Source organism: Nocardiopsis mangrovi (assembly GCF_042653925.1).
Taxonomy (GTDB): Bacteria; Actinomycetota; Actinomycetes; order Streptosporangiales; family Streptosporangiaceae; genus Nocardiopsis_B; species Nocardiopsis_B mangrovi.
Genome location: NZ_JBHSFQ010000002.1, coordinates 1 through 115,343, shown reverse-complemented (window position 1 = coordinate 115,343; position 115,343 = coordinate 1). Strand labels below are relative to the sequence as shown.

The 115,343-nt window shown below is 72.3% G+C and carries 93 protein-coding genes and 1 tRNA gene (1 of these 94 running past the window's edge); 51 read left to right on the top strand and 43 right to left on the bottom strand.

Annotation, left to right across the window (positions count from 1 at the left end; all coding sequences use genetic code 11):
• Positions 1-315: the start of a fumarylacetoacetase gene (fahA, locus tag ACFO4E_RS02500; RefSeq protein ID WP_378571121.1), read on the bottom strand. It extends 879 nt beyond the left edge of the window; only the first 315 of its 1,194 coding nucleotides appear in the window; the start codon lies at positions 313-315; the stop codon falls past the left edge of the window.
• A gap of 96 nt (positions 316-411) precedes the next feature.
• Positions 412-1,305 (bottom strand): hypothetical protein, encoded by an 894-nt coding sequence (locus ACFO4E_RS02495; protein WP_378571119.1) that lies wholly within the window; start codon positions 1,303-1,305, stop codon positions 412-414.
• A 296-nt stretch (positions 1,306-1,601) separates the two neighbouring features.
• Here ACFO4E_RS02495 and ACFO4E_RS02490 point away from each other — a divergent pair, with 296 nt between their 5' ends.
• A complete protein-coding gene (locus tag ACFO4E_RS02490; RefSeq protein WP_378571117.1) occupies positions 1,602-3,395 on the top strand; it encodes a gamma-glutamyltransferase family protein in 1,794 nt (597 codons plus the stop codon).
• 424 nt (positions 3,396-3,819) lie between these two features.
• Here ACFO4E_RS02490 and ACFO4E_RS02485 read toward each other — a convergent pair whose 3' ends face one another.
• The 5 genes from ACFO4E_RS02485 to ACFO4E_RS02465 form a co-directional block, all read right to left on the bottom strand.
• Positions 3,820-4,983 (bottom strand): C40 family peptidase, encoded by a 1,164-nt coding sequence (locus ACFO4E_RS02485; RefSeq protein WP_378571115.1) that lies wholly within the window; start codon positions 4,981-4,983, stop codon positions 3,820-3,822.
• A 138-nt stretch (positions 4,984-5,121) separates the two neighbouring features.
• Positions 5,122-6,804: a bifunctional 3'-5' exonuclease/DNA polymerase gene (locus tag ACFO4E_RS02480; protein ID WP_378571113.1), complete on the bottom strand. Its 1,683-nt coding sequence runs from the start codon at positions 6,802-6,804 to the stop codon at positions 5,122-5,124.
• Between the two features lie 113 nt (positions 6,805-6,917).
• A complete protein-coding gene (locus ACFO4E_RS02475; protein WP_378571112.1) occupies positions 6,918-7,823 on the bottom strand; it encodes a 2-hydroxyacid dehydrogenase in 906 nt (301 codons plus the stop codon).
• 67 nt (positions 7,824-7,890) lie between these two features.
• Positions 7,891-8,712: a TrmH family RNA methyltransferase gene (locus ACFO4E_RS02470; RefSeq protein ID WP_378571110.1), complete on the bottom strand. Its 822-nt coding sequence runs from the start codon at positions 8,710-8,712 to the stop codon at positions 7,891-7,893.
• Between the two features lie 59 nt (positions 8,713-8,771).
• Positions 8,772-9,293, bottom strand: coding sequence for a hypothetical protein (locus ACFO4E_RS02465; RefSeq protein WP_378571108.1), 522 nt, complete (start codon positions 9,291-9,293; stop codon positions 8,772-8,774).
• A 332-nt stretch (positions 9,294-9,625) separates the two neighbouring features.
• Here ACFO4E_RS02465 and ACFO4E_RS02460 point away from each other — a divergent pair, with 332 nt between their 5' ends.
• The 24 genes from ACFO4E_RS02460 (at position 9,626) to ACFO4E_RS02345 (ending at position 34,172) form a co-directional block, all read left to right on the top strand.
• Positions 9,626-11,401 carry a substrate-binding domain-containing protein gene (locus ACFO4E_RS02460; protein ID WP_378571107.1) on the top strand — a complete coding sequence of 592 codons (1,776 nt, stop codon included), beginning with the start codon at positions 9,626-9,628 and terminating at the stop codon, positions 11,399-11,401.
• A 244-nt stretch (positions 11,402-11,645) separates the two neighbouring features.
• Entirely contained in the window at positions 11,646-13,409 is a 1,764-nt protein-coding gene (locus ACFO4E_RS02455) for a substrate-binding domain-containing protein (RefSeq protein ID WP_378571105.1), read from the top strand.
• Between the two features lie 198 nt (positions 13,410-13,607).
• Positions 13,608-14,267, top strand: a complete 660-nt coding sequence (locus ACFO4E_RS02450) for a hypothetical protein (RefSeq protein WP_378571103.1) — start codon at positions 13,608-13,610, stop codon at positions 14,265-14,267.
• 87 nt (positions 14,268-14,354) lie between these two features.
• Positions 14,355-16,067, top strand: a complete 1,713-nt coding sequence (locus tag ACFO4E_RS02445; protein WP_378571102.1) for a DUF2510 domain-containing protein — start codon at positions 14,355-14,357, stop codon at positions 16,065-16,067.
• A gap of 117 nt (positions 16,068-16,184) precedes the next feature.
• Positions 16,185-16,823, top strand: a complete 639-nt coding sequence (gene orn, locus ACFO4E_RS02440; RefSeq protein ID WP_378571100.1) for an oligoribonuclease — start codon at positions 16,185-16,187, stop codon at positions 16,821-16,823.
• A gap of 79 nt (positions 16,824-16,902) precedes the next feature.
• Positions 16,903-16,978 (top strand) — tRNA-His (locus ACFO4E_RS02435).
• Positions 16,979-17,570: 592 nt separating this feature from the next.
• A complete protein-coding gene (locus ACFO4E_RS02430) occupies positions 17,571-18,692 on the top strand; it encodes a hypothetical protein (RefSeq protein ID WP_378571098.1) in 1,122 nt (373 codons plus the stop codon).
• 112 nt (positions 18,693-18,804) lie between these two features.
• Positions 18,805-19,578, top strand: a complete 774-nt coding sequence (cpaB, locus tag ACFO4E_RS02425) for a Flp pilus assembly protein CpaB (protein ID WP_378571096.1) — start codon at positions 18,805-18,807, stop codon at positions 19,576-19,578.
• Positions 19,578-21,206, top strand: coding sequence for an AAA family ATPase (locus ACFO4E_RS02420; RefSeq protein WP_378571094.1), 1,629 nt, complete (start codon positions 19,578-19,580; stop codon positions 21,204-21,206). The genes cpaB and ACFO4E_RS02420 overlap by 1 nt, the downstream gene beginning before the upstream one ends.
• 10 nt (positions 21,207-21,216) lie before the next feature.
• Positions 21,217-21,636, top strand: coding sequence for a TadE/TadG family type IV pilus assembly protein (locus ACFO4E_RS02415; protein WP_378571092.1), 420 nt, complete (start codon positions 21,217-21,219; stop codon positions 21,634-21,636).
• A gap of 33 nt (positions 21,637-21,669) precedes the next feature.
• Positions 21,670-23,013: a CpaF family protein gene (locus tag ACFO4E_RS02410; protein WP_378571090.1), complete on the top strand. Its 1,344-nt coding sequence runs from the start codon at positions 21,670-21,672 to the stop codon at positions 23,011-23,013.
• 20 nt (positions 23,014-23,033) lie between these two features.
• On the top strand, positions 23,034-23,936 hold the full coding sequence (locus ACFO4E_RS02405; protein ID WP_378571606.1) for a type II secretion system F family protein: 903 nt from the start codon (positions 23,034-23,036) through the stop codon (positions 23,934-23,936).
• A gap of 17 nt (positions 23,937-23,953) precedes the next feature.
• A complete protein-coding gene (locus ACFO4E_RS02400; RefSeq protein WP_378571088.1) occupies positions 23,954-24,865 on the top strand; it encodes a type II secretion system F family protein in 912 nt (303 codons plus the stop codon).
• A complete protein-coding gene (locus ACFO4E_RS02395; RefSeq protein WP_378571086.1) occupies positions 24,858-26,099 on the top strand; it encodes a sensor histidine kinase in 1,242 nt (413 codons plus the stop codon). The genes ACFO4E_RS02400 and ACFO4E_RS02395 overlap by 8 nt, the downstream gene beginning before the upstream one ends.
• Before the next feature lie 107 nt (positions 26,100-26,206).
• Positions 26,207-26,902, top strand: a complete 696-nt coding sequence (locus ACFO4E_RS02390) for a response regulator (RefSeq protein WP_378571084.1) — start codon at positions 26,207-26,209, stop codon at positions 26,900-26,902.
• 149 nt (positions 26,903-27,051) lie between these two features.
• Positions 27,052-27,309 carry a hypothetical protein gene (locus ACFO4E_RS02385; RefSeq protein ID WP_378571082.1) on the top strand — a complete coding sequence of 86 codons (258 nt, stop codon included), beginning with the start codon at positions 27,052-27,054 and terminating at the stop codon, positions 27,307-27,309.
• Between the two features lie 110 nt (positions 27,310-27,419).
• On the top strand, positions 27,420-28,568 hold the full coding sequence (locus tag ACFO4E_RS02380; protein ID WP_378571080.1) for a VldE C-terminal domain-containing protein: 1,149 nt from the start codon (positions 27,420-27,422) through the stop codon (positions 28,566-28,568).
• Positions 28,569-28,668: 100 nt separating this feature from the next.
• Entirely contained in the window at positions 28,669-29,718 is a 1,050-nt protein-coding gene (locus ACFO4E_RS02375; RefSeq protein WP_378571078.1) for an OmpA family protein, read from the top strand.
• 10 nt (positions 29,719-29,728) lie between these two features.
• Positions 29,729-30,247 carry a hypothetical protein gene (locus ACFO4E_RS02370; protein WP_378571076.1) on the top strand — a complete coding sequence of 173 codons (519 nt, stop codon included), beginning with the start codon at positions 29,729-29,731 and terminating at the stop codon, positions 30,245-30,247.
• 43 nt (positions 30,248-30,290) lie between these two features.
• The gene (locus ACFO4E_RS02365) at positions 30,291-30,890 is read left to right on the top strand and encodes an aggregation-promoting factor C-terminal-like domain-containing protein (RefSeq protein ID WP_378571074.1); all 600 of its coding nucleotides are present in this window, start codon (positions 30,291-30,293) and stop codon (positions 30,888-30,890) included.
• A 179-nt stretch (positions 30,891-31,069) separates the two neighbouring features.
• Complete coding sequence (locus tag ACFO4E_RS02360; protein ID WP_378571072.1) at positions 31,070-31,276, top strand: hypothetical protein; 207 nt, start codon at positions 31,070-31,072, stop codon at positions 31,274-31,276.
• Between the two features lie 185 nt (positions 31,277-31,461).
• Complete coding sequence (locus ACFO4E_RS02355) at positions 31,462-32,253, top strand: HTTM domain-containing protein (protein ID WP_378571070.1); 792 nt, start codon at positions 31,462-31,464, stop codon at positions 32,251-32,253.
• Between the two features lie 100 nt (positions 32,254-32,353).
• The gene (locus tag ACFO4E_RS02350) at positions 32,354-33,700 is read left to right on the top strand and encodes a C2 family cysteine protease (protein ID WP_378571068.1); all 1,347 of its coding nucleotides are present in this window, start codon (positions 32,354-32,356) and stop codon (positions 33,698-33,700) included.
• A 16-nt stretch (positions 33,701-33,716) separates the two neighbouring features.
• Positions 33,717-34,172, top strand: coding sequence for a hypothetical protein (locus tag ACFO4E_RS02345; protein WP_378571066.1), 456 nt, complete (start codon positions 33,717-33,719; stop codon positions 34,170-34,172).
• A gap of 269 nt (positions 34,173-34,441) precedes the next feature.
• Here ACFO4E_RS02345 and ACFO4E_RS02340 read toward each other — a convergent pair whose 3' ends face one another.
• Positions 34,442-35,335 carry a hypothetical protein gene (locus tag ACFO4E_RS02340; RefSeq protein WP_378571063.1) on the bottom strand — a complete coding sequence of 298 codons (894 nt, stop codon included), beginning with the start codon at positions 35,333-35,335 and terminating at the stop codon, positions 34,442-34,444.
• 178 nt (positions 35,336-35,513) lie between these two features.
• Here ACFO4E_RS02340 and ACFO4E_RS02335 point away from each other — a divergent pair, with 178 nt between their 5' ends.
• The 3 genes from ACFO4E_RS02335 (at position 35,514) to ACFO4E_RS02325 (ending at position 38,743) form a co-directional block, all read left to right on the top strand.
• Positions 35,514-36,302, top strand: a complete 789-nt coding sequence (locus ACFO4E_RS02335) for a hypothetical protein (RefSeq protein ID WP_378571061.1) — start codon at positions 35,514-35,516, stop codon at positions 36,300-36,302.
• 494 nt (positions 36,303-36,796) lie between these two features.
• Positions 36,797-38,233 carry a hypothetical protein gene (locus ACFO4E_RS02330; protein WP_378571060.1) on the top strand — a complete coding sequence of 479 codons (1,437 nt, stop codon included), beginning with the start codon at positions 36,797-36,799 and terminating at the stop codon, positions 38,231-38,233.
• Positions 38,234-38,335: 102 nt separating this feature from the next.
• Entirely contained in the window at positions 38,336-38,743 is a 408-nt protein-coding gene (locus ACFO4E_RS02325; RefSeq protein WP_378571058.1) for a hypothetical protein, read from the top strand.
• Between the two features lie 106 nt (positions 38,744-38,849).
• On the opposite strand, the gene ACFO4E_RS02320 is transcribed toward ACFO4E_RS02325, so the two are convergent.
• The 7 genes from ACFO4E_RS02320 to ACFO4E_RS02290 all read right to left on the bottom strand — a co-directional run bounded on the left by ACFO4E_RS02320 (position 38,850) and on the right by ACFO4E_RS02290 (position 49,886).
• A complete protein-coding gene (locus ACFO4E_RS02320) occupies positions 38,850-40,574 on the bottom strand; it encodes an ABC transporter family substrate-binding protein (RefSeq protein ID WP_378571056.1) in 1,725 nt (574 codons plus the stop codon).
• Positions 40,575-40,633: 59 nt separating this feature from the next.
• On the bottom strand, positions 40,634-42,766 hold the full coding sequence (locus tag ACFO4E_RS02315; RefSeq protein WP_378571054.1) for a dipeptide ABC transporter ATP-binding protein: 2,133 nt from the start codon (positions 42,764-42,766) through the stop codon (positions 40,634-40,636).
• Positions 42,767-42,785: 19 nt separating this feature from the next.
• Entirely contained in the window at positions 42,786-43,703 is a 918-nt protein-coding gene (locus tag ACFO4E_RS02310) for an ABC transporter permease (RefSeq protein WP_378571052.1), read from the bottom strand.
• A gap of 113 nt (positions 43,704-43,816) precedes the next feature.
• Positions 43,817-44,800, bottom strand: coding sequence for an ABC transporter permease (locus ACFO4E_RS02305; protein WP_378571050.1), 984 nt, complete (start codon positions 44,798-44,800; stop codon positions 43,817-43,819).
• Between the two features lie 411 nt (positions 44,801-45,211).
• The gene (locus tag ACFO4E_RS02300) at positions 45,212-46,327 is read right to left on the bottom strand and encodes an NDMA-dependent alcohol dehydrogenase (RefSeq protein ID WP_378571048.1); all 1,116 of its coding nucleotides are present in this window, start codon (positions 46,325-46,327) and stop codon (positions 45,212-45,214) included.
• A 220-nt stretch (positions 46,328-46,547) separates the two neighbouring features.
• Positions 46,548-47,627 (bottom strand): L-glyceraldehyde 3-phosphate reductase, encoded by a 1,080-nt coding sequence (gene mgrA / locus ACFO4E_RS02295; RefSeq protein WP_378571046.1) that lies wholly within the window; start codon positions 47,625-47,627, stop codon positions 46,548-46,550.
• Positions 47,628-47,843: 216 nt separating this feature from the next.
• Positions 47,844-49,886, bottom strand: a complete 2,043-nt coding sequence (locus ACFO4E_RS02290; RefSeq protein ID WP_378571044.1) for a PhoX family protein — start codon at positions 49,884-49,886, stop codon at positions 47,844-47,846.
• A 635-nt stretch (positions 49,887-50,521) separates the two neighbouring features.
• Here ACFO4E_RS02290 and ACFO4E_RS02285 point away from each other — a divergent pair.
• Positions 50,522-51,085, top strand: coding sequence for an ATP-binding protein (locus ACFO4E_RS02285; protein ID WP_378571043.1), 564 nt, complete (start codon positions 50,522-50,524; stop codon positions 51,083-51,085).
• Positions 51,086-51,254: 169 nt separating this feature from the next.
• On the opposite strand, the gene ACFO4E_RS02280 is transcribed toward ACFO4E_RS02285, so the two are convergent.
• The 3 genes from ACFO4E_RS02280 to cmtR all read right to left on the bottom strand — a co-directional run bounded on the left by ACFO4E_RS02280 (position 51,255) and on the right by cmtR (position 55,706).
• Complete coding sequence (locus ACFO4E_RS02280; RefSeq protein ID WP_378571042.1) at positions 51,255-51,407, bottom strand: hypothetical protein; 153 nt, start codon at positions 51,405-51,407, stop codon at positions 51,255-51,257.
• A gap of 273 nt (positions 51,408-51,680) precedes the next feature.
• On the bottom strand, positions 51,681-54,902 hold the full coding sequence (locus ACFO4E_RS02275; protein WP_378571040.1) for an efflux RND transporter permease subunit: 3,222 nt from the start codon (positions 54,900-54,902) through the stop codon (positions 51,681-51,683).
• 465 nt (positions 54,903-55,367) lie between these two features.
• Entirely contained in the window at positions 55,368-55,706 is a 339-nt protein-coding gene (gene cmtR, locus ACFO4E_RS02270) for a Cd(II)/Pb(II)-sensing metalloregulatory transcriptional regulator CmtR (RefSeq protein WP_378571038.1), read from the bottom strand.
• Between the two features lie 110 nt (positions 55,707-55,816).
• Here cmtR and ACFO4E_RS02265 point away from each other — a divergent pair, with 110 nt between their 5' ends.
• From ACFO4E_RS02265 to ACFO4E_RS02240, 6 genes are all read left to right on the top strand, one after another.
• Positions 55,817-56,734 (top strand): cation diffusion facilitator family transporter, encoded by a 918-nt coding sequence (locus ACFO4E_RS02265; protein WP_378571036.1) that lies wholly within the window; start codon positions 55,817-55,819, stop codon positions 56,732-56,734.
• A gap of 218 nt (positions 56,735-56,952) precedes the next feature.
• Complete coding sequence (gene nhaA, locus ACFO4E_RS02260; protein ID WP_378571034.1) at positions 56,953-58,206, top strand: Na+/H+ antiporter NhaA; 1,254 nt, start codon at positions 56,953-56,955, stop codon at positions 58,204-58,206.
• Between the two features lie 176 nt (positions 58,207-58,382).
• Positions 58,383-59,798 carry a TrkH family potassium uptake protein gene (locus tag ACFO4E_RS02255; RefSeq protein WP_378571032.1) on the top strand — a complete coding sequence of 472 codons (1,416 nt, stop codon included), beginning with the start codon at positions 58,383-58,385 and terminating at the stop codon, positions 59,796-59,798.
• A 20-nt stretch (positions 59,799-59,818) separates the two neighbouring features.
• Positions 59,819-60,487 (top strand): potassium channel family protein, encoded by a 669-nt coding sequence (locus ACFO4E_RS02250; protein ID WP_378571030.1) that lies wholly within the window; start codon positions 59,819-59,821, stop codon positions 60,485-60,487.
• A gap of 95 nt (positions 60,488-60,582) precedes the next feature.
• Positions 60,583-61,569, top strand: coding sequence for a metal ABC transporter solute-binding protein, Zn/Mn family (locus ACFO4E_RS02245; RefSeq protein WP_378571028.1), 987 nt, complete (start codon positions 60,583-60,585; stop codon positions 61,567-61,569).
• 236 nt (positions 61,570-61,805) lie between these two features.
• Positions 61,806-62,039, top strand: a complete 234-nt coding sequence (locus ACFO4E_RS02240) for a DUF397 domain-containing protein (protein WP_378571026.1) — start codon at positions 61,806-61,808, stop codon at positions 62,037-62,039.
• Positions 62,040-62,135: 96 nt separating this feature from the next.
• Here the strand turns inward: ACFO4E_RS02240 and ACFO4E_RS02235 are convergent, their stop codons facing one another.
• From ACFO4E_RS02235 to ACFO4E_RS02220, 4 genes are all read right to left on the bottom strand, one after another.
• On the bottom strand, positions 62,136-62,957 hold the full coding sequence (locus ACFO4E_RS02235) for a helix-turn-helix domain-containing protein (protein ID WP_378571024.1): 822 nt from the start codon (positions 62,955-62,957) through the stop codon (positions 62,136-62,138).
• Positions 62,958-63,215: 258 nt separating this feature from the next.
• Positions 63,216-63,761, bottom strand: coding sequence for an ATP-binding protein (locus tag ACFO4E_RS02230; protein WP_378571022.1), 546 nt, complete (start codon positions 63,759-63,761; stop codon positions 63,216-63,218).
• A 286-nt stretch (positions 63,762-64,047) separates the two neighbouring features.
• Positions 64,048-64,794: a glycerophosphodiester phosphodiesterase gene (locus tag ACFO4E_RS02225; RefSeq protein WP_378571020.1), complete on the bottom strand. Its 747-nt coding sequence runs from the start codon at positions 64,792-64,794 to the stop codon at positions 64,048-64,050.
• A gap of 526 nt (positions 64,795-65,320) precedes the next feature.
• On the bottom strand, positions 65,321-66,214 hold the full coding sequence (locus tag ACFO4E_RS02220) for an amidohydrolase family protein (protein ID WP_378571018.1): 894 nt from the start codon (positions 66,212-66,214) through the stop codon (positions 65,321-65,323).
• Between the two features lie 183 nt (positions 66,215-66,397).
• Between ACFO4E_RS02220 and fabG the strand changes: the two genes are divergently transcribed.
• From fabG to ACFO4E_RS02205, 3 genes are all read left to right on the top strand, one after another.
• Positions 66,398-67,156, top strand: a complete 759-nt coding sequence (fabG, locus tag ACFO4E_RS02215; RefSeq protein WP_378571017.1) for a 3-oxoacyl-ACP reductase FabG — start codon at positions 66,398-66,400, stop codon at positions 67,154-67,156.
• Positions 67,157-67,287: 131 nt separating this feature from the next.
• Positions 67,288-68,493, top strand: a complete 1,206-nt coding sequence (locus ACFO4E_RS02210; RefSeq protein ID WP_378571015.1) for an acyl-CoA dehydrogenase family protein — start codon at positions 67,288-67,290, stop codon at positions 68,491-68,493.
• Entirely contained in the window at positions 68,490-69,608 is a 1,119-nt protein-coding gene (locus ACFO4E_RS02205; RefSeq protein WP_378571013.1) for an acyl-CoA dehydrogenase family protein, read from the top strand. The genes ACFO4E_RS02210 and ACFO4E_RS02205 overlap by 4 nt, the downstream gene beginning before the upstream one ends.
• A gap of 58 nt (positions 69,609-69,666) precedes the next feature.
• Here ACFO4E_RS02205 and ACFO4E_RS02200 read toward each other — a convergent pair whose 3' ends face one another.
• From ACFO4E_RS02200 to ACFO4E_RS02170, 7 genes are all read right to left on the bottom strand, one after another.
• Complete coding sequence (locus tag ACFO4E_RS02200; protein WP_378571011.1) at positions 69,667-70,680, bottom strand: threonine aldolase family protein; 1,014 nt, start codon at positions 70,678-70,680, stop codon at positions 69,667-69,669.
• Positions 70,681-70,725: 45 nt separating this feature from the next.
• Complete coding sequence (locus ACFO4E_RS02195) at positions 70,726-71,628, bottom strand: serine hydrolase (protein ID WP_378571009.1); 903 nt, start codon at positions 71,626-71,628, stop codon at positions 70,726-70,728.
• 293 nt (positions 71,629-71,921) lie between these two features.
• The gene (locus ACFO4E_RS02190) at positions 71,922-72,521 is read right to left on the bottom strand and encodes an energy-coupling factor transporter transmembrane component T family protein (RefSeq protein ID WP_378571007.1); all 600 of its coding nucleotides are present in this window, start codon (positions 72,519-72,521) and stop codon (positions 71,922-71,924) included.
• A complete protein-coding gene (locus ACFO4E_RS02185; RefSeq protein WP_378571005.1) occupies positions 72,518-73,255 on the bottom strand; it encodes an energy-coupling factor ABC transporter ATP-binding protein in 738 nt (245 codons plus the stop codon). Before ACFO4E_RS02185 ends, ACFO4E_RS02190 begins: the two co-directional genes overlap by 4 nt.
• A gap of 59 nt (positions 73,256-73,314) precedes the next feature.
• On the bottom strand, positions 73,315-73,926 hold the full coding sequence (locus ACFO4E_RS02180; RefSeq protein WP_378571003.1) for a biotin transporter BioY: 612 nt from the start codon (positions 73,924-73,926) through the stop codon (positions 73,315-73,317).
• Between the two features lie 211 nt (positions 73,927-74,137).
• Complete coding sequence (locus ACFO4E_RS02175; RefSeq protein ID WP_378571001.1) at positions 74,138-75,187, bottom strand: lactonase family protein; 1,050 nt, start codon at positions 75,185-75,187, stop codon at positions 74,138-74,140.
• 88 nt (positions 75,188-75,275) lie between these two features.
• The gene (locus ACFO4E_RS02170; RefSeq protein ID WP_378570999.1) at positions 75,276-76,325 is read right to left on the bottom strand and encodes an Lrp/AsnC family transcriptional regulator; all 1,050 of its coding nucleotides are present in this window, start codon (positions 76,323-76,325) and stop codon (positions 75,276-75,278) included.
• 163 nt (positions 76,326-76,488) lie between these two features.
• On the opposite strand from ACFO4E_RS02170, the gene ACFO4E_RS02165 reads away from it, so the two are divergent.
• Positions 76,489-78,033 carry an AbgT family transporter gene (locus tag ACFO4E_RS02165; protein WP_378570997.1) on the top strand — a complete coding sequence of 515 codons (1,545 nt, stop codon included), beginning with the start codon at positions 76,489-76,491 and terminating at the stop codon, positions 78,031-78,033.
• A gap of 36 nt (positions 78,034-78,069) precedes the next feature.
• Entirely contained in the window at positions 78,070-79,221 is a 1,152-nt protein-coding gene (locus ACFO4E_RS02160) for a M20 family metallopeptidase (RefSeq protein WP_378570995.1), read from the top strand.
• Between the two features lie 99 nt (positions 79,222-79,320).
• Here the strand turns inward: ACFO4E_RS02160 and ACFO4E_RS02155 are convergent, their stop codons facing one another.
• The 6 genes from ACFO4E_RS02155 to ACFO4E_RS02130 form a co-directional block, all read right to left on the bottom strand.
• Positions 79,321-79,881 carry a GTP-binding protein gene (locus ACFO4E_RS02155; RefSeq protein ID WP_378571605.1) on the bottom strand — a complete coding sequence of 187 codons (561 nt, stop codon included), beginning with the start codon at positions 79,879-79,881 and terminating at the stop codon, positions 79,321-79,323.
• A gap of 13 nt (positions 79,882-79,894) precedes the next feature.
• Positions 79,895-80,254, bottom strand: coding sequence for a DUF742 domain-containing protein (locus tag ACFO4E_RS02150; RefSeq protein WP_378570993.1), 360 nt, complete (start codon positions 80,252-80,254; stop codon positions 79,895-79,897).
• Positions 80,255-80,315: 61 nt separating this feature from the next.
• Positions 80,316-80,741 (bottom strand): roadblock/LC7 domain-containing protein, encoded by a 426-nt coding sequence (locus ACFO4E_RS02145; RefSeq protein ID WP_465263119.1) that lies wholly within the window; start codon positions 80,739-80,741, stop codon positions 80,316-80,318.
• A 56-nt stretch (positions 80,742-80,797) separates the two neighbouring features.
• Positions 80,798-82,351 (bottom strand): sensor histidine kinase, encoded by a 1,554-nt coding sequence (locus ACFO4E_RS02140; protein ID WP_378570989.1) that lies wholly within the window; start codon positions 82,349-82,351, stop codon positions 80,798-80,800.
• Positions 82,352-82,892: 541 nt separating this feature from the next.
• A complete protein-coding gene (gene hrpA, locus ACFO4E_RS02135) occupies positions 82,893-86,816 on the bottom strand; it encodes an ATP-dependent RNA helicase HrpA (protein ID WP_378570987.1) in 3,924 nt (1,307 codons plus the stop codon).
• Positions 86,817-87,179: 363 nt separating this feature from the next.
• Complete coding sequence (locus tag ACFO4E_RS02130) at positions 87,180-87,824, bottom strand: TetR/AcrR family transcriptional regulator (protein WP_378570985.1); 645 nt, start codon at positions 87,822-87,824, stop codon at positions 87,180-87,182.
• An 85-nt stretch (positions 87,825-87,909) separates the two neighbouring features.
• Here ACFO4E_RS02130 and ACFO4E_RS02125 point away from each other — a divergent pair, with 85 nt between their 5' ends.
• A complete protein-coding gene (locus ACFO4E_RS02125; protein ID WP_378570983.1) occupies positions 87,910-89,130 on the top strand; it encodes a DUF418 domain-containing protein in 1,221 nt (406 codons plus the stop codon).
• 79 nt (positions 89,131-89,209) lie between these two features.
• Here ACFO4E_RS02125 and dhaL read toward each other — a convergent pair whose 3' ends face one another.
• Both dhaL and dhaK read right to left on the bottom strand, forming a co-directional pair.
• Positions 89,210-89,830 (bottom strand): dihydroxyacetone kinase subunit DhaL, encoded by a 621-nt coding sequence (gene dhaL, locus ACFO4E_RS02120; RefSeq protein ID WP_378570981.1) that lies wholly within the window; start codon positions 89,828-89,830, stop codon positions 89,210-89,212.
• A gap of 110 nt (positions 89,831-89,940) precedes the next feature.
• Positions 89,941-90,939 (bottom strand): dihydroxyacetone kinase subunit DhaK, encoded by a 999-nt coding sequence (gene dhaK, locus ACFO4E_RS02115; RefSeq protein WP_378570979.1) that lies wholly within the window; start codon positions 90,937-90,939, stop codon positions 89,941-89,943.
• Positions 90,940-91,017: 78 nt separating this feature from the next.
• Here dhaK and dhaM point away from each other — a divergent pair, with 78 nt between their 5' ends.
• The 3 genes from dhaM to ACFO4E_RS02100 all read left to right on the top strand — a co-directional run bounded on the left by dhaM (position 91,018) and on the right by ACFO4E_RS02100 (position 93,919).
• Positions 91,018-91,416: a dihydroxyacetone kinase phosphoryl donor subunit DhaM gene (dhaM, locus tag ACFO4E_RS02110; protein WP_378570977.1), complete on the top strand. Its 399-nt coding sequence runs from the start codon at positions 91,018-91,020 to the stop codon at positions 91,414-91,416.
• A gap of 519 nt (positions 91,417-91,935) precedes the next feature.
• The gene (locus tag ACFO4E_RS02105) at positions 91,936-93,021 is read left to right on the top strand and encodes a phenylacetate--CoA ligase family protein (RefSeq protein WP_378570975.1); all 1,086 of its coding nucleotides are present in this window, start codon (positions 91,936-91,938) and stop codon (positions 93,019-93,021) included.
• 433 nt (positions 93,022-93,454) lie between these two features.
• Positions 93,455-93,919, top strand: a complete 465-nt coding sequence (locus ACFO4E_RS02100) for a MarR family winged helix-turn-helix transcriptional regulator (RefSeq protein ID WP_378570974.1) — start codon at positions 93,455-93,457, stop codon at positions 93,917-93,919.
• Positions 93,920-94,508: 589 nt separating this feature from the next.
• On the opposite strand, the gene ACFO4E_RS02095 is transcribed toward ACFO4E_RS02100, so the two are convergent.
• Both ACFO4E_RS02095 and ACFO4E_RS02090 read right to left on the bottom strand, forming a co-directional pair.
• The gene (locus ACFO4E_RS02095) at positions 94,509-96,134 is read right to left on the bottom strand and encodes an amidohydrolase (protein WP_378570972.1); all 1,626 of its coding nucleotides are present in this window, start codon (positions 96,132-96,134) and stop codon (positions 94,509-94,511) included.
• 153 nt (positions 96,135-96,287) lie between these two features.
• Entirely contained in the window at positions 96,288-97,616 is a 1,329-nt protein-coding gene (locus ACFO4E_RS02090; RefSeq protein WP_378570970.1) for an MFS transporter, read from the bottom strand.
• A 275-nt stretch (positions 97,617-97,891) separates the two neighbouring features.
• On the opposite strand from ACFO4E_RS02090, the gene ACFO4E_RS02085 reads away from it, so the two are divergent.
• Positions 97,892-99,511: a PucR family transcriptional regulator gene (locus ACFO4E_RS02085; RefSeq protein ID WP_378570968.1), complete on the top strand. Its 1,620-nt coding sequence runs from the start codon at positions 97,892-97,894 to the stop codon at positions 99,509-99,511.
• A gap of 561 nt (positions 99,512-100,072) precedes the next feature.
• Here ACFO4E_RS02085 and ACFO4E_RS02080 read toward each other — a convergent pair.
• The 3 genes from ACFO4E_RS02080 to ACFO4E_RS02070 all read right to left on the bottom strand — a co-directional run bounded on the left by ACFO4E_RS02080 (position 100,073) and on the right by ACFO4E_RS02070 (position 102,491).
• Positions 100,073-100,780 (bottom strand): zf-HC2 domain-containing protein, encoded by a 708-nt coding sequence (locus ACFO4E_RS02080; RefSeq protein ID WP_378570967.1) that lies wholly within the window; start codon positions 100,778-100,780, stop codon positions 100,073-100,075.
• Positions 100,777-101,328, bottom strand: a complete 552-nt coding sequence (locus ACFO4E_RS02075) for a sigma-70 family RNA polymerase sigma factor (RefSeq protein ID WP_378570965.1) — start codon at positions 101,326-101,328, stop codon at positions 100,777-100,779. The genes ACFO4E_RS02080 and ACFO4E_RS02075 overlap by 4 nt, the downstream gene beginning before the upstream one ends.
• Positions 101,329-101,483: 155 nt before the next feature.
• Entirely contained in the window at positions 101,484-102,491 is a 1,008-nt protein-coding gene (locus ACFO4E_RS02070; protein WP_378570963.1) for a DUF1996 domain-containing protein, read from the bottom strand.
• A gap of 443 nt (positions 102,492-102,934) precedes the next feature.
• On the opposite strand from ACFO4E_RS02070, the gene ACFO4E_RS02065 reads away from it, so the two are divergent.
• The 3 genes from ACFO4E_RS02065 to ACFO4E_RS02055 all read left to right on the top strand — a co-directional run bounded on the left by ACFO4E_RS02065 (position 102,935) and on the right by ACFO4E_RS02055 (position 107,899).
• A complete protein-coding gene (locus ACFO4E_RS02065) occupies positions 102,935-103,420 on the top strand; it encodes an ATP-binding protein (RefSeq protein WP_378570961.1) in 486 nt (161 codons plus the stop codon).
• 358 nt (positions 103,421-103,778) lie between these two features.
• Entirely contained in the window at positions 103,779-104,801 is a 1,023-nt protein-coding gene (locus ACFO4E_RS02060; protein ID WP_378570959.1) for a sodium:calcium antiporter, read from the top strand.
• Between the two features lie 200 nt (positions 104,802-105,001).
• Positions 105,002-107,899: an ATP-binding protein gene (locus tag ACFO4E_RS02055; RefSeq protein ID WP_378570957.1), complete on the top strand. Its 2,898-nt coding sequence runs from the start codon at positions 105,002-105,004 to the stop codon at positions 107,897-107,899.
• An 824-nt stretch (positions 107,900-108,723) separates the two neighbouring features.
• Here ACFO4E_RS02055 and ACFO4E_RS02050 read toward each other — a convergent pair.
• Positions 108,724-108,951, bottom strand: coding sequence for a hypothetical protein (locus ACFO4E_RS02050; protein WP_378570955.1), 228 nt, complete (start codon positions 108,949-108,951; stop codon positions 108,724-108,726).
• 1,054 nt (positions 108,952-110,005) lie between these two features.
• On the opposite strand from ACFO4E_RS02050, the gene ACFO4E_RS02045 reads away from it, so the two are divergent.
• From ACFO4E_RS02045 to ACFO4E_RS02035, 3 genes are all read left to right on the top strand, one after another.
• Positions 110,006-111,259: a styrene monooxygenase/indole monooxygenase family protein gene (locus ACFO4E_RS02045; RefSeq protein WP_378570954.1), complete on the top strand. Its 1,254-nt coding sequence runs from the start codon at positions 110,006-110,008 to the stop codon at positions 111,257-111,259.
• Positions 111,260-111,386: 127 nt separating this feature from the next.
• The gene (locus tag ACFO4E_RS02040) at positions 111,387-112,034 is read left to right on the top strand and encodes a hypothetical protein (protein ID WP_378570952.1); all 648 of its coding nucleotides are present in this window, start codon (positions 111,387-111,389) and stop codon (positions 112,032-112,034) included.
• A gap of 141 nt (positions 112,035-112,175) precedes the next feature.
• The gene (locus ACFO4E_RS02035) at positions 112,176-115,145 is read left to right on the top strand and encodes a beta-ketoacyl synthase N-terminal-like domain-containing protein (protein WP_378570950.1); all 2,970 of its coding nucleotides are present in this window, start codon (positions 112,176-112,178) and stop codon (positions 115,143-115,145) included.
• Positions 115,146-115,343: the final 198 nt, after the last annotated feature.

Sequence of the window (115,343 nt, the reverse complement as noted above, 5' to 3'; positions counted from 1 at the left end):
GAAGGGCGCCTTCAGCTCGACCTCGGCCAGCGGGACGAGATGGGGCTCGGCGCCGGCGCGTCCCCCCGGCGCCGTCAGCATCCCGCTGACCTTGGCGCGGGTGGCGCGCCAGGCCGTGGAGCCGCGTGCCATGAAGGGGTTGAGGGAGGGCGCGGAGAACTCCGGGTCGCCGAGGGCCCCGGCGAGGTCGAGGACGCGGTCGCCCACCCGCACCCCGACCCGGGGCGGCGACCCCGCCCGGGAGAACACCCCGTAGGGCAGGTTGTCGGCACCGTATCCGGCCGCGTCGGCACCGGGTACCCAGGTTGTGGACACGTCTCTCCTCGCGTGGTCGCTTTCCGCGGCCGGACCGGGCCTCCGGCGGTCGGACCCGGCGCGGGGCCGCGGCGGCCGGGTGCCCGGCCCCCGGGGTCAAATCTCCCACGATCCCAGGAGCCCCAACCCTTCTGCGTCGCGCACGGGATCGCCGGTGCTGCGTGCCCCGAACCGGGTGAACAGGTCGCGGGCGCGGCGTGCGTCCCCGGAGGAGACGGCCGCGGCGCCGGCCGCCAACCGGGCGCCGTCGGTGCAGGCCAGCGCCGCTGCGACGGCGCCGCGGTCGGCCGAGAGCGCGGCCGCGGTGGCGAGCAGTACGTTGAGGTAGCCGTGATGGGTGAAACCGGTGCGCGGGTCGGTGTGGCGGACGGCGTGCTGGAGCCCGGCGGCGGTGAACGGGACGTCGTGCTCGGCGCAGGCCAGGAGCGCGTCGGCGAGGTCGGAGACGCCGGGGAACATGGAGGCGCGGGGGCCTCCGCAGCGGATCTTCACGCCCAGTGGGCGGGCGCCGCCCAGCATCGCCACCGCGGCCGGCCACCCGGACGTCCGCCCGAACGCGGGCGCGCCGGCGAGGTCGGAGGGCTCGGGGAGGGCGTCGAATTCGAAGAACACCGTCCGGCCGCCGACGTCCAGGTCCCCGCTGCGGAACAGGTCGGCGGCCATGCGCAGGTCCTCCGGCAGGGCGCGGGCCTCGTAGTGGGTGATCCGGATGCCGGGACCGGACTCCGGCGGGTCGGCGGCGAAGCCGCGTTCGGCGTCGAGGACGACGGCGGCGTCGATGGGCCCTCCGCCGTTCACCCGGGCCAGCAGCTCCGGCCAGCGCCGTTCCGGGCACAGGAGCCGGTGGGTGAGCATCGGGTGCGCGACGATCCGGTCCGACCGGTGGCGCTCCACCGCCTGGAGGATGCTCAGCGAGGCCGGGGGGAACAGGCCCGCGTCGTCGACCAGCCCGCGCAACAGGATCTGCGTCGCCGTCTCCTCCGATGCCACCGGCGGATCCCACCCCTCGGTCGGGTGCGCCGGCCGCCGCTCGGGTCGCGCGGTGGCGTCGGCGCGTCTTGATCACGGTGTACCCCGCCGGAGCCGTGCCGCGCACGGCGGTGTGGACGACTTCGCACTTAATTCAGGCGATTTGCCGTATATGCGACCATTCATACTTACCGCCAGCGGGATTTCGCCCCGACTCGCCCCATTCATGGGTGAATGGGCCTACGATCCAACGGCCGGATCCCGGTCCGCACGCGCCCCGGCCGCCGTCCCGCAACGACGACGAGAAAGGTCTCTGCATGCCCGACCCCACCACCCGCCCGGAACTGCGCGGGCACTTCGGCATGGTCTCCTCCACCCACTGGCTGGCCAGCGCCGCGGGAATGTCGATCCTGGAGCGGGGCGGGAACGCCTTCGACGCCGCGGTCGCCGCCGGGTTCACGCTCCAGGTCGTGGAGCCCCACCTGAACGGGCCGGCCGGCGAGGTGCCCATCATCCTGCACCCGGTCGGCGGGGTCCCCACCGTGCTGTGCGGTCAGGGGCCCGCCCCCGCCGCCGCCACCCCCGAGGCGTTCGCCGGTCTCGACCGCATCCCCGGCAGCGGGGTGCTCCCGGCGTGCGTGCCCGGCGCGTTCGACGCCTGGATGCTGCTGCTGCGCGACCACGGCACGATCTCGTTGCGCGACGCGCTCGACCACGCCATCGGCTATGCCGAGCGCGGCTACCCCGTCCTGCCGCAGATCGCCGACAAGGTCGCCGACATGCACGGGGTCTTCACCCGGTGGTGGCCGGGGTCGGCCGCGCTCTACCTGCGCGGCGGCCGGGCGCCGCAGGCGGGTGCCTTCCACTCCAATCCGGCGCTCGCCGCCACCTACCGGCGCGTGATCGAGGAGGCCGAGGCATCGGCGACGGGCCGCGACGCGCGGATCGACGCCGCCCGCCGGATCTGGCGCGAGGGGTTCGTGGCCGAGGAGATCCTGGCGTCCCTGGCCGACCCCGTCCCCGACGGCGCCGGCGGCCACCACCGCGCGCTGCTCGACGGCGACGACCTGGCCGGCTGGTCGGCCTCGTACGAGGACACCGTCAGCATCGAGTACGCGGGGTACACCGTGCACAAGACGGGGCCGTGGGGGCAGGGGCCGGTGTTCCTGCAGCAGCTGCGCCTCGCCGAGGCGCTGGACACCGCCGGCCTGGACGTCCTCTCCGCCGACTTCGTGCACACGGTCACCGAGGCCGCCAAGCTCGCCTTCGCCGACCGCGAGGCGTGGTACGCCGACCCCGCGTACGCCGACGTCCCGCTCGCCGAGCTGCTCGGCGCCGAGTACGCCGCGCAGCGGGCCGGACTCGTCGGCGCGGACGCGTCGCTGGAACTGCGCCCCGGCTCCCCCGGCGGGCGCACCCCCTACATCCCCGATCCCCGGCCGACGGGCACGACCGGCGACCCCGGGCTGGGCGGGGAACCCACCGTCAACCGCACCGGGGAGCGCACCGGGCCGGCCGAGCAGCGCGGCGACACCTGCCACCTCGACGTGGTGGACCGGCACGGCAACATGGTCTCGGCGACGCCGAGCGGCGGCTGGCTGGCCAGCTCGCCCGTCATCGCCGGCCTCGGCTTCCCGCTGGGCACCCGGGGCCAGATGTTCTGGCTGGACCCGCGATCGCCCTCCGTCGTCGGCCCGCGCAGGCGCCCGCGCACGACGCTCACCCCGACGCTGGTCACCCGGGACGGCGCCGCGGTGCTGGCGCTCGGCACCCCCGGCGGCGACCAGCAGGACCAGTGGTCCCTGACCTACTTCCTGCGCCTGGTGCACGGCGGGCTCGACCTCCAGCAGGCGATCGACGCCCCGATGTTCCACGGCAATTCCTTCCCCAGCTCCTTCCACCCGCGGGAAATGGCCCCGGGTGAACTGGTGGTGGAATCCCGGTTCGGCGACGACGTCCTCGCCGACCTGCGCCGCCGCGGCCACCGGGTGATCGTCTCCGACGCGTGGTCGCTGGGCCGGCTGTCGGCGGTCGCCCGCGATCCCGCAACGGGGGTGCTGCGCGCAGGCGCCAACCCGCGCGGTGCGCAGGGGTACGCCGCGGGGCGCTGAGGCGGCCGGAGCGGGCGGCAGGCCGTCCGGGAGCCCCGCACCGGGTGTGCGCTGCGCCGGAGGGGGACCGGGCCGAGCCGCCCGCGACCGTGCACGCTTTCCGCTATTTCAGGAGCGATCACGACAAAGCCGGTTGCTCTTGCCAAATTGGCCGGGCGCTGCTTTCCTTGATCCCGAAGTCGGTGCCGCTCCTATTCCATGGGGCGCATCCGATAATCGAATAGCCACACGCAGGGCTGGTTTCGCTGGCTCCCCCTCCCTCAGTGACAACGCCCTGCGCCCCCTCCTGCCGAGCCAGCCTTCCCCTCCCGGCTGGTCTCAATGACAGGAGAGAAGGGGCGGTGCCGGCGCGGCACCGCCCCTTCGCCCGTTCGTCGGCCGGGGCGCCACGGCTCCGGGGCCGCCCCCCGGGCCGTGGTGCCGGTCAGGCCCGGACCCGCACCACCCCGGCCATGTCGGCCATGCGCACATCGGTCTCGCGCACGCTCAGACCGGTGCGCGGCGACTCCAGCATGCGGCCGTCGCCCAGGTAGATCGCCACGTGCGAGATGTAGTCGGGGGCGGTGGGGTCGCTGCGCCAGAAGATGAGGTCGCCGGGCCGGGCATCGGCGTAGTCGACCCGCTCGCCCGCGTACCACTGGTCGTGGGTGACCCGCGGGATGGCCACGCCGACCTCGGCGAACGCCCACTGGATCAGCCCGGAGCAGTCGTAGCCGCCCTCGGCCAGGGACTCGCCGCCCCACACATAGGGGACGCCGATCTGGGACCGGGCGGCGTCGATCATGCCCTCGATGGCATCGTCGCCGACCGGGTCGCCCGCCGCATCGGCGGGGCGGTCGCCGGGGTCCTCGGCGAGCAGCTGGAGAGAGGCGTCCTCGCCGAGGGCCTCCTCCAGCTCCTCCCTCAGCTCCCACAGATCGGCGTCGGGGGCCGAGACGATCAGGCCGTTGCCCTCGGGAAAGCCCAGCTCGGCGGCGAGTTCCCGGGACACCAGGGCGTCGATGCCGGCCACGCCGGAGGTGGCGTGGGTCCACACTTCGCGCGTGACCTCGCCGTTGGCCCCGGCGAGGGTGATCTCGCTGCCCACGTCGAGGTCGCGCTGCTTGCCCGCGCCGTCGGAGAGCGCGACGCGGCCTTCGGCGATCCCCTGCCAGATGTCGTCGGACCCGGCCGAGGGCTCCGGCGCGTAGTTGCGGAACCCGGAGGGGTCGATGCCCAGGACCGACGTGCTCTCGCCGTCGAGGTCGACGCGCGCGGCGTCGACCACCTCGGCGGATTCGACGCCGTCGAGCTCGCGGACGCGGTCGAGCGCGGCGCGGGAGATCGATTCGGGCAGCACGGCGAAGTACTCGCGCGAGATCGCGGTGTCGAACGGGGCGACCCGGACGTCGCGGTCGAGCGCGGCGGGGTCGGCCACCGGCGGGGAGGACGCGGGGCGGCCGGCCGGGCCGGGGGCGCTCTGCGCGCCGATCGGCGGACGCGCCTCGACGCTGGGTTCCGGGGCCGCCCAGGCGGGGGCGCCGAACGCGGTGAAGGCCACGGCGAAGGCCGCCGTCGTCCCTGCGCACGATCTCAGCCGATGCCGCACCCTGAAACCCCGCTCTCCGCCGATCACGATATCGGTACAAGCATGGGCGCAACGCCGCCCGCTTTCAAGCTCCCGGCCCATGAACGGCGCGTGGCCCGCCGCCGGCCCGCGCCGCCCGCGGCGCCGCCGGAGCCGGCCTCACGCGTCGCCATAGCACTCCACAACGGCGATATCGAGCGGGAACCTGACGGGCGTGCTCCCGAACATCAGGGCGCGGGTCTCCTCGGCCGCGGCGCGCAGCATCTCCACCGCGCTGTCGGCGATCTGCCGGGGGACGTGCAGGACGAGCTCGTCGTGCTGGAAGAACACCAGGCGCGGCACGCCGCGGCCGGTGTCCAGGCCGGCGAGGCCGCGGCGCACGGCGGCCATGAACACCAGGGCCCATTCGGCCGCGGTGGCCTGGATGACGAAGTTGCGGGTGAAGCGGCCGCGCTCGCGGGCCCGGCGCGCCGCGGCGTCGTCCTCCGCGCCGTCGCCGCCCGCCGTGACGCGCCGCCACATGCCCGACGGCGGCGGGCACGTGCGGCCCAGCCAGGACCGCACCAGCCGGCCCTCTTCGCCTTCGCGGGCGGCGGCGTCGACGTGGTGGAGGGCCCTGGGGTAGAGGCGGCGCAGCGTGTGCAGGAGCGGTGCGGCATCGCCGCCGGTCTGGCCGTACATGGCCGCGAGGAGACCGATCTTGGCGCGCTGCCGGTCGCCGCCGAAGGAGCCCGCCAGGCGGGCGTAGAGGTCGTCGCTGCCCGCGGCGGCGGCCAAGGCGTCGTCGCCGGAGACGGCCGCGAGGATGCGCGGCTCCACCTGTCCGGCGTCGGCCGCGATCAGGGTCCAGTCTGGGTCGGCCACCACCGCGCGCCGGATGGCCTTGGGGATCTGGAGGGCGCCGCCGCCGCGGGTGGCCCAGCGCCCCGAGACCACGCCGCCGACGACGTAGTCGGGGCGGAACCGGCCCCCGCGCACCCAGCTCTCCAGCCAGCCCCAGCCGTGCGCGGAGTGCAGCCGGGACAGCTCCTTGTACCGCAGGAGCAGGGGGACGACGGGGTGGTCGACCTCCTTGAGGACCCAGGACCGGGTGGAGGTCAGCCGGTGGCCGAGCGCGGCGAACGCCTTGAGCAGCTGTGCCGGGGAGTCGGGGTTGACGGGCCGGCCGAAGGCGTCGGAGATGCGCTCGGCGAGGCCGGCGAGGACCGGGGGGCGCATCCCGTGGGAGGGGCGCGGCCCGAGGTGCTCGGCGAGGACGGCGTCGTGCACGTCGGCCCGCCAGGGCACGCCGTCGTGGCTCATCTCCACCGCGGCGAGCGCGCCCGCGGACTCCACCGCGGCGAGCAGCGCGAAGCGGCCGGGGTCGGGCAGGCGGGCGATGCGGCGCTGCTGGTCGGCGTGGACCTCCAGGAGCGCGGTGAGGCGGTCGACCCCGGCGGGGAGGGTGGAGCGGTCGGGTTCGAACAGCGCGGGGTGCGGGTCGGCGCCGTCCGCGGCGCGGGTGACCGGGTCGGGCGGGACGTCGCGCCCGTGCAGGCGCGCCCACGCGGCTCCGAGGGAGCGGGCCTCGCCGAATCGGCCGTCGTAGCCCAGCAGCAGGGACTCCACCAGGGCGATGTCGTGGCAGCGGGACACCCGGGGCGAGCGCTCGACCAGCCGCGGGTAGACCTCGTCGGTGGCCGCCCAGACCCAGCGGGGGGCGGTACCGCCGTGGTTCTCGTAGTCGGCGACCGCTCCGGCGAGGTCGCCGACCCGCCACAGTCCGCCGTCGGAGGAGCGGTCGGGGCCGATCTCGCGCAGCCGACCGCCGCCCTCCTTGTCCGCGACCACCCCAATGCGCATGATCCGATTGTGCTCCGGCCCGGGGACGGTTTCCCACCCCGCCCCGGTCAGGACCGCGCCAAGGCCCACCCGGTGCGCGCCGGCCGGGGGCGCGGCGGGAGCCCGGGCGGCGCTCAGTGTCCCGGGCGGACCTCGTTGGCCAGCGGCTCCCCGGCGGCCCAGCGGCGGAGCTGGCCGTCGACGAAGCGGCGTGCGCGGGGGTAGAAGGTGGCCGATCCCCCGGCGACGTGCGGGGTGAAGTAGACGCCCGGGGCCGCCCACAGGGGGTGGTCGGCGGGCAGCGGCTCGGGGTCGGTGACGTCCAGCGCCGCGCGCACCCGGCCCTTCTCCGCCAGCAGCGCACCGGTGTCGAGCACGGGCCCGCGGCCGACGTTGACCACCAGGGCGTCGTCGGGCAGCAGCGCCAGCTCGGCCCGGCCGATCAGCCCCTCGGTCTCGGGGGTGTGCGGCGCGACGAGCACGACGACGTCGGCGCCGGGCAGCAGCCCGTGCAGGTCGGCGATGCCGTGGACGTCCTCGGCCGGCCGCGGGCGGCGGGCCACCCGCACCACCTCGGTCTCGAACGGCAGCAGCCGCTCCTCGATGGCCGCGCCGATACTGCCGTAGCCGACGATCAGCACCCGTGTGTCGGCCAGCGAGCGCGTGTAGAACGGGCGCCACACCTGGGCGGACTGGTCGCGCGCCCACGTTGGCAGGTCGCGCTGGGCGGCCAGGATGAGCGCGACCGCGTGCTCGGCGGTGCTCGCGTCGTGCAGCCCGCGGCCGTTGTACAGCGCGACCCCGTCGGGCAGCACGCCGAGCACGTGCTCGTAGCCGGCGGTCAGCACCTGGACCGCGCGCAGCCGCGGCATGCCGGCGATCACGTCGAGCCGCTGGCCGGGGCCGTAGGGGACCACGTAGAGGGCGGTGTCGGACCAGCCGGCGGGCGGATCGCCCTCGCCGTTGTAGACGACCGCCCGTACCCCGTCGGGCGCGTTGTCGGCATTGTCCTGCCAGGGCACCAGGACCGGATCCGCCATGTGTTCCCGACCTCCGTGATCGTCGCGACGCTTGAGGGGTACCGTACCGGGCGCGCCGCGGGCGGGATCAGGCGGGCGCGGCCCGCACCAGCTCATAGCAGGCGATCGCGGCCGCCGCCGTGACGTTGAAGGAGTCCACGTCGCGCCCTGCCATGGGGATGCGCACGGCGGCGTCGGCCTGGTCCAGCCACCGCGAGGACAGTCCGTCGCCCTCGGTGCCGAGCAGCAGCGCGACCCGGTCGGCGGGCCCCGACGCCGCAAGGGCGTCGGCCAGCGGCAGCGAGCCGGGCCCCGGGGTCAGGGCGAGCAGCCGGAAGCCGCGCCCGCGCAGGTCGTCCAGGCCGCCGTACCAGTCGTCGAGGCGGGCGTAGGGCTGGGTGAACACCGCGCCCATGGACACCTTGACGGAGCGGCGGTAGAGGGGGTCGGCGCAGCGGGGCGCGAGCAGGAGGGCGTCGATGCCCAGCCCGGCGGCGCTGCGGAAGATCGCGCCGACATTGGTGTGGTCGACGATGTCCTCCAGCACCACGACTCGGCGGGCGCCCGACAGGACCTCGGCGGGCGGGGGAAGGGGGCGGCGCCGGACGGAGGCGAGCGCACCGCGGTGCAGGTCGAAGCCGACGACCGCCTCGGCGACGTCGTCGGCGACGACGTAGACGGGTGCGGCCACTGATTCGGCGACGTCGGCGAGCGCGGCCAGCCGGCGCCGGGTCAGCAGCAGGGACCGCGGTTCGAACCCGGCCCGCAGCGCCCGCCGGATGACCTTCTCCCCCTCGGCCATGAACAGGCCGTGCTCGGCTTCGAGGCTCCGGCGCAGGTTGACGTCGCGGAGCCGGACGTAGTCGGCCAGTCTCCCGTCGCCGGGATCGGTGACCTCGATGACGTTCATGAACGTCGATTATGGATCCGCGGGTGCGGGTCCCCGGCCACCCTCCCGGATGACGCGGATCACGCCAGCGGGTCGGTGACCGGGAGCAGGCGCTGCCAGCGGGCCTCTTCGCAGGAGCCGATCCGGGTGATCTCGGTGTCGATCTCCTCGCCCATCCAGTCGCCGGTGACCACGGCCTCCTGGGGGCCGTACTCCTCGTCGGTGCACACCGCGCCCTCGGGGACCTCGGCGAAGGGGGCGTCGGCGTCGCCGCCGTCCTCGGCGAGTTCGAGCTGGACCTGGGCCATCTGCGCGCACGCGGCGGGGTCGGATTCGGGGACGCCGGTGCATGTGAGGTTCTGCACATAGGCGCGGCCGCGGTCGACGACGCTGATCTGGAGCTGCCCGACGGGGGCGTCGGGAATGGCGTTGAGCTCGCTGACGCTGCCGACCGAGGTCTCGGCGGGCGGCTCGTTCTGCTGCGCCATGAGGGCACCGCCCACGGCGAAGGCGTAGGCCAGGGCCCCGCCCAGGCACAGGGAGCCCAGCACCGCGGTACCGATCGCGCCGGGAAGTCCCCGGCGTGGGTTCAGCTTGAACATGGCCGCCACTCTACGAAGTCGGATGATGACGCATGGGTGCGACGCGACCCTACCCGGTCGTGCCACGGAATTCCCGCGATCCCCCCGCACGCCCGGTCGAGCACACGGGACCTGCTGGGGGATCCCCGCTGCTCCGGACAGGGGAGAACCGGGGCAGGGGCGTGCACAACGCCGGATATCGGCATGGGCCGGACTCGCATATTAGCCATGCACGGTAAGAGTGGCCATCCCGCTGTGCGGTTCGGTCACGTGTTGTGTCGGGCTCTTCTCACGAGCGTTACCTAAGCGTAAGGTCGCGCCAAACACGCGCCCCCACCGGAGAACCGGAGACGATGCGCTCACTGGTCACGCTCGCCTTCTCGCTCTGCTCCAGCGGCCCCGGGGCCTTCGCCCGCTCGTCCGGCGGACGGCACCGCCAGCCCTCCCGTGCCCGGACCGTGCTGACCTCGCCCCTCGGGGTGGCCGCGCTCGCGGTGGCGCTGATCACCGCGGCGAGCGTCGGCGTGCCCCTGGGCATCCGCTACGCCGGCTGCGCCGAGACCGCCTACCTCCGGGTCTCGGCCACGCTGGGCATGGCGCCCGTTCTGCGACGCGCCGCCGACGAGTTCAACGCGGCCGGCCACAGCTACGCGGGCACCTGCGTGTACGCCCAGGTCGGGGAGGTCGCGCCGCACCGGATCATGACGGAGCTGTCGAGCGGGCCCGTCGGCGGCGGCTCCGCCTCGATCGTCCCCGATGTGTGGGTGCCGGAGTCCTCGGCGTGGGTGGAGCTGGCCCGGGTCTCGCAGACCGGCGCGCGCACCATCGAGACGTCGCCGCGGTCGCTGGCCAGCTCGCCGGTGGTACTCGCCGCGCCCCGCGGCGCCGAGGGGATCCCCGACTCCGGCGAGGCCGGCTGGGACCTCGTGCTGCCCGGCGAACGCGACCCGGATCGCCCGCTGGTCATGGTCGACCCCAACCGCGGCGTCGACGGCATGGCCGCGATGTACGCGGTGCGGCGGATCCTGGGCGCCGGCGACGACGCCGACACCGCCATGACCGACTTCGTGCGCGATGTGCAGCCCGACACCGCCTTCGGGGAGCTGGACCTCGCGGGCGTCTACCCGGCGCCCGCCGGCCCGGCGCCGCTCGCGGTCGTACCCGAGCAGGCCGTCGCGCGCTACAACGGCGACGGCCCCGAGGAGCCCCTGACGGCGCTCTACCCGGAGGAGGGGACGGTGGTCCTGGACTATCCGTTCGTGTCCACCGGCGACGACCCCGGCAAGCGCGCCGCGGCCGACGACCTCTACGCGGTCCTCCAGGGCGAGTCCTACCGCGAGCAGCTGCGCGATCTGGGGTTCCGCGAACCCGACTGGACCGCCGGCGCCGAACTCCGCGGCCGCGAGGGCATCACCGCCGCCCTGCCCGAGACCCATGGGGGCCTCACCGGTGACGCCCTGGTGACAGCGGTCGAGGACTGGAACCGGTTGTCCATGCCGTCGCGGGCGCTGGTACTGGCCGACGTGTCCGAGGGCATGTCGGCGGACCTCGACGCGGGGCCGAGCCGGATGGAGGTGGCCAAGGACGCGGCGCAGCTGGGGCTGTCGCTGTTCCCCGACGAGACCGATCTCGGGCTGTGGCTGCTCTCCAGCGAGTTCGGCGCGTCGGGACGCGAGGAGGCCGAGGGGCTGGCCCGGCTCGGCGCGGCCGACCGGGGCGACGGCACGACCCGCCGCGAGGAGCTGCACCGCATGACCGAGAGCATCGGGGTGGAGGGCGGTGACCCGCGCCTCTACGACAACATCCTCGCCGCCTACGAGGAGGTCCAGGACGCCTACGACCAGGACAAGATCAACAGCGTCATCGTGCTGACCGCCGGGCGGGACGGCGGGTCGAGCGACGTCTCCCACGCCGAGCTGGTCGCCGAGCTCCAGGACCGCTTCGACCCCGAGCGCCCCGTGACCCTGTTCATCATCGCCTTCGGCGCCCAGCCCGAGCGGGCCGAGCTGTCCGCGGTCGCCGCCGCGACCAGCGGCACGCTCTCGGTCACCGACGATCCCGGGGAGATCGGCGACATCTTCCTCGGCTCCGTCTCCCGGCGGCTGTGCGTGCCCGACTGCGGCGAGTGAGCGCGACCGCCGATCATCACGATCGAATAACGGTGTCGGCTTTTCCGCGGCACCGAGCGCGCGAACACGGAACGTGACCCCGAGCGCGATTCGGCGACTGACCGGGCGTTCCGGGCGTCGGCCAAGATCAACACGCCGCGAGGTGCCGCATAGGTCCCACCTTTGGACCCTAGGCCCGCGAAGGGCGGTTCAGTACCGTTCCGGCAACAGCCCCGCCAGGCACCACACCCCCGAGAGGACGACCTTGGGACGCCACCGCGGAAAGCACGAAGACGATGAAGCCTCCGACCTGCGCGGACACCCCGGTGGAACCCGGCGCCGCCGCGGGCGCGGCAGCGCGTTCGCGGCCCTGGCCGCGGCCGTCAGCATCATCGTCGGCCTCGGCGTGACCGGCTGGTACGTGTTCAACACGCAGGACGGGTGCAGCGGCGAGGACATCGTGGTCACCGCGGCGGTCAGCCCCGAACTCGACACCGCGATGACCGCCATCGCCGAGGCGTTCAACGACCAGCGCCACGACCTCGACGGACGGTGCGTGATCGCCGACATCCAGGCGATGGACTCCGCGAACGTCACCTACGGCATCACCGGCGGCGGCCCCACCATCGGCGACACCGACTCCGACGTGTGGATCCCCGACTCCTCCCTCTGGCCCGGCCTCGTCAAGGAGGAGTCGGGCGACGCCGGCTTCACCGACACCGGCACCTCGGTGGCCTCCTCCCCCCTCGTGCTCGCCCAGCCGGCCCGCGGGGAGCAGCAGGACGACGAGCCCTCATGGGAGGCGCTGGTCCCCACCACCGCGCCCTCGGCCGGAGCCGCGGGCAACGACGTCCGCCTGGTCGACCCCATCCGCAGCTCCTCGGGCATGGCCACGCTCGCACTCATCTCCGGGGCCATCGGCGACGAGACCGAGGGGCGGCCCGAACTGGTCGCGGCACTCCAGACCCTCCAGCGGGGCGTGACGCCCGACGAGGAGTCCGCGTTCGGCCTGCTCAGCGAGGAGACCGACGGCGAGCCCCGGTTCCTCGTCCTGCCCGAGCAGGCCGCCTGGCGCTTCAACAGCGAGCACGGGGACGCTCCGGCGCGCATCGCCTACCCCCAGGGCGGCACCTACACGCTCGACTACCCCTACATCGTGCGGACCGGCGACCCGGTGATGTCGCGGGCGGCCGAGGTCCTCCGCGTCGCGCTGACCGGCGACGCCGCCCGGCGGACGCTGGCGGCCAACGGCTTCCGGTCCGCCGACGGCGCCGCCGACCCCGAGGTCCTGACCGAGGACGCGGGGTTCGCCGCCGAGGCCCCCGACAGCCTGCCCACGCCGTCGACCCAGTCGGTCCAGCAGCTCGCCCAGGCGTGGAACCGGCTCAAGCTCGACACCCGGCTGCTGACACTGGTCGACATCTCCGGGTCCATGCTCGAACCCGTGCCCGGCACCGACGTGAACCGCATGGAGGTGACCGCGGCCTCCGCGGCGGAGGGCCTGAACCTGTTCCCCGAGGGCTCCGAGCTGGGCCTGTGGCAGTTCTCCGTCAAGATCAACAACGACCTCGACTACAGCGAACTGCTGCCCGTTCGCGAGCTGTCGGCCGAGACCAACGGCGTCACCCACAAGGAGGCCCTGGCCGCGGCCTTCGCGGAGATGGAGCCGCTGCCCGACGGCGACACCGGCCTCTACGACACCTACCTCGCCGCCTACCGCGAGATGTCGCGCACCTACCGGGCCGACCGGATCAACGCCATCCTGATGCTCACCGACGGCAACAACGACGACTCCGACAGCATCGACATCGACGAGCTGCTCTCCACCATCGAGACGGAGTCCTCCCCCGAACGGCCCATCCCCGTGTTCACCATCGCCTTCGGGCCCGACATCGACCCCGAGCCACTGGAGCGGATCGCCGCCGCCACCGGCGGCGAGGCGTACACCACCGAGGACCCCACCGAGATCGGCGACATCTTCCTGCGCGCGTTCGCCCAGCGGCTGGACGCGCCCGCCGAGGACGAATAAGAGGGGGACGGATAACAGGGGCGGGCCGGCCGCGTGGCCGGATCCGGACACACACGGTCGGCGGTTGACTCCGATCGGTATCGGCCGCTCACGACGGATAGACACCACTTGCCCGTCTTTGACGCCTATGGACTTAAGGGTCGTCTTCGCGTACTCAGAGGGGTGCGGTAGGTCTGCGATCGGTGAAAGGCGGCTGACGTGGCCAATGCGTGGATGCCCGGCGCCGGGCGAGTCCGCTCCAGAACACAGGGAGGAGGGGTCTACCAGGGCGGCGCACCGCGCGCCGTGTGGCTGACCACCGAATCCGATCCATTCGCGCTGTCGGCCCGCTCGGTCGCCCAGCGCCTCGACAGCGACGGGCACAGCGCACACCTGGTCTGGAACCCCGTCACGGGCGAGACCGCCCAGCTCCTGCCCGCGACCGTGCCCGCTCTCGGCCAGCTGGAGACCCGCGGCACCGACCGGGCCCGCGAGGGGCGGGTCTGCATCGTCATCCGCGTCATCGGGCACGCGCTCTCCCCCTTCACCGACGGCCCCCTCACCGGTCTCGCCCCGCTGCTGGACTGGCTCGACGGCTGGCAGGTGCCGCGGCGCTGGCCGGGAGGGGCGCCCCTCGCCGTCCCGCCGCCGCGCGCCGCCGGCACCGGCGAGCGCGCGTGGGCCCGCGGCGGGCACTTCGGCCATTCCCAGGTCCCGGGCGGGCACGGCGGCGGACCCGGGGCGATCTCGCCCGAACGGCTGCTGGGGGTGGCCGTCCTCGCCCCCCGGCAGCACCCGGTCCCCGTCGCGGCTCCCCCGCCGCGCCGCGACCCCGGCGCCAACGGCGAGCGCCCTTACGCACAGCTGTCGGGTTCCTGACGGGCGGCTCCCCGCGGGGCGTCCGCGCGCCGCGTCCCGCGGGAGCTGCGGTCATGCCCGCTCCACGGAGCGCTTAGTCTGTCGGCCATGGGTGGATCGATCGAACCGGGCTGGTACGCGGATCCCCACGGGGGAGAGAACCGGCTGCGGTGGTGGAACGGCGAAGAATGGTCACAGCACGTCCGATCGCTGGCTGAGCTGCAAGGCCAGGCTCCTGCCGCCGCGGCCGACGACGACGCGACGGCCGACCTGTCCGGCGCCGCCGACCAGGGCGACCCGGAGAGCACCGACCCGATCGCGGCGAACGAGCCCAGCACCATGCGCATCGACCCGGCGCAGCTGTCCGGGTCCGCGTCCGCGGCACCCCCCGCGCCGCCCGCCGACGACCCCAGCACCATGCGCATCGACCCCGCCCAGTGGGCGGCGTCCGCCTCCGGGCCGCAGACCCCCCCGCGCGACCGACCCGCGCCGGCCCCCGGCGCAGGGGCGGGCTCCGGTCCCGGCCCCCGGCCCGCCCCCGGGCACGCCGACGACGAGGCGACCGCCGACATCACCGGCGTGGTCAGCCCGTCCACGATGCGCTTCGTCCCCGGATCGCAGGCCCCCGGTCAGCCCGATGACGAGGCCACCGCCGACATCACCGGCGTCGTCGGCGGATCCACCATGCGCTTCGACCCGGGCGCGGCCGCTCCCGCCGACCGGGACGCGCCGACCTCCCCCGATGTCGCGGGCGCGGGCGCCGCCGGAGGCGGCGGTGCCGAGTCGCCGCGCACGGCCGTGTTCACCCCGGGCGACCCGATGTTCGCCGCGGGGGCGGCCGGCGACCCGGACGACTCCCCCGCCTCCGACTCCGAGAGCGGCGGGAAGAAAAAGGGGTTCCGCTTCAACAAGTTCTTCGGCGACCTGAAGGAGGGCCTCTCCGAGATCGCCGACGAGCGGAAGCAGCGCCAGGAGGAGCAGCGCAAGGAGTCCGAGGAGCAGGCGCGCAAGCACGCCGAGGCCGAAGAGCGGCGCCGCGCCGAAGAGGCCAAGGCGGCGGCCGAGCGGCCGCAGCCCGCGCCCGGCACCGCCGGCTCCCCCGATGCCGCGGCGGGTCCCGGCGCGGGGGCGGCGGCAGGCGCGGCCGGCCAGGCCCCGGCTCCGGGCGGACAGCCGGTCCCCTCCTCGGGGCCCCAGCAGCCACCGTTCGGCGGTCCGCCCGCCGGCGGTTTCGGCCAGGGCGGGTACCCGCCCCTGCCGCCGCCCGCCCAGCACGGCTTCGGCGGGCAGGCCCCGCCCTCCGGCCCGCAGCCCCCGTTCCCCGCGCCGTCCGATCCCCGGCAGCAGCCCCCCGGCCACGGCTTCCAGCAGCAAGGGCCGCAGCAGGGCCCGCCGCCCGGGTTTCCGCCCTACGGCGCTCAGCCCCAGCCCCTTCCGCCCGCGCCGGCACCGCCACCCGCCCCGCCCAAGGGCCGCGGACGCCGCCGCCGCTCCGAGCCCCCGCTCGCCCCGGCCTTCCCCGGGGGCCAGGGCCCGGCGCACCCGCCGCAGGGGCAGCCGCCGTACGTGGGCGGCCCCGTCGCGCAGTACCCGGGCCATCCGCCGGCGGGCGGCCCGGGATGGGGCGCCCCCGGAACGCCTGGGGCCCCCGGGGTTCCGGGGGCCCAGCGTCCGCCGTGGGAACAGCCGCGCCCGCCGCGGAAGAAGAAGCGCAGCGGGTGCGGCGGCTGCCTCGGCTGCCTGACGGCCGTCGTCGTTCTGGTCATCGTCGTCATCGTGGCCGTGGTGGCCTTGCAGGCGAACGGCCTGCTGTCCCTCTAGCAGCGGCGGCACGCGGGCGCCGGCGGCCTCCGGACGGGGGACCGCGGCGCCCGCTCGGCCGTCCCCGCGACGTTCCGGCGCGAATCCGACGTGCCGAAACGGCTTAAGCTAGCCCCCATGAACGACTGCCTGGTGTGGATCGACTGTGAGATGACGGGGCTGGACCTCGAACGCGACGCGCTGATCGAGGTGGCCTGTCTGATCACAGACGGCGAGCTCAACCAGCTCGACGACGGCATCGACGTCGTCGTCAAGCCACCCCAGGCCGCGCTCGACCACATGGGCGAGTTCGTCACGCAGATGCACACCGACTCCGGGCTGCTCGACGCGCTCGACAGCGGGGTCAGCCTCGCCGAAGCCGAAGACCTCGTGCTGGCACACATCAAGCGCTACGTCCCGGAACCCAACAAGGTGCCGCTGTGCGGCAACTCCATCGCGACCGACCGCCTGTTCCTGTCCCGCGACATGCCGCGGATCGACGCGCACCTGCACTACCGGATGGTCGACGTGTCGAGCATCAAGGAACTACTGCGCCGCTGGTACCCGCGGGTCTACTTCGCCAGCCCGGAGAAGCACGGGGGGCACCGCGCGCTCGCCGACATCACCGAGAGCATCCGGGAACTGCGCTACTACCGGGCGGCCGCGTTCGTCGCCGCCCCCGGACCCGACAGCGCGACGGCCCGGGCGGTCGCCGCCGACGTCGTGGCGGGCGGCAACGGGGTCCTCGGCTCCCCCGAGCAGCGACCGGCCGGTTAATGGAGTCGACCACCCCCGCGGATCCGCTAGACTCTTCCATGAACACAGGCGCTGGAGTTCCTCCCGCCCGGTGGTCATGGTGGGTGTAGCTCAGTTGGCAGAGCACTTGGTTGTGGTCCAAGAAGTCGGGGGTTCAAGTCCCCTCACTCACCCCACATCGGCAAGGCCCCGTACCCCGGTCGCACCGGCGGTCCGGGGCCTTCGCCGTTCCCGGAGCCAGGGGCGCGGCCGAACCGCAGCGGCCCGCCGGCCGCACGCGCCTCCACCCGATCATCAGCCCACCGCTCCGTTCCCACCCCGTCCATCCACAGGCCGCGTTTCCTCCCTGGGCCCGTCCCCTGGCGTTCGCTACCGTGACGGGTGACGAAACGCGCGCGACTTCCGACGGGGGATACGGGTCCGCACCCGAACCGGCAACAAAGAGATTTCCGCCGCCGAACGCCATTGATGCTCGTGGTGGCCACATTCGGCCGAATTGAAACGCCGAGTGACATTCGGGCATCGATTGGGACGAGACTCTTCTTCGGCGGCCGTCCCAAAGTCGAACATGGAGCCAGCCCACCCGCGCGGAGCAGGCATCGGATCCCATCCGTTCTCCCGAACTCGTTACGATGCTCGGGGGCACCCCGGCCCGATTCCGTGGTTCGCGTGTGGAACCGCTCATGACCGCAGAACGGCCGAAGCCGGGCCCGCCGTCACCGACGGTCGGCGCACCCCTCCGACCTCCGACCCCAGGGAGCTCGCACCGTGACCAACGCCCCTCCCCGGCCGGTGAGCGCTGTCGCCCTGCTCGCCGACATCCCGAGCACGGGACTCCTCGGAGGGACCACGGCGCAGCGCTTCACCCTGACCGGCGACGACCTCGCCACCCAGTCCGAGGGGTTCCTGGATTTCGCCCGGCACCACATCGACCAGGGGCGCAGGGTCGTCGCGCTGTACCCCAAATGGCACGCCCAGCGCCCCCAGCGGGCCATCGCCTTCGCCCGCGGCGCCCTGCAGACCGACCGGATCGGGCAGGTGGCGCTCGACATCTCGCCGCTGGCGCTGTCGCTGCTCGCCGACCAGCTCGCCTACCTCTCCCCCTACGTGCCCGCCGGGGTCACGGCGAGCCTGGCCAACGAACTGCCGCAGCACTTCCTCGCCGGCGCCTGGATGAAGAGCGTGCGCAACCTGTCCACGGTGCCGATCACGTTCAAGCAGCACCTGGGGTCCTACGTGCCGGGCACCACGTTCCTCGCGTTCTGCGCCCCCGTGAAGCGCGTCGGCCGGGTACGCAAGTCCGACCCCGCTCCCAACATCCCGGGGCGGCCGATGGAGCCGATCCAGATCCTGGTGGCCCGCCCCAACGACCAGTCCATCGACGAGTTCAACGAGCAGTTCACGCCGGCCCTGCGCCCGGTGTCGCTGAACGCGCTTCCGGAGCAGCCCCTGGGCACCACCTACTGGGGCGCCCGCAAATACGTGGAGTTCGTCGCGTTCAGCGCGCATCCGCAGGCCCTGGGAAACACGGTCCGGACCGTCCGCCCGTCCACCTGCTCGTGGTGCCGCGAACTCGTGTCGGGCCTGCACTGCCCCTTCTGCGGTGCGCTCAACCAGCCCCCCATCGGCCGGCCGCCCACGCGCAAGGCCGATGTCCCGCCGCCGCCGTCCCGCACCACCGGCGAGCACATCCGCCCGGCATGGGTGTCGGGCTCCGGGGGCGATCCCCGGCGCCCGCCCGCCGGCCGCCCCGCACCCGCGGCCGCCCCGCCCCGCCCCGACTCCGCACAGCAGCCGCCCGCCCGGCCCGCCGGGCCCTACGGCACCGACCCACGACCACCTTCCCGCGTCTCTCCGCAGCCTCCGCCGCACGGTGGGTCACCCGGCTGAGAGCGGCCTCACCGGAACCGGGGCACGGCACCGGCGCGTCCGAATGACACGGACTGCGGCCCGCCCCGGCCCTCCTTGTTCTCCTCCCGCCCCCTCCTAGAAACGGAAGCGTATGAACCCCCGACAGCGACGCGGCGTGCTGCTGATGATCGTCGCCGGGATCGGCGCCCTCGCGGTCTTCTTCACCGTGGTCTCCTACGTGAACGGGCTCAACAACGAGCTGGGCACCTACCGGAACGCCCTCCGGCTCACCCAGGACGTCGCGCCCTACCAGCCGATCACGGAGGAAATGGTCGAGTCGTACGAGGTCCCCGCCCGGTTCTTCGACGAAGAGACCTTCATCAGCGATCTCGACCAGGTCCTCGAACAGCAGCCCGGCAGCCAGGCCGTGTCGTCGACCTACATCGCCGAGAACTCGCTCCTTCAGTCGAGCATGGTCATCCCCGCCCCCGAACTGGAGGCCGGCGAGCGCGAGATCGCGATCATGGTCGACGCCGAGACCGGCGTGGCCGGCAAGGTCAGGCAGGGGTCCCGCGTGGACATCTACGCCACCTTCCCCGCGAGCGACGAGGGCTCCGAGAGCTGCGCCACCCGCGTCCTCACCGACGTCGAGGTGCTGGAGGTCGGACAGGTGGGGTCGGACGTCAACGAGAACGGCACCCAGTCCGCCGTCGTCCCGGTGACCTTCCGGCTCAGCGCCCAGGACACGCTGGCGCTCACCTACGCCGAATCCTTCTCCAGCGCCCTGCGCCTGGGCCTGATCAGCGGTGAAGGCTCCGGCGACCCGGGCGGCATCCAGTTCTGCTCCAGCGACCAGGCCGAACTCGAGGAGAGCGGCCAGGGTCAGCAGGGCCAGGGCAACGGCCAGCAGCAACAGGACAACTGATGACGCACAAGGTCATGATCGGCGTTCCGACGACCGACTTGGAACTCTCCCTCACGGCGCGGTTCGACGAACTCGGCTCGTGCGAGGTCGTGAGCGTGCACCACTCCTCCACCGAGGTGGGCAACACGCTGCGCGACCTGCCCGCCATGGACGTGCTCCTGGTCCACGAGCGCCTCGGGCCGCTCCCCGTCGTGGAACTCATCCGCGACATCACCCGGAGCCACCCGCAGCTGGCCGTCATCCTGCTGGTCGACGTCGTCGACCCCGACACCTTCACGCGGGCGATGGAGGCGGGAGCCCGCGGCGTGCTCGGGGCCGACGCCACCATCGAGGAGCTCGACGCCCGGGTGAGCACGGCGGCCGAGTGGTCGCAGACCCTGCGCCGCCACTTCGAGGCCGCGTCCCTGGACGTCCCCGTCTCGTCGGGCCGGCGCGGGTCGATCATCACCCTCAGCGGCGGCAAGGGCGGGATCGGCACCACCACGGTCGCCATCCACCTCGCCCTGGCCGCCGCCCGGGCGGGGCGCGTGGTCTGCCTGGTCGACCTCGACCTGCAGATGGGCGACATCCCCGGCTACCTCGACCTCAAGCACCGGCGCAGCATCGTCGACCTGGTCGAGGCGTCCGAGAACATCAGCGCGGCGATGCTCTCCGAGACCCTCTACGTGCACCCCGAGGGGCCGCACGTCCTGCTCGCCCCCAACGACGGCGAGCGCGGCGAAGAGGTCAACGAGAGCTCGGCGCGGCAGATCCTCGCCGCCCTCAGCTCGCGCTACGAGCTGGTGATCGTCGACTGCGGCTCGCACATGACCGAGGCCAGCGCCATGGCGGTCGAGCTGGCCACCACCTCGGTCGTCACCGTGACCCCGGACCTCCCGGCGCTGCGGGGCGCCCAGCGGCTCATCGCCATGTGGGGGCGGCTCCAGGTCCGCGATAAGAAGAACGTCACGAGCCTGCTCATCCGGCACAGCCGGCAGAACGAGATCCAGCCCGACTTCGCACGCAAGCTGCTGGGCACCGAAATGCTGCCCACGGCCATCCCCGCGATGTACCGCAGCCTGGAGGAGGCGTCCAACACCGGCGACCCCAAGCGGGTCACCGACGAAGCCCTCCTCCGGTCCTACGCCCGCGCGGCCGGCGAACTGGGCATCCTGGAACTCGAACCCGACCCCGCCACCACACCGACGACCGCAGCCGCCCCCACCCCTCCATCCGGTACGGCCAAGCCGAAGGAGAAGAGACTCCGCCGCGGCAAGCCCACGGCCTCCGACCGCGGCAGCCAGTTCGTGGAATTCGGCGCGGTGGTGCCGCTGCTCGGATTGGCCTTCCTGGTCGCCTGGCAGGTGATCCTCTTCGGGATCAGCAGCATGTACGTGGGCCACGCCGCCAACGAGGGCGCCCGGCAGGCGGCGATCACCCCCAACGACCTCGGCAGGATCCAGGAAGAGGCGATCAAGCGCATCCAGTCCCCCTGGGACGCCAACGGCACCTTCTCGATCGCGATCGACCAGCGGGCGGACGGGGCATACGCCGTCGCCACCATGGCGATGCCCGTGGTGCTTCCGAACACGTCGTCCCCGTGGGAGATCTCGGCCGCGTCGAGGGTCATCCCCGAGGACTCGCCCTGAACGGAGGAGCATGAGCCCGGAACACGACCCGCCCCGGCGGCGCAGAGCGCGGACCCCGCGCCAGCGCCGCGGCGACCGCGGATCACAGTTCGTCGAGTTCGCCGCGTATTTTCCGCTGTTCCTCCTGCTGGTGGCGCTGGCCTTCGAGGTCTTCGCCTACTTCATCGCTGTCGAGCGCATGCACAACGCGGCACGGACGGCTGCCAGGGTGGTCAGCACGCAGGGGATCGACGCGGCCACCAGGACCGCCCAGGACAGCCTGCCCGGGTGGATGGACGACGCCGAGGTCACCATCGCCGCCAACGACAACCGCGGATACTACGCCGTGGTCTCCATCGACCTCCCGATCATCTTCGACGCCACCGGGCTGGACTTCACCGTGTCCCGCCGGGTGGACATGCCCAGTGTCGGAGCCCCCAACCCGGCCTGATCCCCTTCGTCCTCGTTCTGGAGTCGCACCGCAATGGGCTTGAGAGACCGTCTCGACGACGACCACCTGTCCGAGCAGGGCTCGGACCGCGGCGGCAGTGTCTCGCACTGGCGGCAGCGACTGCTGACCGAGATCAACCTGGACGACCTCGCGATGCTGAGCATGCAGCAGCGCCGCATCCGGTTGGAGAAGGTGGTCGGCCACATCCTGTCCCGCGAAGGGCCGGTGCTCTCCGACCGCGAACGCAGCGCGATGATCCGCCGCGTGGTCGACGAGGCCCTGGGGCTGGGCGTGCTCGAACCCCTCCTGGCCGACGACTCCGTCACCGAGATCATGGTCAACGGCCCCGACAACGTCTACGTCGAGCGGCGGGGCCGGGTCGAGCGCATCGACACCACCTTCGCCAGCGAGACCCAGCTCCTCCAGACCATCGACCGCATCGTCGCCCAGGTGAACCGCCGCGTCGACGAGTCCAGCCCGATGGTCGACGCCCGGCTGCCCTCGGGTGAGCGCGTCAACGTGATCATCCCACCGCTGTCCCTATCGGGGCCCATCGTCACCATCCGGCGGTTCCCCAAGCCCTTCACGATCGCCCAGCTGGCCGCCAAGGGGAGCCTCGACGAAGCGACCGGCTCCCTGCTCGCCGCGCTCGTACGGGCCCGGTTCAACGTGATCATCGCCGGCGGTACCGGTAGCGGGAAGACGACCTTCCTCAACGCGCTGTCGGCTTTCGCGCCCAACCACGAGCGCATCGTCACCATCGAGGACTCCGCCGAACTCCAGCTCCAGCAGGAGCACGTGATCCGGCTGGAGTCGCGGCCGCCCAACATGGAGGGCGCCGGCCAGGTGAGCATCCGCGACCTCGTCCGCAACTCGCTCCGGATGCGCCCCGACCGCATCATCGTCGGGGAGGTCCGCGGCGCCGAGACCCTCGACATGCTGCAGGCGATGAACACCGGCCACGACGGCTCGCTGGCCACCGTGCACGCCAACTCCGCCGACGACGCCGTTTACCGGCTGCTCACCCTCGCCTCCATGAGCGAGGTGAAGATCCCCTTCGAGGCGATCCAGGACCAGATCAACGCCGCCGTGGACGTCATCGTGCACCTGTCGCGCCATGCCGACGGCAGTCGCCGCGTGAGCGAGGTCGGGCTCGTCGCCTCGAAACGCCGCGAGGAGTTCCGCCTGGAACCGGTCCTGCGCTTCGAGGCCCAGCCGCTCGACGCCCACGGGGTCGTCAACGGCGAGTTCCACCGCTTCCCGCTGCCGCCCCACATCGCGCAGCGCATCATCAACGCGGGCGAGGCCATCCCACCGGCCTTCCTCGCCCCGTCGACCGCACGACCGTCCCACACCGCTCTGGGAGCAACGCCGTGAACATCCCGATCATCCTCTTGATGACGGCGGTGACCCTCGTCATCGCGGTCATGGGCATCCTCGCCTACGCCGAAGGCGCCACGCAGCGCCGCATGCTGGCGTCACGGAGCGCACTCGCCGAGGTCGAGCGCCGCGCCAGCACCCCCATGGCGCGACTCGACGCACGGCTGCGCCGCACCGAGGTGGGCCGCACCATCGAACGCCGGTTGGCCACCGCCGGGGTGAACGTCCGCCCCTCGGTGTTCGTCCTGGCGATGAGCGGCAGTGCGGTCGTGGCGGTCCTGTTCGTCTGGCAGTCGCTCGCCCCCATCCTCGGGGTGTTCGCGGCCGTCGGTGTGGTGGCGGGGTTCTTCGCCTACCTCAAGCGGCAGGAGGACCGCCGCCGCGACGCGTTCACCGCGCAACTCCCGGAGCTCGCCCGGGTGCTGTCCAACGCCACCCAGGCGGGGCTGGCACTGCCCACCGCCATCGACATGGCGGCCGATGAACTCGACGACCCGGCGGGGGCCGAACTCCGCACCGCGGCGCGGTCGATGCAGGTCGGCCAGCCCTTCGACGAGGCCATCGCCGACCTGCGCGACCGGATGCCGTCGCGCGAGATCGGGGTGCTGATCAGCACGCTCCTGGTCGCGTCGCGCTCCGGTGGCGCCCTCGTCACCGCGCTGCGCAGCATCTCCTCGACCCTGGAGAGCCGCAAGGAGACCCGCCGCGAGATGATCACCATCCTCGGCGAGACCACCGCCACCTCCTGGGCGCTGCTCGCCATGGGCATCGGGTCCCTGTTCATGCTCAACATGCTCCAGCCGGGGACCGTCCGCACCATGACCGAGAGCACGGCCGGGCTGGCGGTACTCGGAATCGGCCTCTCCCTCTTCGTCATCGGGTTCGTCGCGGTGCGCCGCATGACGAAGATCGACTTCTGATCCCCGGAGCCCCTCCCATGTCTCTCAACCTCCCCCTCATCCTCCTCATCGGGCTGGCCGGCGCCTTGTGCGTGGTGGTGGCCGCCTGGGGATTCCTGCTCATGCGGTCGAAGACCCAGGTCGCCGCCGAGATCGTCACGGTCGTCAAGAAGGAGCGCCGCCCCGACGACGACACCTTCATCCTGCACCGCATCACCGAGCTGATCGGGCGGCCGTTCCTGCCCTGGGTCCAGGGCATGGTGGGCCCGGAGCGGCAGCAGAGCATCCAGAAGCGCATCGACGCCGCGGGACGCCCCGAGGGCATCACCGTCGAGCGCTACCTGTGCCGGAAGGCCGGCGAGATCCCGCTCTACGGCGGCCTCGCCCTGCTGATGCTCTACAGCGACCAGACCCTGTTCGCCTTCGTCTCGCTGGCGTTCGTGGCGATGACCGACCTGTCCCTGCGCTCCGAGACGAACAAGCGCCAAGACCAGATCCAGCGGCAGCTGCCCGACTTCCTCGACGTCATGGCCGTCACGGTGGGGGCAGGCCTGTCGTTCCGGCAGGCGCTCTCGCGGGTCTGCGACTCCATGCCCGGCGTCCTCGCGGACGAGTTCCGGCTCTGCCTCCAGCAGATGGACCTCGGCACGAGCCGGCGCGACGCGTTCCAGGCGCTGCGGGCACGCAACAACAACGACTCGCTGGGCCGCTTCGTCACCGCCCTCCAGCAGGCCGAGGAGCTGGGCGCCCCCTTGGCGGATGCGCTGGTCTCCATCAGCCAGGACATGCGCCGCGACGACGCCCAGTACCTCCGCCGCAAGGCCCAGCAGCTCAACCCCAAGGTCACCGGCATCACGGCGGCGACGATGCTGCCCGGTCTGCTGCTGCTGATCGGCGGCGGGCTCCTCCTCGGCGGTTCGGTGGACCTCGGCAGTGTCTTCGGTGGGTGATCCGGCACTCGGGAGCGCGGCGGCGACACTGCCGCGGCTGGCGGCCCTGGTGCGCCTGCTGCTCCAACTGCGGTTGATGCTCACAGCCATCTCCCTCCTGCTGCTGCCCGGCGAACGGCTGATCCTCCCCACCGCGATCGGTGTCGTCGCCTTCGCACTGCTTTCGGGGTTGGCGGCGCGCTACTGGGAGCGGTTCGTCCCCTATCTGGTCAACCATCCGCTCCTGATCACGCTCGACGTCACGGTCGCCAGCGGCATCCTCGCGATCGACGGGCCGTCGGGAGCCATCTTCCTGACCACGGTGCTCACGTCGACGATCTGCGGGGTCCTGTTCGGGCTCCGCGGCGTCATCGCCGTGGCGGCCTTCCAGATCCTCTGCTACGCGCTGGCGGTCCTCTCGTACGCACAGGTCCACGAGAGCACCTCACCCGCCGACCTCGTCACCTTCCAGGTACTGGTCGTGCACCCGCTGCTCTACCCGATCGCCGGCTATGTCGGGCTGCGCGTCCGCGCCATCTTCACCGAGTTGGCCGCCGAGCAGGAGGCCCGCCGCCAGGCCGAGCGCATCGCGGCCGCATCGGAGGAGCGGGACCGGCTGGCGCGGGACATGCACGACTCCGTCGCCAAGACGCTGCGCGGCGCGGCGATGGCCGCCCAGGCGCTTCCCCTCTGGCTGGCCAAGGACCCGGAGCGGGCCGCGGCGACCGCCGCCCAGGTGGCCGACGCCGCCGACATCGCCGCATCCGAGGCGCGGGCTCTCATCGCCGACCTGCGCGACGGTTCGGCGCTCGTGCCCTTCGGCCGGGCCGTCGCCGACATCACCGGCCGGTGGAGCGCCGAGAGCGGGGTCGGGGTCGAGACCCGCGTGCCCGAGGGCGACATCCGGCTGCTGGTGACCGCCCGCCACGAGAGCATCGCGATCCTCAGGGAGGCGCTGACCAATGTCGAGCGCCACGCGGACGCCCGGTCCGTGGTCGTGACCGTGCAGACGGAACCGGGGCACTGCACGCTCACGATCACGGACGACGGCAAGGGATTCGGCTCCTCTCCTGACACCGTCCGCGCGGCCGAAGCCGCCGGCAACGGCCATTACGGGCTTCTGGGCATGACCGAGCGCGCCGAGCGCGCGGGCGGGAGCCTGCACGTCGAGTCCGCGCCGGGCCGGGGCACACGCCTGAGCGTGCGCGTGCCCACCGTCGAGGCCGACGGCCACACCGCCGAGGTGGTGCGATGATGTCAACCGCGCGGATCGCCGGAAACCCGCATGCGACTCCGGGCGTTCTGTCCGCCCACCCGGAAGCACCGGTCCCGGCCCCAGATGTCCCCACAGGAGGTACCGCCGTGTCGACCACATCCCCCATCCGTGTCCTGGCCGTGGACGACAACGTGGTCGTCCGGGCCGGACTCGTGGCGCTCCTCGAGGCATCCGACGACCTCGTGGTCGTCGGCGAGGCCGGCAACGGCGCGCAGGCCCTTGATCAGACCAGGCGGCTCGCGCCGGACGTCGTGCTGCTCGATGTGCGCATGCCGGTCCGCGACGGTGTGAGTACGGTCGCGGAGCTGTCGGGCCTGGCCAAGGTCATCATGCTGACCCACACCGAGGACGCGGACGTGATCCGTACCGCCCTGCGGCGCGGGGCCTCGGGCTATCTGGTGCACGGCCACTTCACCCTCGACGAGCTCAGCCGTGCCCTGCACGATGTCGTCCAGGGCACCGGCACCCCCTTGTCACCCGTAGCGGCCACGGTCGCCCTGATGGACCTGCGGGCCGCACCCGACCAGCAGGAGGCCGCGGCGCCCATCCCCTCCCTCGGCCTCACCGAACGCGAGGGCGAAATCCTCGCGGCCGTCGCCCGCGGCCTCGACAACAAGGGGATCGCGGCAGAGCTGTATCTCACCGAAAAGACGGTCAAGAACCACATCAACCGGATCTTCCGGAAACTCGGTGTCACGAGTCGGGCCGCCGCTATCGCCCGCTGGAACGGCGTGGGCCCTTCCGATATGGCCCGACCGGGCCCACCCCGGGCCCACGGATGAACCCACCGGCCGCGTGGGCCCCCACCCGCACAAGTTGGGCCCCCGGGCCCTAGGCGCCCGGCACCCCCCTTCAATAGATTCATTCATGTCGCAAGGGGCGATCAGCCCACATAAGACACCGCTGAACGACCTCCCCCTTAGGAGCAGAAATGCAGAACCTGGTCGAGAAGATCCGCGCCGCCATGACCGACCGCAAGGCGTTCAAGAAGTCCGTCTCCGACAAGGGCGCCGGCTTCGTCGAGTACGGTGCTGTGATCCTGCTCGTCGCCGCGATCGCCGGCGTCGTCCTCACCCAGACCGGTATTCCGACCCGGATCAACGGCTTCATCGACCAGGCCATCACCAGCGTCCAGACCGCCGGCGAGCCGGAGGAAGAAGGCGACGGTGACGGTGACGGCAACGAGTAACCACTGGTCGGTCCTCCCAACACCAGGCCAGGAGTGACGCCGCGGAGGGGCGTCCGGGAATCCCCCACAGCGCCCCTCCTGACCCCCCGGGACCTCATGAGCGTTTCACCATGATGATGAAAATAACGTCGCGCAATGCCGACGAGCAGGGACAGGCAAGCCTGTTCCTGCTCGTCGGCTTGACGCTTTCCCTCCTCGCTCTGGGCCTTCTCTTCATCCGCCTCGGCGAGGCCAACGACATGCGCAGTTCTGCCCAGTCGGCGGCCGATGCCGCCGCTCTCGCCGCCGTCGGCGACATCCAGCACCGCGCAGCGCAGTCCATCGCCGACGGCAATCTCCCCTGGGGGGTCGGCTGGCAGGCCCGGACCGGCAAGGGCGTGGCCGAAACCTACGCCCAAGAGAACAACGCGGACCTCACGGACATCCGCGCCAGCGACAACAGCCAGGGCCGCCTGGGCAACATCGTGCGGGTCGAAGTACGGGGCAACCATTGTCAGCGGGAATTGCAGGACGACGAGAGCGTCCATTGGAATTTCCGCGAATGCCCTGACGAAGAGGAACTGGAGGAGGCCGAAGAGAACGACGAGACCATTCCGGTCATGACCGGTAATGCCGCGGCGATCGCAGAGGTCGAGATCCCGGACTGTCGGCGGAACGAGTGGACGGAAATCATCGGCGGGGTGCCCGTCGTCCTCTCCAGCTGGATCGAGTGCCGCCCGCAGAACAGCGGCGAGCCCTACAGCCGCATCTGGAGCTACGGGCAGGCCAAGGGCATGACCGACGTCCACTTGGTCGATGCGGAAGGCCAGTGGATCTTCTCCGAGATCACCGGGGGCCCGGGGAGCGGCCGCTTCCCCTGCGACGCTGTGGGCGGCCAGAACATCACCCGTCAGATGTGCGAGACCCACGAGTCGATCATGGGCGAATGGGGCGCGGTCTTCGAACGCTACGGCGTCGGCTGCTACCGCTCCCAGGAGGACGGTGGTGAGCACCCCCGAGGACGTGCCTGCGACTACATGGTGTCGGCCAACGGCGACCTGCCCAGTTCCGATCTGAAATCAGGCGCCGACGCGGCGGCCCAATGGATGATCGACAACCACGAAGAGCTCGACATCTACTACATCATGTGGGATCACCACATCTGGAATCCCTCACGCGACGGTGTCGGAGCCTGGCGGGATGTCCGGCGCTTTGTGCCCAACCGCGGCGGGAACACCGTGAACCACCTGGACCACATCCACGTATCCGTTAACTCCTGATCGCGTCCACAACAGGAAAGACGCTCATTGGCCGGGCTGATGCCGCTCCGCTACCCTGTGGGACGGCCGGAGGATTCGCGACGGAAAGGCGAACAACCCCATGCTCATCCCTAGCGGTAGCCCCACCGCATGGAGGCCGCTTCGCATCGCCCTGCCCCTGCTCGCAGGCTCTTTCCTGCTGACCTCGTGCGTGTCGGGCGATGGGGGCGATGCAGGAGACTCTGACCAGCAGCAGGACCAAGACGGCGACTCGGGTGCATCGGGCGACGGCGAGCCTCTGGCCACGTCCCTATCGACGAGCACGTCCTACGGGTCCAACGTCCAGCTCGATATCAATACTCTCGAGCGTGAGAGCGACGACGTCGTTGTGCTGGAGATGACGGCGACCAACCTCAGCGAGAACGACACCGTGACCTTCGATTACGCTCTGATGGCCGCTGATGGAAAATTTCGCACACCCGATGGCGTCACGCTCGTCGACACCGTCAACAGGGAACGCTACTTCCCTTTGATGAACACCGACGGTTCGACCTGCCTGTGCTCCGGTTACGAGCAGAATTCCGTGATCCCGGCAGGTGAATCTCTTGATATCTGGGTCGCTTTTCCTGCTCCCCCCGATGATGTGACCAGCGTCGCGGTGGCCACTCCAGCGACCGCCGATTTCATGAACATCCCCCTTTCCGAAGCCTCCGATCCGGAGGAGGATATCGCGAACGCCACAGTGGAGGATCCGCGCATCCTTCCCCTCTCCGGATTCCAGGACGATATCGACGGCACCACATCACGCGAAGAGAGCGGCGACGAGACCAGCATCCTGCTGTCATCCGATGTTCTTTTCGAACTCAACGAGTCTGACTTGACCCCCGATGCCGACGAAGCATTGGAACAGGTCGCGGCCGAGATCGACGCAAGCAGCGGCGAAGAGATCAGGATCGATGGGTATACCGATAACAGCGGAAGTGATTCCATCAACAATCCGCTGTCTGAAGAGAGGGCCGAATCGGTTCGCGACCGATTGGACGATTTGGTGACTCGAGACGGCGTCAGTTTCGAGGTTGCGGGCCACGGATCTTCTGATCCCGTCGCCGACAATGGGACCGAAGACGGTCGAGAGAAGAACCGCCGCGTGACCGTGACTTTCGGGAAGTAGGGATGCGACCGTGAAGAAACTCCTTTCAGCGGGTAGTGCGGGTGCGGTCTCAGCCGTCACTCTCGTCTCGATCCTCGCGGTCCCCTCCTCCTACGCCGCTGAGGAGATCCCTGTCTTGGCGTCGGCCGATGCCTCCGAATCGGGGTGGGGCGACTCCAGTATCGACGTCAACAGGTTGGAGGTGTCAGAGGACGGCGGCTACGCCACGCTCACCTACACCGTGCACTACGAAGGCTCTGGCCGGGTCGGTCTGGTGGACTTCCAGAACACGACCTACCTGTACACCGCATATGGGCATTCAGGTGTCGTCTTGGTCGACGAAGAGAACGGTTTCCGCTACAACCCGGCCTTCGACTCCACTGGACAGTGCATGTGCGCCGTCAATACCGCTGCGCCCGAAATGGCGCGCGATCTGGAGTCCGGAGACAGCGCTACCTACTGGGCCTCCTACCTGATCTCCGAGGACACCACTTCGGTCAACGTCGAGGTGCCCGGCTTCGATCCCGTTGCCGATATCCCCATCGAATGACCCCTTTCCCCGCCATCACGAGATCCGAAGGCTGGTATCCGAGGTGAACGTGTCCCGCCCCCTCCGGTTCAGACCTGACCGGGACGACGACCGCGGGTCGTCGTTCGTCGAGGTCGGCGCCATCACGTCGCTCGCGGCGACCATCATTCTCGCCATCGTGCAGGCAAATTACGGCGACCGTATCAACGACGGCGTGCGCGACATGGTGTGCCTGGTCGAGGGCCCCGAATGTGATGGCGAGACCTGGACGGAAGCCGATCGGCCGGAGAAGCCCGAGAAGTACGACTTCGGGTTCACGCTCGGCGGGAACGGTGGGGACAACGAGGAGAACAAGGCCCTCGGGCAGGAGTTGGCGGCTGCCCGAGGGTTTACCGGGCGGGAATGGGATTGCCTGGAGACTCTGTGGTCGCATGAGAGCAACTGGAATCACCGGGCGGTGAACCCCAGTGGTGGGGCCGCCGGGATTCCGCAGTTGCATCCTGCCGCGCACAGCTTCCCGCCCGGGTATTTGGAGAGCGCCCAGGTGCAGATCGAGTGGGGGCTCGATTACATCGAAGGCCGGTATCGCACTCCGTGCGCCGCCTGGGCGTTCTGGCAGGACCCCTATCCGAAGAACGCCGGCTACAGCACCAACTGGTATTGATGGGCGGACCGCATGAGCCGGACCGTGTAAACGGCTCGGCCCGGTCCGGCGGCGGTCGGCGGCGGCCCGCGTTGTGGGTCGTGCCCTGTGTCGTCGCCGTGCAGGTCGTCGTGCCGGCGTTTCTGTTCCTTTCCGGGGCCGATCGGCCGGCGCGGTTCGGGTGGCACATGTATTCGACGGTGCCCACGTGGCCGGATGTCGTCGCCGTGCGTACCGATGGCACGGTCTCGGAGTTCACCCGCGGGTCGATCCGGGCCGGCCGGGGTGATGTGGCGCTGGACGGCGAGCTGCTCGACGCGGTGTGCCGGGCGGATCCGGGTATCGCCGAGTTCCGCGTCCGCCGCGAATCCGACCCCGCCGAAGTCCACCGGTGCGGTGGGCGGTGACCCGTCCGTCCTGGGCCCGGCGAGGCCCGGCTTCGTCGCGCCGCCACCGGTCTCGGGTCCGCCTCCCGCGGGCTCAGGCCCGCCTCCCGCGGTCTCAGGCCCGCTCCTTCCGGTCTCAGGCCCGCCTCCCGCGGTCTGCCGCCGGCTTCGCGCTCTCGCTGGTCGCTTCCGCGGCCGATTCGACCGTGAACGCGCGCGCCCTGGGAATCGCGCGGGTGCTCCTCGCCGCGGTGGCGCTGCTCAAGCTCTGGCTGTTCCTTCCCGATCTCATCCCGGTGGCGGACGAACCCGTCCCCCTTCCCATCGTGCCGCTTCCCGCCGTTCCGTGGCCGTTCGTCGCCTCGTTGTGGGCCGTCGCCGCGCTGCTGTTGCTCTTCGGGGTGGCGGTCCACGTGACGGGCGGGCTCCTCGCCCTGTGCGGCTGGTACTGCCTGCTCCTCGATGAGCGCACGTACAGCAACCACCTGCTGCTGCTCACGCTGCTGGTGACGTTCCTGGCGGTGACCGGCGGCGGGCGGGTGTTCGGGAACGCGGAGCGGGTTCCCGGCGCCGCCGTCTTCCTGATGCTGACGCAGGTCTCGACCATGTACCTCTTCGCCGGGCTGGCGAAGGCCAACGTCTCCTTCCTGACCGGACGGGTCCTGCTCCGGCAGGTCGGTGTCGACAGCGCCGTCCTGCCGCTTCCGCTGGACCTCCTCCCCCTTCCCGTCCTCATCCTCGTCGCCCTCGGGGCGATGGTCTACGAGACCGGGCTCGCCCTGGCGCTGTGGTGGCCCCGGGCCCGGCCCTATGCGTTCGCCGCGGGGATCGCGCTGCACACCGCGTTCGTCCTGACGATGAGCTCGCCTCTGGAGCTCCTGTGCTTCGGCGTCGCCGCCATCGCCGTCTACCCGCTGTTCGCCTCGTGGCGGCCCGGAGCCGGCACCCCTGTCCCCGATTCCGCAGGTCCGGTTCCCAAGGGGCCTGCCCCGGGCTGATTGGGCCCAGGGGCTCAAGACACCCGGAATCCGCCCGATCTAGGTTGGGATCCCCTTTCCCCTCGGTCCCCCGTCGACCCCGACCCACTGAGCGGCCTCAATGATGCCTAGCCTCCTGCTCCAGCGAATCAGGTCCGGCCCCCCGCCCCCTTCTGCCCAACGGAGCCGCCGGCGCCCGCGGTTCGGCGACCGCGGTGCCGGGTTCGCCGAGTACGGCGCCGTCATCCTGCTGGTCGCCGGCATCGCGGCCGTCGTCTTCGCGACGGGGATCGGCGACCGGGTCGCCGGCTTCATCACCACGGCCCTCTGCGAGGTCTCCTCGGCGGCTTCGGACCAGGAGGACTGCGCGGCCGACACCGTCGCCGACGGCGACGGTCCGCCCGATGCCCGGCCGATGGTCGATCCGGACGAGTGGTTCGGTCCCGTCCCCGAGCCGCCGCCCGGTTTCCCGTCCGGCCAGGACTTCGACGACGCGCAGGACGACATCGACAGGATCCGGGAGTACCTCGGCGACGACTCCCTGTTCTGCTGGTGGTGGTGCCCCGACGAGCCCCAGGACGTCATGGCCGACATGACGGACGGCGAGCTCAACGCGCTCATGTGGAGCCTGACGGACGACGAGATCCGTGAGCTCCTCCGTGAGGACGGCGTCCGCGAGATCGTTCTCAGCAGGGTCGACATCAACACCCTCCGCCATCTCAGGGGGATCGACCCGGACGGCATCGAGCCCGACTTCGACGACGTCGGCGGCGATGACGCCAACGAGGAGGACGGCGAGCCCCGGGACGACCTCGCGTTCGGCACGGTGCCCGACGGCCGCCTCTGGCCCGAGAACGGCGAGCCCAGTTCCAGCGACCTCTCCCAGGGAGGGCTCGGCGACTGCTGGTGGCTGGCCAGCATGGGCGCCATCGCCGACCAGAACCCGCAGATCATCCGGGACATGATCCGGGAGAACGGCAACGGCACCTACACGGTCACCTTCGGCGACGGCGAACAGGTCACCGTGACGCCGGACATCGTGCTCAACGAGGACGGGAGCGCCGCGTTCTCCAGCCCGAACAACAACACCCTGTGGCCGGCGATCCTGGAGAAGGCGTACGCCGAGCGCGAGGGGAGCTTCGGGGAGATCGAGGGCGGCTGGCCCAAGGACGGCATGGAGACCATCACCGGCAACGACAGTGAGGACCGGCCCGCGAGCGACGTCGACGAGCGCCAGCTCACCGAGTGGCTGTCCAACGGCACCGCGGTCACCATCACGACCACGGGCGACAAGGAGGGCGACCTGTACGATAACGACGTTCTCGTCCGCAACCACGCCTACGTCGTGACCGGAGTCCGAGACGGGGTGGTCCAGCTCTACAACCCGTGGGGCCGCAACCACGCCAGCATGACCATGGAACAGTTCCGGCAGCAGCTGGACACCGTCGAGACCAACTCGCTCGAGTAGAGGAGAGGAACCACCGATGTCCTACCGTGGGCACAAGCGCCACCCGCTGCTCGCAGCGGTCCTCTTCGCCCTGCTGCTGCCCCTGGCCGCGTGCGGCGGCCAACCGGACGACCAGGAGCCGCCAGCCTTGAACCCCAGCTCCTCTCCCGAGCTTCGGACCTTCAACCCCACTCCGCCCGTCGGCGACGAGCCGGAGACCACCACCATCCGCCAGGGCCAGCAGCGCACCATCGCCGGGCTGAACATCGCCGTGCTCAGTACGAGCGGGGGCGAGGTCCGCTTCAGCGTGAACGCCGGGCCGGGCATCGATGAGGAGGCCCCCCAGAACGGCGGCGGATCGGCGGGCGACACCGTCGATCTCGACAACGGCTACGCGATCGCCATCGACGAGGTGGAGGACTCCGCCGAGGGCGAGGCGCCCGGAGCGGGCAGCGGTTCGGTCACGCTGACCATCACCCCGCCCGGAGACTGAGGCCGCCGGCCTTCTGACAGGCCGGCCAGGAGGCCCTACACAGCGGGTGAGGCGGCCGGGAACACTACCCGGCCGCCTCACCCGTCTCCGGCCGCCTCAACCGCCTCAGGCCGCTTCAGGCGTTCCCGGCGCTTGGGCCGCGCCCGGGCTCCGGGCGGCCGGATCCCCCTCGCGTCCCCGGCCGGGCACCGCCGCCGGTGACACGACACCATCGACGCGGCCACGGCCACCTCGCGCCTGGTGCGGCGCGCGCCCTCGCGCGTCGGTGCTCAGCCGCCCATGCTCTCGTCGATGGTGCCGACGGTGTCCTCAGGCGGGGCGGTGATCTCCGCGTCGGCGCCCCAATCGCTGTAGCGCACCGTGCTGACGACCGGCTCCTCGCCGTCGGGGGCGAGGAGGTGCAGCGCGTACTCGGTCGGCAGGCCCCGGTCGGTCACCGAGATCTCCCAGCCGATCTCCTCCAAGCCCAGCTCGGCCATGTCGGCGAAGTCGTCGTTGCCCGCGTCGGCGAGGTCGGCCGTGGCGGTGGTGCCTTCGTAGCGGGTGACCTCTCCGTCGTCGGTCCGCTCGGTGGCGGGGTCCCCGCCGGGCTCGCCCAGCCGGACGACGTCCAGGGCGGCGTCGCCCGACGCCTCGTCCAGGGCCGCGTTGGTCTCCGTGAGCAGGATCCGGAAGATCTCGGCGAACGGCCCGATCCGCTCCTCCGCCGCGTCGACCTCGTCGCGGGACAGCCGGAGCCAGTCCTTGCCCTCGACCAGCGGCTCCTCTTCGAGCTGGGCGTAGATGACCCGGTCGACGACGATCATGGTGGTGGTGCTCTGGCGCTCCTCGGTGTTCTCGACCACGGTCATGCGGGCCGCGGGCGGATCGGTGAGGAGCAGGGTCATCTGCGTGTCCTCCAGCGGAGGGTCGTCGGAGGCGGGCTCCTCCGGCTCGACGGTGACGCCGACCGTGACCGTGAGCGCCTCGCGCATCCGGTCCTCGACCAGGTCGGCGAGGGCCTCGGGGTCCTCGGGCAGCTCCGTCGCGTCCATCTCACCCGCGGGGACCGGGGTGGGGGTGGGCTCCGCTCCGGATTCCCCGGAACCGCCGTCCCCTTGGCAGGCCGTCACGAGCAGGACCGCGGTGAGGCACAAGGCGCTGTGCGGGAGGAGACGCTTCATAATGAGACGGAGCCTACCCGTCGCTCCCGCACCGACCTGCACCGCAGGAGGTGTCCGGACCCGGCCACGGTCCCGGCGGTGTCCCGCCGGCGGGACACCGGCGCGGCGCGCGGTCGGCAGCCCTCCGCAGCGGCGGCCTCCGGGCCGCCCTCCCGTTCGAAGGCAGGCGAGTCACACGATGGCGCAGAAGACGCTGGCCACGGTGGTACTGCCGTTCTCCCTGCTGCTCGGCGGGTGTACCGCCCCGGCCGACGACGCTCCCGAGGCCGTGGCCGATGAGCCCGCCCCCTCGGCCGCGGAGAGCCCCGGTGCGACCGTCGAAGGCCCGCCCGGCCGCGGCGGCCGCGGCGGCCCCGTGGACGCCGAGCGCGACGGCGAACCGATCCTGCGCGTCGGCGGGGTGCGCACGCACGCCATCGGCAACGACGCGGTCGAGCTGGCCACCATGGACCCGGCCGGCTCCGAACCGGGTGCGGAGGGCCGCTCGGCCACCGTCGAGTGGACCCCTCGGCTGACCTTGACGTTCGCGTCGGCACAGCGCGACGGCGACGACGTCACCTTCCGCGGCGAAGCGTCCTACCTGCACGACGAAGGCGGCTACACCGTCCACTCCCAGGACTTCACCGTTCTCGTGCCCAACGGGCTGCCCGCCACGGAGGGCGGCGGTTTCGCCGACCGGTTCGACGCGTTCACCGCCGAGGACTCCGAGGTCCTCGCCGAGCTGAGCGCCGACGACCCCACGGCGGAGTTCGCGGTGACGGTCGCCGGGATCCCCCCGGAGGACGACGGTGAGGGGTACGAGGACGGCACCTACGGCCGCTACGTCCAGTACGAGACTCCGGGGGAGGTCTGGGGGTACGCCGTGCGGCCGCCGCAGGACTACATCCCCGGCCGCCTCTGCTACATCGAGGGCCCCCACTGGCACGACGTCCCCCTCTTCGAGTACACCGACGTCCCCTGCGGCTGAGGCGCGGCCGCCGTCCCCGTCCGGCCGCGGTCGTCCGTGAGGAGGGCTGGGCCCGGGTGGGGCCCATGGGCCCTGTACGCCCGACCCCGCGGCTCCCTACCCAAAGACCTGGTACGACGTCCGGGTGAACACCGCTTCCGGCGCGGAGCGCGTAACGGGCACCGCCGAGCACCCGTTCCGGGTCGACGGCCGGGGCCGGGGCGACGCCGCCGGTCTCGCGGCAGGTGACCGGCCGCGCACCGCCGACCGATCGGTGTCCGCCGCCGGCCCGGCCGGGGCGGGCGGGGGCGGTCCGGGTTGGGCCCTCGTGCCGGGTTTGGGCCCGGAGTTGGGCCCGGGGTCTCTGTCGTCCATGTCCGGGTCATCCCTACGATCCGTTCATGTCTCCTGTCATTCATCCCCCATCCAGCAGGCGGCACCGTGTCCGGAGACCCCGGCTCCACGGTGGGCGTGAACAGGGGGCTTCGTTCACCGAGTACGCGGCGGTGATCCTGATGCTGGCGGTCATCTTGGGCGCCGTGGCCGTCGCCCTCCCCGGCCGCACCAACGACCTCTACGAGCTGGCGCTGTGCCGGATCGAGCAGCTGACCGGCGGCGAGTGCGACGAGGGCGAGCAGGAGGCCGACGACGACGAGGAGTACCCCTACGACCTCACGCCCGCCTACTGCGTGCGCGACGGCCGCTCCGAGACCGCCGGCTACCAGCTCGACCTGGGGATCTTCCGGTTCGGGCAGCAGTACACCTACTCGCGCGAGACCCTGTCCGACGGTGCCGTGGTCGTCACGTTCATTCCGTCGACCGAGGTCGGGGCGAGGGTCGGCGTGGGCTTCGACTTCGGCCAGGAGAACGCGGTGGCGACCGCCGCCGACGTCGAGGGCGGAGTCTCAGCGAAACTCGCCCCCGGCATGACCTACATCTTCAGGGACCAGGCCGAGTTCGAGGAGTTCGAGGACGAGGTCGAGGCCTCCATCGCCGAGGAGACCAACCGGCAGATGAACCCCGAGTCGCAGATCGGCCTGGGCTTCGCCGAGTGGCTGGGCGTCTACGACCCGCCGGAGGTCCGCGACCCCTCGGTCCGCACCGGAACGATCGACGTCTCCGGCAACCTCCTCTCCGAGTTCGGGCTGTGGACCAACGACAACCGCGGCCAGCGCCTGAACGGCGAGGGGCTGGAGGGCAACAACCTCAACCTCGGCGTCGACGGCTCCGTGAGCATCGGGCGGAAGGTGGACGTGTCGCACTGGTTCACGGACCCCGAGAACACCCAGACCTCGTGGACCACCACCTACAACGCGCAGGGCAGCCTGGGGACCTACGCCTTCAGCCACCGGGAGCAGCTCACGCGCAGTTGGAGCGGCGGGCAGCGCGTCACGCGCAACGAGGACGGGTCTCTCGCCCATGTCCGCTACATGACCACGGTCCAGGGCGACTTCGTCGAGGGCACCGACGGCCGGCTGGAGAACCGGGAGATCAATGGCGGCCGGGGCGGCGACACCGAGTCCGAGGGCAGCCGGGTCGTCCAGATGGTGCAGATCGACTTCGACACCCCCGAGGAGCAGGAGATCGGCGAGCGGCTGCTGGCCGAGCGCGGCAACCTCCCGCCGGCCAGCGTGATCGAGTCCATGGCCGACCCGTTCATGGACGAGCAGAACGGCGGCCGGATCAACGAGGAGCCGGGTTCCGACGCCCCCGACTGGGAGCACCTGTTCTATGAGCGCGGTCGCGTCTGGCAGTACGAGACCGACATCTCCAGCGAGCGCACCCAGTTCGACGCCCAGATCAAGCTCGGCCTGCAACTGGGCGCGAGCGTCAACTGGGGGATGGAGGAGCAACACACCCGCGATGCGCAGATCCTGGACCGGCCGCGCGACGGCAGCCGCGACTTCATCGACTTCCCCGACTGCGTATCTCAGGAGCGGGACGGTGAATAGTGGGAAGTGGGAGCCGACACGGCACGAGACCCCCGGAGCGGCCCCGACGGCCCCGCCGGGGCCGTTGTACCGCGGAGGGACGAAGGGACGAGAGGTGACCGCATGGTGAGGACCGTACTCGCACCGGTCGTGGCGGCCGCCGTGTGGCTGGCCGGGGTGGTCGCCACCCCGCTGGCCTCGATCGGCCTGGCCACGCTGGAGCAGCTGGAGAGCACCGGCGGCCAGATCGCCTGGACGTCGGGGCCCCAGCTGATCGTGTCCTTCGCCATGGTGCTCCTGGCCGGGCTCACCTACGGCGGTCACCGCGTGGCGGCCCCTGCCGGGGCGGCCGTGGTCCTGGCCCTGCCCGCGGTCCAGGTGATCGGTGTGACGGTCGCCGGAGCGCTCGGCGATGCGTCGTGGCAGGTGGTGTCCGCACGGTGCGCGGCGGGGCTGGTCGGCGCCGGCGCCGCCTGGCTGCTGCTGGTGCGGATGGGCCGCGGGGCACGGACGGCGGCCGGGCGCTTCTGAGCGCCCGGCCGGCCCCGCGGACGCGGCGGCGCCCCCGCCCGGAGTGCTCCGGGCGGGGGCGCCGTCGTCGGGACACGGGTCGGACCGGCCGGGTGGCCGGCCTCCGCTATTCGGCGGTGAAGCCGATGTTGGTGTAGTCGATCGAGGCCAGGCCGTTGGCGCCCCAGTTGGCGACGTTCTCGCGCACCGCGAAGGTGCCCGGCCGCTGGAACAGCGGCACGGCCATGCTCTGCTCCCACAGCAGCCGGTCGATCTCGTTGGCGACGGCGGCGTAGTCCTCGGGGTCGGTGGCCTCGGAGAGCTCGGTGTACTTCTCGTTGAGCTCATCGGTGGTGTGGAAGGCCAGGTTGTTGCCCCAGTTCTCCTCGCCGTCCTCGGTCTCCCCCACAGGGCCGGTGAAGTTCTCGGCGGAGTCGCCGGCGAAGGGGTTGGTGCTGATGTAGACGAACGTGGTCATGTCGTAGTTGCCCGGCACGATGTACTCCTCGAAGTACGCCGTGTTGGGGACGCTCTCGATGTTGACCGCGACGCCGATCTCCGACAGCTGGGCCTGGGCGACCTCGGCCTCGTCGGCGGTGTTCTGCAGGTCCGAGGGGATGACCCAGTGGATCTCCAGCTCCTCGCCGTCGCGGGTGCGGGTCTCGCCCTCGGCCTCCTGGGTCCAGCCGGCCTCGTCGAGCATCTGCGCCGCCAGCTCGGGGTCGTACTCCCCGTAGCCCTCGCTGTTGTCCTGGAATCCGGTCTGGGAGGACTTGATCAGCCGGTTGACGGTGGGGTCGCTGGGCCACTCGACGCCGCTGAGGGTGGCCTCGGCGAGCGCGGCGCGGTCGATGCCGTGCACGAGGGCGTTGCGGACCGCGACGTCCTCCAGCAGGCGGCCCTCGCCGCCGTTGATGGAGATGTGCCGGTAGGCGTTGTCGATGGCGCGGGTGATGCGGATGCCTTCGAGGTCGCGCAGCTCCTCGTACTGGGCGGCCTCATAGCCGAGGTAGTAGCCGTCGATCTCACCGTTGGCCATGACCCCGGAAAGGGCGTCGTTGGCGTAGTGGTGGTAGATGATGGAGTCGAGGACCGCGGGCTCGCCCCACCAGTCCTCGTCCTTGTTCACCGTGATGGTCTCGCGGGTGTCGTCGAACTCCACGTCGCCGAACGGGCCCGCGGTGACCGGGAAGTCCTGCTCGTAGGCCCCGTTGAACTCCTCGGGGTCCTCCATGATCTCCTTGGGGTACAGCGGTTCGAACAGCCGCGGCCACTCGGCGTAGGGGCTCTCGAACTCCATGACGACCTGGAACTCGTCCTCGCCCTCGCTCACGTCCTCGATGAGCTCGTAGCCGGACTTGTCGCCGATCTCGAACTCGGAGTCGTTCTCGCGGTTGCCGCCCAGCGTCTCGACCTGCGCTGCGTAGTCCTCCCAGGTGATCGGCTCGCCGGTGGACCACACGGCATCGGGGTTGAGCGTGTAGGTGAGCGTGAGGCCGTCCTCGCTCAGCTGGATGTCGGAGGCGTAGTCCTCGTCGGGGGTCACCTCACCGCTGTCGCTGAAGTCCACCGGAATGGGCATCACCGAGGCGGCGATCCGCTGCACGTTGGCCAGGTTGCCCTGGACGTGGGTCATGTTGTACTGCGTCGGGTACTCGTTGATGCCCCAGTTGAAGGTCCCGCCCTCTTCCAGTTCACCGCGGTCCGTCGCATTGATGTCGGAAGCGGGGATGTCGGCGAGGGTCTCCTCGCCGGCGCCGTTCTCCTCGTCGCCGCCTCCGCCGCACGCTCCTGCCGTCAGGGCCAGGACCATGAGGGGGGCGGCGAGGGTCGCCGCACGTCTGATTCTCATGGAATCTCCTCTGGTTTCTTCCTTGGGGGATCGACCGGGCCGAAGGGTCCCGGCGAAGATCACAGGAGCTCGCGTTCCTCGGCATGGTGGCAGGCCGCGGCCTGGTCGGCCGAGCCGGTGCCGGCGGGCGTGAGCTCCGGTTCCCGCTCCAGGCAGATCGCGCGGTCGGATTCGCCGAGCACGGCGAACTTCTGGCAGCGGGTCCGGAAGCTGCACCCCGTCGGCGGTGCGGCGGGATTGGGCAGGTCGCCCTTGAGCACGATGTGGCTCCGGGCCCGTTCCTTCTCGGGGTCGGGGACCGGGATCGCGGACAGCAGGGCCTGGGTGTAGGGGTGGGTCGGGTGCCGGTAGATGGAGTCGACGTCGCCGATCTCGACGATCTTGCCGAGGTACATCACCGCGACGCGGTCGGCGATGTGCCGGACGACGGAGAGGTCGTGCGCGACGAACAGGTAGGACAGGCCCAGGCGGGCCTTGAGCTCGTCGAGCAGGTTGATCACGCCGGCCTGGATCGAGACGTCGAGCGCGGACACCGGCTCATCGAGGATGAGCAGGCGCGGTTCGAGCGCCAGGGCCCGGGCGATACCGATGCGCTGGCGCTGGCCCCCCGAGAACTCGGCGGGGTAGCGGGTCGCGTGGGCGGCCTCCAGGCCCACGAGCGCCAGCAGCTCGTGCACCCGGGCGCGCAACCGCTCCTTGGGGTAGGAGTGGGTGCGCAGCGGTTCCGCGATCACCTCGAACACCGGCATGCGCGGGTCGAGGGAGCTCATGGGGTCCTGGAAGACCACTTGGACGTCGCGCCGGATGGCGAACCGCTCGGCGGCGCTCGCTTTGCCCGACTCCTTTCCCAGCACCACGACGGTCCCCTGCTGGGGCGCCTCCAGGCTGAGGATCTCCATCAGCGTGGTGGACTTGCCGCAGCCGGACTCGCCGACCAGGCCCAGGGTCTCGCCCTCGCGGACGTCGAAGGTGATGCCGTCGACCGCGTAGACGGTGCCCACCCGCCGCTTGAACACCGCGCCCTTCATCAGCGGGTGGTGCTTGACCAGTCCCGCGATGTGGAGCACGGTGGCGCGGTCGGCGCGCGGCACGCCGGCGGTGTCGGGCTCGGGGATGTCGGGGACCGGGTAGACGTCGCGGGCGGTCCACTCGTGCGCCTCGATCTCGCCGGCGCGGACGCACGCCGCGTGGTGGCCGGCGGCGCCCACGGGGTCGAGCGCGGGCTCGGCCTCGCGGCACGCGTCGACGGCCAAGGGGCAGCGGGGGCCGAACGGGCAGCCCGGCGGGAGGTCGCCGAGTGAGGGCGGGTTGCCCTTGATCGGGATCAGCGGCGCCTTCTCGTCCTCGTCCAGGCGCGGCACGGAGCCCAGCAGCCCCATGGTGTAGGGCATGCGGGTGCGGTAGTAGACGTCGTCGACCCCGCCGACCTCGACGAGCCGCCCGGCGTACATGACCTGGACGCGGTCGACGAAGCCGGCGACCACCCCGAGGTCGTGGGTGATCATGATGATGGCCGCCCCGGTCTCGCGCTGGGCGGTCCGCAGCACCTCCAGGATCTGCGCCTGGATGGTGACGTCGAGCGCGGTCGTGGGCTCGTCGCAGATGATGACGTCGGGGTCGTTGGCGATCGCGATGGCGATCATGACGCGCTGGCGCATGCCCCCGGAGAACTCGTGCGGGAACGCCTTCGCGCGCTGGGCGGCGTTGGGGATGCCGACGAGGTCGAGGAGTTCGACGGCGCGCTCCAGCGCGGCGGCCCGGCTGACGGAGCGGTCGTGCACCCGCACGGCCTCGGCGATCTGGTCGCCCACGGTGTAGACGGGGGTGAGGCCCGACAGGGGGTCCTGGAAGACCATGGCGATGGTCGATCCGCGCTTGGCGGACATGGCGCGGTCGTCCAGCCCCAGGAGCTCCTCGCCGTGCAGCCGGATGGAGCCGCGGACCTTCGCGTAGTCGGGCAGCAGGCCCATGGTCGCCAGCGACGACACCGACTTGCCCGAGCCGGATTCGCCGACGATGCCGAGGATCTCGCCGCGGCGCACGCTGTAGCTGACGCCGCGGACCGCGGTGACGTCGGGGTTCTTCCCGCTGCCGGGGAAGACGACGCTGAGGTCGGTGATCTCCAGGACGGGGGTGTCGGACGCGCCGGGCTCGCTGAGGGCCGGGCCGGTCTCTGTGGTGGTGCCGGTCATGTCTCTCCAACTCCCGTTTCTACGACCTGCGCTTGGACTGCGGGTCGAGCGCGTCTCGCAGCCCGTCGCCGATCAGGTTGACCGCCATCACCAGCACCACCAGGAGCCCTGTGCAGAACCAGAACGTCCAGGGGAAGGCGAGTGACTGCGTGGACCCGGCGGCGATGAGGGAGCCCAGCGAGACGTCCGGGCGCTGGACGCCGAACCCGAAGTAGGACAACGAGGTCTCGGCGATGATCGCCGCACTGACGTTGATGGTCGCGTCGACGATCAGCAGCGAGGACATGTTCGGGATGATGTGCCGGAAGATGATCTTGTGGTCGGGGACGCCCATGTAGCGGGCCGCCAGGACGTACTCGCGCTCCTTGAGCGAGATCGTCATTCCGCGCACCATCTTGGCGGTGACCATCCACGCCAGCGCGGCGAGCAGGATGACGAAGAGCGGCCAGCCCTGGTCGCGCAGTGCCGGGTACAGGATCGCCAGGACCAGGAAGTTCGGCAGGACCAGCATGAGGTCGGTGATCCACATCAGCACCCGGTCGGTGGCGCCGAGGAAGTAGCCGGCGAACGCCCCGACCACGGCCGCCACCGCGGTGGTGAGGATGGCCGCGCACAGGCCGATGATGATGGACTTCTGGAGCCCGATCATGGTCTGGGTGAAGATGTCGCGCCCGATGCTGTCGGTGCCGAACCAGTGGTCGGCCGAGGGCGGCTCGCGGCGGGCCAGGAGGTCGGTCTCGGTGATGTCCCAGGGGCTCAGCAGCGGGCCGACCCACGCCGCGAGCGTCAGCGCGGCGAGCAGGCCGGCCCCGATCAGCACGCGCCGGGTGCGCAGCAGTTCGTGGAGCACGCCCGACCAGCGCCCGGGGACCCGGGCGTCGTCGGCCGGGCCGCCTGCGGAAGCGTCCTCGGCAACGCGTTCGGCGGACATGCTCATGTGGTCGTCTCCAAGGCGTCGGCGGGGCGGAGGGGGCGGCGCGGCGGCCGCGGGGACACGCGTCCCGCGGGGTGCGCGCGCCCGGCCGGGTCGGTGGCGGCGGAGGTCATCGCTCAGCTCACCCGCACCCGCGGGTCCAGCCACGCGTAGAGGATGTCGGAGAGGAAGGACGCCGCCATGACGCACACGGCCATGAAGCACGTGACGGCGGCCACCGCGTTGACGTCGTTCTGCACGATGGAGTCGACCACCCACGCGCCCATGCCGTGCCAGCCGTAGATCTTCTCGGTGAAGGTGGTGCCGGCGAGCAGGATCCCGAACGTGAACGTGAAGTAGGTGATGGTCGGGATGAGCGCGGTGCGCAGCGCGTGCTTGAGCAGGGCGGCCCGCCGGGTCAGCCCCTTGGCCATGGCGGTGCGCACGAAGTCCGATCCCAGCACGTCGAGCATCATGTTGCGCTGGTAGCGGCTGAAGGCGGCGAACAGCGCGAGGGCGAGGGTGGCGGTGGGCAGGATGCCGTGCTGGAGGCGGTCGGCCAGGGTCCCCCAGAACCCGGCGTCGAGGCCCGCGGTGTACTCGCCCCCGTAGTTCAGCCATTGTCGCCCGGTGGTGGCGTTGAACCAGCGCGCGGCCTCGCGCAGGGAGACCGCGATCACCACGGTGGGCACGGCGAGCACCACGAACGCCGCGCCGGTGGAGACCTTGTCGAACGCCCGGTACTGCTTGACGGCGGCGTAGGCGCCGATGGCCACGCCGACCGAGCAGCCGATGACGGTCCCGACCACGATCAGCCGCAGGGTGACCCCCGCCTTGCGCACGACCTGCTCGTTGACGCTCTGGTCGTTGACGGTCTGCCCGAAGTCGCCGCGGGCGAGGTCGGAGACCCAGACGGCGTAGCGCTCGGCCAGCGGAGTGCGGTCGTTGAGGTTGAGCTTGGTCAGCTCACGCTCGATGGCCTCCTGGCTGGGCCGGGGCTGGAGCTGCTCGAAGTTGGTGCGCGGGCTCAGCGTGGTGGCGGCGAGCAGGTAGGCGAAGGTGGAGGCTAAGAAGATCAGGACGAGATAGCTCAGCAGTCTCCTGATCAGGAACATGCCCAATTGGTGCCCCTACCCCTGTCGCCAGAACGCCCTGCGCCGGAACCGCCGCGGTGCGCCGCCGTCGGCCGTCGCACAGGATCGGGTGGAGCGGTACCCCTCATGCGCCATGAGGTCGAAGACCGTCCCGATCCTTCGTGGAGGGTGGCTCGGCGAAGGCGTCCGAACGCGATGGATCCGATTCACGGTCCGTGATCCGAATTCCCAGCAGTTTGCGGCATACCGGGACACCGCCCGGTCACCACCACATCAAGAAAGCACAACGAGCGAAAGATTTCTCCACATCAGACCAGCTCACCGGAAATAGCCGACTCCAAGCGCGCGGACAGTCGCGTACGGTCAACGATACTCCGCGTTAAACCGGATGGGCACCCGGTGAGCGGAGGTCCACCGCCCACCGGGAAGCGGACGCCATTACTCCGAATGGACGATGACCCCGCGGATGTTCTTGCCCGCGTACATATCGGCGTAGCCGGCGTTGATCTCGTCGAGCCGGTAGCGCCGGGTGACCAGCTCGTCGAGCTTGAGCCGCCCCGCCCGGTACAGCTCCAGCAGCCGCGGCACCTCGAAGCCGGGGTTGCCCATCCCGAAGATGACCCCTTGGACGCGCTTCTCCAGCATCGCCAGCTCCCACAGGCTGATCGGCAGGCCCACGGCCGAGGCGTCGCCGATCCCCGTGACCACCACAGTCGACTGCTTGGCGATGGCGGAGAACGCCTGGGCGACGTGCTCCCCCGTGGTCACCCCCACCGCGACGACGGCGGCGTCGGCCCCCTGGCCGTTGGTGAGCAGCCGGGCGGCGTCGGCCGCCTCGGCGATGTCGGCGTAGGCGTGTGTGGCGCCCAGTTCGAGCGCCTTCGCCCGCTTGAACTCCACCGGGTCGACCGCGATGACGTAGGCCGCGCCGCGGGCGGCGGCCGCCTGCACGGCGTTGATGCCGATCCCGCCGACGCCCATGACGATGACGGTGTCGCCGTGCGCCACCTGCGCGCCGTACTCCACCGACCCCCACCCGGTGGCCACCCCGCAGCTCACGAGCGCGGCCGCCTCGAACGAGACGCCGTCGGGGATCTTCACCAGGGAGTACTGGGGGACGACGGCGTGCTCGGCGAAGGTGCCGAGCATCGTCATCTGCGCGACGTCGGCGCCCTTGTGAGCGGCGCGGAAGGTGCCGTCGAGCATGCTCCCGGTCAGCGCGTACATGCCGAGGTCGCACAGGTTCATGTGGCCGCGGTAGCAGGACGGGCAGTTCCCGCAGCTGGGTACGAACTTGGCGGCCACCCGGTCGCCCGGGGAGAACCAGGTGACCCCGGGGCCGACCTCCTCGACCACGCCGGCGCCCTCGTGGCCGCCGATGATCGGGGTTCCGCCCACCGGCATGTCCCCGGTCGCCACATGCTCGTCGGAGTGGCAGAGCCCGGCTGCCTTGAACCGGACGAGGACCTCCTCGGCCCGGGGCGGGGCGAGCTCGATGTCGATGACCTCCCAGCGTCCGGGCTGCTCCAGCAGTGCGGCGGCTCGTGTCTTCATCGTGGCGTCGGCCTTTCCGTGGGGAACGTGGAATCGACGTCGCGCCGTGCAGAGCCCGGAGGGCAGGCCGGAGTTCCGGCAACCGGTCGGACCAGTCGAACACCGCGCCCCCGGGGTGTCAACCGGCCCTGCGCGAGGCCCCGGAGCGGTCGCGCCGGGGCCCGAGAACGCAGCGGACCGCCGCCGCCCTGCGAGGGCGGCGGCGGTCCGGTGGCAGGGGTCAGTGGCGGCTGGAGGCGCTCCAGATGTTGACGCCGAGGTCGGTGGCGTGCTCGTCGATGGCGGCGAGTTCGTCGGCCGCCAGGGGCGGCCCGCTGACCGCGGCGAGGCTGTCCTCCAGCTGGGCGACGCTGCTGGCGCCGATGAGGGCCGACGTGACGCGCTCGTCGCGGAGGACCCAGGCCAGTGCGAGCTGCGCCAGGGTCTGGCCGCGGTCGGCGGCGATCGCGTTCAGCGCGCGGATCCGGTCCAGGTTGCCCTCGGTCAGCCACGCGTCGGAGAACGCCTTGCCCGCCCGCAGGCGCGAGTCCGCCGGCACTCCGTTGAGGTACCGGCCGGTCAGCAGCCCCTGGGCCAGCGGGGAGAAGGCGATGCAGCCCGCGCCGACGCCCTCCAGGGTGGTGAGCAGGTCCTGGTCCTCGATCCAGCGGTTGACCATCGAATAGGACGGCTGGTGGATCAGGAGCGGGGTGCCCATCTCGCGCAGGAGGGCCGCGGCCTCGGCGGTGCGCTCGGCGGAGTAGGACGAGATGCCGGCGTAGAGCGCCTTGCCCGACCGCACCGCGTCGGACAGCGCCGACATGGTCTCTTCGAGCGGGGTGTCGGGGTCGAAGCGGTGGCTGTAGAAGATGTCGACGTGGTCGAGCCCCATCCGGGCCAGCGACTGGTCGAGGCTGGCCAGCAGGTACTTGCGGGACCCGCCGCCGCTTCCGTAGGGACCGGGCCACATGTCGTAGCCCGCCTTCGTGGAGATGACGAGCTCGTCGCGGTAGGCACGGAAGTCCTCGCGGAGGATGCGGCCGAAGTTCACCTCGGCGGATCCCGGGGGCGGCCCGTAGTTGTTGGCCAGGTCGAAGTGGGTGACGCCGAGGTCGAAGGCGCGCCGCAGGATGGCGCGCTGGGTGGTCAGCGACCGGTCGTCGCCGAAGTTCTGCCACAGGCCCAGGGAGATCGCGGGCAGGGCCAGGCCGCTGCGGCCGGAACGGCGGTAGGGCATCCGGCCGTCGTAGCGCGCGGGGTCGGCGGCGTGGACGCCGGCGGGGGTGACGTCGAGTCGGGGAACGTCTGCTTCTCGCACCATGTGCCCCATTCTTCCATCGGACCCCGCCCGCCACCGCCCCGCCTCCGGCGCGAACCGCGGGGCCGTTGGAGCCGAGCGAGAAGGCGAGCGCGACCAGACAACACCACCGCCGAGCCGACGAGCGAGCGAAGGCGGCGCCGCCCCGCGCCGAAGGCCCCCACGCGGGACGGTCGGAGCCGGGCGGCGCCGCGGAAGCGGCGGGTGCGGCGGGTGCGGCTAGGAGCCGATCTCACCGCCGTCCGTGCGCCAGATGGACACCACGGAGGGCCGCGGGAAGGGGCTGTTGTCCGGCCAGGTGCTCGTGGGCTGCTCCACGGTGCCGTCCTCGCCCGGGTGCTGCGGGGCGATGAACACGGTGCGGCTGTCCTCCGAGATGAACGGACCGCAGCACTCGGCCTCGACCGGCACGGTGGCGAACGTCTTCAGCTCGCCGCGGTACCTGCCGTGCATGGGCACGGCGTGCAGGGCGTCGGCACTGTTGATGGTGCCGGGGGCGCCGTCCGTGGAGATCCACAGGTTGCCGTGCCGGTCGAAGGCGACGTTGTCCGGGCAGGAGATCGGCGAGACCTTCGACTTGTCGTAGCCGGCGAAGTAGGTCGACGGGTCCTCGGGGTCGCCGCAGACGATGGGCACCTGCCAGCCGAACCGGGTGGCGCCGGCGTCGTTGTGCCGCTCGGTGATCTCCAGGATGTGCCCGAACTTGTTGGCCGCGCGCGGGTTGGGCTCATCGGCCTGCTCGGGCGTGCGGGCGGTGTTGTTGGTGAGCGCGCAGTAGACCTTGCCGGTCACCGGGTTGGGCTCGAAGTCCTCGGGCCGGTCCATCTTGGTGGCGGCGGCGGTGTCGGCGGCCAGCCGGGTGTGGACCAGGACCTCGGCGACGGAGAAGCCCTCGACGAAGCTCGTGGTGGCGTTGCACAGCGGGATCCACTCGCCGGAACCGTCGAACTCGCCGTCGGCGGGCAGCCCGCCGGACCCGTCGATCTCCTCGGCCGGGCTGTTGCCGGTGAGGCGGGCGACGTAGAGGGTGCCGGAGTCGAGCAGCGTCGCGTTGTGGCGCGCGGAACCGCGGCGGTACTTCTTGTCGCTGACGAACTTGTAGATGTACTCGAACCGCTCGTCGTCGCCCATGTAGACGGCGACCCTGCCGTTCCTGGTGATGCGGGTGGTGGCGCCCTCGTGCTTGAAGCGCCCCAGCATGGTGCGCTTGCGCGGCGTGGAGGTGGGGTCGAACGGGTCGATCTCCACGATCCAGCCGAAGCGGTTGGCCTCGGTGGGGTGCTTGGACAGGTCGAAGCGCTCCTCGGCCCGGTCGAAGCGCCGGTTGTCCGCGCGGGTGTCGCCCTCGACCGCGACGCCGTAGCGCGCGAGCGCGGCCTTGGCGTCCTCGGGGGCGCCCTCGCCGCCCACGAAGTACTGGTCGAAGTTCTCCTCACCGCTGAGGACGGTCCCCCACGGGGTGGTGCCGCCCGCGCAGTTGTTGTTCATCCCGCTGACCTCGACGCCCTCGGGGTCGGCCTCGGTGCGCAGCAGTTCGTGGCCCGCGGCGGGGCCGGTGAACCGCATCGGGGTGGTCATGGTGATGCGCCGGTTGTAGGGGCGCTCCCCCTCGGCGACGGGACGCCAGGCGCCGGTGCCGCGCACGCGCTCGATCTCGACGACGGACCCGCCGTGGGCGGCCATGCTGACCTTGATCTGCTCCAGGTCGGCGTCGTTGCCGTCGGTGTAGCCGGCGAACATCAGGTTCTCATTGGTGTACTCGTGGTTGACCCACAGCAGCGCGCGGTCGTCGTCGATCGGCAGGACGGCGACGTAGTCGCAGTTGTAGCCGAACTGCCGCTCCTGCGCCTCGGCGGTCTGGTTCTCGAAGTCGAACTCCGGCGCGTCGGGGAGCACCGGGTCGCCCCAGCGGATGATCACGTTGTGGTCGTAGCCGTCGGGGACGGTCACCGCGTCGTTGTTGTTGGGGGCCACGCTGGTGAAGCCCAGCCGCGGGTTGCCCCGGCCGGCCTGGGGTTCGGCCGCGGCGGGGGCCATGCCGCTGAGGCCGACGGCCGAGACGCCGGCGCCGATCGCGCCCGCGCGCAGGACGTTGCGCCGCGAGAGCGCGGTGGCGAAGATGTCGCCGAAGTAGGCGTTTCCGCTGGTGTTGGGCGCGTCGTGGAAGCAGGCGTCGCCGCAGCGGAAGCGGCACGTGACGCGGGATCTACCCCCATTGTGGCCGAGGAGCGGAAGCAGTCGGCGGGGCGCGGATTGGGACACGGGTCCTCCTGAACGTGCGGGGATGGTCGGGCGGTCGCGTACACCGGCCCTTGCCGGGGGCGCGGGTCCGGCGGCGGTCGCCGGTACGCGGAACGGTGGCTGCCCGAACGCTCCTGACCTTGGCCTATGCGGCATTCGGGAGCGTGAATCCGCGGTGAATGCACCGACAATTCCTCCGGCACGCCCACCTCCCCTCCCGGCTGTCGCCGCAGGTGGGCCGCCCGGGCGCGGCGCACAGCGGGCGGCGGTGCCGGGTGGCACCGGGCCGCCGTCGCCGCGGCCCGCTCCACCGGGTGCGTCCGGGTCGCCACCGCTCCGCCATTGTGCGACCTGGTTCATCCCCACAACGGGTGGAGTTCTCACCCCCACCTGGTTCACCACAAGTCAACCCGCGTATTCTGTGCGTGGATGCGACCCCGACTGCTGTGAGGCTTGTCTCCGCGGCACCCCCGCGGATGTCCAGTACTGCACGAATCCCAACGCACTACCCCACGGGCGGGACCCCCGAAATCCCCCGATCGCGTCGTGACCCGTCGCCGGGCATCGAACGCACCTCCGGAGGCCCCGCTCTACGCACGTCACCGCGGTCCGATTCCGGCGTGGCGCCGCTCAATGTCACTGGGGAGTGAGACCACATGACCGATACCCCTGCGGCCAGGTCACAGCACGGCGCGCATACCGCAGGCCCGTCCCAGCGACCGGGCGGGCGAAGCCTGCCCGCCGAACGTCCGGCGAGATCCACGGAGGAGCGCCGCAGACCCGCGCCCGATGTCCTGGGCCCGCCCGTCCGGCGCCGCTTTCCCGGGCTGGCCCATCAGATCCAGCACGCCCGCCGGTTCGTCGCGCGGGCTCTCGGGCCCGGCCCCGACATCACCACCGCCACCCTGCTGACCAGTGAGCTCGCGACCAACGCGATCACGCACAGCGCGTCGGGCTCGCCCGGCGGCAAGTTCGAGGTGACGGTCTACTGCGCCGAGGGGTGGAGCCGAGTGGAGGTGCGCGACCTCGGCAGCCCCGAGCAGCCGCGGCCCCAGCACCGCGACCCCCACGATGTCAGCGAGCACGGCCGGGGCCTCGACCTCGTCGAGGCGCTGGCGGCCAAGTGGGGCACGGAGCCCCGCGGCGACGGACTGGGCCGCATGGTCTGGTTCGAACTGGCCTGGGAGGCCGGCCCGGCCCCGGGCGACGACCGGGGCTGACCCCGGCGGCCCCGCCGATCCGGCGGGGGCCGTCCGCGCCGCCGGCGGCGGGGCGGTCCGGCGTGCACGGACATGACGAAGGGCCTCCCCGGCGGGGAGGCCCCTGTATCGCCGTGTCGGATGCGTGTGTGTGCCGTGTGGCGGATGTCGTCGGGCGCGAGCCCTTGCACTATCGGTCCTCCGCGGGGGCGGTCGCGGGGGGCTCGGCCGGCAGCTTGTACTTCTCGTACAGCTCCCGGGCGTAGTCCTTGGCCTCTTGGGACGGTTCGTCGCCGAGTTCCTCGCGTACGAGCCGGTCGAGATCGGTGTCGTTGCTCTCCATACGGGCAGCTTGCCCGCCATGGGCTGCGGTTAACAAATCCGTGCAGCGGAGTTGCGTCATCAGCAACAATTTCGGACGATCAGCGATATTTCCGGCATGCGTTTTCCCGTGTCCCTGCTCCCACACGCCTGAGCGGGGAACGCGATCGGGCGTCCGGCCGCTGACGGAAGAACCGGCAACGGCCACCGCGGTCGGACCGCGGTGGCCGTTGTGGGTTACCTCAGTCGCGGGGAGCGGAGTGCGGTCGCACCCCGCACCGTGGCGGGTGGCCGGTCAGGCCGTGCCGCCGGCGTCGGCGCCCGACACCGCGTCCTCCGCCTCCCTGCTCTGCGCCCGGACGGCGTCGATCTTGGCCTCGCGCTTGGCCGCACGCTTGGCCGCGCGCCGCTCCTTGCGGCCCTCGGTCATGGTGTAGAGCACCGGGACCAGGATCAGCGTGAGGAGCGTCGAGGTGATCAGGCCGCCGATGACGACGATCGCCAGCGGCTGGGAGATGAACGCGCCGCCGCCGGTGATGCCCAGCGCCATCGGGGTCAGGGCGCCGACCGTGGCGAGCGCGGTCATGAGGATGGGCCGCAGGCGGTGCCGCGAGCCCTCCACGACCGCCTCGCGCAGCTCCATGCCCTCGTCGCGGTACTGGTTGACCAGGTCGATGAGGACGATCGCGTTGGTGACGACGACGCCGATGAGCATCAGCAGGCCGATCATCGCCGGCAGCCCCAGGGGCTCGCCGGTGATCAGCAGCAGCCCCACGGAGCCGGTCGCCGCGAACGGGATCGACACCAGCAGGACGAGCGGCTGCATGAGGCTCTTGAAGGTCGCCACCATGATCAGGTAGACGATCGCGACCGCCGCCAGCATGGCGATCCCGAGCTGGGCGAACGCCTCGTCCTGCTCGGTGCTGGCACCGCCGATGACGGCCGTGGCGCCGTCGGGCAGGTCCAGGCCGTCCAGTGTGGAGACGAGTTCGGCGCTGACCGCGCCCAGGTCGTCGGCGGTGGGCGTGGCCGAGATCGTGGCGCTGCGCACGCCGTCGGCGCGCACCAGCTCGGGGGCCTGGGTGACCTCCTCGACGTCGGCGATCTCCGAGAGCCGGATCTCGTCGCCCGCGGGGGTGGCGATGGTCAGGTCCTCCAGGTCCGCCACGCTCTCGGGGGCGTCGTTGACGCGCACGACGATGTCGCGCTCGGCGTCGTCGATCGTCGCGCTGCCCACGGTGGTGCCCTGGAAGGCACCGGTGACCGTCTGGCCGACCTGGCCTTCGGTCAGGCCCTCCTCGGCGGCGGCCTCGGCGTCGACCCGGACGTCCAGCGCGGGCTGGGCGGCGGCGATGCTGTTCTCCACGTCGTCGGCACCGGGGATGTCGCGGACGGCGTCCTCGACGATCCCGGCGGCCTCCTCCAGCGTGGCGCGCTCGTCGGCCTGCACCTCGACCTCGAGGGCGGAGGCGCCCATGCCGGCCGCCGTGCTGAGGCGCGGCTCGTGCTCGGTGTCGACGTCCGCCAGCGCCTGGCGCAGCCGCTCCTGGTAGACGGCCTGGTCGCCCTCGGGGTCGGCGGTGATGGTGTAGCTGATGCTGTCGGCGGAGCCGCCGCCCATGAGCATCGCCGCGCCGCCACCGCCCCCGCCGGAGCCGAACGACGACTGGTAGGAGTCGATCCACTCCAGTTCGCCCAGCCGCTCCTCGACCTTGAGGGCCTCGGCGTCGGCCTCCTCCAGGGAGGTGCCCACCGGCAGGTCCTGGGAGACGCTGTAGGTGTTCTGGCCCTGGTCGCCCAGCAGGTTGGTCTGCAGGTTGCCCGCCAGGACGACGGTCCCCGCCAGGAGCAGCACCGAGGCGGCCAGGGTGATCACCCGGTGCCGGGTTGCCCAGCGGACCACCGGAAGGTAGGCGCGCTGCAACGGGGTGCGCAGCTCGCGCCGGTACTCCTCGGCCTTGACCCGCTCCAGCTCCTCGGGCGGCACCACCTTGGGCCGCATGAACCAGTACGCGAGCACCGGGATGATGGTCAGCGAGACCAGCAGCGACGCCGCCAGGGAGAGGCTGACCGTCACGGCGAAGGGCCGGAACAGCTCGCCCACCTGGCCGCTGACGAACCCGATCGGCAGGAACACGGCGATCGTGGTGAGGGTCGCGGCGGTGATCGCGGTGGCCACTTCGCGGACACCGGTGAACACGGCCTGGTAGCGCTCCTCGCCGTAGGACATGTGCCGCTTGATGTTCTCCAGCACCACGATGGAGTCGTCGACCACCCGGCCGACCGCCACGGTGAGCGCGCCCAGGGTGAGCAGGTTCAGCGAGTACCCGAACGCCTGCACGCCGAGCATCGCCACCAGCAGCGACACCGGGATGGAGACCGCGGTCACCAGCGTCGAGCGCAGCGACAGCAGGAACACCAGGATGATGATGACCGCGAAGGCGAGCCCGAGCAGGCCCTCCTCGGCCATGGCCACGATGGAGTCGTTGATGAAGGGGGCCTGGTCGAACACGACCGAGATCTCGGCGTCGTCGCCGAGCAGCGGGCGCAGGTCGTCCAGCTGGGCCTGCACCTCCTCGGAGATCTCGACGGTGTTGCCCTCGGCGGTCTTGGTGATCATCACGCCGAGGCTGGGAACGCCGTCGGTCCGGGTGATGCTCGTGGTGTCGTCGAGGCGCAGCTCGACGTCGGCGACGTCCTTGAGCTGCACCGGGTCGGCCGGGGCCGCAGCGGGCGCGCCCGGCACCGCGGCCGCGGCGGGCGCGGATCCGCCGGCCGGCAGCAGCCACATGTTCTCGACGTCCTCGACCGACTCCAGCCGGCCGCCGGTGGTGACGGTCAGCGTGCGGCCGTCCTCGGTGATCTCGCCGCCGGGGGTCAGAGCGCCGCCGGCCTCCAGCGCCGAGGTGAGGTCGGACGCCGTGAGCCCGGCGTCCTCCAGCTCGTCCTCGTCGGGGGAGACGGTGACGGTCTCGCCCCGCACACCGGAGACGGTCGCGGCGCGCACGCCGGGGATCGACTCCAGCTCGGGGACGACCTGGTCCTGGAGGGGGCCGGCCAGCGACTGCTCGTCGCCGTCGCCCGCTCCGGCGGCCAGCATCACCACGGGGATGTCGTCGGCGCCGAACGCCGAGACGTCGGGGTCGACGTCCTCGGGCAGCATCGGCGCGACCTGCTCGACCGCCTGGCGGAGCTCGCGGACCACCTCGCTGGTGTCGTCGCCGTAGTCGAACTCGGCGATGATCGACGCGGATCCGTCAGCGGCGGTGGAGGTGTAGGACGTGATGCCGTCGGCGCCCTTGACCGCCTGTTCGAGGGGCTCGACGACCTCGCTCTCGACCACCTCGGGGGACGCGCCCTGGTACTGGGCGCTGACGAAGACCATCGGCACGTCGAAGGACGGCATGAGCTCGCGCTTGGCCGATGTGGTGGCCAGAAGGCCGAAGACGACCACCGCGAGGGTGATCAGCAGGATGAGTGCCCGGTTGCCGAGGGAGAGCTTCGCGAGTCGGTTCACGGGGTCCTCCGGTCGTGCGGCGTGCCGGCCGGCCGCGGGGACGCGAAGGGGTCGCCAAGGAATGTCTTGGCCGATCTGGACATGAGAGTTGTCGCTCCTCAGATGGCGTGATTGCGCTGCAAACGGCACCGCTGCGACGAGCGGTCGAGGGTGGTCGACCCATGCGGGCTGAGACGGGGCCGCACGGGGTAGTGCCGGGCACGCGAGATACACGATACGCGGCGGATCACCGGCACATCACCGCGAATGGGGCGACATCGGACACCCGTCAGGGCCGTGTCAGCGATATGTCAGCGGCTCGTCATACGCCGCGAACTGGGCGGTCCGCCGCGCCGGCGGCCGCGGCCGGCCGTGCGGCGCCGTCCACCGCACGGCGGTCCGCTTCCGGACACGCTCCGGGGAACTCTTTCGGGAGGGGCCTTCCCGGTGGCGCGCGGCCACCGGCGCCGTGGGGAGCGGCGGAGGTCAGCCGGCGGCGACGGGGGTGGTCTCACCGGGCGGCAGGTGCTCTTCGGCGACCCCCCACACCACGCGCAGCAGGTCGTCGAGTGCGTGCACCAGAGCGGGGTCGACCAGCTCGTAGCTGACCTGCCGGCCGCGGGCGGTGGTGGTCACCAGGCCGCATTCCCGCAGGCAGGCCAGGTGATTGGACACATTCTGCCGGGTAAGACCCAGTTGCTCCGCGAGACCTGCGGGGTAGCCGGGGCCGTCGAGCAGCGCCAGGAGGAGCCGGCAGCGGGTGGGGTCGGCGAGGGCGCGGCCGAGCCGCTGGATGGCGGACAGGCGCTGTTCGGTGGTCAACATGAAAACCATTTTACAGTATTTGCTGTATAGACACTCTTCGCTGTATAAACACTGGAGGCTGAACTATCGAGTGCGGCCGCCGATCCGGGCGGCCGGCGAAGGAGACACAGATGGGCCACGGACACGGTCATGGACACGGGCACGCGACAGCGGCCGCCGCCAACCGCGGCCGGCTGAGCGTCGTCCTGGCGCTGATGCTGATCGTCGCCGTGGTCCAGGTCATAGGCGCCTACGGCGCCGGCAGCCTCGCACTGCTCGCCGACGCCGGGCACACCGTCACCGACTCCTTCGGGGTGCTGCTGGCGCTCATCGCCGTCGGGTTCGCCGCGCGGCCCGCCAGTACCGTGCGGACCTTCGGCTACCAGCGCGCGGAGGTGCTCGCCGCCGCGGTCAACGCGCTCATCCTGTTCGGCCTGTGCGCCTTCATCGCGATCGAGGCCGTCGAGCGGCTGATCACGCCCCGCCCCGTGGCCGGCGAGGGGATGGTCCTGGTGGCCGGCTTCGGCCTCGCCATGAACATCATCGCCGTGTTCATCCTCCGCTCGGGGCAGAAGGACAGCCTCAACGTCCGCGGCGCCTACCTGGAGGTGCTGAGCGACGCCCTGGCCTCGGTCGGCGTCATCGTCGGCGGCGCCGTCATCTGGCTCACCGGATGGGAGCGCGCCGACACGCTGATCTCGCTGGCCATCGCCGCGTTCATCGTGCCGCGCGCCTGGAGCCTGCTGCGCGAGGCCGTGCACGTTCTGCTGGAGGCGGCGCCGCGCAACGTCGACCTCGCCGAGGTGCGACTGCACATGCTGCGCCAGCCCGGCGTCCTGGACGTGCACGACCTGCACGCGTGGACCATCACCTCGGGGATTCCCGTCATGTCGGCCCACGTGGTGGTCGAGGAGGGCCGGCTCGCCGACGCCGGGCGCATGCTCGACGAACTCCACGCCTGCCTCTCGGGGCACTTCGACGTGGAGCACTCCACCCTCCAGCTGGAACCCGCCGGCCACGCCGACCACGAGGGCGCGCGGCACGACTGAGGCGCTGCGCCGGGCCTCCTGCCCGGAACCCGGCACCGGGCGATCGGGCGACAGGAACGGGTATGACCTGGACAGGCGCCCGGGCGGTCTGGCATAGTTCCCCCGGGCCGAGGGCCCATGCCCGCGCCACCGGCGCGGGCGCAGGTGTGCCGGGAAGACTGGTCGGCGATGCCATCGGCGTGCGCCGACCGCACCAGCACACAGGGGGACTTCCGCCCATGACCGACCGACGCCGCGCCGGCGATCTGATCGAGGCACTCCGCTCCGACGTCGTCAGCGGGTTCCTGCTGATCGCGGGCGCCATCGCCGCCCTGATCTGGGCCAACTCCCCCGGCAGCGCCGCCTATGAGGCCATCCGCACCTTCGCCTTCGGGCCCGAGCCCCTGCACCTGAACCTCTCGGTCGAGGCGTGGGCCGCCGACGGCCTGCTCGCGATCTTCTTCTTCGTGGTCGGCAATGAGCTGAAGCAGGAGTTCGTCCACGGGGAGCTGCGCAACCCGCGCCGGGCCATGCTGCCGATCGTCGCGGCCCTGTGCGGTATGGCGGTCCCCGCCCTGATCTACGCGGCCATCAACGTCGGACAGGGCGACGCGCTGCGCGGCTGGGGCATCCCCATGGCGACCGACATCGCCTTCGCGGTCGCGGTCCTCGCGGTGGTCGGCCGCTACCTGCCCCCCGCGCTGCGGACCTTCCTGCTCACCCTGGCCATCGTGGACGACCTCGGCGCGATCGTCGTGATCGCGGTCTTCTACACCGACGGCCTCTCCTTCCTGCCGCTGCTGGCCGCCTTCGCCCTGCTCGCGCTGTTCGGCCACCTCCAGACCGGCCGCGGGCTCGGCGCGGTGCTGCGCCGCTCGCCAATCCCGTCGTGGGCGGTCTACCTGCCGCTGGCGTTCGCCATCTGGGGATTCATGCACGCCAGCGGGGTGCACGCGACCATCGCCGGGGTCGCCATGGGGCTGCTCATGCGCACCACCCCGCAGGACGGCGAGGAGGTGTCCCCCAGCCACCGCGCCGAGCACCTGATCCGCCCGTGGACCACCGCGCTGGTCCTGCCGGTCTTCGCGCTGATGTCCGCCGGCGTCGTCTTCCCGGGGATCGGGCCGCTGCTCGCCGACTCCGCCGCCCTGGGGGCCCTCGTGGGCCTGGTCGCGGGCAAGCTCATCGGGATCCTGGGCGGATCGTGGCTCACCACCCGGCTCACCGGGGCCGAGCTCAATCCGTCGCTGAGCTGGATCGACATCGCCGGGATGTCGCTGCTGGCGGGGATCGGCTTCACCGTGTCGCTCCTGGTGACCGAGCTGTCGTTCCCCAATGACCCCCAGATGATGTCCGACGCCAAGGGCGGCGTCCTGCTGGCGTCGCTGATCGCCACCGTCCTGGCCGCGGTGGTGCTGGGCCGGCGCAGCGCCCACTACCGGCGGCTCGCCGAGTCCGGCGCCGCCGCACCCGCCGCCGGACAGGGGCAGTGACACACGGGAGACCCGGGCCGCACGGCGACACGCCGTGCGGCGGAGCCCGCCGCGGAAGCGGCGGACACGGTTGGATGGGCGCCGGAGACGGGCCCGGGTCTGTCGGACCCGGAGCCGCGGCCTTGTGTGGGAACATCTCTCTCGATCGCAGGTGATGACGGGATGGCCGACCAACGATGCCTCTGCTGACGACCGCCGCGCGCAGCCGCCTGTCGCGCCTGCTGAACTGGGGGCGCACCAGGTTCTCATCGCCCGGCCGCACCCAGTCGGCGTGGGCGCGCCCGGCGCGGATCTTCGTCGCGCTGTTCCTGATCGCCGACCTCGCCGGCACCGGCCTGCTCCTGCTGCCCATCAGCCACACCGAGGGCGAGGGGCTGACCTTCATCGAGGCACTGTTCACCGCCACATCGGCGCTGTGCGTGTGCGGGCTGGCCATCATCGGCATCGGCACCGACCTGTCGGTGTTCGGCGAACTGGTCGTCATGGCGCTGATCCAGATCGGCGGCATCGGCATCATGACGCTGGCGTCGGTGCTGGGAGCCGTGGTGGTCCGCCGGTTCGGGCTGCGCATGCAGCTCAGCGTGCAGGCCGAGACCCGCAGCATGGCGGTGGGCGACGTGCGCGGAATGGTCACCCGGATCGTCACCATGAGCGTGGTCTGCGAGGCCGTGATCGCCGCCGTCCTGCTGCCGCGCTTCTGGGCCCACTACGACATGGGGTTCCTGGGCGCGCTGTACACGGCCGCCTTCCACTCGGTCTCCGCGTTCAACAACGCGGGCCTCGCCCTGTACGACGACAGCCTCATGCGCTACGCGGACGACGCGATGGTGCTGCTCCCCCTCGCGGTGGCCACCGTCATCGGCGGCCTCGGGTTCCCCGTCCTGCTGGAGATCCGGCGGCACATGGGCGCCACCCGGGCGTGGAGCCTGCACACCAAGATCACCGTGACCACGTCCGCGCTGCTCATCGCGGGCGGCGCACTGGCGGTGACGGTGCTGGAGTGGTCCAACCCCGGCACCCTGGGCCCGATGTCGATCGGCGACAAGCTGGTGAACGGCGTCTTCCACGGCATCATGCCGCGCAGCGGCGGGTTCAACTCGGTCGATGTGGGCGCCATGGACGAGTCCACACTGCTCGTCACGATCATGCTGATGTTCGTCGGCGGCGGCAGCGGCGGCACCGCCGGCGGCATCAAGGTCGCCACGCTCGCGGTCCTCTTCCTCGTTGTGTGGGCGGAGATCCGCGGGCACGCCGGGGTACACGTCTTCGACCGGCGGCTGTCCCCTGGTGTCATCCGGCAGGCGCTCTCCCTGACCTTCCTGTCCATGACCGTCGTCGTGGGCTCTACCGTCGTCCTGCTGGTCGGTACCACCTTCAGCCTGGTCGAGGTCCTCTTCGAGGTGGTCTCGGCCACCGGGGTCTCCGGCCTGTCCACGGGCATCACCCCCGACCTCCCGCCCATGGCCCAGGGGCTGCTGGTACTCCTGATGCTGGCGGGGCGCATCGGCCCGGTGACCTTCGCGTCCGCTCTGGCGCTGCGCGAGCACACCCGCCGCTACGATCTGGCCGAGGCGCGGCCGATCATCGGTTGACGACACCTGAGGAGCACACAGTGCAGCGGAGCAAACCGCAGGACAAGCGCGTCCTGGTCATCGGGCTGGGGCGGTTCGGGAGTTCGCTGGCCCTGGAACTCGTGGCGCACGGCTGGGAGGTCCTGGGCGTGGACTCCAACCCGCGCCTGGTCCAGGCCTACGCCGACTCGCTGACCCACACCGTGGTCGCCGACTCCACCGACGACGAAGCGCTGCGCCAGATCGGGGCGCACGAGTTCTCCCGGGCGGTGGTCGCGATCGGCACCCACCTGGAGGAGAGCATCCTGACGACGTCGCTGCTGGTGGACATGAGCGTCCAGCGCATCTGGGCGAAGGCCATCAGCCGGCGGCACGGGCGCATCCTCCAGCAGATCGGCGCCCACAACGTCGTCCTGCCCGAGCACGACATGGGCGAGCGCGTCGCCCACCTGGTCTCGGGCCGGATGCTGGACTACGTGGAGATCGAGGAGAACTTCGCCCTGGGCAAGACCCGCGCCCCGCGCGAGATGATCGGCCGGCGGCTCGGCGAGACCGGGGTGCGGGCCAAGCACGGCATCACCGTCGTGTGCATCAAGCGCCACGGTGAGCAGTTCACCTACGCCACCGCCGATACCGTGCCGCAGAAGGGCGACATCGTCGTGGTGGCCGGCAAGACCGACGACGTGGAGCGCTTCGCGGAGATCAACTGACCCGCGGGGATTCCGACCATCCCGACAATCCCCACCAACCAGTCAATCCACCACAAAAATTGACAATCGTTTTCATTGTCACGATGATGGTCCCCATGCGATCAGGGACGTCTGTGAAGGTGGCCGCGCTGTGCGCGGCGGGGGTGGCCGTGCTGGCCGGATGCGGCGGCGGGGCCGGAGCCGGCGGTGGCGGCGGCGCGGTCGACGTGGTCACGGGCGTCTACCCCCTCGAATGGCTGGCGGGGCAGGTGGGCGGCGAGCACGTCGAGGTCACCAACCTCACCGAACCGGGCGCCGAACCGCACGACCTCGAACTCACCCCGCGCCAGATCGGCTCCGTGGCCTCCGCCGACGTCGTCTTCTTCATCCACGGCCTCCAGCCGGCGGTGGACGACGCCGCCGAGCAGGAGGGCGGCGAGAACGCCCTCGACGTCGCCGACACCGTGGACCTGCGCCCCGCGGCCGACGCCGGTGGCGACGACGCCCACGCCGAGGACGGCCACTCCGACGACCACGCGGACGAGGAGGCGGACGGCGACGGCCACGACCACGGCGACGCCGACGCCGACCCGCACATGTGGCTCGACACCGACCGCATGGCGCAGGCCGCGGCGGGCCTGGCCGAGCGACTCGGCGAGGCCGACCCCGACAACGCCGGCGACTACACCGCCAACGCCGAGCGGGTCGCGGACGAACTGGCGGACATCGGCACCGCGTACACCGAGGGCCTCGCCGAGTGCGAGAGCCGCGACATGGTGGTCGCGCACTCCGCGTTCGGCTACCTGGCCGACGCCTACGACCTGCACCAGATCGGCGTCAGCGGCATCGACCCCGAGGCCGAGCCCTCGCCGGCGCGACTCGCCGAGGTCGCCGGACTCGTCGAGGAGCACGGCATCACCACGGTCTTCACCGAGACCCTCACCAGCCCGCGGGTCGCGGAGACCATCGCCGCCGAGACGGGTGCCGAGACCGCGGTACTCGACCCGCTCGAAGGCATCACCGACCGGTCTCCCGGCGACGACTACCCGTCGGTCATGCGCGCGAACCTCGACGCCCTGACCGGCGCGCTGCGCTGCTCCTGACCGCGTCCCCGCCTCTGCGCGAACGGCCCCGCCGGGTGCGGGGCCGTTGGTATGTGCAATCCCTTTAACGGGATTGCACATCCTTGCATACCGCCTACATCCCCGCAGAGTTCAGGAGGCGGGACGTGCACGTGCGATATCCTGGCCAAAGTACGGTGCCGATGCACGTGCATACGCGGGTGCATCGGTACTCCCCCGAGAAGAACCGCATCTCTGGTGGACAAGGAGCTTCCCCAATGAGCGCCCACAACGGCATCTCGGCATCCGAACTCCAGAACGTCGCGTGGCAGAAGAGCCGGCGGAGCAACTCCCAGGGCGCCTGCGTCGAGCTGGCCCGGCTGGCCGACGGCTCCATCGCGATGCGCAACTCGCGCTTCCCCGGCGGACCGGCGCTGGTCTACACCCAGGCCGAGATCGACGCGCTGATCCTCGGCGCCAAGGACGGAGACTTCGACAACCTGCTGGGCTGATCCGGCACGCGCCGGACCGCGCCTATCGCGCACCGGCACCGATCCGGGGGCTCCACACCGCGCGGGGTGGGGCTCCCACCCCGCTGCGGCGAACCGCTACAGCTCGTCGATCATCTGCTTGAGGATGCCCTTGGTGTCGGCCGGAGGCTGGGCGATCACGCTCAGCCGCTCCATCGCCATGGTGTAGGCGTCGATGTCCTGCCGCTTGTCGAGGCAGAGCGATCCGGTCAGCTGTTCCAGGTAGATGATGTCGGAGAGCCCGAAGTCCGGATAGCGCAGGATGGTGAAGGACCCCGCCTCGGCGGCGTGCGCGCCCGCGCTGAACGGGATGATCTGCAGCGTGATATCGGGGTGGTCGCAGAACTCGATCAGGCGGTACAGCTGCTGGCGCATGATCTCGACCCCGCCCACCGGTCGGCGGACCGCGGCCTCGTCCAGGATCGCCCAGAACTTGACCCCGTTGCCGCGCTCGATGTGGCGCTGGCGCCGCATGCGCACGGCCACCCGCGGCTCGGTCATGGGATCGGTCGCGGCGCCGCCGCCGGTGATGATGGCGCGGGCATAGTCCTCGGTCTGGAGCACACCGGGCACGAACTGGGCCTCGTAGACCCGGATCCGCGTGGCGGCCTCTTCGAGCCCCACGTAGACCTGGAACCAGTTGGGCAGCGCCTCGCCGAACTGCTGCCACCAGCCCGGTTTCTTGGTGTCGCGGGCCATCTGCGACATCGTGGAGATCAGCATGCGGTCGCTGACCCCGTACAACCGCAGCAGGTCCTCGACGTCGCGCGCCTTGAACCCGACCCGGCCCAGCTCCATCCGGCTGATCTTGGATTCCGACCCGCGGATGTGGTGCCCGGCCTCGCCGCGGCTGATTCCCTTGGCTTCGCGGTATTTCCGCAGCTCCGAACCGAGCAGCATCCGGCGCACCGTGGGACCGCTCCCCCTCTGCAGACGAGCAATGTCCACAGCCGCTGCCTCCCCGCCCGTCGATCTCGCGCTCGAAATCCCGCCGCCGACGCCCGCTATGGCGCCATATGGCCTACCTGTACGCCTACACGATATCGCCGATACGCACGATGCTCGGCTCACCGGCACCGCCGTTCACCGTCGGTGGACGGCGGAACACCCACCGCACGCGCACAGGGCGGCCGGACACCCCCCGATGCGCCGCGGGGGTCAGCGCAGCAGGGCCCAGACGTACTTGCCGGCCGGCCGGAGGGGCACGACGCCCCAATCGGTCGCGAAGCAGGCCACGAGGTGCAGGCCGCGCCCCGTCTCCAGCATGAAGTCCGGTTCGCGCCGCGCGGGGAGCAGGTCGCTCCCGTCGCGGACGGCGCAGATCAGTTCGCCGCCGTGGCGCAGGATGCACACCTCTATGGTGTCCTTGCGGCCGACGGCCCCCTCGGCGGGCCGGGAGGCGTGCCGCAGGGCATTGGTCACGAGTTCGGACAGGATGAGCTCGGCGTCGTCGGCGAAGCCGTCCATCGACCACTGGCGCAGGGCGCCGGAGGCGACCTCCCGGGCGCCGGCCGCCGCGCCGGGCCCGGCCTCCAGCGTCCAGCAGAGCGAATCCTGGCGCGGGCCGCCCGCCGGGCACTCCCGCACGGCCGCCCCGTCGTGCAGGGCGCCGAACCACCATTCCCGGGGCGCGGCGGCGGAGGCCGCCGTACACCCCCAGGCGCCGATCCTGCTCCGTGTTCCCCGGGTTCGTTGTCCGGTCACCGCGATCCCCTTGCCGTCGTCTCGATCGCACCGGCACCGGCTCGGACGATCGCCGGCACCTCTGGGGGGAGAGCAAGCGCATGGCCCATATGCACGTGCATTCTCCTCATGCACGCATCCTAGGACAACGATCGGCCGCCGGTGGGGGAAAGCCGGAGTTCTCCGGAGAGTTTCCCCCGCAGACCCGGAGAAGCCCACCCAAGCGCCCCAGCACGGGACGGCACGGACGATCGCGCCCCCGCGCCCGGGGACGCGCGCGGCGCACCCCGGGCGCGGGGACCGCCCCTCATACGGCGGTGAGCCGGTGCGCCGCCACGCGGTCGGGGTAGTCGCTGATGATCCCGTCGACGCCGTCGCGGATCAGCCGCCGGATCGCGGTGTCGTTGTTGGCGGTCCATCCGAACAGCGCCAGGCCCTGCTCGTGCGCGTGCCGCACGTAGGGGGCGGTCACCCGCAGGTGGTGGGGGTGGATCTGGCGGGCGTAGCGGGCGATCCGGCGCAGGCCGAGCCGCCCATAGGTCTTGCCCAGGACCGCGGTGTGCAGGCCGGGGACCGCCTCGGCCACGGCCCTGAGGGTCACCCAGTCGAAGCTCTGCAGGATCAGCCGCCCATGGCCGTCGCGCCAGTAGGGATCGGCGTTGAGCCGGTCGGCCAGGCGGCGCCGCATCTCCGGGTCGCGGCGCTCCACCTTCAGTTCGACGAGCGCGCCCAGGCCGCATTCGCGCAGCACCGCCAGCGCCTCCTCCAGGCTGGGCACCCGTTCTCCGGCGAACCGCTCGCCGAACCAGGAGCCGGCGTCCAGGCGGCGGATCTCGGCGAGGGTGAAGTCGGCGACCCGCCAGGAGCGGCGGTCGGGGTAGACCTCGGCGACATCGGTGGTCCGGCGCAGCGTGGGGTCGTGGACCACGACGAACGCGCCGTCGGCGGTCTGGCGCACGTCGATCTCCGCCATGTCGGCGCCGTGCAGGCGGGCCAGGCGCAGGGCGGACAGCGTGTTCTCCGGCGCATAAGCGGAGGCTCCGCGGTGCGCCACGACGATCACCGCCGGGACCCGGCGGCGGCGCCCCGGGCCGGGGCGGGTGCCGGGCGAAGGAGCATCCCCGATGCGCGGGACCGCGCGCCAGGGGGCCGGACCGACCCCCGCGCGACCCGTTTCCGATCTGCGACGGCTGCCATCGTTCACCGCCCCTTTCAACGTCCCGGTGGGCTCGCGGACCGCCCTGGACGGGCCGTCCCCGGGAGCCGGAACCGGCTCGGCGCCCACCGTGAGCGCTCTCGTAGCGTCACGATACCCCGCAGCGCACCAAGTTTTCGTCACTGTGGGTATTGACCGGCCCGCCACACGCCGCACGTGGTGGGGCCACCACACCGGGGGTGGGGCGGCCCCCCGGGGCGGGACCGGTCCTCCCCGCCCGGAGCCGGACGGATACCCGGCGCATCGGTCCGGTGTCGGACGGTCACGCAACGGGCCCCGTTCCCAGCGGGCCGGTGCCGGGGCCGACGCCGCCGCGCGGTGCCGCCGAACGCCCGCGGGACGGTGGGCGGCGCCCCGCGCGGGCCTAGTACGCCGAGGGCGCGGGGCCGGACGGGAACTCGGCGCGGGAGCCCCCCGTGGCGGCGAGACCGTAGAAGTCCAACGCGTTGCGGCGCAGGACCGGGCCCGCCGGGCCGGGGCCGAGCGCGTCGGTGATCACGTCGATGTCGGTGCCGCGGAACGGGCGGGGCGCCCGCGTGGACGGGAGGTCGGTGCCGAACATGAGCGCGCCGGGGTTGATCGCGGCGATGGAGCGCAGCGCGACCGGGACGTCCAGGTCGCCGCGGCCGAAGCCGGTGGCCTTGACCCGGGCGCCGCCCGCCACCAGGTCCAGCAGCGCGGGCAGCCCTTCGCGCGAGAGGCCGAGGTGGTCGATGCTGATGCGCGGCAGCGGCGCGATGCGCGGCGCGAGCGCCGCCAGCTCCCGGGAGTCGACGTAGAGCTCGCAGGGCCAGCCCAGCAGTTCGGCGGCGCGCCGCGCCAGATGGATCTGGGCGTCCAGGTCCCCGGCCGTGCCGCGGTACAGGTTGAGCCGCAGCGAGCGCACGCCGGCGGCGTGCAGGTCGCGCAGCGTGGAGTCGGAGGTGTCGGGCGCCAGTTCGGCGACGCCGACGTAGGAGGGGCCCAGTTCGCGCAGCGCCGCCACCAGGTACGCCTGGTCCGGGCCCTGGAAGGAGCCGGCGACGACGGCGCCGCCGCTGATGCCGAGCGGTTCGCAGCGGGCGCGGTAGTCGGCGGCGGTGAACGGCTCCGGCCGGTAGCCCTGCCCGGTGGCGAGGGGGAACCGCGGATCGATGATGTGGAGGTGGGCGTCGAACAGCGCCATCGCCTCGATTCGGCCGGGGTACAGCGGGCGGTGCGGGGCCGCGGGGGTCGTCCGAGCCCCGCCCGCCGCGCTGAGCGGGATGGGTGCGGGCAACCACCGTAGCGCCCATGGGCGACCGCGGCACCGCCGAGGGCGCGGGTGCGATCCCGGGACACGGGCAGGTCACGGACGCGCGACCGCTTTCGGGGCACCCTTTCCCGGCCACATACCACCTGGTCGGTATGGGACGGATAGGATCTCCCCAGTGTGTCCTGGACCACCCATCCGGAGGTTGCCATGTCAGAGACCGCCCGCGTCGCGATCGTCACCGGAGGTGCCCGCGGCATCGGTGCGGCCACGGCCCGCAGACTCGCCGGCGACGGCCACTCGGTCGCCGTCGTCGACCTCGACGAGGCCGATGCCCGGCAGACCGCCGACCGGATCACCGCCGAAGGCGGGACGGCGATCGGGCTGGGTGCCGACGTGGCCGAGGCGGACAGGGTCACCGCCGCCGTCGCCGAGGTCGCGGAGCGGCTGGGCCCGCCCGTGATCCTGGTCAACAACGCGGGCGTGATCCGCGACAACCTGCTGTTCAAGATGACGGAGAACGACTGGGACACCGTCCTGGGCGTGCACCTGCGCGGCTCCTTCCTGATGAGCCGCGCCGTCCAGGCGCACATGACGTCGGAGCGCTGGGGCCGCATCGTGTGCCTGTCCAGCAGCTCGGCCCAGGGCAAGCGCGGGCAGGCCAACTATTCCGCGGCCAAGGCGGGGCTCCAGGGGTTCACCAAGACCCTGGCGATCGAGCTGGGCAAGTTCGGGGTGACCGCCAACGCCGTGGCGCCCGGCTTCATCGAGACCGACATGACCCGCCAGACCGCCGCACGGGTGGGCATGGACTTCGAGGAGTTCAAGAAGGCCGCGGCCGAGAGCATCCCGGTACGGCGCACCGGCCGGCCGGCGGACGTCGCCGCGACCATCTCGTTCCTCACCAGTGAGGAGGCCGGGTTCGTCTCCGGCCAGGTCATATATGTCGCGGGCGGTCCTCTGGACTAGCCCCGGCGACCGTGGCCCGCGCCGGGCGCACCGCTCCGCGGCCGCGTCCCCGGCCCGGCACCCCGGGCGTCCGCGGGTCCGGCCCTCGGCTCCCCTCAATCCGCCGCCGTTCCAACGGAGGTTCGCGTTCCATGACATCGGATCCATCGGGCACCGAGCTCGACGCCCCCGCTCTGCGAAAACGGGTCGCCGACTTCATCGCCGCCCACGATCCCGCCACCACCGGCCGGACCGACCTGCTCGCCGCGCGCTTCGACGCCGGTCTGGCCTGGGTGCACTTCCCCGAAGGACTGGGCGGGCTGGGCGCCCCGCGCTCCCTCCAGTCCGTGGTCGACGCGGAGTTCGACGCGCGGGGGGCCGCCCCCGCCGGCCGCGAGGGCCTGATCATCGGGCTCGGTATGGCCGCCCCCACCATCCTGGCCTTCGGCACCCCCGAACAGCGCGCGCGCTTCCTCAAGCCGCTCTATACGGGCGAGGAGGTCTGGTGCCAGCTCTTCAGCGAGCCCGGCGCGGGCTCCGACCTTGCCGCCCTCGGCACCCGCGCGCAGCGCGACGGCGACGGCTGGGTGGTCAACGGGCAGAAGGTGTGGACGTCGCTGGCCCACCGCGCCCGGTGGGCCATCCTGGTGGCCCGGACCGACCCCGACGTCCCCAAGCACCAGGGCCTCACCTACTTCATCTGCGACATGAGCGCCGAGGGCGTCGACGTGCGCCCGCTGCGCCAGCTCACCGGCGAGGCGGAGTTCAACGAGGTCTACCTGACCGATGTCCGCATCCCCGACTCCCAGCGGATCGGGGCGGTCGGCGCGGGCTGGAAGGTCGCCCAGACCACCCTGATGAACGAGCGCGTCTCCATCGGGGGCAACACCGAACCGCGCGAGGGCGGCCTGATCGGCGTCGTCGCCGGCATCTGGCGGTCCCGCCCCGAGCTGCGCACCCCCGGCCTGCACGACGCCCTGCTGAAGCTGTGGGTGGAGGCCGAGGCCGCGCGGCTGACCAAGGAGCGGCTGCGCCAGCAGCTGGCGGTCGGCCAGCCCGGACCCGAGGGGTCGGCGGCCAAGTACTCGTACTCGCGGCTCAACCAGGAGATCTCCGGCCTGGAGCTGGAGCTGCTGGGCCAGGACGGGCTGGTCTACGACGACTGGTCGTTCCGCCGCCCCGACGGCGTCGACTTCACCCAGCGCGGCGCGGGCTTCCACTACCTGCGCAGCAAGGGCAACTCCATCGAGGGCGGGACCTCCGAGATCCTGCGCAACATCATCGCCGAACGGATCCTCGGCCTGCCCGCCGAGATCCGGGTCGACAAGGACGTCGCCTGGAAGGACCTCCCCAAGTGAGCGAGACCGTTCCCGACCTGCTCTACAGCGAGGTCGAGGAGGAGCTGCGGGCGAGCGTCCGCGCCCTGCTGTCCGACAAGAGCCCGGCTTCGGCCGTCCTGGCCCGGGTCGAGACCGGGCAGGTGACCGATCTGGCCCTGTGGAAGGACCTGGCGGACCTCGGCTGCGCCGCGCTGCCCGTCCCCGAGGAGCTGGGCGGCGCGGGCGCCGGCCTGCGCGAGGCCGCCGTCGTCGCCGAGGAGCTGGGCCGGGCGGTCGCCCCGGTGCCCTTCCTCGGCAGCGCGGTGCTGGCCACGGCCGCGCTGCTGGCCGCCGGGGAGCCTGCGGCGGCCCCGCTGTCGGCGCTGGTCTCGGGAGAGGCGACCGCCACCGTTGCGGTCCCGCTGGGCACCTGGCCGGACGCGGTGTTCCCCGCCACGGTCCGGGAGTCCGCCGGGGCGCTGACGGGCACGGTGGCGGGGGTGGCGGACGCCCTCACCGCCGACCTCCTGGTGGTGCCGGCCGTCGGCGCCGACGGCCCCGGGCTCTACCTGGTGGACGCGGCGGCGGCGGTGCGATCGCCGGTGATGAGCCTGGACCTCACGCGCCCGCTCGCCGACATCGCGCTGGACTCGGTCCCGGCGCGGCTGCTGGCCTCGGGCGGTCGCGCCGCGGACGCGCTGCGGTCGGCGCTGGTCACCGGGGCCGCGCTGCTGGCGGCGGAGCAGTTGGGCGTGGCGGAATGGGCGCTGCACACGACGGTGGACTACCTCAAGACCCGCCACCAGTTCGGCCGCCCGGTGGGCTCGTTCCAGGCGCTCAAGCACCGGCTGGCGGACCTGTGGGTGGCGGTCTCCCAGGCGCGCGCCGTGGTGCGCAACGCCGTCGGGGCGGCCGAGGGCGGCGGCCCGGAGGCGGAGCTGGGCGCCGCCCTCGCCCAGGCGTTCGTCTCAGGCGTGGCGGTGCGCGCCACCGAGGAGGCGGTGCAGCTGCACGGCGGGATCGGCTTCACCTGGGAGCACCCGGCCCACCTCTACCTGAAGCGCGCCAAGAGCGACGCGATCGCCCTCGGCACCGCGGACCGGCACCGGCTGGCCCTGGCCCGCCTGGCCGGCCTCCCGGTGGCCGCGGTCTGACGCGGCGTGCGGCGGCCGGTCCCCGGCCGCCGCACGCCGCCGGCGGGGCGGGCGCGGCTCAGTCCAGCGTGGCGGCCGCGGCGGCGATGAGCTTGCCGGCGTCGTCGATGTCGGAGTCGGTGACGTCCAGGTGGGCGACGAGCCGGATGTGCGAGGGGCCGAGGACCACGCAGCCGACCCCGTGGCCGGTGATCGCCGCGGCCAGGTCGGCGGCCCGCCCCTCGGGCGCCTCCAGGACCACCATGTTGGTGCGGGCCTCCGCGCCCAGGCCGGGGACCGCCGCGATCGCCTCCGCCAGGCGGGCGGCGCGCTCGTGGTCCCTCGCGAGCCGGTCCACGTTGTGGTGCAGGGCGTAGAGGGCGCCGGCGGCGATGATCCCGGCCTGGCGCATACCGCCGCCCAGGAGCTTGCGGGCGCGGCGGGCGCGGCGAATGGTGTCGGCGTCCCCGGCCAGGGCGGATCCCACGGGGGCGCCCAGGCCCTTGGAGAAGCAGACCGAGACGGTGTCCGCGTCCTCCGCGATCTCGGCGGGCGCGACCCCGAGGTCGACCGCGGCGTTCCACAGCCGGGCGCCGTCCAGGTGCACGCGCATCCCGTGGGCGCGGGCGAAGGCGGCGACGCGGCGCTGCTCGGCGAGCGGCACGACGAGGCCGGTCAGGGTGTTCTCCAGGCTGATCAGCGCGGGCCGCGCACGGTGGACATCGCCGGTGCCGGACGCCCAGCGCTCCAAGAGGTCCTGGGGCGGGTGGCCCGCGGGGTCGGCGTAGGTGCGGGGCAGCACCCGCGCCAGCACCGAGGTCCCGCCCTGCTCGTTGGCCACGAGGTGGGAGCGCTCGTGCGCCCACAGCTCCTCGCCGCTGCCGGCCGACACGTAGACGGCGATCTGGTTGGACATGTGCCCGGAGGACACGTAGAGGGCGTCCTCCTTGCCCAGCAGCGCGGCGGTCTCCTCCTCCAGCCGCCGCACGGTGGGGTCCTCGCCGAAGACGTCGTCCCCGACCTCGGCCTCGGCCATCGCGCGCCGCATCTCGGGCGTCGGCCGGGTGACGGTGTCGGATCGCAGGTCGATCATGGCGAGGCCCCGATTCCGTTGCGGCGTTGAGGTGTCGGCCCCACCCTAGAGCGCCGCGTGCGGCGCGCGTGCTCCGGGCCCCTGGAGCGCCTGGTCGAGGCCGTCGACCGCGGTGGTGGCCGAGCGCTCGACCTGCTTGATGCCGGTGGCCTCGTCGCGGTGGTGGTCGGACAGGACGGCGACCAGGTAGAACCGCTCGTTGTGCACGATGTGCCCGGTGCTGTTGACCGCCCATTTCCCCTTGTCCGCGCTGCGGGACACCCAGCCGTTCTTGACCTCCGAGCGGTCCGGGTCGCCGGCGGCCGACACGCCCCATGCCTGGTCGCGGTCGACGGTGCCCATGAGCTCCACCGCGTAGGCGCGGTGCTCCTGGCTCAGCGGGCTGTCGACGGTGAAGACCGTGCGCAGGACGCGGAGCCGGTCGGCGACGGTGGTCTCCGTCTTGCCCCAGTGGTCGTCGTCGCCGGGGCGCGTGGTGGTGAGCCCCAGCCGGGCGGCGCCCTCCCGATAGCCCTCCGCGCCCCCGATGCGGTCGTAGACCTCCGCGGCCGCATCGTTGTCGCTGGAGCGGATCATGGGCGCCAGGAGGTCGCGCTCGTCGGCGGTGAGCGCCCGGTGCTCGTCCTGCGCTTTCAGCATGAGCAGGACCAGCAGGTCGACCTTGACCGCGCTGGCCGTGACGAACCGCTGACCGGCGTGGTAGTCGAAGGTCGTCCCGCTGCCGAGCTCCTGCACCGACACCGCCACGCGCGTACCGGCGGCCATGCCGGCGACCTCGTCATCGAGGTTGCGCGTGATGCGGGCGCCGACGCCGGGTTCGGGCGAGCGCAGCGGGTGCTGGCCGAGAACGGACTCCTCCCCCGGCGGGCCGGGGGCGGCGGACGCGGCGGCGGGGAAGCCGGCCCCGAGGAGCGCGCCGAGCAGAAGGGCCGCCGCCGGTGTCGACACGCGCCGGCGGAGCCGCCGGAGCCGTGCCTGGGTCGGCCGCTGTCTGTGGACGCGGCTCGGGTGAGTCGGGCGGTGCATCACGGCGTCACCTCCGTGGGTCCCAGTGGTCCGCGGGGTCGGGGCGGCACTGCCGTCGGCGTGGGCACGGACGATGAGAGCGTGCCCCACGCACCTCCATTCCGAAGCTACAGGGTGAGTTTCATATACAAAATGGCGAAGAATGGTCGTGGGCTTGACCCGCGGCCCGGGTCCCTTGCCGGACCGGGCACGGCGCGCCCCGATCCCCCGCTCCTTCAGTCGATACCGCGCGCGGTCAGCGCCTCGCCCATGGCCTCGGCCGAACGGATGAGGCCGACGATGACGGGCACGACCATCAGGTGCGGCCGGCCGCGCAGGCCGCGGGCGATGTAGGCCTCGCGCGACGCGCGCCAGGCCGATGCCGCCATCGGAATGGACCGGATGGTCAGGGCGAGCAGCAGGGCCACCCGCTCCGGGCGCACCCCGGCGAAGCGCAGGGGGCGCGCCAGCCGCTCGAAGAGCGCCAGCATCTCGCTCACCCGGGTGGTCATCGTGACCAGCCCCGACAGCAGCACCGCCGCGGCGAGCTGGGCGCAGACCCGTGCCGCCGCGGGCCCGTCGCCCGCCAGCACCTGGAAGGCGGCGATGACGGCGAGGAAGGGCAGCAGCGGGCGCAGGGTCCGCGCGGCCGCGCGGGGGCCGAGCCCGCACAGGGGGTGCAGCAGGAGCGCGGCGAGCACGGCGGCCAGGGCCACCCAGAGGTTCGCGGCGGCGACGATCGCGGTGACCACGGCCAGCAGGGCGAGGAGTTTGGCGCCGGCGGGCAGCCGGTGGCCGGGCGACGTCCCGGGGACGTAGAGCCCGATCATGCTCACGTCCGGGGCTCCTCCGGGGCGGGCCGCGCGGCGGCGTCGTCGCCGGGGGCCGCGGCCCCGGCGTCCATCAGCTCGGTGTAGTGGGCGATCGCGGCCGCGGGGGCGCCGTCGAAGACCGCCCGCCCCTCGTCCATGACCACGACCCGGTCGAACCCGGCGAGGGTGCCGAGGTGGTGGGTGAGCAGGATGACCTGCTGCGGCAGTGCGCGCAGGGCCCGCTCCACGACCCGCACGTTGCGCAGGTCGAGCAGGGTCGTCGGCTCGTCGCAGACGAGCACATCGGGCTCGGTGACCAGTACCGACGCCAGCGCCAGCATCTGCTTCTGGCCGCCGGAGAGCAGGTGCGCCGGATGGTCGCGGTGCCCCTCCAGGCCGTGGCGGCACAGGACCGCGTCCACCCTCTCCTGGATCTCGGCGCGGCCCAGGCCGCGTCCGCGCAACCCGATCTGCACGTCCTCGGCGACCGTGGGCATCACGATCTGGGCCGCCGGGTCGGCGAAGACGAAGCCCACCCGGCCGCGGATCCACCGGGTGTCGCGCCGGGTATCGCGGCCGTCGAGCAGCACCCGCCCGGAATCGGGCAGGACGAGGCCGTTGAGGGTGCGGGCCAGCGTCGACTTGCCCGACCCGTTGGCGCCGATGATCCCGATCCGGTGCTCGGCCAGGTCCAGGGAGACGTCGCGCAGGACGGGCCGGCCGCCGTAGGCGTGCGTCACGTTCTCCACTCGCAGCATCGGGTGGCGTCGCTCCTGGTCGGATCGGGTATCGGGCGGTGGCGGGTGCCGGTGGCAGCCTATGCGTCCTCGCGCGCCGCGGTGTCGGCGGGCCGGCCGGCCGGGGGGATGGGGTAGGAGCGGTGGACCGCCGCCGCGATGGCCGCCGCCAGCGCTGCCTTGGCGAGGTCGCCGGGCAGGAACGCGCCGACGCCGATCACCGTCGCCAGCAGGCCGTCGCCGAGCGCGACCGCGCTCCACGGGACACCGACGAGGTAGACCGCTCCGATCCCGCCCAGCACGTTGGCGCCGAACCCGGCCCAGAAGCGGTAGCGGGGCAGGAGCCGCCCCACGATCAGCCCGATGACCAGCGCCCCGGCCACCCAGCCGAGCATGTAGCCGCCGGTGGGGCCGATGAACGGGGCGAGCCCGCCGCGCCCGCCGGGCAGCAGGGGCAGCCCCGCCAGGGTCAGGGCGAGGAAGGCGAGGACGGCCAGCGTCGCGCGCTTGGCGCCGAGCAGGCTGGGGGCGAGCATGACGCCGAGGGTCTGGAGGGTGATGGGAACGGGGCCCACCGGAATGGCGAACGGCATGCTCAGGACCGCCAGCAGCGCCGCGAACACGGCGATGAGGGCGAGGTCGCGCGCTGTGAGGCCGCGGCGGCGGGCCGCGGGCGCAGGGGTGTCGGGCATGGCTCTTCCCATCGTGCCGGGGTGGTGGAGGGCGGAACCGCTCCCACCATTGTCCGCTATGCCCGGTTCGCTGGAAGATGGAATCCGCGACAGTTCCACCCCCGCGATGTTGTGGGCTTCCGCGATTGCGCCCCGCGCCGACTGGTCCCACCCCCACTATGTCGTGCCGTTCCGCGGTCGCGCACCGGGCCGCTCCGGCCCCCGGGGCGTCTCACCAGGCGGCGAGCACGCAGGCGGGGTCGGGGACGGCCAGGCGGTGCCCGGTGTCGGCGGGCACCCCGCTGTGCGGGTCGACGCGCAGCACGGCGAGGACGCCGTCGTGCTGGGCGGCCACCACGACGAGGTCGCCGATCAGGGTGAAGTGCCGGGGCCAGGCGCCGCCGGCCGGGACGTGCCCCAGCGGCCGCAGGTCCGCCCCGCCATCGGCCACCGCGAAGGCCGCGATGGTGTCGCTGCCCCGGTTGGCGACGTAGAGGCGCGCCCCGTCGTCGGACAGCGCGATCTCCGACGGGTGGTCGCCGGCCTCCGCCCCCGCCGGGACGGCCGCCACCGCTGCGGCGGTGGCCGTCGCCGGATCCCAGCGCAGCACGTGCACGCGCGCGTCCAGCTCGCCGGCGACGAAGATGTGCCCGCTGGGGTGCACCGCCATGTGCCGGGGGCCCGTCCCGGGGGCGAGGCGGGCGGCGGTGGACGCCGGACCCGCGGGCTCGGGGGCCCGCGGATCGAAGGCGTGGCACCGCAGTTCATCGGTGCCCAGGTCGGCGATGAGCAGGTGGGCGCCGCCCGGCGCGACGGCGGTGCTGTGGGCGTGCGGCCGTTCCTGCCGGTCGGCGACGGGGCCGGAGCCGCTGTGGGTGAGGACCTGGGGGGTCCCGGGGACGCCCGCGGCGTCCAGGCGGTGGACGCCCACCGACCCGTCGGCGTAGTTCGCCGTGATGATGTGCCGGCCCGCGGGGTGCACGGCCACGTGGCACGGCGAGCCGCCGCCCGTCGGCGCCGACCCGGCCTCGGCGGGCGCGCGGGCGCCGTCCACGGCGAACCCGGTCACCCGCCCCGCGTCCAGCTCGCTGACGGCGTAGAGCAGCCCGCCGCGGGGGTGGGCGGCCAGGAAGGAGGCGCCCTCGACGGCCGCGGCGGGGTCGCCGCCGCTCAGTTCGCCGGTGCCGGTGTCCAGCAGGACCCGGTGGATCCCCGCCCCCGATCCCGCCGGGACGGACCCGGGGGTGTAGGTGCCGATCCACAGTCCGCGCCGCTCGGCCATGTGCCGTCCCATCCGCTCGGGGCCCGTCGTTCCGGTCTTCCGGTCGTGCGCGATCCCCTCGCCCTCTGGTCGCGCCCGCCTCGGACGATCATGCCCCCTCCGCCTCCTCCGCGGCCACCGTGGAGCCGGGGAAGGGGACGCCCGCCGCTCCCAGGCGCACTCCGGTCCGCTTGATCCAATAGCGGCGCAGGACGTCGAGCATGATGGACACCCGCAGACCGGTGACACCGGGCAGTGCGGCGAGGTCGGCCGAGAGGAAGCCCTCCAGCGCCGCCTCGTCGCGGAAGACCCCGTGGTGGATCACCGACCCGGCGCCGGCCACCACCGAGACGTAGCGCGCCGAGCGGTGGCGGGCGAGCTGGTCGGACACGTGGGTGATCGCGCCGGGGTGGATCGTCAGCGACAGCACGACCTCCAGGCGCATCCCCAGCAGCGGGGGCTCCACCTCCACCCGCGGCCGGATGACCCCGCGCTCCAGCACCGACTGGGCGACCCGGTAGGCGGTGGACTGGCTCACGCCCAGCTCGCGGGCGAGCTCCCCCGATCCGATCCGGGCATCGCGGTAGAGCAGCCGCGCCGCGGCCCGTTCATGCGGCGAGGGCGGCTCCGCCGGGTCGGCCGGCGCCGGCGACGGGACGTGGCCGTACCGGGCGAGGTCGGCGGCCTGGCCGGCGGAGAGCCGGTCCAGGGTCCAGGCGTCGGCGCGCGTGACCGGGCGCAGGACCAGGTCGGACTGGGTGGAGCGCACCCCCTCGACCGAGGGGATGACGCGGGTGAGCAGGTCGCGCACCTGGTCGCGGCCGGTGGGGTGGACGACGCAGTAGACGTCGGCCTCGCCGCTGGTGAGCGCGACGAGCTGGGTCTCGGGCCGCTCGGCGAGGCGCTGCGCGACCCCGACCGAGCGTCCGGGGTCCGTGCGGAGCCAGACGTGGCGCGGGTTGGCGTCGGAGAACACCGGCCAGTCGACCTGGCCGACGACGCGCAGGAGGTGCTCGGACTGGAGGCGCTGGAGCCGGCGGCCGATGGTGCTCGCCGAGCTGCCGAGGACGTCGGCCAGGACGTTGATCGGCGCCCGTGGCGCCCGTTGCAGGGCGGCCACCAGGTCCAGATCGAGGTCATCCAGAGATGGGTCGCGCACAGTCGGATGATACGCACTATCGAACCGACTTAATGTGAATGATTCACCCACGCAACGGTCGAGCATTGACAAAACACACCATGGGCCGTCAAATGTACTGGTCATGAGTGGGGCGGGAGGCGACCCACTCCACCACGGACCGCAGTGGATCGAAGGAGTACCCGTGGCCACGCCCGAATCCGCGCCGACCGAACGGCCGGCGTCCCCCCTCTTGCGCGCCCTCCAGGCGATCGAACGCGCGGGCAACAAGCTGCCGCACCCTTTCTGGCTCTTCACGATCATGGCCGGGCTGGTCATCGTCCTCAGCGCCGTCCTGAGCGCGTTCGGCGCGGGGGCGGTGTCGCCCGTCGACGGCGAGCGCATCGCCGTCAAGAGCCTGCTGTCAGCCGAGGGCGTGCAGACGATCGTCGGCGACGCCATCACCAACTACGCGGAGTTCCCGCCGCTCGCGCTCATCGTCGTGGTGATGCTCGGCGTCGCGGTGGCCGAGCGCAGCGGGATGCTCAACGCGCTGCTGCGCGGCAGCGTCACCCGCGTTCCCGGCAAGCTGCTCACCTTCTCGCTCGCCCTGGCCGGCGTCTGCGGCAGCGTCGCCTCCGACGCCGCCTACGTCGTGCTCATCCCCCTGGGCGCCATGGTGTTCAAGGCCGCCGGGCGCAGCCCGATCCTGGGGCTGGTCGTCGCCTTCGGCTCCATCTCCGCCGGCTACGACGCCTCCCTCTTCATCACCCCCACCGACGCCATCCTCGCCGGGCTGACCACGAGCGCCGCCCAGGTCATCGACCCCGGCTACGTGGTCACCCCGGTGGCCAACTACTACTTCAGCGCGGTCAGCTCGATCGTGCTCGCCGTCCTGGTCACGCTGGTCGCCGAGTACGTCCTGGCCAAGCGGGTGGAGGGGCTGGCGATCGACGGCGAGGACGCCGACGCCGAACTCGGCGACATGCGGTTGTCGCGCGCCGAGCGCCGCGGCCTGGCGCTGGCGGGGCTGGCCGTCCTCGTGGTGGCCGGCGTCATCGCCGCCGCGCTCGCCCCCGCCTCCTCACCGCTGCGCGGTCCCGAGGGCGACGTCCTCGGCTCCCCGGTGATCACCGGCATCGCCTACGTGCTCGGCTTCCTGTTCCTGCTGTCCGGGGCCGTCTACGGACGCGTCACCGGCAGCATCACCCGCGCCCGCGAGATCCCCGAGGCGATGGTCGGCGGCGTCCGCGAACTCGCCCCCGTGCTGGTGCTGTTCTTCGCCGCCTCGCAGTTCCTCGCCTACTTCCGGTGGACCGGCCTGGGCGAGGTCATGGCGATCCGCAGCGCCGGGCTGCTCGACGCGGCGGGGGTGCACCCGGTGGTGCTCTTCCTCGGCATGATCCTCATCATCTCCCTGATGAACCTGATCATCACGAGCGGCTCGGCGCAGTGGGCGCTGATCGGCCCCATCTTCGTGCCCATGATGATGCTGCTCGACGTGTCGCCCGAGACCACGCAGGCGGTCTTCCGGATCGCCGACTCCACCACCAACGTCATCAGCCCGATGAGCGCCTACTTCGTGATGGCGCTCGGGTTCCTCCAGCGCTACAGCCGCAAGGCCGGGATCGGCACGCTGTTCTCCCTGACCCTGCCCATCTCGATGACCCTGCTCGTCGGCTGGACACTGCTCTTCCTGGCCTGGTGGGCCCTCGGCATCCCGCTGGGGCCCGGCGCCCCCGTGCGCTGACCGCCCGCCCCGACCGCGAGAACAGAAGGAGACGAAGTGAGCCCCCTCCCCGCCCTGGCCGAAGCGGCCCGGCGCGACCTGCCCGAGGTCCTGGCCGACCTGCGCCGCCTGGTGGAGCTGGAGACACCGAGCAACGACAAGGCCCTGCTCGACGCCGGGCTGGACGGCATCGAGGCGTGGCTGGCCGAACGGCTCGGCCCGCCGGCCGAGCGCGTCCGCTACGACGGCGGAATCCACGGCGATGTGCTGGAGGCCGTGTACCCCGGCACCGGCGCCGGCGACGTGCTGTTCCTGTGCCACTACGACACCGTGTGGCCGCGGGGCACCCTGGCCGGGTGGCCGGTGTCCGTCGACGGCGACCGCTTCAGCGGCCCGGGGTGCTTCGACATGAAGGCCGGGATCGTCCAAGGGGTGTGGGCCCTGCGCGAACTCCGCGGACTCGGGCTGCCGACGCCCACGGTGCGACTGCTGCTCACCGGCGACGAGGAGATCGGCAGCCCGGCGTCGCGACCGCACATCGAGCGCGCCGCCAAGGGCGCCGACCTCGCGCTCGTCCTGGAACCCAGCCGCGAGGGCCGGGTGAAGACCGGGCGCAAGGGGATGGGCCTGTTCGACCTGGAGGTGCTGGGCGTGGAGTCCCACGCCGGTCTCGACCCCGAGGCGGGGGCCAGCGCCGTGCACGCGCTGGCCGGCCTGGTTCCCGCGGTCACCGCCCTGGCGGACCCCGCCCGCGGCACCACGGTCAACATCGGGCTGATCGCGGGCGGCACCGGCCGCAACGTCGTGGCCGGGCGGGCCACCTGCGAGATCGACGTGCGCATCCAGGACCCCGCCGAGATGCCGAGGATCGACGCGGGCCTCGCCGCGCTCGCGCCCGCCGACCCGCGGGTGCGCCTGCGCCTCAGCGGAGGCTGGAACCGTCCTCCGATGAACCCCAATCCGGCCACCGAGCGGATGTTCGCGACGGCGCGCGAGGTCGCGCTCGGCCTGGGCGGCGACCTGGAGCAGGTCGCGGTCGGCGGGGCCAGCGACGGCAACTTCGTCTCGGCCATGGGCGGCGCGGTCCTGGACGGAATGGGCGCGGCGGGCGCCGGACCGCACTCGCGCGACGAGCACGTGCTGATCAGCGCCACCCCGCACCAGGTGGCCCTGGTGTCCGGACTGCTCACGGCGCTCGCCGGGGAATGAGAGGTGTCCGCTGCGTCCCGGCGCCGGCCGGGACGCAGCGGTGATACGAAAGGCGCGCGACCGGGCCGGTCGCGCGCCTTTCTTCGTCGTTCCCGGCGGTCAGCCGACGAGTTCGGCGCGTCGCGGGCGCGAGAGCGTGAACTCCAGGAGTCGGCGCAGGACGTTGCCGGAGGACCGGCGGTCGCGCGCGTCGAACTCGACGATCGGGATGTCGGGCGCGATCTCCAGCGCCTCGCGGATCTCGTCGACGCTGTAGCCGAGCTCCCCGTCGAACTTGTTCAGCGCGACGATGTAGGGGATGTTCTGGTGCTTCTCGAAGTAGTCGATCGCGTCGAAGCAGTCGGCGAGCCGGCGGCTGTCGACGACGATGACGGCACCCACCGCGCCGCGCACGATGTCGTCCCACATGAACCAGAAGCGGGCCTGCCCCGGGGTGCCGAACATGTACATGATCAGCTCCTGTTCCAGGGTGAGCCGACCGAAGTCCATGGCGACGGTGGTGGTGACCTTCCCGGGCGTGGCCGACGTGTCGTCGTGGGCCACGCTGGCCTCGGTCATGACGGCCTCGGTGGAGACCGGGGGGATCTCCGATACCGAGCCCACCAGGGTGGTCTTGCCCGCGCCGAATCCACCCGCGATGACGATCTTGGTGGAAACCAGCGACGCGTTGCTCTTATTGGAAGAGACGTTCGAGTCCACGCAGCGCCCTCTCCAGAACTTGATTCTCCGACGGGCTGTGGCCCGTGATGGTCGGGTGGATGTAGACGAGCCCCTGGTCGGCCAGGTCGCTGAGGAGCACCTGGGTGACGCCCATGGGGATCTTCAGTTCTGCGGCGATCTCGGCGACCGAGCGCGCCTCTCTGCACAGTTCGTAGATGTTCTGCGACTCGGGCAGCAGGTTCGCCGGGGTCGAGGCGCCGGCGTCGGCGGTCGACACCAGCGTCTGCACCATCAGCGGGTGGCGGGAGCGCGTGCGGCCGCCCGTGAAGGTGTAGGGGCGGATCCGCGTACCCCTTCTCCTGCGCTTGCTCATTGCGGCGGCTCCCCCTTCACCCAGCGGGCACGGATCGGCGTTGCGGTGGCGATGGCCTGGGTCACGGGGCCATGACCTCGCGCAGTTGGTTGCGCAACTGGGGCGTGAGCGCGTGGCCCGCGCTCTCGACCAGCAGCGTCATCTTGTAGGCGACGATCTTCATGTCGGCGTCACCGCTGGTGAGCACGGCGAGTGAGGAGCCGTCGCTGATGGACATGACGAACAGGTGGCCGTGCTGCATGCGCAGGATCAGCTGCTCGGTGTCGCCCTTGCCGAACATGCGCGCGGTGCCGTCGGCGAGGCTCTGCAGCCCGCTGGCGATCGCCGCGAGCTGCTCGGCGTACTGGTCGGGGAAGTCACGGGAGGCGGCGAGAAGCAGACCGTCGGAGGAGACGACCACCGCGTGCTCGACCCCGGAGACTTCCGAGACGAAGTTGGAGATGAGCCAGGTGAAGTTCTCAGCGCTCTCACTCAAGCGGTTGTCCATATCCGTCCAGATTCTCAGTCGATTCGGTCAGGAACGCGCGGGCCTGCGGGAACGCCCTACTCATCCGCGGCCTCGCGCTGGCCTTCGAGGAAGCCTTCCAGGTCGGCGCGGATCCGCTCGGCGCGGGAGGTGCCCTCGCCTTCGCCCCCGGCGGGGGTCTCCGCTTCTGCGGCCGGCTCGGCGGGATCGGCCGCCGGCGCGGCTTCCTGGGGTGGCGCCATGGGAGCCGGCACCGTGTTCTTGTGCGCACTGCGTCGCGGCAGCCCCGCCGCGGTCACCGAGGAGTCCATGGCACTGCTCTTCTCCTGCTTGTGCGAGACGGGAGCGGGCTGGGCCGGGCGGGCGGTGTGGTCCGGGGACTGGCCGGCCGGCACGTGGCGCGGCGCGGGGCGGGGTTCCGACGGGGGCGCCGCGGGGCGCGGTCCGGTGGTGCCGAACAGGTCGGCGGGCAGCACGACGTGGGCGCTCACGCCGCGGAAGGCGCGCGCCTCCAGCTGCACCTGGACACCGTGGCGGTGCGCGATGCGGCTGACGACGTAGAGGCCCATGTGCCGGATGACCTGCTCGTCGAGCACCGGCTCACCGCGCAGCCGGGCGTTGAGCGATTCGAGCTGCGCGGCGGGGATGCCGATGCCCTCGTCCTCGACCGTGACGAGCAGCTTGTCGCCGCCCATCCGCTGGGCGCTGACGACGACCTGCGCGTGCTCGGGCGACTTCTCCGTCGCGTTGTCCATCAGCTCGGCCAGGAGGTGGCTGATGTCGTCGGCGGCCGTACCGGAGACGAACAGCTCCGGGAGCCGGCCCAGCTGGACGCGCTGGTACTCGCTGATCTCGGAGATCGCCGCACGGGCCACGTCGAGCAGCGGCACCGGATCGGTCGAGGTGTCGCCGGAGTCCTGATCGGCCAGGACCAGCAGGTTCTCACCGTTGCGGCGCATCCGCGTGGCGAGGTTGTCGATCTTGAACAGCTTCTCCAGCAGCTCCGGGTCCTCGCTGCTGTCCTCCAGCTCTTCGACGACCTCGATGAGGGAGTCGACGAGCGCGAGGTCGCGCAGGGCCAGTCCCGCCAGGGTGCCGGTGACCAGCTCCTGCTGCTGGATCTCGGACTTCGCGGCGGGTGCCGGCTGCTCCGCGGCCGGGTCCTGCGCCCGCCCGGCGGACTGCGGTCCGGTGCCGGTCGCCGGCGCGGGCGGCGCCGCCTGTTCCGGGGCCGGGACCTGGGCCTGGGGCTGCCCCCACGCCTGCTGCTGGGGGTGCTGCTGGGGGTACGGGTACTGCCCCGGGTGCTGCTGCGGCGCGTAGGCGACGGGCTGCTGCGGCTGCTGGGGGTGCCCGTACAGGGCCTGGGGGTAGGGCTGGCCCGCGGCCTGCTGCTGGTTGGCGAACTGCTGTTGCTGCGCGAGCTGCTGCGCGTAGAGCCGCTGCTGCGCGTTGAACAGCTCTTGTGCGGTCATCTGACCGGACGACGGCCGGGGGCGGCGGCCGAGACCGAGGCGCTCGGTGAAGCGCTGCCAGCGCCCGCGCTCGGGCGGCGGGGCGGTGCCGGTACCCTCCGCGCGCATCATGTGCGTGAGGGGGTGCTCCCCGTTCTGTCCAGCCGATGGCTGCATCTGGGGCTGATTCCCTTGCCCAGTCGATGATGGCGCCTGCGCCACAGCACATCTCCTCGTATACGGGGGGAACTGTCGGACGGTGGGCCGCGCGTATGCGTCTCGGTCGGCGCCGGGTGCACCGCGCCCTCCGGACGGCCGGAGAACAGTGGGCCGCGAGGGAGACCGATCGCGCTGCGTGATCACGGCCGCGACGGGCGAACCGCCGGGAATACCGCCTTAATCTCAACGAATCGGCGGTCACGCTAGCACAGAAAGCCTTGCGCAATCAGGCGTCCCGCGGGCCGGCGGGGGTGCCCGCCCAGTTCCGGGCCCCCGCGAATGTGATCTTGGTCGGCACACCTGCGACGGCGTGACCGGCGGCGGAACCCGACGGAACGCCCATTCGGCTTTTTATGACCAAAATCACAAACACGATGCGTGGCCGGACCCGGCGACCCCTCATCGCAGGTCCGGACCTCCACCGGAGCGCACCGCCCCCCGGTCACGCAACGTGAGATCCCAGTCCGGACGGGTCCGGAGCGGGCGGGTGCGTATGCGTTCAGGCCCGCCGTTCCTCGGCCGCCGCGATCGCCTTCAGGATGCGCTTCTCCGAGACCGGGTAGGCGGTCCCCAGCTCCTGCGCGAAGAAGCTGACCCGCAGCTCCTCCAGCATCCAGCGGGTCTCGCGCACATCAGGGTCGTCGGCCCGGCCCGCCGGAAGGCCGGCGAGGAGCTTCTCCCGCGCCAGCCGCATCTGCTCGACCTTGGCCATGTTGACCTGGTCGCGCCGCGGGTTCTCCGGGAGCTTGGCCAGGCGCATGTCGATCGCCCGCAGGTAGCGCTCCAGATCGGGCAGGCGGCGCCGGCCCGCTTCTGTGACGAACCCGGCGTGGATCAGGCCGGCGAGCTGGCCCTGGGCATCGTTGAGCGAGGGCAGGACGGCCAGGCTCGTGGTCCCCTTCAGGCTGCGCCCCACCCGGTGGGCGGCGGCCAGGACCCGCGCGACGCCGGCCACCACCGCCTCCAGCGCGTCGGGCAGCCCGGCGCGCACGTGGTCGCGCAGCGCGGTGAAGGCATCGGGGTCGCGCACCGGACCGCCCGCCTCCGCCATGAGGGAGTCGACGGCGCACTGGAGGCAGTCGTCGAGGAGCCGCTGGACACCGCCGTGGGGGTTGTGGCCGAGAGCGAGCTTGGCGGTGTTGTCCCGCCCGCGCAGGACCGACGCCGCGGGTGAGGGGACCTGGAGCAGCAGCAGCCGCCGCACCCCGCCCCACATGGCCGACCGCTGCTCGGCCTCGGTGTCGAAGATGCGGATGGCCGCGTCGGCCCCGTCGTCGACCAGCGCCGGATAGCCCTTCACCGCGGGACCGGCCGACTTGCGCTCGAATACGGGCTGGAGCGGGCCGAAGTCCCAGTCGGTGAGCCCGGACTTCTCGATCCCCTTGGCCTCCGCCGCGATCGCCTTCTGCAACCGCGGGCGCAGCCGGCCGCGCAGGGCGTCGAGGTCCTTGTCCTCGGCCAGCGTCCGCTGCCGGTCGTCGACCGCGCGGAAGGTGATCCGCAAGTGGTCGGGGACGCGGTCCAGCTGGAAGTCCGAGGGCGAGATGCGCTCCCCGCTCATCCGCCCCAGTTCGCGGCCCAGCGCCTCGGTCAGCGGCTCGCCGTAGGGCGTCAGGACGCCCAGCACCTTCGCCGCGTGGTCGGGCACGGGCACGAAGTTGCGGCGCAGCGGTTTGGGCAGGGAGCGCAGCAGCGCCGTGACCAGATCGGCGCGCAGGCCGGGGATCTGCCAGTCGAACCCCTCCGAGCCGACCTGGTTGAGGACCTTGAGGGGGATGTGGGCGGTGACGCCGTCGGCCTCGGCGCCCGGCTCGAACTGGTAGGTGAGCGGGAAGACGAGGTCGCCCTGGCGCCAGGAATCGGGGTAGTCCTCCTCCTTGACCTCCCCGGACCCCTCGTTGATGAGCATGGACTTCTCGAAGGACAGCAGGTCGGGGTCGCCGCGGCGGGCACGCTTCCACCAGGCGTCGAAGTGCGCGGCCGACACCGCTTCGTCGCCCACGCGCTCGTCGTAGAACGCGAAGAGCGTTTCGTCGTCGACGAGGATGTCGCGGCGGCGCGCGCGGTGCTCCAGGTCCTCGACCTCGGCCAGCAGCCGGCGGTTGTCGTGGAAGAAGCGGTGGTGGGTCTGCCAGTCGCCCTCGACGAGCGCGTGCCGGATGAACAGCTCGCGGGAGACCTCGGGGTCGACGGAGCCGTAGCCCACCTTGCGCTGGGCCACGATCGGCACGCCGTAGAGGGTGACGCGCTCATAGGCCATGACGGCGCCGCGGTTCTTCTCCCAGTGGGGTTCGCTGTAGGTGCGCTTGACCAGGTGGCCGGCGAGCTGCTCGGCCCACTCCGGTTCGATGCGCGCCACCATGCGGCCCCACAGCCGCGAGGTCTCGACCAGTTCGGCGGCCATCACATAGCGCGGCTGCTTCTTGAACAGCGAGGAGCCGGGGAAGACGGCGAACCGCGCCCCGCGCCCGCCCAGGTACTCGTGTTTCTCCGGGTCCTTCAGGCCGATATGGGAGAGCAGGCCCGACAGCAGGGAGATGTGCACGTTGCGGGGGTCGGGGGCGGCGCTGTTGAGGGTGATCCCCATGGTCTTGGCGACCTGCTTGAGCTGGCTGTAGATGTCCTGCCACTCGCGGACCCGCAGGTAGTTCAGGAACTCGTCGCGGCACAGGCGGCGGAAGCGGCTGCCGGACAGCTCCTTCTGCTGGTCCTGGAGGTAGGACCACAGGTTCAGGTAGGCGAGGAAGTCCGATTCCTTGTCGGCGAACCGGGCGTGCTTCTCGGCGGCGGCCTGCTGTTTGTCGACCGGGCGCTCGCGCGGGTCCTGGATCGACAGCGCCGCCGCGATGATCATGACCTCGCGGACGCAGCCGTTGGCCTCGGCCTCCAGGACCATGCGGGCCAGCCGGGGGTCGACCGGCAACTGGGCGAGCCGGCGGCCCATGGGGGTGAGGCGCCGCTCGGGACCGTCCTCCCCGGTGTCGAGCGCGCCCAGTTCCTGGAGCAGGGTCACCCCGTCCTTGATCTGGCGGCGGTCGGGGCCCTCGACGAAGGGGAACGCCGCGACGTCGCCCAGCCCCAGCGACGCCATCTGCAGGATGACCGAGGCGAGGTTGGTGCGCAGGATCTCGGGATCGGTGAACTCCGGACGGGAGAGGAAGTCCTCCTCGGAGTACAGCCGGATGCAGACGCCCTCGGCCACCCGCCCGCAGCGTCCCTTGCGCTGGTTGGCCGACGCCTGCGAGACGGCCTCGATGGGCAGCCGCTGCACCTTGGTGCGGTGGCTGTAGCGGGAGATCCGCGCGGTGCCGGGGTCGATCACATAGCGGATGCCGGGGACGGTCAGGGAGGTCTCGGCGACGTTGGTGGCCAGGACGATCCGCCGCCCCCGGTGGCCGCTGAACACCCGGTGCTGCTCGGCGGCCGACAGCCGGGCGTAGAGCGGCAGGATCTCGGTGTCGCGCAGCCGCTGCTTCTCCAGCGCCTCCGCGGTGTCGCGGATCTCCCGCTCCCCGCTCAGGAAGACCAGGATGTCCCCGGTCCCCTCGGCGCGGAGTTCGTCGACGGCGTCGATGATGGCCTGGACCTGGTCGCGGTCCTCGCCGGTGCCGGGTTCCCCGGCGTCGCCCTCGATCGGGCGGTAGCGGACCTCCACCGGGAACGTGCGGCCCGAGACCTCCACGACGGGGGCGTCGCCGAAGTGCCGGGACAAGCGCTCGGGGTCGATGGTCGCCGAGGTGATGACGACCTTGAGGTCGGGGCGGCGGGGCAGCAGCTGCTTGATGTAGCCGAGCAGGAAGTCGATGTTGAGGCTGCGCTCGTGGGCCTCGTCGATGATGAGGGTGTCGTAGCGCCGCAACATGCGGTCCTGCTGGATCTCGGCGAGCAGGATGCCGTCGGTCATGACCTTGACCAGCGTGTCGTCGCCGGAGTGGTCGGTGAAGCGGACCTTGTAGCCGACGGCCTCGCCCATGGGCGTGGCCAGTTCCTCGGCGATGCGCTCCGCCACCGTGCGCGCGGCGATGCGGCGCGGCTGCGTGTGGCCGATGGCGCCGAGGACCCCGCGGCCCAGCTCCATGCAGATCTTGGGGAGCTGAGTGGTCTTGCCCGACCCGGTCTCGCCCGCGACGATGACCACCTGGTGGTCGCGGATGGCCTCGGCGATCTCGTCCTTGCGGCGGCTGACGGGCAGCGCCTCGGGGTAGGTGATGCGCGGCACGGCGGAGCGGCGCCGCTCCAGGCGCTGTTCGGCGAGGTCGATGTCGGAGGCGATCTGCGCCGCGACGGCGGTGCGCTTGCGGTCGTCGCGGATCTTCTGGAGTCCGTCGATACGGCGGCGCAGCCGGTGCCGGTCGATCGGCATCAGCTGGGGCAGGCGGTCGCGGAGTTCGGCGAGCGGCGATCTCGCGGGCGGGGTTCTCATACCGAATTCAAGGATAGGAGCGCGGGCAAGGGTTTTTCGCCCAGGGCCCGAGGGGACTCGCCGGTTCCGGCCGCTCAGCCCGCCGCGGGCTCGCTCAGTGTTCCCCGCTCAGCCTGCGGAGCGCCCTCAAGGCGGCGCCGGTCCGGGGAAACAGTCCTCGTCACGGCGCGCTCCCTCGTACCTCGGTCGCACGCCGCTCCTCAGTCCAGCCACCACCGGCGCCCCGCAGGCTCGCCCGGTGCTTCCCGCTCAGCCCGCGGAACGCCCTTAAGGCGGCGGCTTCCCTCGTCACGGCGCGCTCCCTCGTACCTCGGTCGCACGCCGCTCCTCAGTCCAGCCACCACCGGCGCCCCGCAGGCTCGCTCAGTGCAGGCCGTGCAGGCCGAGGGCGGGCAGGATCGCCTGATCCACGATGGCGGCGATCGCTTCGTCGTCGGGGAGCGCGTTGCTGTCGAGGCTGTACTTCAGCATCAGCGCCTCCCCTATGTCGGCGACGACAGGGGTGACCCGCTCCCGATCGAACTCGCCCCGCTCGGCGTAGTGGAGGAGCACGGTCCGGGTGAAGCGGCCGCCCTTGGCGTCGAACACCTGCCGGTACACCGCGTCGACGAGTTCGGGGTGGCGTTCCCGCTCGGTCATGATCGCGGCCATGGCGCGCGCCGTCGGGGAGGTCAGCCACGCGCGCATCAGCTCCAGCGACCGGATGAGGTCGCCGCGGAGGTCGTCCGCCGACGGGGAGGGCTCTTCCTGCGGGAACTCCCGCCGGAACGCGTCCAGCAGCAGCTCGTGCGGTGAGGACCAGCGCCGGTACAGCGATGTCTTGGCGGTGCCCGCGCGCCGGGCGATGCCCTCCATGGTCAGCCGGCCCAGGCCGGCCTCCAGGAGCTCGCCGATGGCCGCCTCGTGGATGGCCCGGATCAGTTCGGCGCCGCGCCGCCGGGTCCCCGTGCGTCGCGCGTCGGTCTCGCCCACGTTCCCCCACTCCTCCAATTGGATACGCGAACGCATCCAATCGTGCTATCTTTAGATACGAACACGTATCCAATTCATGCGTCGGCCGGCCCCTGGGCAGTGCCGAGAAGGGAACACTCTCATGGCATCCCCCTTGCCGTCCGGGCCGGCGCAGGCACAGCGCGCGCTCCCCGCCTCGGGCCGTGCCCTCGCCCCCGACCTCGCCCGCGGGGTCATGCTGCTGCTCATCGCGACCGTGCACGCCCACATGATCTGGCAGATGCAGTCCGGCACCGGCGCGGCCGCCACCCTGCCCGACACCCTCGCCACCCTCGCGATGGTGGTGTTCGGCGAGGCGCGCGGCTACCCGATGTTCGCGGCCCTCTTCGGCTACGGCCTGGCCGGCATCCTGATCCGGGCGCAGGAGTCCGGACGCGACTGGGCGCCGGTCCGCGGCCTGCTGCGCCGCCGAGGCCGCTGGCTGGTGGTGTTCGGCCTGGCCCACACCGTACTGCTGTTCCCCGGGGACATCCTGGCGGTCTACGGGGCCATCGCCCTGCTCCTCACCCCCGTGCTGCGCTTCTCCGGTCGCCGGCTCCTCGTCCACGCCGCGGTCTGGGGCGTGGCGGGGTCCCTCCTCTACTCCGTGCTGTACTACGTGCTCCTGGGGTCGGTCGGCGGATCCGCCTCCGGAACGGCACCGCCTCAGGACTACTTCACCGACATGGCGATCCGCCTGGTGTCCTGGCCGGTCACGGTCCCCCTGTTCCTGCTGACCGCGGTGCTCCCCTTCCTCGTGGGCGTGTGGGCCGGCCGCCGCCGGCTCTTGGACGAACCCGCGCGGCACACCGGCCTGCTGGTGAAGACCGCCCTGATCGGCGTCGCGGTGGGCGCACTCGGCGGGCTGCCCCAGGCGCTCACCGCCATCGGCGCCTGGGCCGAGCCCCCGATCGCCGCGTCATTGGCGATGGGGTGGCTGCACACCCTCAGCGGCTACGCGGGCGGATTCGGCTACGCCGCGCTGATCGCGCTGGCCGCGGTGGCGATCGGCGGCCGGAGGGGGTTGGCGACACGGGCGCTGACCGCCTGCGGGCAGCGCTCCATGACCTGCTACCTGCTGCAATCGCTGGCCTGGCTGATCCTGTTCACCCCCTACACGCTCGACCTGGCGGGGGCGCTCAACGGCATGGAGGCGATCGGGGTCGGGGCGGCGGTCTGGCTGGCCACGGTCGTCGTGGCCGAACTGCTGAGCCGGTCCGGCCGGCGCGGGCCGACCGAGACCGCCCTGCGGCGCCTCACCTACGGTCCCGCGGACTCAGCGCGCCCCGCGCACGACCCGCCCCGCGGCGCCGGGGTCGCCTGACGGGCGTCGGGGACCGCCCCCGGCGTGGACGGACGCCGGGGGCTCCACAGCGCCGTATCCGCGCCCCGCGCAGCGCCGCTCAGGAGACGACCCGGGCGAGGGCGCGAAAGATGACGGCGGTCGAGGCCGCGCCCGGGTCCTCATGACCGATACTGCGCTCGCCCAGGTAGGACGCACGGCCCTTGCGGGCCTGCATCGGCACGGTCGAGCGCGCGCCCTCCTCCGCCGCCGCGGCGGCGGTGTCGACGGCGGCGGCCAGGCCGGAGCCCTCGGCCGCGCCCGCGTCCAGCGCGTCGACCGCGGGCATGAACGCGTCGAGCATGGTCTTGTCGCCGGGCCGGGCGCCGCCCAGCGTGCGGACGGCGTCGGCACCGGCCGTCAGCGCCTCGGCCAGCTCCCCCAGGCCGGCTTCGGGCTCGGTCAGCCGCTCGCCCGCCGTCCGGAAGGCGACGCCGTAGAGCGGGCCGGCGGCACCGCCCACGCGGGAGATCAGGGTCCGGCCGGTCCGCACCAGGATGTCGCCCGGGCAGGCGGCGTCGTCGCCGGCGAGAGCGGTGACGGCGGCGGTGAACCCGCGTTCGAGGTTGTTGCCGTGGTCGCCGTCGCCGATGGCGGTGTCCAGGTCGGTGAGGCGCTGCTTCTCGTTGACGACGGACGCCGCGATGGCGGTGATCCAGGCGCGGGCGAGGTCGGTGTCCACCGGCTCCTCCAGGTGCGTGTCGGCATGGTGCGGGCCGGCGGGTCCGGTCCCGGTACGGGTGGTGGCCGCCGGTCCCGGGCCTGCGCCCCGGCGGCGGCCGCGGGCGCCGGTCAGCAGCCCCAGCGCAGGCCGGGGGTGTTCACCGGGGCGTCCCACAGGTCGAGGAAGCCGTCCTCGACGGTGCAGACCGTGAGAGAGCAGCCGGCCATGTCCAGGCTGGTGATGTAGTCGCCGACCAGGTTGCGCGCGATACCCGCGCCGGCGTCGGCGAGCTGGCCCGCGACCTCGTTGAAGACGAGGTACAGCTCGCTGAGCGGAGTGCCGCCGAGGCCGTTGACGACCACGATGGTGTCGGTGCCCCGCTCCAGGGGCCGGTCGTCGAGCAGGGCCCGCACCATGCCGCAGACGATCTCGCGTGCGGGGCGGAGCTTCTCGCGGCGGCGGCCGGGTTCGCCGTGGATGCCCACGCCGACCTCGATCTCGTCCTCGGGGAGTTCGAACCCCGGGCGCCCGGTGCCGGGGGTCGTACCGGGGCTGAGCGCGACGGCGAAGGAGCGCGAGGCGGAGTCGACCTGCCGCGCGGTCTCGGCGACCTCGGCCAGGGAGTCGCCGCGGGCCGCCGCCGCGCCCGCCATCTTCTCGACGAGCAGGGTGGCGCCGGTGCCGCGCCGGCCCGCGGTGTAGGTGGAGTCCTGGACCGCGACGTCGTCGTCGACCAGGACGGTCTCGACGCGCAGCCCCTCTTCGGCGGCGAGCTCGGCGGCGAGCCGGCAGTTCATGACGTCGCCGGTGTAGTTCTTCACGATGAGCAGGACGCCCTCGCCGGAATCGGCGGCCCGGATCGCGGCCAGCACCTGGTCGGGCACGGGAGAGGTGAAGATCTCGCCCGGGCAGGCGGCGTCGAGCATGCCCTCGCCGACGTACCCGATGTGCAGCGGTTCGTGCCCGGATCCGCCGCCCGACACCAGGCCCACCTTGCCGGCGACGGCCCCGCCGGCGCGGGTGACGACGCGGGTCGCCTGGTCGACGCTGAGTTCGGGGTGGGCTGCCGCGAAGCCCGCGAGGGCGTCGGCCAGGTAGGAGTCTGCGGAATTGAGGAACTTCTTCACGATCGGACTCCCAGGCTGATCGGTGTCGCGGCGCGTGACACGGGTCACGAAGGGCTCATGGTCGTAGCCTAGTTGTTCATGGAGAGTCGCGTCGGGATCGTCCTCGTGTCGCACAGTGATCGCCTGGCGGGCGGCCTGCGCGACCTGCTCGGCCAGCTCGGATCGGGGGACGCGCCGGTGGCCGTCGCCGGCGGTACCGACGACGGCGGGCTCGGCACCAGCCACGACCTGGTCCGGGCGGCGATCGCGGCGGCCGACCGTGGAGCGGGCGTGGTGGTCCTGCCCGACATCGGCAGCGCGGTGCTCACGGCCCGCCTGGTGCTGGAGGACGAGCCGCGCGCCGACGTCGTGGTGGTCGATGCCCCGTTCGTGGAGGGCGCCGTGGCGGCGGCGGTCACGGCGAACGGCGGGGCAGCGCTGGAGGCGGTCGTCGCGGCCGCCCGCGAGGCGCGCACCGTCCCCAAGTTCCCGTCCTAGCGCGCGGGACACCAGGGCGGGCGAAGGGCCGCCCGGTCCGCGATCGCGGACCGGGCCGAACGGCCGTGTCCGGTTCACCGGCCGTTTCTCAGAATCGGATTCGGGTGAATGGACTTCAGTTACCACCTGGTACACCCGGGTCTCGATGATCGATCATTACCGGCGGGCCACATTCGGCCCCGCGAAGTCCGAACCAAACGGGTCGTGCAGGCGATATACCAGGTGGAACCGCATCTCGCGGAAAGGTGTGTCTTCCGCCGCACAAAGTTAATATGATCACCACCTTTGCCCACAAAGCGTCAGGTAGGTTTTCAACGCCAGAAGGGCACGACTCCTGTTCGCCCAGTATCAGTTCAGTAAGGTGTGTTGCTCATGGCGCCCAGAATGATCAAGCGCGGTTCGGCCGAACCCGATCCCGACCGCCTCCGCGCGATACTCGAACGGGCCATGCGAATGCCCGCTCTGAGTGACAAGTACGCCGCCGCTCGAAGTTCACGAACGGCTCCCACCTTGCGGGATTTGCCGGTTCTCACCAGGGAGGACGTCAATAAGGCCATCGACCACCTGCTCCGGCGCGATCCGGGCCGCCTTGAAGGCACGTTGCTGAACGTCACCGGCGGCACGATGTCCGAGCCGCGGCTGGGGGTCGTCCCCGAGGACATGTTCCTCACCGAGATCCGCACGCGCTGGGATCCGCTCGACCCCGGCGACCTGCTCATCAGCCTCTTCTCGCCCGGGCACATGTGGTCGGCGCACTACTTCCACAACGCGCTGGGCCGCCGCTCGGGGGCCTCGACCATCCCGTTCGAGACCCCCGACGACGCCGAACTCGGCCGCAGCCTGGACTTCTACGAGGGCCTAGGGGCCACGGCCCTGGCCGCCACCCCCGATGCCATCCGGCGCATTCTGCGGTTCTGCGCATCGACCGGGCGGCGGCTGCCGTGGCTGCACAAGCTGCTGTGGGCGGGGACGGGGTTCGACGACGCGACCGCGGAGCTGCTGTCGCGGCAGTTCCCGCACGTGCAGGCGTGGGGGCTCTACGGATCGGCCGAGACCTGGATGATCGGCCATATCGGGCCGGAATGCGCGCGCAACACCTTCCACGTGCTTCCGCACCAGCACGTCGAGATCGACAACGGCCGGCTCCTGCTGACCACGCTGCACGACGACTGCGTCGTTCCACTGATCCGCTACGACATCGGCGTGGCGGGTTCTTGGGGTGCCTGCACCTGCGGCCGCGAAGATCGTGCGATCCGGGTTTCCAAGCGCACCGATTCGCTGTTCGAACTGCTCAATCAGCTCGTTTCACCCGATGACCTGGTGGAACTCGCCTTGCAACTCGAAACGGTGCGCGAAGCCGAGGTCGTCCTGATGGAACCGGACACCGAGAACGCGCGAATGCATTTGCGCGTGCGATTGGAACCCGGTGTCGACGCCGACCCCTACACCTGCGAATGGATCCGGCACCACGTCGTCACCGGAAGCTTCGGACTGGCGCGGATGCTGGAGAAGGAACCCGAGCTGTTCGAGGTCGTCGCGGTCGGCCGGCTGCGCGGATACACCCTCGGTCCCGACTCACCCGCATTGACCGCCGAGCGGGCATGACCCCTTCGATCCGCGGCGCCGTAGCCCCGGCGGCCCGCGATCGGACGGCCCCCCGCGCGACACCCCTGGCCCTTCCCGCGTCGGCCGCCGGCCGCCGGACGCCCGTGATCCCCCGCGCCGCCGGGCCGCGCCCCGCGTGACAGTCCGCGGTTCCGCCTCCGGCCCGCGCACCTCCCCGAACCAACAGAGTTCGATGGGATATACGAATCCTTATGATAGGGTGCCGGTGCATCTCCGGGATCGGTGCACGCATCCGCAGGTCGGTCACGTTCCGCTCATGCCCCGCCCCACACGGTGAGTCCCCGATCCCGGGATCCCCTCGGCCGCGACCGTGCCCTCTGCGGCAGGGAAGCGCTCGGCGCACCATTGCCCCACGATTCCCGTGCGGCCACGATGCCATAGGAGGATAAGCAAACTGATATACCATGGCCGGATGACGCAGCTCCCCATCGAACAGAGGATCGGGCATCATCTAAAGCGCGCCCAGCAGGAGATGATCGCCGCGAAACACGCCGCACTGCGGCGATTCAACCTCACCGTCCCCCAATACACCGTGCTGTTCGTGCTGTCCGAGGAGCCCGGGCTGTCGGGCGCGGTCCTGGCCCGCAGGTGCCTGGTCACCCCGCAGACCATGTCCTCGGTCCTGGCCACGCTCAACCGGCGCGAGCTGATCGAGCGCAAACCGCACCCCATTCACACGCACATTCTCGAAACCAGGCTTACGCGAAGCGGCCGCGCTTTGCTGGCACAGGCGGATAAAGCGGCGATCGCCGTCGAACAGCATTTGGGCGACGCATTCACCCGCGAAGAGACGGAACAGCTCGTCGAATTCCTGGGGCGCTGTTCGGAAAGCGCGGCGAAAGCACGGGCGGAGGCGTCCACCTACACGGATCAGTGACCGCTGATCCGACCGATCCCAGCGAACCCACCCAGCCCGCCACGGGTCGCGGACCGCTCCACGCGGCGCATCCGCGCGGCCCCGACAAGGAAACCCGCGCCCGCAGGGCGCGCACAGACGGAGCCCGCTGGGCGATGCCGGCGACGACCACGGTCGCCCGGACGGCCCCATCGCCCCATTCCGGCCCGCGCCAGACCACTTCGGCGACGCCGCCGACCGGGAAAACTGGTTGAATATCGTCCAATCCCGGCAGCCGGCGTCCCATGCCCCGGCCCATCACCCAGGCGTCCTTTGCCGGGGCTTCTTCATGCCTCCCGGACCCGTCCCCGCCCGAGACGCGGCATTCGGCATTGCACTTTGCCCCGAGCAGGAGTATAAGAATTCTTATACGCGTAGGGCATCGAATGCCTCACGTGGGAGCACCCCTGGCACTGGCTCCGGGCACCGCCGGCATTGGCCGCCGGCGGTGCCGCATCCCGCTTCCCGATCCCTCCCCCGGCCTCTCCGCGGCAGCGCCCGGTGCCGGCCGGCACCGCGCTTCCCGGGCGCCCCAACTGCGGCGGTCGCCCCGGCACGCCGGCCCCGGAGGTCAGACCTCCACGGCCCGGCCGTCGTAGGCCACCTCGCCGTCGAGGACGGTCACCCAGGCGGCCCCCTCGTTCAGCCGCTCCACCGGCACCGATTCGATGTCGCGGTCGAGCACGACGACATCGGCGAGCTTGCCGGGGGCGAGCGAGCCGATCCGGTCCTCCATGCCCAGCGCGTGGGCCGCGTCCAGCGTGTGGGCCCGCAGCGCCTCGTGCAGCGTGATCGCCTGCTCGGCGCCGATCGAGGCGCCTTCGCGGGTGGTGCGGCGCACCGCGTTGGCGATCGTGTCCAGGGGGCGCAGGCTGGAGACGAACGAGTCGCTGGAGAGCACCGGCCGCAGCCCCAGGTCCAGCTCCTCGCGCATCGGCTGCAACCGGTGGGCGCGGTCGCCGAGGCGGCGCAGGAAGTCGCCGCCGCTGTCGTGCAGGAAGTTCGGCTGGTTGACCGGGATGACGCCGTAGTCGGTGAAGCGCTTGGCCTGCTCCACCGTCGGGAAACCGCAGTGCTCGATGCGCGGGCGCGGGTCGGGGCCGCTCACCTTCACCGCCGCGTCGATGGCCGCCAGCGTGTGCGCCATGGCGGCGTCGCCCTGGGTGTGGATGGCCACCTGCCAGCCCTCGCGCGCCGCCCGGGTCACCAGGTCCCGCAGCTGCTCGGGCTCCCAGTACATGCTCCCGGCGAACTGGCCGCGCTCGCCGTAGGGCACGGTGAACTTCGCGGTGCCGCCGAGCAGGGTGCCGTCGGAGTAGAACTTCATCGCGCCGAGGCGGAGCCAGTCGTCGCCGAAGGGGCCGGCGAGCCCGATCGCGGTCAACTCGTCGAGCTGGTGCGACAGCGGCATACCGACGGTGCGCAGCGGCAGTGTGCCCGCCGCCCGGGCTGCGCGGTAGGTGCGCAGCTCCCGCTTTGACACCTGCGGGTCGCAGATGGTGGTGAGCCCCGCCGACAGGTACGGGTCGCGGGCGGCGGCCAGCCAGCCCAGGAGCTGGTCGGCCGGCAGGTCGGTGTGGAAGTTGGGGCCGTGGCAGCCGATGTCCACGGCGAGCGGGAGGAGCAGTTCCATCGCCGAGTCGACCACCATGCCGGTCAGGCGCCCGCCCTCGTCGCGCAGCAGCGCGCCGCCGGCGGGGTCGGCGATGTCGTCGGAGATGCCCGCGTGCTGGAGGGCGGCGGTGTTGACCGCGGCCTGGTGGCCGGAGACGTGGTAGATGATCACCGGGTGCTCGGTGGTCGCCTCGTCGAGCCGGCGGCGCGTCGGGCGGCCCTCGGGGTACTTCGCGTCGTCCATCCCGAAGGCCCGGATCCACTGGCCGGCGGGGGTGTGCCGCGCCTCCGCCGCGATGGCCTCGACCAGGTCGGCGACGCTGGTCACCGCCGGGTAGCCGGCGTCGACCGCCGCCAGCGACTCCGCCGTGGACAGCAGGTGGTTGTGCGGGTCGATGAAGCCGGGCAGCACGGTCCGTCCGCCCGCGTCGATCTCGCGGGCGCCGGGACCGGCCGCGGCGCGCGCGTGGTCCTCGTCGCCGACCGCGGCGATCCGCCCGTGGGCGACGGCCAGCGCCTCGGCGCGCGGCCGGGTGCCGTCCATGGTGAGGATCTTCGCGTTGCGGATGAGAAGCGCGGACAACAGGGCCTCCTTGACATATGGGATGGTGGGATGAATGACCGACGGTGGACCGCGTCCTCGTGCGGCCGCCGCCGCGCCCCCGGGAACGCGCGGAGCGCGTCCCCGGGGGCGCTTCACGAACGCCCGCGGGCCGGGCGGGAAGCGCCGGCGGCGTTACGGGGCCGCCGCGGCGACGATCTCGTCGTCGCGGTAGCTGGGCGCCTTGACCAGGCACGCCACGCTCACCAGCGCCATGGCGATGAGCAGGATCGCGACGGGGTAGATGCTGCCGGTCGCGGCGAGCAGAGCGGTGCAGGCGATCGGCGAGAGCCCGCCGAAGATCGCGCCGGCCACCTGGTAGGCCAGCGAGACGCTCGTGTAGCGGACCTTGGGCGGGAACATCTGCGACAGGATGCGGGCGATGGGGCCGTAGGTCGCCGCCATCGCCACCCGCATCACCGCCAGCGACAGGAAGATCATCGCCGTACCCGCGCTCATCGCCAGGAACTGCGGGACGGCCAGGACCGCCACCGCCAGCAGCCCGGCGATCACCACGCGCTTGGTGCCGACCCGGTCGCCCAGCCAGGACACCCCGACGGTGGCGATCAGCTCCACCGCGGCCGCCACGGCCAGCGCGTTGAGGATGAGTTGTTCGCTCACCCCGACCTCGGTGGTGGCGTAGGCCTGGAGGAAGGTCGTGACGATGTAGTAGCCGCCGACCGCGACGGGCAGGCTGCCCAGGCCGAGCAGCAGGGTCCGCCACGAGGTGCGGACCGCTTCGCGCAGCGGCATCTCCGCGGGCTGCGCCGACCGCCCGGCGCCCGCGGTCCCGGCCTCGGCCTGGACCGCGCTGAAGACCGGGGACTCCTCCACCTTCAGCCGGATCGCCATGCCCACCAGGACCAGCACGATCGAGGCGAGGAACGGGGCGCGCCAGCCCCATGTGTGCAGGACGTCGCCCGGCAGGGCGGTGATGAGGCTGAAGGAGCCGCTCGCCAGCAGCGCGCCGGCCGGGTTGCCGAGCTGGGCGAAGGATCCGTAGAAGGTCTTGCGGTTCTCGGGGGCATGCTCGACGGCCATGAGGACCGCGCCGCCCCACTCGCCGCCCACCGCGATGCCCTGGACGAACCGCAGCACCACCAGCAGCAGCGGGGCGAGGAACCCGGCCTGTTCGTAGGTGGGCAGCAGACCCACGGCGAACGTCGCCACACCCATCATCAGCAAGGTCGTGACCAGGGCGGACTTGCGTCCCAGGCGGTCGCCGAAGTGGCCGAAGACGATCCCGCCGAGAGGGCGGGCGAAGAACCCGACGGAGAATGTGGCGAACGACGCCATCAGCCCGACCAGCGGATCGGTGCCCGCCGGGAAGAACAGCTCGCCGAACACGAGCGCGGCCGCGGTGGCGTAGACGTAGAAGTCGAACCACTCGATCGTGGTGCCGACGAAGGCGGCGATCGCCGCGCGGGCGGGGTGGGGAGACCCCTGTGGCAGTCGGTGGGACATGGCTACTCCGTGCGGGTTCGGGCGGTGCGCGCGGCGGGACGGCGCCGCCCGCGGGTGCGGGCCGACGGTGCGCGCACCGCGGCGGGTCGTCGGGATCGCTTGCGTGACCTGCGGGTTTCCGGATCAATCCGGGGAATCCGGGTGATGATGTGACGGTAGACACCGGAGCGGCACAGGGTGCGGGATAATCCCTCCAATTCAGCTTGCGACTCATGTGCGCTTCGCACAATCCGCCCGCGCGGCAGCCGCCGCACCGCCATCGAGGAGGCCGAAGCGTGCTCACCGTCGGGGATCTGGTCCGCAGGCCCGGCCTGGACCTCCGGGTGCTCGCCGGCCGGCCCGGGCTCGGCCGCGGGGTCCGCTGGGCGCACGTGACCGAGCTGGCCGACCCGGTGCCCTGGCTGCGCGGCGGGGAGCTCGTGCTCACGGTCGGGCACGGGGTGGGTGCCACCCCCGGCGAGCAGCGCGACTACGTCGGGCGCCTCTACGACGCCGGCTGCGCCGCCCTCGGGTTCGCGCTGGACACCTGGATCGAAAGCGTCCCGGAGGGGGCCCTCGCCGCAGCGGACGACCTGGGCATGCCGCTGCTGCGGGTGGCCGGCAGCACGCCTTTCATCGCCATCGTCGAGGCCGTCGCCGATCACCACGCCGAGGCGCGGCTCCGCGCCCAGCAGCGGGTGCTCGCCGCCCAGGACGCCATGGCGCGGGCGTCCCTGCGCGCCGGGCTGGGCGGGGTGCTGCGCGAGCTGGCCGCGGCCACCGGCGGGGAGGCCGTCCTGTTCCGGGCCAACGGAACGGCCCGCGCGACCTCCGGGACCGGCGACCGGCCATGGCACGGCCTGGCCCATTCCGGCGCCGCCGCCGAGGCCGGGCGTCCGCGCGGCATGACGGTCCTGTCCGACGACGGCGCGACCATCCTGTCCCAGAGCCTGAGCATGAGCGGCACGGCGCTGGGGCGGCTGGCGCTACGCTGCGCCGCTCCGGTCTCGGCGCACACCCGCATGCTGGCCAACCACGCGGCGTCGCTGCTGGCCGTCGACCTGCACGGCGCGCGCACGGCGCGGCGCGCGGTGCACCGCCAGCGGGCACGCGTGCTGGGACTGCTGCTGGACGAGGAGGCGGCCCCCGGTGTCGTCGCGCACGCGGCGCGGCTGCTCTCGCTGCCGGCACCGCCGATGGAGGTCGCCGTCTACCCGTCGGCCCGCCCCGACGCACTACTCGATGCCGCGGCCGACACGATCGGCGATGTGCTCGCCGACGGAGCCTCCGCCGACCGGGTGGCCATGTGCGCCACACCGGACGCCCTGGTCGTGGTGGTGCCCGACAGCGAGGTGCGGCCCCGCATCGGCGCCCGGCTGCTCGCCGAACTCCGCACCGCCCTGGGCACCGACCGCGGCGCGGGCGGCGACCGCCCCGGCGGCCACGACCGCCACCCGGGCCACGAGGACGCCGCCCCGGCCCCCGAGGTGGCGGGTGCGTGTGCCGCGCGCACGGCCGCCGATCTGCGCGCGGCGGCACGCCGGGCCGCACGCGCCGCGGCGGTGGGGCCGGGCTACCGGCACGTGGACGACACCGATCCGCTGGCGCGGCTGCGCCGGGCGATCGGACCCGGCGACGCCGAGGAGTTCGTCGCCCAGGTGCTCGGCCGGCTGCGGGACCACGACGCCCGCAACGGCACCGACCTGGTCGCCACGGTCCACCGCTACCTGGACCACGACGCCAACATCGAGGCCACCGCGCGGGCCATCGGCGTGCACCGCAACACCCTGCGCGCCCGCCTGCGGACGGTCGAGCGGGTCTCGGGCCGCTCCCTGACCGCCCACCACCGCCTTGAGCTGTGGCTCGCCCTCACCCTCGACACCACCGCCCCGCCCGGGGAGCCGCCCGCGGGCTGAGGCCGGCGGAATCCGTGGGCCCCGCACGCCCGGCATCGCGTCGACGCCCTCCCGACGCGGGCCGGACGCGAGCCGGGGCCGGGGCCGGGGCCGGGGCCGGCGGGAGGATGCCCCGGCCGCCACGCCCCCGCCAGTGACAGTGGGAACGGAGCGAACGGTGCGGCCGTACGCGCATTCGACGGCGGGCGGATCGAGGCGGCCGACTTCGGCGGCGTCGCCGCCGGCGAGCACGTGATCGGGTTCCGGTACCCGCGCCGCTCGGACGCGCCGGCGGCGGTCGCCGTGGCGATCACCGATCACGGCGGGCGGGCCGCCGCGGAGGTCGCGGTGGATCCGCGCACCGCCGAGGTCCCCGCGGCGTTCATGGCCGGGGCGGTCTCGACCGCCCGGGACATGCGGGGCCGGCCGCCGGCCGCGCGTGCGGCCGCGGCGGTCCCGCCCGACACGGCGCCCGCCCGGGACATGCCGGTGCCCCTGGCGGCCAAAGCCAGGGGCACCGGACCGGGGGTACCGCGCATACCGCGCCCCGGGGTCCCCACGTACATCCCCCGGGGCGCGGGGTCAGATGGGGACTTCGACGAACTGGTCGCCCTGCACGTTCTCCACGACGACGGAGGTCACGTCCTCCGGATCCACCAGCGCCGACCCGTCCATGTTGGTGCCTTCCTCCTCCCCCGAGACCAGCCAGCTCCCGGCGACCTCACGGGTGCCGTCCTCGGCCACCACGATCACCCGGCACTCCTCCCCTTGGGGGATCCCGGTGACCGCGGCGTTGACCCGGACCCAGCCGTCGGCCGGAGTGACCTGGACGGTCGCCCGCGCCCCCGTCGTGGGGTCGTCGCCGGAGGCGACCACGGTTCCCGACGGCGGCTCGGCCGACGGCGAAGCCGGGGGCGCCGCCACCGGCGGCGCATCGGGTGCCACCGCCCGGCCGACCACGGCTCCCCCGACGACCAGGACCACCGCCGCCGAGGCGGCGACCAGTGTCAGTACGGTGGCGCGCCGCCGATCGTCCACCCGTTGTTCCCTGCGCACACGGCGCAGAGTGCGCTGCAGCATCAAATCCCCGTTGTCCGGCGGGCCGTCGAGCAGCGCCTCGGGCGGCAGGTCGCCGAGCCTCTCCTTCATGAGCAGTAGTTCGCCCAGTTCCTCTCGGCATAGAGCGCAGGAGGCGACGTGGTCTTCCACCGTCAGGCTCTCCCACTGGTCCAGCGTCCCCAGCGCGTAGGCGCCGAGCAGGCGGGCGTCCCCGTGCCCATCGGTCGTCATCCCATCACCTCCCTCAAAGCGGTCTTGTCACTGCGGAACGCCGTGCGCAGCGCGCGAAGCGCGTAGTGGGACCGGGATTTGACCGTACCCGGCGGCACTCCGAGCACCTTCGCGGCCTCACTGACGCTGCGACCGTGGAAATAGACCTCGATCAGTACGTCGCGGTGGTCATCGGACAGGGTGGCCAGAGCCTCCAGCACCACCACCGAATCCACGACCGCGTCGGCGTGGTCGCGCTCGACCGCCGTGTGGGCGGGCGATTCCGCGACCTCCTTCGGCCGGGCGTCACGCGCCCGGGCCCGGTCGGTGACGATGTTGCGAGTCACCGTCAGCAGCCACCCCCGGACCGAGCCCTTGCCGTTGACCAGGACATCGGGGTTTCGCCAGGCGCGGATCAGCGTCTCCTGCACCACGTCTTCGGCGGCGGCCCGGTCACCGGTCAGCCGGGTCGCGTAGGCGAGCAGTGAGCGCCCGTGCTCGTTGTACAACGAGCGGATCAGCGCTTCGTCGCCGGCCGATCTTCGACCGCGGGACAACGCTCGTGCCATCCCTGAACCCCCTCCTTCCTGACGCCGTGCGCGTCGGCGGAGCCGTGTCGGCTCCGTCCCCCACACGGACGGCGACAGAAGGCGGTTCAATCGGTTTCGCGCGGATTTCCGGTATCCCGCGGGATCCGGGGGGACGTCCTCGTGGCGCCCGGGCATCAGCACCTCCGGCCGGAGTTGACGCAGTCGACGACCCGGGCCATGAGTTCCTCGCTCATGACGTTGACGAACATGGCGTGGTCGGTGCCCGGGGACCGGCGCTGCTCGGGGAAGGAGTCGATGGCGTAGGCGACCCCTTCGGGCACGTCGTAGCCGAGTTCCACGCGGAGCCTGGGGACGGGGAAGGTCCGCGGCGGACAGGACCCGTCGGCCCGCGGGGGGACCAGGTGGGTGCGGTGGTCCTCGCTGTCGGTCGCCAGCCCGTTCCAGCAGCTGGGGAAGTCGAGCAGGCGCAGGACCCGGCTGCCGGGCTCGCACAGCGGGTAGCGGTCGGTGATCCGGTCGGGCTCCCCGGTGCAGCTCCACTGCGCGGGGGGCGGTCCGGTCCCCTCGGTGAAGGCCAGCGGGTCGCCGGTCACCGAGCGCAGGAAGCGCGGCATCGCGACGACGTCGCTCACCGGGTTGCCCTGGAATTCCAGGCGCACCGTCGACGGGGGCAGGATCTCGCCGATGTTGCCGTGGCCGCCGCCACCGGGCTGTTCGTGGTCCTCCCCGGTGCGGTCGAGGCGGCGCAGGACCGGCCAGAAGTAGGTCGACCGGTCGTCGGCCGCCTCGCAGGTCGTGTCGGCGGCGGCGAGGGTCGCGTCCGTCGACTCGAAGTAGGTGGAGAGGTTGCCGACGTATTCGTGGGTGTGGTGGGCGGCATTGGGGACTCCGGGGGTGAGGACCGGGTTGTCGGCGTTGTAGTGGCCCTCCTCGTTGCGTCCGCACTCGGAGGTGAACGAGCCGGCCGAGGCGTCGGGGCCGGCCGGGGCGGGCGGCGGACCCTCGGGGACGTCGCCGATGGGGACGAAGTCACCCCGCGCCGGACCGTCGCCGGGCAGCGGCCCGATGAAGGACGAGCGGATCAGGGTCGCGGTCGTGCCGATCAGGATCAGGGAAAGGCCGGCGAGGAGCACGGTCCGCACACGGCGGCGCCGTTCAGCGGTCCGAAGGGACGTCAGCATGGCCGAATTCTCGCGTTGTTCCGACCCCGGAGAAACCCGAATCCCGGCCATCCGCCCCGAAGCACCGCGACGCGGGAAGCCGACGGCCGCGCCCCCGCAGGCTGAGCGGGTGGCACTGAGCGAGCCGGAGGGGGCGCGGCGCCGTCTGGACTGAGGAGCGGGGTGCGACCGAGGAACGAGGGAGTACGCCGCGACGAGGGAAGGCGGCGCCTTGAAGCGCCCCCGCAGGCTGAGCGGGTGGCACTGAACCGGCCCCTCCCGTGATCCGTGTTGCCCTTTGTGGATGTTGTCCGTGTGAGGCCCGATCGAAGGAGGTCGATGGCCGAGATCAGCGTTTGCCGGACCCATGCCCCGAGCCGGGCGCGCTCCCCTCAGCACCCTCCGCCGCCTCGAACGGGGGCGGCGGCCACTGATCCGGTCGGTTGGGACGGCAGGAGGGGATCATGCGGGTTCAGCGGTTCACGAAGAGGTTCGCCGGCGCTCCGGACAGCATCGCCGAGGCGCGGCACTGGCTGGACGGCCTGTTGGCTCCGGTCTCGGAGGTCGCCGGCGTGCCCGCGGAGGCCAGGGCCAACGCCGTGCTCATGCTCTCCGAACTGGCGACCAACGCCGTCCGCTACACGGCCAGCGGCGCGGTCGGCGGCTCGTTCACCGTGTGCGTGGACCTGTCGCCGGGAACGCTGCGCGTCCGGGTCCAGGACGGCGGTTCCGACACGTCGACGCCGCGGCGCCTCTCAGCCGGCCCCGGCGATGAGAGGGGACGCGGGCTGGTCCTGGTGGACGCGATCGCCGACTTCTGGGGGCCGCTGGCGGACCCGCCCGGCATGTTCTTCGACCTCTCCTGGACGCCGGTGAGCCGGCGCGCCCCCGATCGGGGCCCGCGGTCGGGCGCGTGCCTCCGCCGCAATACCGGGCCGGGCCGCCGCTGAGCCCACTGTCCCGGCTGCGCGGCACCACCGGACGACGCTCGCGGATCCCTTTCTCGAATGGCGTTGCACGCGCCTGGTCGGGGGCCGCGCCGCTCCGGGAATCCGGCCGGTCGCATTCGAGGGGGCCGCGGATTGCGGCCGACCGGCCCATGCCCGGGGGAATTCCGGTCGCGGACCCCCCCGGAATTCCCGGCGATTTCCCGGCCCGCCCGAGAATGGGCCGGCACGGCGTCGCCACCCCGGCTGCTCGGGCGGCGGCCCGGCGCGGGCGATCGGCGGGAAGCAGCCGGCCCCGGGCGTGATCCGCCGCCGGTTCCGGGTAGTGCAGCGCCCACGGCACGGGGCGAATGGGGGTCCGATGATCAGCGGCGGGGCGTGGGTCAGCCTGCTGGTCCTGGCGGGCTCCGCGGCGGTCCTCGTGGTGGTCGGCGGGCCGTTCACCCGGCTGGTCGACCGCCTCGCCGACCGGACTGGCATGGGTGAGACGCTGGCCGGATTCATCCTGATCGGCGCGGTCACCGCGCTGCCGGGTCTGGTCACCAGCGTCTTGGGGGCGGCGCGCGGGGACCCCGAGTTCGCGATGAACAACGCGCTGGGCGGGATCGCGTTGCAGACGACGTTCATCGCGCTGGCGGACCTGTTCTACCGGCGGGCCAACCTGGAGCACGCCGCGGCCTCACTGCCCAACCTGCTCGCCCCCGTCGGGCTGTCCATCATGCTGGCGACCGTCCTGGCCGCCGGGGCGGGCCCCCAGCCGTCGTTGTTCGGCGTCCATCCGGCGTCGGTGCTGCTCGTCCTCATGTACTGGGCGTGGCTGCGCCTGTCCCAGCAGGTCCGCCGGCATCCGATGTGGCGGCTGGAGCGCACCGCCCAGACGCGGCCGGACGTGCCCGATCCCGCGTCGCACCGCCCCGGTGAGTCGCTCGCCCGCATGTGGGTGTCCTTCGCGGCCATGGCGGCGGTGGTGTCGGGCACGGGGTACGTGATCGGTGAGGCCGGGCTCTCGCTGGCCGCCGAGACGGGGCTGTCGGGCGGGGTGGTCGGCGCCCTCGTGACCGGCGTGGTGACCTCGACGCCGGAGTTGGTCACCGTGCTCTACGCGGTGCGGATCCGCGCCCTCCACCTCGCCATCGGCGACATCATCGGCGGGAACGGGTTCGACGTGCTGTTCCTGTCGGCCTCCGACATCGCCTACCGGCACGGGTCGATCTACGCCGCGATCAACCGCGAGGTGATCCTGGTCACCGCGATCGGCATCATCCTCAACCTGCTCGTGGCGGCCGGGCTGATCCGCCGCGATGAGCGGGGTATCGGATTCGAGGGGATCGCGATGTTCGCCGTCTATATCTGCGGAATGGCCGCACTCATGTTCATGGGCTGAACCTGCGCGGCAGGGCGGCCTGTTTCCCCTTTCCTCCCGCGCCGAAAATCCCCCATTTCCGGTATTTCCCGACCGTCCACCGGTTCGCCCGTTCACCGCGAACACTTCCTGGGTGAATTCAGGCTCGGCTATTCTTATCCGCAGCACCTGGGCCGCCCCCCACGACCGCGAGCACCAGAAACGGGCAGGAGGTCTGTCGATTGGTCGGCGGCACGGCCGCGTCCGGTCCCTGGCCGCTCCTCGGCCGCGACCCCGAACTCTCGGCCTTCGACTCCCTGCTCGCCCCCGACTCCCGGTGCGGATTCATCGAGGTCGCCGGTGAACCCGGGATCGGCAAGTCCCGGCTGGTCGCCGAGGTCTGCCACCGGGCGCGCGCGACGGGGTGGTCCACCGCGTGGGGCACCGCGGGGGAGGCCGCCGGCGAATCCGAGCGCGACCCTCCCTACGGCGTCCTCATCGACGCGCTCGACGACCACCTGGCCGACCGCGCCGGCACCGCCGAACTCCTGGAGCCCCACCACCTCGGCCGGCTCGCGCCGGTCTTCCCCGCGCTGCGCGGCACGCGCCCTCCCGGGAGCCCCGAGGCGCCGGCCGACCGCTACACGCTGCACCGCGCCTTCGCCGCCCTGCTGGCCGCCTTGGCGCCCCCCGGCGGGCTGCTCCTGGTCCTCGACGACGTGCACCGGGCCGATCCCGCCTCGGCCGAGCTGATCTCCTACGTCCGCCGGCACGCGCCGCTGCCGCGAGTGCGCGTCGTGGCGATCCGGCGCACCCGCGGCTGCCCCGGGCCCCGTGCCGGGTCGCGTCCGGGCGTCGCCGGGTCCACCCACCGGATCGAGCTGGGGCCGCTCGACCGCGCGGCGGTCGCCCGGCTGCTGGGGCCCGGCACCGCCCGCGCCCGGTGCGCCGAACTGCACCGCGCCAGCGGCGGCAACCCGCTCTACCTGGAGGTGCTGGCGCGCGCGCCGGGGTCCCCCGGCACCGAGCGGAGCCCCGCCGAGCTGGACTGGGGTCACGCCAAGCTCTTATCGGAGTTCCGGTTCCTGTCCGCGTCCACCCGCCTGGTCGCCGAGGCCATCTCCGTGCTCGACCGCCCCTCCGACCCCGAGCTGATCGCCGTCGCCGCGGAGACCGACACCTCCGGGGTGCTCGCCGGAACCGCCGACCTCTTCGCCGCCGACCTGCTGCGCGAGGCGGCGCCGGGCGCGGCGGGCGGCGGGGTGGAGTTCCGCCACCCGCTGCTGCGCCGGGCCGTCTATGAGTCGGCCAACCCCTTGTGGCGGCGCGGCGCCCACGCCCGCGTGGGTGCGCTGCTGCGCTCCCAGGGCGCCCCGATCCAGGTGGTCGCGCCGCACGTCGCGCGTTCGGCGCGGGTGGGCGACGACACGGCGGCCGAGCTGCTGGTCGAGGCGGCGCGCACGGCCGCGCGCCACGCGCCGGGGACGGCGGCCGGGCTCCTGCGGTCGGCCCTGGGCGTGTGGATCGACCCGGCCGACCCGCGCCGCGTCGGCGTGCAGCTCGATCTCGCCGCGGCGCTGCTGGCGAGCGGGGACCCGTCGGCGGCCCATGACGCGCTGCGCGACGCCCTCCCCCTGCTGGCCCCGGACGCCGACGGTCGGCGGTCCGACGCGATCCGGATGTGCGCGGCCGCCGAGCGCCTGCTCGGCCGCTGGGACGCGGCCGCCGATCTGCTGCACCACGAGCTCTCGTCGCACCGGCCCGGCGCCGGCGCGACCGCCGCCCTGTGGCGTGAGCTGGCGCGCACGGAATTCCACCGCGCCGACCCCGGCACCGCCCGCGCCGCCGCGGTGCGGGCCCGCGACGTCGCCGAGGAGCACGGCGACCGCGCCGGCGCGGCGGCGGCGGCGAGCATCACCGCCTACTGCCTGGCCGCCATGGGGGAGATCGAGGCCGCGGACGCCGAGAGCCGCGCCGCCGGACGCCTCGTCGACGGCCTCAGCGACGCCGAGGCCGCCCCGGTCCTGGAGGACGTCATGTGGCTCCCGTGGGCCGAGGGACTGCTCCAGCGTTTCGGCGACGCGCTGCGCCACGTCGAGCGCTGGCTCGGCGTCGCACGGTCGACGGGGCGCGACGCGGCGGTCAGCGACCTGCTCACCTGCAAGGCGTCGGCGCTGACGTGGCTCGGCCGGCTGCGGGAAGCGGCCGAGTGCACCGAGGACGCGGTCGACGCCGCCCGGCGGATGCGCGCCGACACCCCGCTCCTTCCGGCGCTGGTGCACCGGTCGCTGGTGCTCGCGGCGCGCGGCGACATCGAGGGGGCCCGGACGCACTGCGACGAAGCGGTGCTGATCGCCGCGACCCGGCAGCCGCTCTTCGGGCCCCTCGCGGAGTTCACCGCGGGGGCCGTGCGGTTCGCGGCCGGCGAGCAGGCCGTCCTGCACCGGGACGCGGTTCCGGGCCCGGGTGCGCGGCCGCGGCCGCCCGACTTCCCCCTGCGGGCCGGCCTGTACGCCCTTCTCACGGCGTCGGCGCTGCGCTCCGGCGATCCGGGCGGCGCCGAGTTGTTCGCCGCGGAGGCGCAGCTGAGCGGGTCCGCCGAGCTGCTTCCGTGCAGCACCGGGTTCGCCCGGCTGGCGCGGTCGATGGTGCTGGTGGCGCGGGGGTCGGCGGGCGAGGGGCTCGACGCCGCACGGGCGGCGGTCGGTGCCTTCGAGCGAGCGGGAGCGGTGGCCGCCGCCGGGATCGCGCGCCTGGGCGCGGCGAGCGCCTGTGCGGCCGCCGGCGACCGGGCCGCCGCACTGGACGAGCTCGACCGCGCCGCCCACGCCTTCATCGCCTGCGGCGCCGACCGGCTGCTGCTGGAGACCGTGCGGCGGCAGCGCAGGCTGGGGCGCCGGGTGCCGCGGCCGGGCGCCCCGCGCCGGTCGCGTGAACGCGGGGGCGACCTGACACCGCGCGAAGCCGAGATCGCGGCCCTCGCCGCGCGGGGGCGGACCAACCGGGAGATCGCCGACACGCTGGTGATCAGCGAACACACGGTCGAGACGCACCTGTCCCGGGTCTATGCCAAACTCGGGGTCTCCTCGCGCACGGCGCTCGCCGCCCACCTGCGCGACGACAGCGGGGACCCCGTGTGACGTGCGGTGACGTGGTGGGGCGATGTACATGGTTTCCGGGATGCATCGCACGGGCCGCACGCCGACGATGGTGGTCGTCGGCGGGAACGGGTCCGGGGGCCACCGAGGACCCACCGGTACGCGGCCACCGGCCGTTGTCACCGCTCGCCAGGGGGGAGGTCGGCATGGACGAATCGGCACCGCACGGCGGCTGCCCGCCACCGCGGCCCCCGTCTCCCCCGGCCGTCCCCTCCCGCCTCCTCTCTCTCCGCCGCATCCGGTCCGGGCGCGCCATTGCCGGTGGCCGGCCGCGAACCCGCAGACCCTAGAGCGACGACCCCGCGCGGGTACCCCTGACGCGGAGCCGCCCGCCGATCGTCGGGCGGCGACCGCCAGGGGTCCCGGGCTCGGCGGAGCCCGGGACCCCGCCACCGCTCCCCTGACGCACTGGCGCCGGCCGTTCACCGGTTCCCGGCAGGCCGCCGGCGCCCGTGCCGCGGCGGCCGTGTGCACCTCCCCCCGTCACACGGCCGCCGCTCCATCTCCCGGCCGCGCCCGCCGCGCGGCCCGGGGGAGCCGCGCCGGTCCGGGGGCTCCTCTCTCCCCCGCGCCGGCCGGTTCCGCCGGCCTCGGACGAGTCGGCGCGCCCCCTGCTCCGGCCCCGGCGGTCGGCATCCGGCTCGGGCCCGGGTAGCGCCCTGGACGCCGCGGCCCCGCGGGCCCCGCGTCCCGAGCCCTTCGGTTTCGGCCCGGGTGCGTCGGACGCGTCCGGCGGCTTCCGTGCGCGCGGGCCACGGGGCCGCGGCCTCGCCGCCGTCCGCGCCCTGAACGTCCGGGGAGGCCGCTCAGGCCGGCGGACCGGCGCAGCCGTGGACCGGGGGTTCCATCAACAGGGCGTGGATATGGGATTCGGGCATCCGGTCGAGTTCTGCGCGCAATTGCGCGTCCCACATTGCACGGATTTCCGGTGCCTCGTCAGCGGGGATTTTCGCCACGCGCGTTTCATCTTCGTGGGTGGCCGAGAAGATACGGTTCCCGCCGAGGTCCCGTGATTCGAGTTCGGCGATCTCCACACCATGCTCCCGTGCCCAGGCTCGCAGTTCCGGCATTGTGATCTGCCTGACATTGCAGAACATCGCGACCACACCTCAGCCAGCGTTCGACGCGTCTTCCCTGCGTATCACGCTACCCACTCCAAACACGCCTCACGCTGTCGCCCTTGCCACGTGGCCGATTCAGGCCGGGCGCTTTCACCCGTGTTCCACGGCTCCGGCCTGCGCGGAACCCCGCGCCGGCCCTTCGGTGCGTCGGCCGATTGTGGACACCGCTCCCGGACGCAATCGATTCGAAGCCCATTGCGAACGCGCCACGCCCGCATAAAAGCCCCGAGGATACGCGAATACCAGACCGGCCTATTTCGAACCCCGCCCCGAACCGGAAAATGCGTCCGCGCCTCCCGGTCCCCCGCCCCGGGGCACGGCGGCGGCACCCCATCCGCCCCGCCACCCACTCGCGGTGGGGACAACCAAAACCGGGGAATCGGCCTCCTGTCGCCCCCTCCGCCGGCACGGCACCGGGCCGTCGGCGCGACCGCCGCCCGACCCCGCCGCCCCGCCGGGTCGACGACGTAACCACTGCTCCCGATGATCTTGACTCCGGGCCCGGCGCCGGCCGTTCCGCTCCCGAGATCCCCGGCGCGCACGCGCGCGAACACCGGGGGCGACCTCGAAGGGCATTTTCGGACATGCCATGTTTGATGATCATGGCTCGACCATTACCCTTCTCAACGCGCGTAGATTCTAGGATTTCGCAGGACCTCGGCACGTGGCGCGCCTGGCGCGAAGGGGGTCGTGGCGGCGCTCACGCGAGCCCCGTCTGGAAACGGCGATTAGCGGCCCATGTCGGCCACTACCTGCGGGAATAGCCGTTTTTCAGTCAGGTGGGATTGCAGGAGAGTGTCTGTCTACCTCGGGAAACCGGCCGTGCCATGACGCAGTGGGTGCCGTGGATCACCAAGGATGACCTGGTTTGTCGTGTGTGGCCCCTGGGGGACGTGAAGCCTTATACGAGGTCATTCGCCTCCTGGTCGGCATCCGCACCCAAACCCCCCAACAAGGAAGGCAGAGCATGCGCAAGATTTTGATCGTGGGTGCAGGGCAGGCGGGACTGACCCTGGCGAGGGGTCTCCAGCTCCACGGCGGCTACGACGTCACCCTGATCAACGGCAAGACCAGCAACGAAGTCCGTATGGGGACGCCGCGCATCACCCAGTTCTCACTGCCGCGGGCACTGCAGACCGAGCAGCGGCTCGATCTCGACCGATGGTCGGGCTTCGCACCGCGCATCGTCGGCCTGCGCCAGCCGGTACAGGAGCCGGCGGCGATCACCGGGACCTTCCCGGCCCACCGGTTCGGGATCGCGGTCGATGCCCGCGTCAAGCTCGCCGACTGGCTGGAGATGTTCGAGGACAAGGGTGGCAAGGTCGTCATCAACGGCGTGACCATCGACACCCTCGACTACTTCACCCGGATGTACGACCTCATCGTCATCGCCACCGGCGGCGGCGAACTGGGGGCGCTCTTCGACACCGACGGCGAACGGTTCTCCGGCGCGCACCAGCGCGTCGTCACCCAGGTGTTCGTCCGCGGCCTGGCCCCCAGCCCCGCCGGTATGTCCTACGCCGACGTGATCTCCTCGCCCATCGGCCGCATCATCATCGCGCCGATCCAGACCGAGGAGATCGACACGCTCGTCCACTCGATCACCGTCCTGGACAAGCCGGGCGGCGTGCTCGACGGCGGGCACCTGGCGGACTCCGGCGGCGGCCACCGCGGGCCCGACCCGCAGTCGATCGCCGCGTGGATCCGCTCCACACTCCAGACCTACGCCCCCGAAACCGCCGGGCGGATGACCGACATCGAGCCGGTGAAGGGCAGCGGTCTGGTCACCACCAGCGTGCCGGTCGTCCGGAAGCCTGTCAGCCACCTGCCGTCGGGGGGCGCGGTCCTGGGGATCGGCGACGTGGTCATGAGCACGGACCCGATCTCGGGCCAGGGCTGGAACGTGTCGACCATGTCGGCACAGATCTACCTGGAGCGCATCCTCGCCCACGGGGACCAGCCGTTCGACGCGGCGTGGATGCAGGAGACCTTCGACGCCTATTACGAAGCCGAAGGCCGCCACTCCGCGACGCTGAGCGCGGCGCTCGACGGCATCTGGGAGGGCGGGGAACCCCCCGCGTTCTTCCAGGCCATCATCGGAGCCGCCATCCAGAACGAGAAGGTCGCGGAGGCCTACGCACACGGCCTCGACGACCCCTCCACCTACGGGTGGTTCTTCTCCGAGCAGGCCGCGATGGAGTTCCTCGCCCGGCACCAGTGAGCACGACGTCCACCAACGACCCTCCTGCCTTCCCCCAAGTAGAGGAGCCCCCATGCCGGGAGCACAGCCCCAGCAACCCCCGACCCAGCATTCGATCCCGCGGCCGAAGGTCTGGAGCCGGCGGAACATGCAATGGCTGTACGACCTGTTGGTGGTGCACGGGACCTACTGGGCCGCGTGGGGGTGCCGGTGGCCGCATATCGCCGCCCTCTACCGGGAGAACCTGCGGGAACGCCATCTCGAAGTCGCGCCGGGCACCGCTTACCTCCCCAACAAGGTGGGCCTGCCCGGTGACGCGCCGGAGCTGCACCTGTTCGATCTCCACGAGGGATCGCTGGACGTCAGCGAGCGCCGGCTGGCGCGCTACAACCCGCGCCGCCACCAGGGCGACGTCCTCTCCCCGTTCCCCGAGGGCATCGGCCGCGTGGAGTCGGTCGCAGCGACGAACCTGCTGCACTGCGTGCGCGGGATCGGCGGTGGCGGAATCGCTTCCAAGGCGCCCATCTTCGACCACGTGGCCGCCGTCCTCGAAGAGGGCGGGACCTTCTTCGGGACCACTGTCGTGCGCTGGGACGGCATCGGCACCGACGTGCCGATGAGCCGGTTCGGCCGTCGTGTGCTGGCCCGAATGAACGACCAGGGTATCTTCGCCAATCTCTCCGACTCCCGCGAAGAACTGGAACGCGAGCTCGCGACCCGCTTCGACGACGTGCACGTCGAACTGCGCGGCGCGATGGCGCTATGGAGCGCGAAGGGCCGCGGCCCCGGCCGGTGACCCCGGCCAAGTGAGGACGTGGGGCCGGATCCCACCTTCAGGGTTCCGGCCTCCGCTGTGCGGTGCGGCCTCACCCGGGCCGCTCCGAATCGGTTGGCCCCGCGCGCGCAGTGGACGTGCGGGCGAGCGGAGAGGCATGCCATGGCGGAGACCGTCACTTACGGCGACCATCTGGCCATCGTGGGGATCGGCGTCCGATTCCCCGGTAACATCACCACCCCTCATGAGTTCTGGCGAGCGCTCACGGAGGGCCGCGACCTCATCGGAACCTACCCCCGGGAGCGCTGGGAGCGCATCGCCCCACTCCTCGACCCCACCCAGCGCCCCGCGGAACCACCCGCCGCGGGGATCATCGACCACGACTTCGACGGGGCCTTCTTCGGGATCGGCCCCCGGGAACGCGCCCAGATGGACCCCCAGCACGGCATCCTGCTGGAGGTCGTCCACGAAGCGCTTGCCGACACCGCCATTCCGCCGAGTTCCCTGGCGGGATCCGCCACCGGGGTCTTCGTCGGCGCCGCGTCGTTCGACCAGGCCACCCTGACCCTGGGCGGCACCGGCCGCGTCGACATGCAGACCGCGGCCGGCTCCGGCATGGCGCTGCTCTCCGGGCGCGTCTCACACTTCCTGGACGCGCGCGGCATCAGCGCGACGACCGACACCGCGTGCTCGTCCTCGCTGGTCGCCACCCACGAGGCGTGCCGCGCGCTCCAAGCGGGCGACGTGTCCACGGCGATCGTCGCCGGGACCAACATCCTGTCCAATCCCCGCATCACCGCCTCGTTGGACGCGCCGGGGGTGATGTCGCAGCTCGGCAGGTGCCGCCCCTTCGACACGCGCGGCGACGGCTACGTGCGCGGCGAGGGCGTGGGCGCCGTGGTCATCATGCGCCACGCGGACGCGGCGGCTCTCGGCCTGCGCCCGTATGCGCTCATCGAGGCGTCCCTCGTCAACTCCGACGGCTTCTCCAATGGGCTCGGCCTGCACGCCCCCAACGTCGACGCCCAGCGCGACCTGCTCACCGACGTCTACTACCGGGCGGGAATCGACCGGCGCGAGGTCGACTACATCGAGGCGCACGGTACCGCGACCGCGGCCGGGGACCGGGTCGAGGCGACCGCGATCTGCGACGCTCTCGGTCCCGGCCGCCCGGCGGCCGAACCCGTCCTGGTCGGGTCGGTCAAGTCCAACCTGGGCCACTTGGAGGGCGCCGCCGGGATCGCGGGACTCATCAAGACCGCCCTCGCCCTGCACCACGGCGAGATCCCGCCGACCATCAACCACGACGAGAAACGGCCCTCGTTACGGGCCCTGCCCTTCGAGGTACCCACGCGGGCGGTGGCCTGGCCCGAGCGCGGACGGCCCCGCCGGGCCGGCGTTTCCGGGTTCGGCTTCTCAGGGACCAACGCCCACGTGGTCCTGCGCGGCGTATCGGCCGGCACACGTGCACCGGCCCAGGACCGGGCGGAGCGCCGGCCCGAGCTTCTCGCGCTCTCCGCGCCCAGCGCCGCCGCGCTGCGGGAGACCGCGGCCCGGCTCGCCGCACCCGTGGGCGGGCAACCCGATCTCGCCGCCAGCGCACGCACACTCCTCCGCGGCCGAGACCACCACGCATCGCGCGCCGCCATCCGCGCGTCCGACCCCGGCGAGGCCGCGGACGCCCTGCGTGCGCTCGCCGAAGGCCGCACGCACCCCGCTCTGGCCGGACCGCGCCGGCTCAAGCTGCGCCCGCGCCGCCGGGCCGGCAGAGCCCCGGCCTCCCCCGTGGTGTTCGTCTTCCCGGGCCACGGCGCGCACTGGGAGGGGATGGGGATGCGGCTCGCCGAGCGCCTGCCCGCCTTCGCCGCGGAGCTGGAACGCGTGCGGGCCGCACTCGGCGAGTTCACCGACGACCCGTGGTCGCCAGAGGACTCACTCGACCCCTTCGTGGCCAAACAGCACGGCGTGTTCGCCATGCAGGTCGCGCTCACCGCGGTGTGGCGCTCGTGGGGGGTCGAGCCGGGCGCGTTGATCGGGCACTCGCTCGGTGAGGCCGCCGCCGCACACATCGCGGGAGCACTCTCCCTGCGCGACGCGGCCCGGCTCGTGGTGGCGCGGTCCCGGCAGATCGACCGCACCTCCGGGACCGGGCACATGCTCGTCACCGAGCTCACTCCGGCCCAGGCCGCCGAGGCGATCGCGGGCCACGGCGACGACCTGGCCGTGGCGGTCCACAACGGGCCACGGACCACGGTGGTCTCCGGCCGCGCCCCCGCTCTGGACGCCGTGGAAAAGCGCCTCACCGGGCGGGGGGTGTGGGTCCGGCGGATCACCGACGTCCCGCCGGGCCACTGCGCCCTGCTCGACCCCTACCTGCCGGAGCTGCGCGCGGCTCTGGTCCCCCTTGCCCCCCAGGCCGTGCGGATCCCGATGATCTCCACCTCTACCGGCCGGGCCGTCGACGGCGGCGAACTCGACGCCGACTACTGGACGGCCCAGGCCCGCGGCCGGGTCCGCATGGTCGATGCCCTGCTCCTCGCCGCCGACCACGCCAAGAACCTGCACCGGACCGAACCGGTCTTTCTGGAGATCGGGCCGCGCGGTGTGGTGGGGCCCAACATCGAGGCCGTCCTCACAGACGGCGGATGGCCGGGCACGGTGGTGTCGGCCCGCCGGCCGTCGGAGTCCCGGCGCCCCGCGCACACGGCCGTCGAACCGGTGGAGGACGAGTACGAGGCCCTGGTCGCCCAGGCCGCCGATCTCTATACCTGTGGGCCGGTTCCCATGGGGGTCGCGCCGGCGGACGCACCCGTGGCCGCCCTGCCCCCCATGGTGTGGGACCGGTCGAGCGCCGATGAGGGCGCGGAGGGGGTCGATGCGAGTGAGCTGATGCGCAGGGACCCTGCGGCGGCCGTCGCCCTGGTTCTCGCCGACACCCTCGGCCTCGCCTCCGATGTGCGGCTGGACCCCTCGGAAGAACTGCTCACGTTGGGGATGCACTCGATGAAGAGCCTGGAACTCGCCCGGTCGCTGCGCGCCCTGGATCCGCGTCTGGTCGATCTTCCCCTGGCGGAGGTGGCCCAGTCCGCCACCGTCCGTGAACTGGCCGATTCAGTGTCCGGTTGGCTCTAGGCACTGTGACGACGCCGTGGCCCCTGGAACCGTGCCGCCCACCGGCGCGGGTCCGGGGCCCGGCGCCGCCGGGCCGTGCCCGTGCGCCGCCGCCTCGTGGCGGCGCGGTCGGGGTGCGGCGGTCAGCCGCAGTGCTCGAAGGGGCTGGTGTAGCTCTGCGATCCCACCGATCCGCCCCAGCGCACGCAGGTCGCAGGG

What these genes read in the sequence shown, in the direction of transcription:
- ACFO4E_RS02490 (WP_378571117.1), top strand. Translation starts at nt 1,602, where the DNA reads ATGCCCGACCCCACCACCCGCCCGGAACTGCGCGGGCACTTCGGCATG.
- ACFO4E_RS02480 (WP_378571113.1), bottom strand. Translation starts at nt 6,804, where the DNA reads ATGCGCATTGGGGTGGTCGCGGACAAGGAGGGCGGCGGTCGGCTGCGC.
- ACFO4E_RS02475 (WP_378571112.1), bottom strand. Translation starts at nt 7,823, where the DNA reads ATGGCGGATCCGGTCCTGGTGCCCTGGCAGGACAATGCCGACAACGCG.
- ACFO4E_RS02470 (WP_378571110.1), bottom strand. Translation starts at nt 8,712, where the DNA reads ATGAACGTCATCGAGGTCACCGATCCCGGCGACGGGAGACTGGCCGAC.
- ACFO4E_RS02465 (WP_378571108.1), bottom strand. Translation starts at nt 9,293, where the DNA reads ATGTTCAAGCTGAACCCACGCCGGGGACTTCCCGGCGCGATCGGTACC.
- ACFO4E_RS02460 (WP_378571107.1), top strand. Translation starts at nt 9,626, where the DNA reads ATGCGCTCACTGGTCACGCTCGCCTTCTCGCTCTGCTCCAGCGGCCCC.
- ACFO4E_RS02445 (WP_378571102.1), top strand. Translation starts at nt 14,355, where the DNA reads ATGGGTGGATCGATCGAACCGGGCTGGTACGCGGATCCCCACGGGGGA.
- orn (WP_378571100.1), top strand. Translation starts at nt 16,185, where the DNA reads ATGAACGACTGCCTGGTGTGGATCGACTGTGAGATGACGGGGCTGGAC.
- cpaB (WP_378571096.1), top strand. Translation starts at nt 18,805, where the DNA reads ATGAACCCCCGACAGCGACGCGGCGTGCTGCTGATGATCGTCGCCGGG.
- ACFO4E_RS02420 (WP_378571094.1), top strand. Translation starts at nt 19,578, where the DNA reads ATGACGCACAAGGTCATGATCGGCGTTCCGACGACCGACTTGGAACTC.
- ACFO4E_RS02415 (WP_378571092.1), top strand. Translation starts at nt 21,217, where the DNA reads ATGAGCCCGGAACACGACCCGCCCCGGCGGCGCAGAGCGCGGACCCCG.
- ACFO4E_RS02410 (WP_378571090.1), top strand. Translation starts at nt 21,670, where the DNA reads ATGGGCTTGAGAGACCGTCTCGACGACGACCACCTGTCCGAGCAGGGC.
- ACFO4E_RS02405 (WP_378571606.1), top strand. Translation starts at nt 23,034, where the DNA reads ATGACGGCGGTGACCCTCGTCATCGCGGTCATGGGCATCCTCGCCTAC.
- ACFO4E_RS02400 (WP_378571088.1), top strand. Translation starts at nt 23,954, where the DNA reads ATGTCTCTCAACCTCCCCCTCATCCTCCTCATCGGGCTGGCCGGCGCC.
- ACFO4E_RS02385 (WP_378571082.1), top strand. Translation starts at nt 27,052, where the DNA reads ATGCAGAACCTGGTCGAGAAGATCCGCGCCGCCATGACCGACCGCAAG.
- ACFO4E_RS02380 (WP_378571080.1), top strand. Translation starts at nt 27,420, where the DNA reads ATGATGATGAAAATAACGTCGCGCAATGCCGACGAGCAGGGACAGGCA.
- ACFO4E_RS02375 (WP_378571078.1), top strand. Translation starts at nt 28,669, where the DNA reads ATGCTCATCCCTAGCGGTAGCCCCACCGCATGGAGGCCGCTTCGCATC.
- ACFO4E_RS02350 (WP_378571068.1), top strand. Translation starts at nt 32,354, where the DNA reads ATGATGCCTAGCCTCCTGCTCCAGCGAATCAGGTCCGGCCCCCCGCCC.
- ACFO4E_RS02345 (WP_378571066.1), top strand. Translation starts at nt 33,717, where the DNA reads ATGTCCTACCGTGGGCACAAGCGCCACCCGCTGCTCGCAGCGGTCCTC.
- ACFO4E_RS02340 (WP_378571063.1), bottom strand. Translation starts at nt 35,335, where the DNA reads ATGAAGCGTCTCCTCCCGCACAGCGCCTTGTGCCTCACCGCGGTCCTG.
- ACFO4E_RS02335 (WP_378571061.1), top strand. Translation starts at nt 35,514, where the DNA reads ATGGCGCAGAAGACGCTGGCCACGGTGGTACTGCCGTTCTCCCTGCTG.
- ACFO4E_RS02330 (WP_378571060.1), top strand. Translation starts at nt 36,797, where the DNA reads ATGCTGGCGGTCATCTTGGGCGCCGTGGCCGTCGCCCTCCCCGGCCGC.
- ACFO4E_RS02325 (WP_378571058.1), top strand. Translation starts at nt 38,336, where the DNA reads ATGGTGAGGACCGTACTCGCACCGGTCGTGGCGGCCGCCGTGTGGCTG.
- ACFO4E_RS02320 (WP_378571056.1), bottom strand. Translation starts at nt 40,574, where the DNA reads ATGAGAATCAGACGTGCGGCGACCCTCGCCGCCCCCCTCATGGTCCTG.
- ACFO4E_RS02315 (WP_378571054.1), bottom strand. Translation starts at nt 42,766, where the DNA reads ATGACCGGCACCACCACAGAGACCGGCCCGGCCCTCAGCGAGCCCGGC.
- ACFO4E_RS02310 (WP_378571052.1), bottom strand. Translation starts at nt 43,703, where the DNA reads ATGAGCATGTCCGCCGAACGCGTTGCCGAGGACGCTTCCGCAGGCGGC.
- ACFO4E_RS02300 (WP_378571048.1), bottom strand. Translation starts at nt 46,327, where the DNA reads ATGAAGACACGAGCCGCCGCACTGCTGGAGCAGCCCGGACGCTGGGAG.
- mgrA (WP_378571046.1), bottom strand. Translation starts at nt 47,627, where the DNA reads ATGGTGCGAGAAGCAGACGTTCCCCGACTCGACGTCACCCCCGCCGGC.
- ACFO4E_RS02285 (WP_378571043.1), top strand. Translation starts at nt 50,522, where the DNA reads ATGACCGATACCCCTGCGGCCAGGTCACAGCACGGCGCGCATACCGCA.
- ACFO4E_RS02280 (WP_378571042.1), bottom strand. Translation starts at nt 51,407, where the DNA reads ATGGAGAGCAACGACACCGATCTCGACCGGCTCGTACGCGAGGAACTC.
- cmtR (WP_378571038.1), bottom strand. Translation starts at nt 55,706, where the DNA reads ATGTTGACCACCGAACAGCGCCTGTCCGCCATCCAGCGGCTCGGCCGC.
- ACFO4E_RS02265 (WP_378571036.1), top strand. Translation starts at nt 55,817, where the DNA reads ATGGGCCACGGACACGGTCATGGACACGGGCACGCGACAGCGGCCGCC.
- nhaA (WP_378571034.1), top strand. Translation starts at nt 56,953, where the DNA reads ATGACCGACCGACGCCGCGCCGGCGATCTGATCGAGGCACTCCGCTCC.
- ACFO4E_RS02255 (WP_378571032.1), top strand. Translation starts at nt 58,383, where the DNA reads ATGCCTCTGCTGACGACCGCCGCGCGCAGCCGCCTGTCGCGCCTGCTG.
- ACFO4E_RS02245 (WP_378571028.1), top strand. Translation starts at nt 60,583, where the DNA reads ATGCGATCAGGGACGTCTGTGAAGGTGGCCGCGCTGTGCGCGGCGGGG.
- ACFO4E_RS02240 (WP_378571026.1), top strand. Translation starts at nt 61,806, where the DNA reads ATGAGCGCCCACAACGGCATCTCGGCATCCGAACTCCAGAACGTCGCG.
- ACFO4E_RS02235 (WP_378571024.1), bottom strand. Translation starts at nt 62,957, where the DNA reads ATGCTGCTCGGTTCGGAGCTGCGGAAATACCGCGAAGCCAAGGGAATC.
- fabG (WP_378571017.1), top strand. Translation starts at nt 66,398, where the DNA reads ATGTCAGAGACCGCCCGCGTCGCGATCGTCACCGGAGGTGCCCGCGGC.
- ACFO4E_RS02210 (WP_378571015.1), top strand. Translation starts at nt 67,288, where the DNA reads ATGACATCGGATCCATCGGGCACCGAGCTCGACGCCCCCGCTCTGCGA.
- ACFO4E_RS02200 (WP_378571011.1), bottom strand. Translation starts at nt 70,680, where the DNA reads ATGATCGACCTGCGATCCGACACCGTCACCCGGCCGACGCCCGAGATG.
- ACFO4E_RS02185 (WP_378571005.1), bottom strand. Translation starts at nt 73,255, where the DNA reads ATGCTGCGAGTGGAGAACGTGACGCACGCCTACGGCGGCCGGCCCGTC.
- ACFO4E_RS02180 (WP_378571003.1), bottom strand. Translation starts at nt 73,926, where the DNA reads ATGCCCGACACCCCTGCGCCCGCGGCCCGCCGCCGCGGCCTCACAGCG.
- ACFO4E_RS02175 (WP_378571001.1), bottom strand. Translation starts at nt 75,187, where the DNA reads ATGGCCGAGCGGCGCGGACTGTGGATCGGCACCTACACCCCCGGGTCC.
- ACFO4E_RS02150 (WP_378570993.1), bottom strand. Translation starts at nt 80,254, where the DNA reads ATGAGCAAGCGCAGGAGAAGGGGTACGCGGATCCGCCCCTACACCTTC.
- ACFO4E_RS02145 (WP_465263119.1), bottom strand. Translation starts at nt 80,741, where the DNA reads ATGGACAACCGCTTGAGTGAGAGCGCTGAGAACTTCACCTGGCTCATC.
- ACFO4E_RS02140 (WP_378570989.1), bottom strand. Translation starts at nt 82,351, where the DNA reads ATGCAGCCATCGGCTGGACAGAACGGGGAGCACCCCCTCACGCACATG.
- hrpA (WP_378570987.1), bottom strand. Translation starts at nt 86,816, where the DNA reads ATGAGAACCCCGCCCGCGAGATCGCCGCTCGCCGAACTCCGCGACCGC.
- ACFO4E_RS02130 (WP_378570985.1), bottom strand. Translation starts at nt 87,824, where the DNA reads ATGCGTTCGCGTATCCAATTGGAGGAGTGGGGGAACGTGGGCGAGACC.
- ACFO4E_RS02125 (WP_378570983.1), top strand. Translation starts at nt 87,910, where the DNA reads ATGGCATCCCCCTTGCCGTCCGGGCCGGCGCAGGCACAGCGCGCGCTC.
- dhaM (WP_378570977.1), top strand. Translation starts at nt 91,018, where the DNA reads ATGGAGAGTCGCGTCGGGATCGTCCTCGTGTCGCACAGTGATCGCCTG.
- ACFO4E_RS02100 (WP_378570974.1), top strand. Translation starts at nt 93,455, where the DNA reads ATGACGCAGCTCCCCATCGAACAGAGGATCGGGCATCATCTAAAGCGC.
- ACFO4E_RS02090 (WP_378570970.1), bottom strand. Translation starts at nt 97,616, where the DNA reads ATGTCCCACCGACTGCCACAGGGGTCTCCCCACCCCGCCCGCGCGGCG.
- ACFO4E_RS02080 (WP_378570967.1), bottom strand. Translation starts at nt 100,780, where the DNA reads ATGACGACCGATGGGCACGGGGACGCCCGCCTGCTCGGCGCCTACGCG.
- ACFO4E_RS02075 (WP_378570965.1), bottom strand. Translation starts at nt 101,328, where the DNA reads ATGGCACGAGCGTTGTCCCGCGGTCGAAGATCGGCCGGCGACGAAGCG.
- ACFO4E_RS02070 (WP_378570963.1), bottom strand. Translation starts at nt 102,491, where the DNA reads ATGCTGACGTCCCTTCGGACCGCTGAACGGCGCCGCCGTGTGCGGACC.
- ACFO4E_RS02065 (WP_378570961.1), top strand. Translation starts at nt 102,935, where the DNA reads ATGCGGGTTCAGCGGTTCACGAAGAGGTTCGCCGGCGCTCCGGACAGC.
- ACFO4E_RS02060 (WP_378570959.1), top strand. Translation starts at nt 103,779, where the DNA reads ATGATCAGCGGCGGGGCGTGGGTCAGCCTGCTGGTCCTGGCGGGCTCC.
- ACFO4E_RS02045 (WP_378570954.1), top strand. Translation starts at nt 110,006, where the DNA reads ATGCGCAAGATTTTGATCGTGGGTGCAGGGCAGGCGGGACTGACCCTG.
- ACFO4E_RS02040 (WP_378570952.1), top strand. Translation starts at nt 111,387, where the DNA reads ATGCAATGGCTGTACGACCTGTTGGTGGTGCACGGGACCTACTGGGCC.
- ACFO4E_RS02035 (WP_378570950.1), top strand. Translation starts at nt 112,176, where the DNA reads ATGGCGGAGACCGTCACTTACGGCGACCATCTGGCCATCGTGGGGATC.